Annotated in this window: 105 protein-coding genes and 2 tRNA genes (2 of these 107 cut by a window edge); 64 read left to right on the plus strand and 43 right to left on the minus strand. The window is 70.7% G+C overall.

Features of this window, described 5'->3' with window-relative positions; all coding sequences use genetic code 11:
- Positions 1–497: the 5' portion of a cation:proton antiporter gene (locus ACIBEJ_RS08755; RefSeq protein ID WP_397182043.1), read on the minus strand. Its footprint begins 775 nt before the window's first position; 497 of the gene's 1,272 nt are visible here — the first part of the coding sequence; its start codon is at positions 495–497; the stop codon falls past the left edge of the window.
- 174 nt (positions 498–671) lie between these two features.
- Here ACIBEJ_RS08755 and ACIBEJ_RS08760 point away from each other — a divergent pair, with 174 nt between their 5' ends.
- Both ACIBEJ_RS08760 and galT read left to right on the plus strand, forming a co-directional pair.
- Positions 672–1,970, plus strand: a complete 1,299-nt coding sequence (locus tag ACIBEJ_RS08760; RefSeq protein ID WP_397182045.1) for a glycosyltransferase — start codon at positions 672–674, stop codon at positions 1,968–1,970.
- A complete protein-coding gene (galT, locus tag ACIBEJ_RS08765; protein ID WP_397182046.1) occupies positions 1,967–3,064 on the plus strand; it encodes a galactose-1-phosphate uridylyltransferase in 1,098 nt (365 codons plus the stop codon). Before ACIBEJ_RS08760 ends, galT begins: the two co-directional genes overlap by 4 nt.
- Before the next feature lie 42 nt (positions 3,065–3,106).
- Here galT and ACIBEJ_RS08770 read toward each other — a convergent pair whose 3' ends face one another.
- The 3 genes from ACIBEJ_RS08770 to ACIBEJ_RS08780 form a co-directional block, all read right to left on the minus strand.
- Positions 3,107–3,928: a class I SAM-dependent methyltransferase gene (locus ACIBEJ_RS08770; protein ID WP_397182047.1), complete on the minus strand. Its 822-nt coding sequence runs from the start codon at positions 3,926–3,928 to the stop codon at positions 3,107–3,109.
- Positions 3,929–4,001: 73 nt separating this feature from the next.
- Positions 4,002–5,216, minus strand: coding sequence for an ATP-binding cassette domain-containing protein (locus ACIBEJ_RS08775; RefSeq protein WP_397182048.1), 1,215 nt, complete (start codon positions 5,214–5,216; stop codon positions 4,002–4,004).
- An 8-nt stretch (positions 5,217–5,224) separates the two neighbouring features.
- Complete coding sequence (locus ACIBEJ_RS08780; RefSeq protein WP_397182049.1) at positions 5,225–6,694, minus strand: MFS transporter; 1,470 nt, start codon at positions 6,692–6,694, stop codon at positions 5,225–5,227.
- 73 nt (positions 6,695–6,767) lie between these two features.
- Here ACIBEJ_RS08780 and ACIBEJ_RS08785 point away from each other — a divergent pair, with 73 nt between their 5' ends.
- On the plus strand, positions 6,768–7,478 hold the full coding sequence (locus ACIBEJ_RS08785) for a TetR/AcrR family transcriptional regulator (RefSeq protein WP_397182050.1): 711 nt from the start codon (positions 6,768–6,770) through the stop codon (positions 7,476–7,478).
- 220 nt (positions 7,479–7,698) lie between these two features.
- On the plus strand, positions 7,699–8,325 hold the full coding sequence (locus ACIBEJ_RS08790) for a LuxR C-terminal-related transcriptional regulator (RefSeq protein ID WP_397182051.1): 627 nt from the start codon (positions 7,699–7,701) through the stop codon (positions 8,323–8,325).
- On the opposite strand, the gene ACIBEJ_RS08795 is transcribed toward ACIBEJ_RS08790, so the two are convergent.
- Both ACIBEJ_RS08795 and ACIBEJ_RS08800 read right to left on the minus strand, forming a co-directional pair.
- Complete coding sequence (locus tag ACIBEJ_RS08795) at positions 8,322–8,885, minus strand: NUDIX domain-containing protein (protein ID WP_397182052.1); 564 nt, start codon at positions 8,883–8,885, stop codon at positions 8,322–8,324. The two genes, ACIBEJ_RS08790 and ACIBEJ_RS08795, sit on opposite strands and share 4 nt — an antisense overlap.
- A 98-nt stretch (positions 8,886–8,983) precedes the next feature.
- Complete coding sequence (locus ACIBEJ_RS08800) at positions 8,984–10,213, minus strand: sedoheptulose 7-phosphate cyclase (protein ID WP_397182053.1); 1,230 nt, start codon at positions 10,211–10,213, stop codon at positions 8,984–8,986.
- Between the two features lie 174 nt (positions 10,214–10,387).
- Here ACIBEJ_RS08800 and ACIBEJ_RS08805 point away from each other — a divergent pair, with 174 nt between their 5' ends.
- From ACIBEJ_RS08805 to ACIBEJ_RS08825, 5 genes are all read left to right on the plus strand, one after another.
- Entirely contained in the window at positions 10,388–11,392 is a 1,005-nt protein-coding gene (locus tag ACIBEJ_RS08805; RefSeq protein WP_397182054.1) for an ROK family protein, read from the plus strand.
- Positions 11,393–11,423: 31 nt separating this feature from the next.
- Positions 11,424–12,563, plus strand: a complete 1,140-nt coding sequence (locus tag ACIBEJ_RS08810) for an alcohol dehydrogenase catalytic domain-containing protein (RefSeq protein WP_397182055.1) — start codon at positions 11,424–11,426, stop codon at positions 12,561–12,563.
- On the plus strand, positions 12,560–13,348 hold the full coding sequence (locus ACIBEJ_RS08815; protein WP_397182056.1) for an SDR family NAD(P)-dependent oxidoreductase: 789 nt from the start codon (positions 12,560–12,562) through the stop codon (positions 13,346–13,348). Before ACIBEJ_RS08810 ends, ACIBEJ_RS08815 begins: the two co-directional genes overlap by 4 nt.
- On the plus strand, positions 13,345–14,163 hold the full coding sequence (locus ACIBEJ_RS08820) for a sugar phosphate isomerase/epimerase family protein (RefSeq protein ID WP_397182057.1): 819 nt from the start codon (positions 13,345–13,347) through the stop codon (positions 14,161–14,163). The genes ACIBEJ_RS08815 and ACIBEJ_RS08820 overlap by 4 nt, the downstream gene beginning before the upstream one ends.
- 210 nt (positions 14,164–14,373) lie before the next feature.
- A complete protein-coding gene (locus ACIBEJ_RS08825) occupies positions 14,374–15,246 on the plus strand; it encodes a BTAD domain-containing putative transcriptional regulator (RefSeq protein WP_397182058.1) in 873 nt (290 codons plus the stop codon).
- A 101-nt stretch (positions 15,247–15,347) separates the two neighbouring features.
- On the opposite strand, the gene ACIBEJ_RS08830 is transcribed toward ACIBEJ_RS08825, so the two are convergent.
- Entirely contained in the window at positions 15,348–16,010 is a 663-nt protein-coding gene (locus tag ACIBEJ_RS08830) for a TetR/AcrR family transcriptional regulator (protein WP_397183240.1), read from the minus strand.
- A 159-nt stretch (positions 16,011–16,169) separates the two neighbouring features.
- Here ACIBEJ_RS08830 and ACIBEJ_RS08835 point away from each other — a divergent pair, with 159 nt between their 5' ends.
- Positions 16,170–17,393: an oxygenase MpaB family protein gene (locus ACIBEJ_RS08835; RefSeq protein WP_397182059.1), complete on the plus strand. Its 1,224-nt coding sequence runs from the start codon at positions 16,170–16,172 to the stop codon at positions 17,391–17,393.
- Positions 17,394–17,487: 94 nt separating this feature from the next.
- On the opposite strand, the gene ACIBEJ_RS08840 is transcribed toward ACIBEJ_RS08835, so the two are convergent.
- Together ACIBEJ_RS08840 and ACIBEJ_RS08845 are read right to left on the minus strand one after the other, a co-directional pair.
- Positions 17,488–18,249, minus strand: coding sequence for a sulfite exporter TauE/SafE family protein (locus tag ACIBEJ_RS08840; RefSeq protein ID WP_397182060.1), 762 nt, complete (start codon positions 18,247–18,249; stop codon positions 17,488–17,490).
- 11 nt (positions 18,250–18,260) lie between these two features.
- Positions 18,261–18,794: a hypothetical protein gene (locus ACIBEJ_RS08845; RefSeq protein WP_397182061.1), complete on the minus strand. Its 534-nt coding sequence runs from the start codon at positions 18,792–18,794 to the stop codon at positions 18,261–18,263.
- Positions 18,795–18,812: 18 nt separating this feature from the next.
- Here ACIBEJ_RS08845 and ACIBEJ_RS08850 point away from each other — a divergent pair, with 18 nt between their 5' ends.
- Positions 18,813–19,562, plus strand: coding sequence for an SDR family oxidoreductase (locus ACIBEJ_RS08850; RefSeq protein ID WP_397182062.1), 750 nt, complete (start codon positions 18,813–18,815; stop codon positions 19,560–19,562).
- A gap of 2 nt (positions 19,563–19,564) precedes the next feature.
- Here ACIBEJ_RS08850 and ACIBEJ_RS08855 read toward each other — a convergent pair whose 3' ends face one another.
- Positions 19,565–20,434 (minus strand): hypothetical protein, encoded by an 870-nt coding sequence (locus ACIBEJ_RS08855; RefSeq protein ID WP_397182063.1) that lies wholly within the window; start codon positions 20,432–20,434, stop codon positions 19,565–19,567.
- 171 nt (positions 20,435–20,605) lie between these two features.
- Here ACIBEJ_RS08855 and ACIBEJ_RS08860 point away from each other — a divergent pair, with 171 nt between their 5' ends.
- Genes ACIBEJ_RS08860 through ACIBEJ_RS08890 form a run of 7 tightly spaced genes read left to right on the plus strand, consistent with a single transcriptional unit; the run spans position 20,606 to position 27,565 of the window.
- Complete coding sequence (locus ACIBEJ_RS08860) at positions 20,606–21,547, plus strand: GNAT family N-acetyltransferase (protein WP_397182064.1); 942 nt, start codon at positions 20,606–20,608, stop codon at positions 21,545–21,547.
- Positions 21,544–22,236, plus strand: a complete 693-nt coding sequence (locus ACIBEJ_RS08865) for a PIG-L deacetylase family protein (protein WP_397182065.1) — start codon at positions 21,544–21,546, stop codon at positions 22,234–22,236. Before ACIBEJ_RS08860 ends, ACIBEJ_RS08865 begins: the two co-directional genes overlap by 4 nt.
- Positions 22,236–23,837, plus strand: coding sequence for an ABC transporter substrate-binding protein (locus ACIBEJ_RS08870; protein WP_397182066.1), 1,602 nt, complete (start codon positions 22,236–22,238; stop codon positions 23,835–23,837). The genes ACIBEJ_RS08865 and ACIBEJ_RS08870 overlap by 1 nt, the downstream gene beginning before the upstream one ends.
- On the plus strand, positions 23,834–24,805 hold the full coding sequence (locus ACIBEJ_RS08875) for an ABC transporter permease (RefSeq protein ID WP_397182067.1): 972 nt from the start codon (positions 23,834–23,836) through the stop codon (positions 24,803–24,805). The genes ACIBEJ_RS08870 and ACIBEJ_RS08875 overlap by 4 nt, the downstream gene beginning before the upstream one ends.
- Complete coding sequence (locus tag ACIBEJ_RS08880; RefSeq protein WP_397182068.1) at positions 24,802–25,629, plus strand: ABC transporter permease; 828 nt, start codon at positions 24,802–24,804, stop codon at positions 25,627–25,629. The genes ACIBEJ_RS08875 and ACIBEJ_RS08880 overlap by 4 nt, the downstream gene beginning before the upstream one ends.
- Positions 25,626–26,597 carry an ABC transporter ATP-binding protein gene (locus ACIBEJ_RS08885; RefSeq protein WP_397182069.1) on the plus strand — a complete coding sequence of 324 codons (972 nt, stop codon included), beginning with the start codon at positions 25,626–25,628 and terminating at the stop codon, positions 26,595–26,597. The genes ACIBEJ_RS08880 and ACIBEJ_RS08885 overlap by 4 nt, the downstream gene beginning before the upstream one ends.
- Complete coding sequence (locus ACIBEJ_RS08890; RefSeq protein ID WP_397182070.1) at positions 26,594–27,565, plus strand: ABC transporter ATP-binding protein; 972 nt, start codon at positions 26,594–26,596, stop codon at positions 27,563–27,565. Before ACIBEJ_RS08885 ends, ACIBEJ_RS08890 begins: the two co-directional genes overlap by 4 nt.
- A gap of 78 nt (positions 27,566–27,643) precedes the next feature.
- Here the strand turns inward: ACIBEJ_RS08890 and ACIBEJ_RS08895 are convergent, their stop codons facing one another.
- Positions 27,644–28,612 (minus strand): helix-turn-helix transcriptional regulator, encoded by a 969-nt coding sequence (locus ACIBEJ_RS08895; RefSeq protein ID WP_397182071.1) that lies wholly within the window; start codon positions 28,610–28,612, stop codon positions 27,644–27,646.
- Between the two features lie 45 nt (positions 28,613–28,657).
- Here ACIBEJ_RS08895 and ACIBEJ_RS08900 point away from each other — a divergent pair, with 45 nt between their 5' ends.
- Entirely contained in the window at positions 28,658–29,110 is a 453-nt protein-coding gene (locus ACIBEJ_RS08900; protein ID WP_397182072.1) for a hypothetical protein, read from the plus strand.
- On the opposite strand, the gene ACIBEJ_RS08905 is transcribed toward ACIBEJ_RS08900, so the two are convergent.
- Positions 29,107–29,418 (minus strand): hypothetical protein, encoded by a 312-nt coding sequence (locus ACIBEJ_RS08905; protein ID WP_397182073.1) that lies wholly within the window; start codon positions 29,416–29,418, stop codon positions 29,107–29,109. The two genes, ACIBEJ_RS08900 and ACIBEJ_RS08905, sit on opposite strands and share 4 nt — an antisense overlap.
- Here ACIBEJ_RS08905 and ACIBEJ_RS08910 point away from each other — a divergent pair.
- Positions 29,407–29,745, plus strand: coding sequence for a hypothetical protein (locus ACIBEJ_RS08910; RefSeq protein WP_397182074.1), 339 nt, complete (start codon positions 29,407–29,409; stop codon positions 29,743–29,745). The genes ACIBEJ_RS08905 and ACIBEJ_RS08910 overlap by 12 nt on opposite strands.
- 154 nt (positions 29,746–29,899) lie before the next feature.
- On the opposite strand, the gene ACIBEJ_RS08915 is transcribed toward ACIBEJ_RS08910, so the two are convergent.
- The 6 genes from ACIBEJ_RS08915 to ACIBEJ_RS08940 all read right to left on the minus strand — a co-directional run bounded on the left by ACIBEJ_RS08915 (position 29,900) and on the right by ACIBEJ_RS08940 (position 37,093).
- Positions 29,900–30,493, minus strand: coding sequence for a hypothetical protein (locus ACIBEJ_RS08915; RefSeq protein ID WP_397182075.1), 594 nt, complete (start codon positions 30,491–30,493; stop codon positions 29,900–29,902).
- 62 nt (positions 30,494–30,555) lie between these two features.
- Entirely contained in the window at positions 30,556–32,352 is a 1,797-nt protein-coding gene (gene nhaA / locus ACIBEJ_RS08920) for a Na+/H+ antiporter NhaA (protein WP_397182076.1), read from the minus strand.
- 114 nt (positions 32,353–32,466) lie between these two features.
- On the minus strand, positions 32,467–33,837 hold the full coding sequence (locus ACIBEJ_RS08925; RefSeq protein ID WP_397182077.1) for a Dyp-type peroxidase: 1,371 nt from the start codon (positions 33,835–33,837) through the stop codon (positions 32,467–32,469).
- 229 nt (positions 33,838–34,066) lie between these two features.
- Complete coding sequence (locus ACIBEJ_RS08930; RefSeq protein WP_397182078.1) at positions 34,067–35,071, minus strand: lytic polysaccharide monooxygenase; 1,005 nt, start codon at positions 35,069–35,071, stop codon at positions 34,067–34,069.
- A 52-nt stretch (positions 35,072–35,123) separates the two neighbouring features.
- Positions 35,124–36,419, minus strand: coding sequence for an ATP-binding protein (locus ACIBEJ_RS08935; protein ID WP_397182079.1), 1,296 nt, complete (start codon positions 36,417–36,419; stop codon positions 35,124–35,126).
- Positions 36,416–37,093 carry a response regulator transcription factor gene (locus ACIBEJ_RS08940; protein ID WP_397182080.1) on the minus strand — a complete coding sequence of 226 codons (678 nt, stop codon included), beginning with the start codon at positions 37,091–37,093 and terminating at the stop codon, positions 36,416–36,418. The genes ACIBEJ_RS08935 and ACIBEJ_RS08940 overlap by 4 nt, the downstream gene beginning before the upstream one ends.
- 102 nt (positions 37,094–37,195) lie before the next feature.
- Here ACIBEJ_RS08940 and ACIBEJ_RS08945 point away from each other — a divergent pair, with 102 nt between their 5' ends.
- Genes ACIBEJ_RS08945 through ACIBEJ_RS08955 form a run of 3 tightly spaced genes read left to right on the plus strand, consistent with a single transcriptional unit; the run spans position 37,196 to position 38,582 of the window.
- A complete protein-coding gene (locus ACIBEJ_RS08945) occupies positions 37,196–37,594 on the plus strand; it encodes a hypothetical protein (protein ID WP_397182081.1) in 399 nt (132 codons plus the stop codon).
- Complete coding sequence (locus tag ACIBEJ_RS08950) at positions 37,594–38,193, plus strand: TetR/AcrR family transcriptional regulator (RefSeq protein WP_397182082.1); 600 nt, start codon at positions 37,594–37,596, stop codon at positions 38,191–38,193. Before ACIBEJ_RS08945 ends, ACIBEJ_RS08950 begins: the two co-directional genes overlap by 1 nt.
- Before the next feature lie 35 nt (positions 38,194–38,228).
- Entirely contained in the window at positions 38,229–38,582 is a 354-nt protein-coding gene (locus tag ACIBEJ_RS08955; protein ID WP_397182083.1) for a hypothetical protein, read from the plus strand.
- On the opposite strand, the gene ACIBEJ_RS08960 is transcribed toward ACIBEJ_RS08955, so the two are convergent.
- Positions 38,558–39,052: a DUF523 domain-containing protein gene (locus tag ACIBEJ_RS08960; protein WP_397182084.1), complete on the minus strand. Its 495-nt coding sequence runs from the start codon at positions 39,050–39,052 to the stop codon at positions 38,558–38,560. The genes ACIBEJ_RS08955 and ACIBEJ_RS08960 overlap by 25 nt on opposite strands.
- A 62-nt stretch (positions 39,053–39,114) precedes the next feature.
- Here ACIBEJ_RS08960 and ACIBEJ_RS08965 point away from each other — a divergent pair, with 62 nt between their 5' ends.
- The 6 genes from ACIBEJ_RS08965 to ACIBEJ_RS08990 all read left to right on the plus strand — a co-directional run bounded on the left by ACIBEJ_RS08965 (position 39,115) and on the right by ACIBEJ_RS08990 (position 42,758).
- Complete coding sequence (locus ACIBEJ_RS08965) at positions 39,115–39,477, plus strand: hypothetical protein (RefSeq protein ID WP_397182085.1); 363 nt, start codon at positions 39,115–39,117, stop codon at positions 39,475–39,477.
- On the plus strand, positions 39,474–39,854 hold the full coding sequence (locus ACIBEJ_RS08970) for a hypothetical protein (RefSeq protein ID WP_397182086.1): 381 nt from the start codon (positions 39,474–39,476) through the stop codon (positions 39,852–39,854). Before ACIBEJ_RS08965 ends, ACIBEJ_RS08970 begins: the two co-directional genes overlap by 4 nt.
- An 86-nt stretch (positions 39,855–39,940) precedes the next feature.
- Positions 39,941–41,167, plus strand: coding sequence for a CynX/NimT family MFS transporter (locus tag ACIBEJ_RS08975; RefSeq protein WP_397182087.1), 1,227 nt, complete (start codon positions 39,941–39,943; stop codon positions 41,165–41,167).
- Positions 41,164–41,991, plus strand: coding sequence for a metal-dependent hydrolase (locus tag ACIBEJ_RS08980; protein WP_397182088.1), 828 nt, complete (start codon positions 41,164–41,166; stop codon positions 41,989–41,991). Before ACIBEJ_RS08975 ends, ACIBEJ_RS08980 begins: the two co-directional genes overlap by 4 nt.
- 33 nt (positions 41,992–42,024) lie before the next feature.
- Complete coding sequence (locus tag ACIBEJ_RS08985) at positions 42,025–42,240, plus strand: helix-turn-helix domain-containing protein (RefSeq protein ID WP_397182089.1); 216 nt, start codon at positions 42,025–42,027, stop codon at positions 42,238–42,240.
- 5 nt (positions 42,241–42,245) lie between these two features.
- Positions 42,246–42,758 carry a Clp protease N-terminal domain-containing protein gene (locus ACIBEJ_RS08990; protein ID WP_397182090.1) on the plus strand — a complete coding sequence of 171 codons (513 nt, stop codon included), beginning with the start codon at positions 42,246–42,248 and terminating at the stop codon, positions 42,756–42,758.
- Positions 42,759–43,060: 302 nt separating this feature from the next.
- On the opposite strand, the gene sigJ is transcribed toward ACIBEJ_RS08990, so the two are convergent.
- Positions 43,061–43,939, minus strand: a complete 879-nt coding sequence (gene sigJ / locus ACIBEJ_RS08995; RefSeq protein ID WP_397182091.1) for an RNA polymerase sigma factor SigJ — start codon at positions 43,937–43,939, stop codon at positions 43,061–43,063.
- Between the two features lie 78 nt (positions 43,940–44,017).
- Between sigJ and ACIBEJ_RS09000 the strand changes: the two genes are divergently transcribed.
- The 14 genes from ACIBEJ_RS09000 (at position 44,018) to ACIBEJ_RS09065 (ending at position 64,282) form a co-directional block, all read left to right on the plus strand.
- A tRNA-Ala gene (locus tag ACIBEJ_RS09000) sits at positions 44,018–44,090 on the plus strand.
- A 366-nt stretch (positions 44,091–44,456) separates the two neighbouring features.
- Complete coding sequence (locus tag ACIBEJ_RS09005; RefSeq protein WP_397182092.1) at positions 44,457–44,777, plus strand: hypothetical protein; 321 nt, start codon at positions 44,457–44,459, stop codon at positions 44,775–44,777.
- Between the two features lie 246 nt (positions 44,778–45,023).
- Positions 45,024–49,565, plus strand: a complete 4,542-nt coding sequence (locus tag ACIBEJ_RS09010) for a trypsin-like peptidase domain-containing protein (protein ID WP_397182093.1) — start codon at positions 45,024–45,026, stop codon at positions 49,563–49,565.
- Between the two features lie 98 nt (positions 49,566–49,663).
- Positions 49,664–50,287: a 4Fe-4S single cluster domain-containing protein gene (locus tag ACIBEJ_RS09015; RefSeq protein ID WP_397183241.1), complete on the plus strand. Its 624-nt coding sequence runs from the start codon at positions 49,664–49,666 to the stop codon at positions 50,285–50,287.
- On the plus strand, positions 50,284–51,672 hold the full coding sequence (locus ACIBEJ_RS09020) for a hypothetical protein (RefSeq protein WP_397182094.1): 1,389 nt from the start codon (positions 50,284–50,286) through the stop codon (positions 51,670–51,672). The genes ACIBEJ_RS09015 and ACIBEJ_RS09020 overlap by 4 nt, the downstream gene beginning before the upstream one ends.
- Positions 51,669–53,417 (plus strand): AAA family ATPase, encoded by a 1,749-nt coding sequence (locus ACIBEJ_RS09025; RefSeq protein ID WP_397182095.1) that lies wholly within the window; start codon positions 51,669–51,671, stop codon positions 53,415–53,417. Before ACIBEJ_RS09020 ends, ACIBEJ_RS09025 begins: the two co-directional genes overlap by 4 nt.
- On the plus strand, positions 53,414–55,213 hold the full coding sequence (locus ACIBEJ_RS09030; RefSeq protein WP_397182096.1) for a hypothetical protein: 1,800 nt from the start codon (positions 53,414–53,416) through the stop codon (positions 55,211–55,213). Before ACIBEJ_RS09025 ends, ACIBEJ_RS09030 begins: the two co-directional genes overlap by 4 nt.
- Before the next feature lie 13 nt (positions 55,214–55,226).
- Complete coding sequence (locus tag ACIBEJ_RS09035; RefSeq protein WP_397182097.1) at positions 55,227–56,354, plus strand: hypothetical protein; 1,128 nt, start codon at positions 55,227–55,229, stop codon at positions 56,352–56,354.
- Complete coding sequence (locus ACIBEJ_RS09040) at positions 56,351–58,762, plus strand: hypothetical protein (protein WP_397182098.1); 2,412 nt, start codon at positions 56,351–56,353, stop codon at positions 58,760–58,762. Before ACIBEJ_RS09035 ends, ACIBEJ_RS09040 begins: the two co-directional genes overlap by 4 nt.
- On the plus strand, positions 58,759–60,144 hold the full coding sequence (locus ACIBEJ_RS09045) for a hypothetical protein (protein ID WP_397182099.1): 1,386 nt from the start codon (positions 58,759–58,761) through the stop codon (positions 60,142–60,144). Before ACIBEJ_RS09040 ends, ACIBEJ_RS09045 begins: the two co-directional genes overlap by 4 nt.
- A complete protein-coding gene (locus ACIBEJ_RS09050) occupies positions 60,141–61,433 on the plus strand; it encodes a hypothetical protein (protein WP_397182100.1) in 1,293 nt (430 codons plus the stop codon). The genes ACIBEJ_RS09045 and ACIBEJ_RS09050 overlap by 4 nt, the downstream gene beginning before the upstream one ends.
- Entirely contained in the window at positions 61,430–62,356 is a 927-nt protein-coding gene (locus tag ACIBEJ_RS09055; RefSeq protein WP_397182101.1) for a hypothetical protein, read from the plus strand. The genes ACIBEJ_RS09050 and ACIBEJ_RS09055 overlap by 4 nt, the downstream gene beginning before the upstream one ends.
- Before the next feature lie 14 nt (positions 62,357–62,370).
- Positions 62,371–63,966, plus strand: a complete 1,596-nt coding sequence (locus ACIBEJ_RS09060; RefSeq protein ID WP_397182102.1) for a VWA domain-containing protein — start codon at positions 62,371–62,373, stop codon at positions 63,964–63,966.
- The gene (locus ACIBEJ_RS09065) at positions 63,959–64,282 is read left to right on the plus strand and encodes a CU044_2847 family protein (RefSeq protein WP_397182103.1); all 324 of its coding nucleotides are present in this window, start codon (positions 63,959–63,961) and stop codon (positions 64,280–64,282) included. Before ACIBEJ_RS09060 ends, ACIBEJ_RS09065 begins: the two co-directional genes overlap by 8 nt.
- Positions 64,283–64,301: 19 nt before the next feature.
- Here the strand turns inward: ACIBEJ_RS09065 and ACIBEJ_RS09070 are convergent, their stop codons facing one another.
- Positions 64,302–65,054, minus strand: a complete 753-nt coding sequence (locus ACIBEJ_RS09070; protein WP_397182104.1) for a GNAT family N-acetyltransferase — start codon at positions 65,052–65,054, stop codon at positions 64,302–64,304.
- A gap of 76 nt (positions 65,055–65,130) precedes the next feature.
- Here ACIBEJ_RS09070 and ACIBEJ_RS09075 point away from each other — a divergent pair, with 76 nt between their 5' ends.
- Both ACIBEJ_RS09075 and ACIBEJ_RS09080 read left to right on the plus strand, forming a co-directional pair.
- A complete protein-coding gene (locus ACIBEJ_RS09075) occupies positions 65,131–65,475 on the plus strand; it encodes a nitroreductase/quinone reductase family protein (protein ID WP_397182105.1) in 345 nt (114 codons plus the stop codon).
- Positions 65,472–65,939 (plus strand): pyridoxamine 5'-phosphate oxidase family protein, encoded by a 468-nt coding sequence (locus tag ACIBEJ_RS09080; protein WP_397182106.1) that lies wholly within the window; start codon positions 65,472–65,474, stop codon positions 65,937–65,939. Before ACIBEJ_RS09075 ends, ACIBEJ_RS09080 begins: the two co-directional genes overlap by 4 nt.
- 1 nt (position 65,940) lies before the next feature.
- Here the strand turns inward: ACIBEJ_RS09080 and ACIBEJ_RS09085 are convergent, their stop codons facing one another.
- A complete protein-coding gene (locus ACIBEJ_RS09085; RefSeq protein WP_397182107.1) occupies positions 65,941–66,345 on the minus strand; it encodes a MarR family winged helix-turn-helix transcriptional regulator in 405 nt (134 codons plus the stop codon).
- Positions 66,346–66,412: 67 nt separating this feature from the next.
- Between ACIBEJ_RS09085 and ACIBEJ_RS09090 the strand changes: the two genes are divergently transcribed.
- The 4 genes from ACIBEJ_RS09090 (at position 66,413) to fmdA (ending at position 69,594) form a co-directional block, all read left to right on the plus strand.
- A complete protein-coding gene (locus ACIBEJ_RS09090) occupies positions 66,413–67,459 on the plus strand; it encodes a substrate-binding domain-containing protein (RefSeq protein WP_397182108.1) in 1,047 nt (348 codons plus the stop codon).
- A gap of 63 nt (positions 67,460–67,522) precedes the next feature.
- On the plus strand, positions 67,523–67,738 hold the full coding sequence (locus tag ACIBEJ_RS09095) for an FmdB family zinc ribbon protein (RefSeq protein WP_397182109.1): 216 nt from the start codon (positions 67,523–67,525) through the stop codon (positions 67,736–67,738).
- Between the two features lie 4 nt (positions 67,739–67,742).
- Positions 67,743–68,354 carry an AmiS/UreI family transporter gene (locus tag ACIBEJ_RS09100; protein ID WP_397182111.1) on the plus strand — a complete coding sequence of 204 codons (612 nt, stop codon included), beginning with the start codon at positions 67,743–67,745 and terminating at the stop codon, positions 68,352–68,354.
- Positions 68,347–69,594, plus strand: coding sequence for a formamidase (gene fmdA / locus ACIBEJ_RS09105; protein WP_397182112.1), 1,248 nt, complete (start codon positions 68,347–68,349; stop codon positions 69,592–69,594). The genes ACIBEJ_RS09100 and fmdA overlap by 8 nt, the downstream gene beginning before the upstream one ends.
- Before the next feature lie 7 nt (positions 69,595–69,601).
- Here the strand turns inward: fmdA and ACIBEJ_RS09110 are convergent, their stop codons facing one another.
- Positions 69,602–69,928, minus strand: coding sequence for a PLD nuclease N-terminal domain-containing protein (locus ACIBEJ_RS09110; protein WP_397182113.1), 327 nt, complete (start codon positions 69,926–69,928; stop codon positions 69,602–69,604).
- Positions 69,929–70,067: 139 nt separating this feature from the next.
- Between ACIBEJ_RS09110 and ACIBEJ_RS09115 the strand changes: the two genes are divergently transcribed.
- Both ACIBEJ_RS09115 and ACIBEJ_RS09120 read left to right on the plus strand, forming a co-directional pair.
- Entirely contained in the window at positions 70,068–70,874 is an 807-nt protein-coding gene (locus ACIBEJ_RS09115) for an LLM class flavin-dependent oxidoreductase (RefSeq protein WP_397182114.1), read from the plus strand.
- A 36-nt stretch (positions 70,875–70,910) separates the two neighbouring features.
- On the plus strand, positions 70,911–71,303 hold the full coding sequence (locus ACIBEJ_RS09120) for a DUF3224 domain-containing protein (protein WP_397182115.1): 393 nt from the start codon (positions 70,911–70,913) through the stop codon (positions 71,301–71,303).
- Here the strand turns inward: ACIBEJ_RS09120 and ACIBEJ_RS09125 are convergent.
- Positions 71,291–72,061 carry an alpha/beta hydrolase gene (locus ACIBEJ_RS09125; protein ID WP_397182116.1) on the minus strand — a complete coding sequence of 257 codons (771 nt, stop codon included), beginning with the start codon at positions 72,059–72,061 and terminating at the stop codon, positions 71,291–71,293. The two genes, ACIBEJ_RS09120 and ACIBEJ_RS09125, sit on opposite strands and share 13 nt — an antisense overlap.
- Positions 72,058–73,590: an SLC13 family permease gene (locus ACIBEJ_RS09130; protein WP_397182117.1), complete on the minus strand. Its 1,533-nt coding sequence runs from the start codon at positions 73,588–73,590 to the stop codon at positions 72,058–72,060. Before ACIBEJ_RS09130 ends, ACIBEJ_RS09125 begins: the two co-directional genes overlap by 4 nt.
- Before the next feature lie 43 nt (positions 73,591–73,633).
- On the opposite strand from ACIBEJ_RS09130, the gene ACIBEJ_RS09135 reads away from it, so the two are divergent.
- Positions 73,634–75,103, plus strand: coding sequence for an FAD-binding oxidoreductase (locus ACIBEJ_RS09135; protein WP_397182118.1), 1,470 nt, complete (start codon positions 73,634–73,636; stop codon positions 75,101–75,103).
- Between the two features lie 71 nt (positions 75,104–75,174).
- On the plus strand, positions 75,175–76,266 hold the full coding sequence (locus tag ACIBEJ_RS09140; RefSeq protein WP_397182119.1) for a methyltransferase: 1,092 nt from the start codon (positions 75,175–75,177) through the stop codon (positions 76,264–76,266).
- Here ACIBEJ_RS09140 and ACIBEJ_RS09145 read toward each other — a convergent pair.
- Entirely contained in the window at positions 76,256–77,215 is a 960-nt protein-coding gene (locus tag ACIBEJ_RS09145) for a helix-turn-helix domain-containing protein (protein ID WP_397182120.1), read from the minus strand. The genes ACIBEJ_RS09140 and ACIBEJ_RS09145 overlap by 11 nt on opposite strands.
- 13 nt (positions 77,216–77,228) lie before the next feature.
- On the minus strand, positions 77,229–78,992 hold the full coding sequence (locus tag ACIBEJ_RS09150; RefSeq protein WP_397182121.1) for an asparagine synthase-related protein: 1,764 nt from the start codon (positions 78,990–78,992) through the stop codon (positions 77,229–77,231).
- A 179-nt stretch (positions 78,993–79,171) separates the two neighbouring features.
- On the opposite strand from ACIBEJ_RS09150, the gene ACIBEJ_RS09155 reads away from it, so the two are divergent.
- The gene (locus tag ACIBEJ_RS09155) at positions 79,172–80,608 is read left to right on the plus strand and encodes a von Willebrand factor type A domain-containing protein (protein WP_397182122.1); all 1,437 of its coding nucleotides are present in this window, start codon (positions 79,172–79,174) and stop codon (positions 80,606–80,608) included.
- Between the two features lie 279 nt (positions 80,609–80,887).
- On the opposite strand, the gene ACIBEJ_RS09160 is transcribed toward ACIBEJ_RS09155, so the two are convergent.
- Together ACIBEJ_RS09160 and ACIBEJ_RS09165 are read right to left on the minus strand one after the other, a co-directional pair.
- Positions 80,888–81,376, minus strand: coding sequence for an EF-hand domain-containing protein (locus ACIBEJ_RS09160; RefSeq protein WP_397182123.1), 489 nt, complete (start codon positions 81,374–81,376; stop codon positions 80,888–80,890).
- 83 nt (positions 81,377–81,459) lie between these two features.
- Entirely contained in the window at positions 81,460–82,140 is a 681-nt protein-coding gene (locus ACIBEJ_RS09165; protein WP_397182124.1) for a tRNA-dependent cyclodipeptide synthase, read from the minus strand.
- Positions 82,141–82,233: 93 nt separating this feature from the next.
- On the opposite strand from ACIBEJ_RS09165, the gene ACIBEJ_RS09170 reads away from it, so the two are divergent.
- Positions 82,234–82,306 (plus strand) — tRNA-Ala (locus ACIBEJ_RS09170).
- 650 nt (positions 82,307–82,956) lie between these two features.
- Entirely contained in the window at positions 82,957–84,351 is a 1,395-nt protein-coding gene (locus ACIBEJ_RS09175) for an ATP-binding protein (RefSeq protein ID WP_397182125.1), read from the plus strand.
- Between the two features lie 303 nt (positions 84,352–84,654).
- Here ACIBEJ_RS09175 and ACIBEJ_RS09180 read toward each other — a convergent pair whose 3' ends face one another.
- The 3 genes from ACIBEJ_RS09180 to ACIBEJ_RS09190 all read right to left on the minus strand — a co-directional run bounded on the left by ACIBEJ_RS09180 (position 84,655) and on the right by ACIBEJ_RS09190 (position 86,243).
- Positions 84,655–85,056 (minus strand): hypothetical protein, encoded by a 402-nt coding sequence (locus ACIBEJ_RS09180; RefSeq protein WP_397182126.1) that lies wholly within the window; start codon positions 85,054–85,056, stop codon positions 84,655–84,657.
- A complete protein-coding gene (locus ACIBEJ_RS09185) occupies positions 85,049–85,300 on the minus strand; it encodes a hypothetical protein (RefSeq protein WP_397182127.1) in 252 nt (83 codons plus the stop codon). Before ACIBEJ_RS09185 ends, ACIBEJ_RS09180 begins: the two co-directional genes overlap by 8 nt.
- 820 nt (positions 85,301–86,120) lie before the next feature.
- Complete coding sequence (locus ACIBEJ_RS09190) at positions 86,121–86,243, minus strand: hypothetical protein (RefSeq protein WP_397182128.1); 123 nt, start codon at positions 86,241–86,243, stop codon at positions 86,121–86,123.
- Between the two features lie 670 nt (positions 86,244–86,913).
- Here ACIBEJ_RS09190 and ACIBEJ_RS09195 point away from each other — a divergent pair.
- The 3 genes from ACIBEJ_RS09195 to ACIBEJ_RS09205 all read left to right on the plus strand — a co-directional run bounded on the left by ACIBEJ_RS09195 (position 86,914) and on the right by ACIBEJ_RS09205 (position 90,219).
- On the plus strand, positions 86,914–88,032 hold the full coding sequence (locus tag ACIBEJ_RS09195) for a sensor histidine kinase (RefSeq protein WP_397182129.1): 1,119 nt from the start codon (positions 86,914–86,916) through the stop codon (positions 88,030–88,032).
- Positions 88,029–88,691 carry a response regulator gene (locus ACIBEJ_RS09200; RefSeq protein ID WP_397182130.1) on the plus strand — a complete coding sequence of 221 codons (663 nt, stop codon included), beginning with the start codon at positions 88,029–88,031 and terminating at the stop codon, positions 88,689–88,691. The genes ACIBEJ_RS09195 and ACIBEJ_RS09200 overlap by 4 nt, the downstream gene beginning before the upstream one ends.
- A 79-nt stretch (positions 88,692–88,770) precedes the next feature.
- Positions 88,771–90,219: a serine hydrolase domain-containing protein gene (locus tag ACIBEJ_RS09205; RefSeq protein ID WP_397182131.1), complete on the plus strand. Its 1,449-nt coding sequence runs from the start codon at positions 88,771–88,773 to the stop codon at positions 90,217–90,219.
- An 11-nt stretch (positions 90,220–90,230) separates the two neighbouring features.
- Here the strand turns inward: ACIBEJ_RS09205 and ACIBEJ_RS09210 are convergent, their stop codons facing one another.
- From ACIBEJ_RS09210 to ACIBEJ_RS09235, 6 genes are all read right to left on the minus strand, one after another.
- Positions 90,231–92,801: an NACHT domain-containing protein gene (locus ACIBEJ_RS09210; RefSeq protein ID WP_397182132.1), complete on the minus strand. Its 2,571-nt coding sequence runs from the start codon at positions 92,799–92,801 to the stop codon at positions 90,231–90,233.
- Positions 92,802–92,867: 66 nt separating this feature from the next.
- Positions 92,868–93,608 (minus strand): DUF2071 domain-containing protein, encoded by a 741-nt coding sequence (locus tag ACIBEJ_RS09215; RefSeq protein ID WP_397182133.1) that lies wholly within the window; start codon positions 93,606–93,608, stop codon positions 92,868–92,870.
- 138 nt (positions 93,609–93,746) lie between these two features.
- Entirely contained in the window at positions 93,747–94,496 is a 750-nt protein-coding gene (locus tag ACIBEJ_RS09220; protein WP_397182134.1) for a GNAT family N-acetyltransferase, read from the minus strand.
- A gap of 80 nt (positions 94,497–94,576) precedes the next feature.
- Complete coding sequence (locus tag ACIBEJ_RS09225) at positions 94,577–95,257, minus strand: GNAT family N-acetyltransferase (RefSeq protein WP_397182135.1); 681 nt, start codon at positions 95,255–95,257, stop codon at positions 94,577–94,579.
- 299 nt (positions 95,258–95,556) lie between these two features.
- A complete protein-coding gene (locus ACIBEJ_RS09230) occupies positions 95,557–96,381 on the minus strand; it encodes a hypothetical protein (RefSeq protein ID WP_397182136.1) in 825 nt (274 codons plus the stop codon).
- Between the two features lie 285 nt (positions 96,382–96,666).
- The gene (locus tag ACIBEJ_RS09235; protein WP_397182137.1) at positions 96,667–97,941 is read right to left on the minus strand and encodes an esterase-like activity of phytase family protein; all 1,275 of its coding nucleotides are present in this window, start codon (positions 97,939–97,941) and stop codon (positions 96,667–96,669) included.
- Positions 97,942–98,117: 176 nt separating this feature from the next.
- Here ACIBEJ_RS09235 and ACIBEJ_RS09240 point away from each other — a divergent pair, with 176 nt between their 5' ends.
- Positions 98,118–98,828, plus strand: coding sequence for a sulfotransferase family protein (locus ACIBEJ_RS09240; protein ID WP_397182138.1), 711 nt, complete (start codon positions 98,118–98,120; stop codon positions 98,826–98,828).
- Between the two features lie 119 nt (positions 98,829–98,947).
- On the opposite strand, the gene ACIBEJ_RS09245 is transcribed toward ACIBEJ_RS09240, so the two are convergent.
- On the minus strand, positions 98,948–99,688 hold the full coding sequence (locus ACIBEJ_RS09245; protein WP_397182139.1) for an alpha/beta fold hydrolase: 741 nt from the start codon (positions 99,686–99,688) through the stop codon (positions 98,948–98,950).
- A gap of 132 nt (positions 99,689–99,820) precedes the next feature.
- Between ACIBEJ_RS09245 and ACIBEJ_RS09250 the strand changes: the two genes are divergently transcribed.
- Entirely contained in the window at positions 99,821–101,764 is a 1,944-nt protein-coding gene (locus tag ACIBEJ_RS09250) for an endo-1,3-alpha-glucanase family glycosylhydrolase (protein ID WP_397182140.1), read from the plus strand.
- Between the two features lie 46 nt (positions 101,765–101,810).
- Here ACIBEJ_RS09250 and ACIBEJ_RS09255 read toward each other — a convergent pair whose 3' ends face one another.
- A complete protein-coding gene (locus ACIBEJ_RS09255; RefSeq protein WP_397182141.1) occupies positions 101,811–103,292 on the minus strand; it encodes an MFS transporter in 1,482 nt (493 codons plus the stop codon).
- Between the two features lie 64 nt (positions 103,293–103,356).
- Here ACIBEJ_RS09255 and ACIBEJ_RS09260 point away from each other — a divergent pair, with 64 nt between their 5' ends.
- Positions 103,357–106,482: a BTAD domain-containing putative transcriptional regulator gene (locus ACIBEJ_RS09260; RefSeq protein WP_397182142.1), complete on the plus strand. Its 3,126-nt coding sequence runs from the start codon at positions 103,357–103,359 to the stop codon at positions 106,480–106,482.
- A gap of 78 nt (positions 106,483–106,560) precedes the next feature.
- The gene (locus ACIBEJ_RS09265) at positions 106,561–107,250 is read left to right on the plus strand and encodes a DUF4097 family beta strand repeat-containing protein (protein WP_397182143.1); all 690 of its coding nucleotides are present in this window, start codon (positions 106,561–106,563) and stop codon (positions 107,248–107,250) included.
- Here the strand turns inward: ACIBEJ_RS09265 and ACIBEJ_RS09270 are convergent.
- From ACIBEJ_RS09270 to ACIBEJ_RS09280, 3 genes are read right to left on the minus strand one after another with little or no spacing between them, the layout of a single operon-like run.
- Complete coding sequence (locus ACIBEJ_RS09270) at positions 107,247–107,912, minus strand: AIM24 family protein (RefSeq protein WP_397182144.1); 666 nt, start codon at positions 107,910–107,912, stop codon at positions 107,247–107,249. The genes ACIBEJ_RS09265 and ACIBEJ_RS09270 overlap by 4 nt on opposite strands.
- A 50-nt stretch (positions 107,913–107,962) precedes the next feature.
- The gene (locus tag ACIBEJ_RS09275) at positions 107,963–109,036 is read right to left on the minus strand and encodes a Gfo/Idh/MocA family protein (RefSeq protein WP_397182145.1); all 1,074 of its coding nucleotides are present in this window, start codon (positions 109,034–109,036) and stop codon (positions 107,963–107,965) included.
- Complete coding sequence (locus ACIBEJ_RS09280) at positions 109,033–109,764, minus strand: sugar phosphate isomerase/epimerase family protein (protein ID WP_397182146.1); 732 nt, start codon at positions 109,762–109,764, stop codon at positions 109,033–109,035. The genes ACIBEJ_RS09275 and ACIBEJ_RS09280 overlap by 4 nt, the downstream gene beginning before the upstream one ends.
- Positions 109,765–109,822: 58 nt before the next feature.
- Here ACIBEJ_RS09280 and ACIBEJ_RS09285 point away from each other — a divergent pair, with 58 nt between their 5' ends.
- Positions 109,823–110,144, plus strand: the 5' portion of a protein-coding gene (locus tag ACIBEJ_RS09285) for a hypothetical protein (protein ID WP_397182147.1). The gene runs 140 nt beyond the window's last position; the window shows 322 of its 462 coding nt (coding positions 1–322); it begins with the start codon at positions 109,823–109,825; the stop codon falls past the right edge of the window.

Here is a 110,144-nt window from a genome sequence, read left to right on the forward strand (position 1 = left end):
GCGCCCACCCGGCTGGTCTGGAGCCGGTGCTCGGCGATGATGCGCGCCAGCACGGGGAACGCGGTGATCGACATGGCCACGCCGAGGTAGAGCACGAAGCTCGACAACTCCAGCGGGCGCCCCCCGACGGTGCCGTAGTGCGGGTACAGCAGCCAGGCCAGCACGGTTCCCAGCACCATGGGGGTGGCCATCGACGACAGCCAGATCAGGCCCGCGCTGCGCCGGTGCCGCCGGACGGAGGCGGGGGAGAACTCCCAGCCGACGATGAACAGGAACAGCAGCACCCCGATCTGCGCCACGACCGACAGATGCGAGCGCAACTCCTCGGGGAACAGGACCTCGGTCAGGTCACCCGGCAGCAGTCCCAGCACGCTCGGGCCCAGCAGGATGCCCGCGGTGATCTCGCCGATCACGGCGGGCTGTCGCAGCAGCCGGAAGAGGAGGATGACCGCCGTGACGACGACAAGGATCAGCCCGATCCCGGCGACAGTCGTCATGATCGCCCATTCCGCGGAATGCTCCTTCACTGCGACTCCAATCGTGGGTTCTGGGGTCCTCCTCGGCACACTTTCCGCACCCACGCTTGAACTCCGGTCGAGCGGCGCACTCCAGGCAGGTTCCACCGGCGGGGCCTACACAGGAAGTCGCCGCTGGAGAGAAGGGTGAGCCGTATGGCGCAGATTCTGGTCGCCACCACTCCTGGTGAGGGCCACGTGAACGGGATGGTGGAAGTCGCTCGCGCACTCGTCCACGCCGGACATCAGGTGCGCTGGTACACCGGGCGCGCGTTCCGCCCCAAGGTCGAGGCGACGGGCGCGGTCTACGTGCCGATGCGCGAGGGCCATGACTGGGGCGGCAAGACCCGGGAGGAGGCGTTCCCGCACCACGCCGGGCTGACCGGCCTGAAGAGCATGACCGCGGCGTTCCGCGACATCTTCTACCGGCCGGCCCACGCACAGATGCGGGACATCCTGGCGATCCTGGATGAGTCCCCGGCCGACGTGATCGTCACCGGCGAGACCATCTTCGGCGCCAACTTCGCCGCGGAGAGGCGGCGCGTCCCGATCGCCTGGGTCGCCACCTCGATCTACATCTTCGGCAGTCGCGACACCGCGCCTCTGGGCCTGGGGCTGCATCCCGACCCTACGCCGCTGGGCCGCCTGCGTAACCGCGTGCTCAAACGGGCGTCGCGCACGTTGTCCGGCCCGTTGCGGGAGCTACGGCGGGCCGCGGACGTGACCAGGTCGCGAGCAGGGCTGGCGCCCATCGGCAAAGGGCCGTTCGAGAACATCGTGCACCCGCCGGACCTCTATCTCATGGGCACGGTGCCGTCCTTCGAGTACCCGCGCACCGACATGCTGCCGCAGACGCATTTCGTCGGGCCGTTCGTCGGCCCGCCACCGCAGGGCTTCGAGCATCCCTCCTGGTGGGAGGAGATGCGCGAGGGGCGCCCGGTCGTGCATGTCACCCAGGGGACCGTCGCCAACGACGCCGACCGGTTGCTGGCGCCGGCGATCGAGGCGCTGGCCGGCATGGACGTGCTGGTGGTGGCCACGACCGGGGTTCCGCCCGAGTCCATCGACCTCGGCCCGCTCCCGGCCAACGTCCGGCTGGAGCGTTTCGTCCCGCACTTCGAGCTGCTGCCCCATGTGGACGTCATGGTGACCAACGGTGGCTACGGCGGGGTCAACACCGCCCTGTCGCACGGCGTGCCGCTGGTCATCGCGCCGGCCACGGAGGAGAAGCACGAGGTGGCGGCACGGGTCGCCTACGCGGGCGTGGGCATCGGCCTGCCCCGGCGCAGGTTGTCGGCCCACCGGCTCCGCCAGGCGGTGGGCACGGTGCTCGCCACCCCCTCCTACCGCGCCCGAGCCGCGGCGCTGAGCAGGGAGTACGGCAAGCACGCCGGGCCACGCCGCGCCGTCGAGCTGATCGAACGACTCGCCGGCCAGGGAAGGGGCCCGGAGTGAAGAAGACTTCGGCGCGCCTCGCCGACGGACGCGAACTGATCTACTACGACGCCGGCGACGACGTCGTGCGAGACGCCGTGGACGAGCGGGTCCTCACCCGGGCCACGCCGATGGCGGAGATACGGCGTGACCCGGTGCGCGAGGAGTGGGTCCTCATCGCCTCGCACCGCCAGGGGCGCCTCCTGCACACCCCCACCAACGGCTGTCCGCTGTGCCCCTCGCCCGAGGGCGACAGTGAGATCATGGCCCCCGGTTACGAGGTGGTGGTCTTCGAGAACCGCTTTCCCTCGCTCTACGGGCGCGCGGACGGCGCGCGGGCACGGATCGACGAACTGCGCCGGCCGGGGCACGCGTGGGACAGGGCGCCCAGCGCCGGCCGTTGCGAGGTGGTGTGTTTCAGCTCCGACCACGAGGCGTCCTTCGCCGACCTGTCACCGGGCCAGGTGGCTCTCATCCTGGAGGCGTGGACCGACCGCACCGCCGAGCTGTCCCGGCTGCCGGACGTCGAGCAGGTGTTCCTCTTCGAGGACCGGGGCAAGGAGGTGGGCATGACCCTGGCCCACCCGCACGGTCAGATCTACGCATACCCCTTCATCACCCCGCGGACCGAGCGGGTGCTCGCCTCGGTGGCCGCGCACCGGGAGCGCACTGGGCGCAATCTGTTCGACGACGTGCTCGCGGGAGAGTTGTCCGACGGGAGCCGCGTGGTGATCGAGGGGGAGCATTGGGCCGCGTTCGTGCCGCACGCGGCGCGCTGGCCGTATGAGGTGCATGTATACCCTCGGCGGAGGGTGCCCGACCTGACGGCGCTCGGCGACGGCGCGCGCGCCGAGTTCCCCGGGCTCTACCTGGACCTGCTGCGTCGTTTCGACCGGCTGTTCGGCGAGGACGTGGGGCCGGTGCCGTACATCTCGTCCTGGTCGCAGGCGCCCGTCTCGGCTCCTCGCGGGTTCGCGTTGCATCTGGAGCTGTTCACTGTGCGCCGTACCCCGGCCAAGCTGAAGCACCTGGCCGGATCGGAGCTGCTCATGGACGTCTTCGTCAACGAGATCCCGCCTGAGGCGGCCGCGGCCCGTCTGCGCGAGCTGGGCTGATCGCGGGGACCGTCCTTGCTCCGGGCGGTCCCCGCGCACGTGTCAGGCCCTGGTGCCGACCAGGATGACGTAGCCGAACTGGGAGAGGACGCCGAAGCGCTCGGTCAGGTCGACCATCTGGTCGAGGCGCTCCACGCCCACGATCGGTCCGAGGCGGTCACGGGCCGATCGGATGGCTTCGGCGTGCTGGGCCATGGACGGCCGGACGTTGTCGCTGACGTCGACGACGTCCGTCAGGTCGAGTCCCGCCGCGGTGAACTCGGCGGTGTAGGGGCCGATCTCGGTCAGAGTCACCAGATTGCACGCCTGGGCGAACCGCTCGACCAGCTCGCGGTGTTCCTCGGGTACGGGGCCGCGCAGGGCGAAGTCGGCGATGACCACAGGCCCGCCGGGGCGGACCACACGGGCGATCTCCCGCAGCGCCTTGGGCCTGTCGGGCATGTGGTGCAGCGCCTCCAGGCAGAGCCCCGCGTCGAACGCGGAGGCGGGGAAGGGGAGATCCATCGCGTCGGCGGTCTGGAAGGAGACCTGGGTGGGGAGGGGCACCGAGACGACTGAGGCGCGGGCGATCTCGATCTGCTGTTCGCTGATCGAGACGCCGACCACGTCCACCTTGTGCTCGCGGGCCAGCCGGAGCGCGGGCTTGCCGATGCCGCATCCGACGTCGATCACGCGCCCGCCTGGAGCGACTCCCAGCCTGCCGATCACCTCGCTGGTCAGGCGCTCCGTCGCCGCGTCGATCGAGGGGGCGGCCGTCGCCGATTCCCAGTAGCCCATGTGGAGGTTGCCGTCCCAGGCTTGGACGTAGGGATCGGTGACGTTGTCGTAGAACTGTCCGATTTCGTGTGCGTCCTGTTGGCTCATCACTTCTCGTCCTGGTCGTGGGGGAAGGGGTGGCGCGAGCCTAGAGAGCGGCCCTTGAGCATGGGTGGAACCCTTACTCCGGTCCCCAGGTGGCCTCCCTGACCTGCCCGTCGGCGGCGAAGTGCAGGAAGCGGGTGAAGTCACCGGCGAGCCAGCGGTCGCCGGTGATCGCCAGCACCGCGCCGGGGAAGCCGCGCAGGCAGCGCTGGAAGGTGTCGGCGCCGGACGGGTCGAGTCGGCCGGTGGGCTCGTCGAGCAGGAGGAGGTTCACCTCCGCCAGTTCGAGCAGGAGAACGTTCAAACCGGCTCGCTCTCCGTCCGACAGGTCCTCGTACCGCCGCTCCCGCGCCGGCTCCAGCCCGTAGCGGGTGAGCACGGCCGTCGCGTCGTCGTGTCCGAGGCCCGTCAGGAGGTCGGCGACACTCCTGCCGGCGAGACCGGCGTCGGCCGGGTCCCGCGTGAGTGACCCCGGCGTGACCCGCTCACCGAGTTCCACCGTGCCGTCGAACGATGGCACGGCGTCGTCCGGCCGGCCGGACTCGTCCAGCAGCCGGCGGAAGAGGGACTTGGCCGGGCCGTCGGCTCCGCAGATCGCGATCCGGTCGCCGAGGCGAACCGTCAGGTCGAAGGCCGTCGTCAGCCCGGGCAGGCGGAGGCCGCGGCCGGTGAGTGCGCGTTCGCCGGCGCGCGTGCGGGTACGGTCGTCGCGGAGGACTCGGCGAAGGGCCCGCAGCACGCTTCGCGGGCTCCCGCTCGCCTCCGGCCTGAACGTCTCGTTCTCCCGACCGAACGGAGCACGAGCAAGGCGGGCGTCGGCGAAAGTGGCGTAACCTCCTTCGTGCACCCACACCTCGCGCTCCTCCACCGCGATGATGCGGCTGGCGGCGTTGGCCAGCAGCTGGCGGTCGCGGGAGGTCAGCAGGATGGTCTTGCGGCTGGACCGGAACCGGTCCTCCAGCCACTCCTTGCCCCGCACGTCGAGATGCTCGTCCGGCCCGTCCAGCAGCAGGACCCCGTCCGGCCCCTGGAGCAGCGCCTCCAGCGAGAGCCGGTCCCGCTCTGCGGAGGACGAATCGCCGGATCGGGATAAGTAGCCGATGCCGCCCTTGCTGGCGATCTTTCCGGAGGTGGGGGTGAGGTCACCGGCGATCAATCGCAACAGGGCGATCCGGCCCGCCCCGTTCGGCCCCGCCAGGCCCGCGGTGACACCCTCTCCGAGGGTGAAGGAGACGTCGTTCAGCACTCGCCGGCCGTCGGGGAGTGCGTAGGTGAGGCCGGTCACCTCCACATGTGGCACTACGCGGCCTCATCCTGGGCCTGCGGCGCCGGTGCGACGGAGGAGCGGCGGGTGGTCAGCATGAGGCCCACGACGATCGCGGTCGCCACGATGATCGCCAGGGCGACGATCAGCGCGAGGTTGAACCCGTGGACCGCGGCCTCGGTGGTCACCTGGCCGCCGGCGCCGTTCGCCACCACGTAGGCGGCGGCGGCCATGGTGGCGACGGTGTTGAGCAGCGCGGTGCCCACGGATCCGCCGAGTTGCTGGACCACGTTGACCGTGGCCGAGGCCACGCCCGCGTCGTCCGGATCCACGCCGCTCGTGGCCATGCTGATCGAGGGGGCGATCACGCAGCCCAGCCCCAGGCCGATGAGCAGCTCGGCCGGCAGGAAGCGGGTCACGAACACCGCGGGCGCGTTGACATCCAGGCCGATCAGGATCGCGAGACCGGCCGCCATCAGCAGCAGTGCCGGGACGATGATGGCGCGAGGAGCCAGCCGCGGTGCCAGCATGCCGGTGATCACGGTCGAGCCGATGCCGATGGCCACCGACAGCGGAAGAAACGCCAGCCCTGTCTGGAGCGGGCTGTACCCCAGGATGAGCTGGAAGTAGTAGGTGAGGAAGAGGAAGAAGCCGAACATCGAGACCTGCGGAAGGCCGATCGCGAGGAAGGCCGCCGCCCTGAACCGGTCGCTGACCACGCGCAACGGCAGCAGCGGATAGCGGGTCCTGGCCTCCCATGCCACGAACCCGAGCAGGAGCACTACCCCGAGGGCGAGCAGCGCCAGGAGTACAGGATCGTTCCACCCGCGCGTGGCCATCTCCGAGAAGGAGAAGACCACGGCCAGCATCCCGAGCCCGCTGAAGGCCATGCCGGGCAGGTCCAGCGGTCTGGCCTGCCCACGGGCCACGGACGGGATGACGGTGATCGCCTTGACGAGGGCGACGGCCGCGATGGGGACGTTGATCAGCAGGCACCAGCTCCATGACAGGTACTGGGTGAGAAGGCCGCCGACCAGGAGCCCGACGGCCGCTCCCACGCCGGTGAGCGCGCCGAACACGCCGAAGGCCACGTTGCGCTCACGGGGATCGGTGAACAGCGTGGAGATGAGAGACAGCGCGGCGGGGGCCAGCACCGCCGCGAAGGCGCCCTGTGCGGCCCGTCCGGCGAACAACAGGCCCGCGTTGGTCGCCAGCCCGGCCAGTCCCGAGGCCAGGGCGAAGCCCACGAGGCCGGCGATGAAGGCCTGCTTGTGCCCGAACCGATCGGCCAGCCGGCCGCCGATCAGCAGCAGTCCGCCGAACGCGAGCGCGTAGGCGGTCACCGCCCAGGCACGTGCCGCGTCGGTCAGGTGGAGGGCGGTCTGGATGGAGGGCAGGGCGATGTTGATGACCGTTGAGTCCAGGACGACGATCAACTGCGCCACGCTGGCGAGGGCGAGCGTCCACCATCGCACCGTCCCCTCGGTTGCCGTGGTATTCCCCATTTGCGCTCCTAGAACGTTGGACTAGCAACGGTACATTGATCGATGAGGCGATCAATGTACTAACATGTGTTCCATGGAGGCAAGCAGTTCCAGACCCCAGGCGGGCGGACGTGGCGGGGCGACCGGCGGCATCGCGGGCGAGATCTGGCTGCGGGGTGGCCCCCGCGTCTACCGAGACTCGACCCTTACCGCCGCCCGCATCACGGCCGAGGCGATCAAGCTGCTCGACACCGAGGGAGTCTCGCGCCTTACCATGCGACGGCTGGCTGAGCGCCTCGAGGCCGGGCCCACCACGCTGTATTGGCATGTCAAGACCAAGGACGACGTTCTTGACCTGGCGCTGGACGCGATCTTCGAAGAGGTCTCGCTACCCGAGCCGTCCGACCGATGGGACGACGACGTGCGGGCGCTCGTGCTGCAGTGGCGCGCCACGATGCTGCGCCATCCCTGGGCGGCGGCCCTGCTCGGGCGCCCCCTGCTGGGGCCGAACGTGTTGATGCGCACGGAGTTCCTGCAGGCGACCCTGATCCGGGCGGGGTTCGAGGGGGCGGTCCTGGCCTCGGCGACCCATGGTCTGGCCAACTTCGTCATCGGGTCGGCCGCCACACAATCCACCTGGCAGTTGACCGCTCCGGAGATGCAGAGCTCCGCCGACGCGCACGTGCGCGCGCACGCCGACCTGTATCCCGCCCTCGCCGCCACCCATCACCTCGGCGAACAGGACTGGGACGATCTGTTCCGCCGGGGGCTGGAGTACATGCTGGCCGGATTGGGTGCACCCTGAGTGATGTCCTGTTTCCATTAGAAAACGTTGACACGTCCCAGAATGGTACTTACTATCTCAACTATCTTATTGTTAGCCAACTATTAAAGTGCGCACCAGTGCCGTCAGATTGAGTCGGCGGACTTCCTTTCTTCGATGTCCCCCTTCGAGGGCGGATGTAATCGCTCCATCTGTTATGCGGTTCGAGCTGATCTGATTCGGGGGCGTAATGGTCAGCGTCATGCTGGCAGTCGAATTGCGTATGGTTCGTGGTGCTCTTGCCATTGTGTTGGACATGGACCCCGACATCACCGTGGTGGGCGAGGCGGAGCGGGCGGACAATGTGTTGCGTACGGCACGCCGCTGCCGTCCCGACGTTATTGTCCTCGACGCGGACATGGTCGGGGGCGCCGCCCTCACCATCGCGGCCGACCTCCATGCTTACTCGCCCGTCTCCCGGACTCTGCTGATCGCGGCCCGCAGGTCACCGGAATTGTTGCGCCGCGTGATGAAGGTAAACGCCTCCGGCCTGCTGCTCAAAGATTCTCCCGCGGGCGAACTCGTCAAAGGAGTGAAGGCGGTCGCCGCGGGCGAGCAGATCGTGGACCAGGGACTCGCCATCGCCGCGCTGAACGCCGAGCCGAACCCGCTGTCCAGCCGCGAGGCGGACATCCTGGTGCTGGTGGCGGCGGGCGCCGAGCCGTCCGAGATCGCCAAGAGTCTCGATCTGCGCATCGGCACCGTCCGCAACTACCTGTCGACCATCGTCACCAAACTCGACGCGCGCAATCGGGTGGACGCCATCCGCATCGCCGACGAGCGTGGCTGGCTGCTCCCGAGGATCGAGCCGACACCGCCCGACGTCTAGCCGGGCGGGCGGCGCCTGCCTCGTACCCGGTCCAGCAGGCTGAGCGCGGCCAGTGACGGGGCGTCGACGAGCGCGCCCTCGGTCACCATGCGGTCCAGTTCGGCCTCGCTCACCCACTGGTGCCGCATGTCCGACTCCGTGGCCTCTCGCCGCGGCGGGCCCGGGGTCAGGTCCTCCGCGACGAAAATGTGGCAGCCCTGGCTGGAGTAGCCGTGGGCGACGTGCACCCGGCCCAGGTAGTCGAGCGAGGCGGCGGTCAGGCCGGTCTCCTCGCGCAACTCCGCCGCGGCGAGCCTGGTCGCATCGGCCGTGTCCGCCGCCGAGTCCTTCGCGGCGGCCGGCCATGAGCCCTGCGGGAACTCCCAGCAGCGATGGGCCACCGGGTAACGGAACTGCTCGACAAGGTGGAACCCGTCGTTCTCGACCGGGATGATCAGGGCGAAGTCCTGCTTGTCGACGACGCCGTAGAGGCCGACCGATCCGCCGGGCAGCTCGACGCGATCCTCGCGCACCGACATCCAGTCATTGCGATACACCTGCCGCGAGTGGAACGTGCGCACGCCGGCCTCCAGGGTCGTACCGCGATGACGTTGGGCGCTTCCACCCTACTGAATCCGGGGACGGGGGCCGTGCGGACCGTGGACACGGCCCCCCGTGCTCAGGCCCCCTTCGTCCGGTAGCGCGGGCTGAGGATGCGCAGCTCGTTCAGGCCGGCGGTCAGCTCCGCGTCGGTCAGGTCGTCCACGAACCGGGCGTCGCCGATGCCGACCGGCAACGGCAGCCGCTGACGGCCGTCGCGGTGTTTGACGGTCTCCTGAAGCGCCCTGGTGATCAGGGCGGGCGTGCAGACGGGATGCCAGGAAGGCAGGCGCAGCTCGCGCATCAGCCGGAGGACGCGGTCCTGCTGCTCGTCGGTCATCCAGCCCCGCCGCCGCGCGAGCACCGTGCACAACGCCATGTCCACGCCGACCGCCTCACCGTGGAGCAGGTCGGGCAGCGCGCGCATCTCGATGGCGGGCGAGAAGGAATGGCCGTAGTCGACCAGCCTGGTCAAGCGGTGCTCCCACAGGTTCGGCTGGAGCTCGGCCAGCATGCCGTGGATGGCCCGGGAGATCACCTCCTTGGCGCAGGCGCCGCCGTCCTGGCTGCCGGCGGCCTGCATCCGCTCGTTGATGACCCGGGTTCCGTGCTCTTCCAGCAGCGCCATCAGCCCGGCGTCCTTGATCAGGGCGATCTTCAGGATCTCCGCGAGCCCGTTGGCCAGGTGGCGCTCGCTCAGCGTGCGGAGGAAGCGCGGGTCGATCAGCGTGATCAGTGCCGGGTGGTAGGCCCCGAGACGGTTCTTGTGATGGCCGAGGTTGACACCGGTCTTCGCACCGACGCCCGCGTCGATCATGCCCATCAGCGTGGTGGGCACCCGCACATGGGGAGTGGACCGCCGGTAGAGGCTGCTGGCCAGGCCCACGACATCGGTCAGCACGCCACCGCCGAAGGCGATGACCGGCTCGGCTCTGCGGACGATCCCGAACCGGTCCATCGCCGCGATCACGGTCATGACCAGGTCCATCGTTTTCAGCTGCTCATGGGCGTCGACCGCCAGGGTCTCGTGGTTCACTCCTCGTGCGGTGAAGTAGGCGTCGATCTCCTGGCCGTACAACTCGTACACCGTGCTCTCGACGACGACCAGCCTGCGCTGCCGGCCCGCCGGTCGCCCGATGGTCCCGGCGTCGGCAAGGGTCGGGTCGGCTGGATCAAGGAGGCGGGAATGCAGGCGCACCACGTAACTCACCGGCTGACTGGTGGACAGCCGCCATGAGGGCTCGGTCGTCTCGTCGGAGACGAACAGCCCCTGCGCTGGCTTATGGTCGATTTGTACTGATCCCGGCATGACGATTCCCTACCAGCCCTCTGCTGGGCTGTCTGCTCGCATGGATGGGGGTTGTCACCTGCGAGCCTTGATCCCCCTGCTCAAGTTCAACTCGATTCCCGCCGACTCCACCGAGGCTCCAGCGTGCCGACCTAGCGTCAGCGCGTCCGCCGCCCCTTGTGGAGGGAGCCAGCCGTGCCGCAGCCGATCGTGGTGCTGGACGTGGGAGGCACACACCTGCGCTGGGCGACGTGGAGCCGCGCACGCGGACTAGGCCCCGTACGGCGCGCGGCCACGCCCAGCCTCGCCAACGGCGATCCGGGGCCGGCCGGCCGCCTGCGGGAGCGCCTCGTCGCCGCGATGGCACGCGTCGTACCGGAAAGGAGCACGGCAGGAGTCTCCTTCGGCGCCGCGCTCAACCACCGCTCCGGCGCCGTCTACGCCTCCGCGCCGCTGTGGGGGGCCTGCACCACTCCCTTCGACCTGCTCGGCGCGCTGTCGGCGGCCAGACCCGACGTCCGCTGGCACGTGGTCAACGACGTCACCGCGGCGCTGCTGCACCTGGCGGACGGGCTCGCCGGCCAGGACCGGCGCAAGGTGCTGCTCGTCACCGTCAGCACGGGGATCGCCTGCCGGATCCTCGACCGGCGCAGCGGCGCGATCCCCACCGACGACCACGGCCTGCAGGGTGAGATCGGGCACCTGCCCGCGTCGGTGTCGATCGCCGGGCAGCGCGTCGATCTGCGCTGCGACTGCGGTGAGATGAACCATGTCTCCTCCTTCTCCTCCGGCCCAGGCATCCGCAGGCTGGCCGAGGCCGTTCAGCGACGGGATCCGGGCCGGGTCGCGTTCGAGGATTCGCTGGTGAAGGCTCTGGACGCGGGTGACCGTACGGCAGGGGAGATCCTGCGGGCGGCGACGCTGCCGGTCGCGGAGGTGGTGCGCACGGCGTTGTGCCTCGACCCCGAACTCGACCTCGTGGCCTTCACCGGCGGCGTCACACACGCGCTCGGCGCCCACTACCGGAGGGAACTGCTCGGCCACCTGACCGCCCGCGGGCTCTACCTGACCAGCACGCTCTCTCCGGGCTGGATCGCCGACCGGCTGATGGTCTGCCCCGCGGGACAGGTCGACTGCCTGGTGGGCGCGGGGCTGGCGGCCGAAACCGCCCGCGCCGCGAGCGGGACGGCCTCCCGGTGACCGGCACCACCGCGAGCGGGACGGCCTCCCGGTGACCGGCACCCACCGCGCCATCGTCCGGTCGGGCCCGCGGCTCGCCCTCGGCGCCAGGCCCACCGTCGAGCCGGGACCCGGCGAGCTGAGCGTCGCGGTCCAGGTCGCCGGCCTGTGCGGGACGGACATCCAGATGTTGCGTGGTCTGCGCGGCGACCCGGCCCCGGTGATCGGCCACGAGGGGCTGGCCACGGTCGTGCGGGCCGGTGCCGGTTCCGGATTCGCGCCGGGGACGACGGTGCTGATCAATCCGACGCACCCGGCCGACCCGTCGTTCCTGCTCGGCCACAACGTGGACGGGCTGTTCCAGGAGCGTGTGCTCCTGCCTGAGGCCGCCGTCGCGGACGGCATGGTGCTGCCCCTGGGCGAGGGGGAGATCCCCGAGGCCCTGCTGGCCGCGCTGGTGGAGCCGCTGGCCGTGGTGCACTACGCGTTGGAGATTCACCGCGCGTACCGTCCGAGCAGGCTGGTGGTCGTCGGTGACGGGACCGTCGGCCATCTCGCCGTCCGGGCCGCGCGCCGTGTACTGGCCCCGGCTCGAATCGCGCACGTTCACCACACGGCGGCGGGCCTGGCATGGAGCAGGAACAGCGCGGTCCACGCCGACCTCCTGCTGCTTCCCGGCGAGATCGGCGCCTTGCCGCCGGACGAGGGCACGACGTGCGTGGTGCTCGCGACCCCGCGCGACGCCACGCTGCCCATGCTGGAGCGCGTGCTGGAGCTGGGCGGGGGACCACTGGTCGTGGACCTGGTGGGAGGACTGCCACCCGGTGCGCGTACGGCTTCGCTGCCGGGTGTCGACCTCGCCGGAGTCCGTGCGGCGAACTGCGGCGGCCTGCCGGCCGAGCCGGTCGTGACCGGGGTGGTCACGGCCGCCGGGCGGCGGGTCCTCCTCTTCGGGCACCGAGGCGTGGCCAACGGGCACCTGGTCGCCGCCGCGCGGGAGCTGACGGCCAGCCCGTGGCACTACCGCGATCTGGTGACCCACGAGACGGACCTGGCCGGCGCGCTCGGCGTCCTGCGCGCCGTGGCCGGGTCGGCCGAGCGCGTGATCGACGGCAGGCGGCTCGTCAAACTCGCCATTCGGGTCGGCGCGACGCGGCGGTCCGGATCGGGTGACGTGAAGGAGGAACGGTGACGGCGCGCAAGGGGACGGCCTCGCTGACCGGACGGAGAGCCCTGGTCGTCGGCGGTTCGGCCGGGATCGGCAGGGGCATCGCCTGGGCCTGGGCGCGGGCGGGCGCCGACGTGGTCGTGTGCAGCCGCAACGCACCCGAGGAGCCGGGCGGGCCGGAGGGTCCGGGCGCGGGGGCTCTGACGTGGCGGGGGTTGGACCTGGCCGACCCGGATCAGACCCGCGTCACCCTCGCCGATCTGGGCTCGGCGCCGCTGGACCTGGTCTGCTACTCGGCCGTCCACTACGGGCGGCGTCGTGCTGCCCTCTGCGACGTGCACGAGGAAGAGTGGCGCCGCCAGTTCGAGGTGAACACGGCGGGTCTGCGGCTCACGCTGGCGGCCACCCTGCCCGCGCTGCGCGCCGCCGCGCCTGGCCTGTTCGTCGGCGTGTCGTCCGAGGTCGCCTTCAACGCCGGACCCGGCCGCAGCGGGTACGCCGCCTCGAAGGCCGCGGCCAAGGTGCTGCTGGACTCCGTCGCGCAGGAGGAGGATCCGGCGCAGGTGCGGATCGTTCAGGTCCTGCCCGAGGGAATGGTCGACACACCGGGCATCAGACGACGCAGGAGCCCCGGCTTCGACTACGCCGCGTACATGCGGCCCGAGGCCTTCGCCCGGGTCGCGGTGGAGTTGGCGTTGGCCACGGGACCAGGCCATCACGGCGACAGCCTGGTCGTCGGCGGCGACGGGTCCTGGTGGCCGGTCCGGGTCCGGGCGCCGCGGTCACAGAGCGGGACGCCGCACCGGTGAGCGCCTCCCGGAGCCCGGCGATCGGGCTGGCCGAATGGCGGCTGCCGCGATCCGGCGAGGCGGCGCTGCGCCTCGCGGCGCGCGCGGGCGCCGATGGAGTGCAGGTCGAGTTCGGCGGCGGGTCCAGGGGCGAATGGGCCGACGCTCCGGGCCGGATCTCCGCGCTGCGTGAGGCAGCGGCGGCGACCGGCGTGAAACTGCTGGCGGTCGCGGGCAACGTCCTCAACGATCTCGGCCTGCCCGCGCCACCCGGCGGCCCCGAGGAGGCGCGGGTGCGCCGGGTGCTGGTCCGGCTGCTCGACGCCGCCATCGGCCTCGGGGTCCCGCTCGCGTTCGTGCCGAGTTTCCGGCGCGGCGCCATCGACGGCCCCGTGGCGTTCGACCGCACAGCCAGGATGCTGGCCTGGGCCGCGACAGAGGCCGAGGCTCGTGGCGTGGTGCTGGCCAACGAGAACGTGCTGCCTCCAGCCGGCGCGCGGGCGCTGGTCGAGGCCGTCGCCTCCCCGGCGTTCCGGCTGGTGCTGGACACCTTCAATCCCGTGGACGCCGGTCTCGACCCGGTACGGCTGGTGGCCGAGGTCGCCGGGGCGTTCGCCGGTCAAGTACACCTCAAGGACGGCCCGCCCGCGGTCGGCGACATGCCTCCCCTCGGCGCCGGTAGCGGGCGGTTGGACGCCACTCTGTCCGCGGTGAGCCGGCACATGAGGGGTGTCGAGGCGCTCGTCCTGGAGAACGACTACCGCGACGGCAGGGCGGGCCGGATCGCCGCCGACCTCGCCTGGGCCCGCTCGGCCGCGCTGCGCCACGGACTCTGAACGGCCCCTTTTCCTGAATTGCGTGCGGGCCCAAATCGAGCGTGCCCGCACGCAGGTCGGAATATGATTTATTAACGTCCTTGCCGGTGAGCTATCCCAAGTGCCGGAGGTGCCACTCACTGGTCTCCTCTTTCGATGTCTGACACCATGGAGGACATGCGGTGATGGGAATATTCCGGATATCAGAAGACGAGAGAAGGGCCGGTCAATTTGGAGATCAAGATTCTTGGGCCGCTCGCTGCACAGCAAAATCGAATGGACCTTCTGCCCGCCGCCGACAAGCCGCGCAAGATTTTCGCGGTGCTGGCGCTGAACGCCAACAACATCGTACCGGTCCATGTGCTCATCGAAGAGGTGTGGGGAGAACACCCTCCGCGCAGTTCGAGAACCACACTCCAAACGTATATTCTGCAATTGCGAAAGAAACTCGCGGCCGCGCTGGGCAAGAATGCGCGACGCGGCCCCAAGGACGTCCTCGCCACTCGCAACGGCGGCTACATGCTCTGCGTCCCGTCCGGCGGGCGCGACATCGAACGGTTCGACCGGCTGACGCAGGAGGCCAGGGCCGCCGCCGACGACGGTGAGGCCTACCGCCTCTTCAATCAGGCCCTGGCACTGTGGCGCGGATCCGTGCTGGTGGACGTCCCGATCGGGCTGATACTCGAACGCGAGGTCGTGCGCCTGCAGGAACTCAGGATGAAGGTGCTGCACGAACGCAACGAAGCCGGGTTGAAGCTCGGGCTGCACATCGAACTGCTCAGCGACCTGGCCGCACTGTGCAGCCACAACCCGATGGACGAGAGCCTGCACGCTCAGTTCATCCTGGCTCTTTATCGGGCGGGGCGGGTTTCCGACGCGCTGGACACCTACCAGCGGCTGCGCAGGACTCTGGTCGACGAACTCGGCCTGGAGCCGTCGGCGTGGCTGCGCGGACTCCAGCAGGCGGTGCTCAACGCCGCGCCCGAGCTGGAACTTCCCGCCGCCCGGACGCCCGCTCTCGTGCGCAACGGCACTCTGCTGCGGATTCCCGCGCCGCGCGCGCCGGTCCAACTGTCCACGTTGGCGCGCCCCTGGTCGGCATAGCGATCCTCGTCCCGTACGCGGCTTCGCCCCCGCCGGGGCCGAGCCCGCCGGCATCGGGTGCCCGGAGCGGGGCCTGGGCGCCGCGCCTGGTCACGTGAAGATCACGCGGTAGAGGATCCGGTGGGTGGTTCCAGCATGGGGACGAGGAAGCGGCGGGCCACCTCGGCCAGTTGATCGTCGTCGTCCAGGTCGATGACCGCGCTTGGGATCGTCAAGAACGAGGTGGAGATGCGGACCATCATCTCGGCCACCATGTCGACGTCGAGAGCCGCCGCCACATGCCCCGCCCGTTGTTCGCTGCGGAGTTGGCCGGCGACGAAGTGGCGTACCGTGGCGAGGGTCTGGCCGCCGTCGGCGGTCAGGGAGGGGACCAGGAGGTCGGGTTCGGTGGCGATGAGTCCGCCGATCAGGGGGTTGCGGCGGATGGCGCGCAGCGAGGTGACGAAGCCGAGGACGACCCGGTCGGCGGCGGTGCCGGCCTGTTCGATGTCGATGAGGAACTGGTCGAAGTAGCGGCGGAACTCGCGGCGTACCACGTGTTCGACCAGCGTGTCCTTGGTGTCGAAGCGCCGGTAGACGGTGATGCGGGACACCTTGGCGATTCTGGCGACGTCCTCCATGGTGGAGCGTCTGATGCCCATCCGGCAGAACTGCTCGTAGGCCGCGTCGAGGATGCGGGTCCGTAGCTCGTCGGTGTCGTCCACGCGTTCGACGGCGTCGACGTAGGCGCGTTCCAGTAGTGACTCGGAGTCCGACGGCGCCATGAATCCGGACAGCACAGATTCCACGATCACCTCCTGTATGGATTCTGCCTCACCCTTGGGCTTGTGATGCTCGTCACGCTGTGCTCTGATGATGATACACGGACTCATCCCTTGTTTCTCGGTATCATCCTTTCCCGCGTGCGCGAAGGAGTGCAGAGCATGGCAGAGCTGAGCAGGCGCGACGTACTCATCTCGGGCACCGCCCTGGGAGCGCTCGGCGCGTTAGGGATGGCCGCCCCGGCCCACGCGGACGCGCTGTCCGGCGACTGGACCTGGCCGGCCAGTGGTTCGATCGCGGGCTCCGGCAGCGGCGCCGACCCCCGGTGGGTCTGGGACGACGAGGCCGACCCGCTTCTCGCCTCGCTGTTCGAGCGCGGCCTCATCCCCGAGGTCAACCGGCTCCTGTACGACTGGAACCGCAACGACCAGCCCCTGCCCGCCGGCCTGCCGGAGGATCTGCGGGCGTTCATCGAGCGGGCGCGTCAGCTACCGTCCTGGGCCGATCCCGCCAAACTGGCCGCCGCGGCGCGCTTCCACGCGCTCAAGGGCAACTACCTCGTCGTTCTCACGATCGTGGGCGCCGGGATGCTGGCCACCGCCATCCCCAAGGAGGCCCGCGCGGTCTACTACTCCGCGGGCGGCGCGGACCTCAAGGACCGGATCGCCAAGACGAACATCCTGGCCTACGCGGTCAGACCCCAGAACGCCTGGACGGCCGGCGGCACGGCCGTGGTCGAGGCGGTGAAGACCCGGCTGGTGCACGCGGCGGTCCGGCACCTGCTGCGGTCCTCGCCGCACTGGTCGGGGCCCATCCCGATCAGCCAGGAGGACATGCTCGTCACGTGGCACACCCTGGCGACGTACTCGATGCGGGGGCTCCGGGACTGGAAGGTACGCATGTCGTCGGCCGAGTCCGCGGCGTACCTGCACTCGGTCCAGACGCTGGGGCACATGCTGGGCATCAGGGACGAGTTCCTCCCCGCCACCTGGGAGACCTCCTATGCCCAGTCGGACCTGGTACTGCCCAGGAACATGGGGCCGACCAGGGAGGGCGTGGAGCTCAACGCCATCCTGCGGGACATGCTCGCGGAGCTGACCAGCCCGGGCGGCATCGACAAGCCTCTGGTCAACGCCTTCGCCCGCTACCTGACCGGCGACCAGGTGGCCGACTGGAACGGCATCCGCCGCGAGCCGCTGTGGGACCCGGTGGTCAAGACCGCCTGGCCGTTGCTGGTGCGGTTCCGCGAGGGCCTGATCGGGCTGCCGCTGGTGCCCGCGAGCGCCTGGCTCCTGGACGAGATGGTCAAGAGGTGGACCACCTACTACCTGACCAGGGGAGCCCAAACCAAGATCGTGATCCCGACGGGCAACCGCCCCGGCTGACCACCGGCATGGACATGACATTCTGCCCATGACCGGATGTCCCGCCAGCACCCGCGATCCTCGCGGACCCAGGTCTGGCGTCCTCTTCGACGGGTCAGTCGCGCAGGAGGAGCTGGATCAGGGCGACGGTTCCGACGGCGACGACCAGGGCGCGGAGCACCGTGGGGCTGAGGCGGCGGCCCAGGGCGGCGCCGGTCCGGCCGCCGATCGCGGAGCCCGCCGCCAGCAGGCCCACGGCGGTCCAGTCGAAGTCGGCGGCGAACAGGAAGAAGAGCGCGGCCACGGTGTTGACCACGGCGACCAGGACGTTCCTCAGGGCATTGAGCCGCCGCAGGTCGTCGTCGAGGAACATGGCCATCAGCGACAAATAGATGATGCCCTGGGCGGCGGCGAAGTAGCCGCCGTACACGCTGGCCAGCGTCAGTCCGGAAAGGAGCACCGGGCCGCCGTCGGGGTCGGCGGTGGGTGGACGGCGGCGCCATACCGTCTTCGCCAGCCAGGGCTGCAGGACGATCAGCACGAGCGCGAGGGCCACCAGCGCGGGTACGATCGCCTCGAACGCGGCGGACGGGAGCACCAGCAGCAGCGCCGCCCCACTGACCCCGCCCGCCAGCGCGCCCGCGCTCATGCGCAGGATGCGGCGGCGCTGGCCGCGCAGTTCGGCGCGGTAGCCGATGACGCCGCCGATGGAGCCGGGGATCAGGCCGAGCGCGTTGGAGACCGTGGCGGTGACGGGCGGCAGGCCGGTGGCCAGCAGGACGGGGAAGGTGATCAGCGTCCCCGAGCCGACGACGGTGTTGATGGCGCCCGCGGCGGCGCCCGCGCCGAACACGGCCAGCATCTCCACGAAGGTCACACGAAGAGAGCCTAGGAACCGGACACTTCGCCTGCGGTCGAACCGTGCACGCAGATGCAGTTGCGGTCGTTCTGGGGCGGGTCGATGACGCGGTCGGCCAGGGGAGCGAGCACGTCCTCCATCGCGCGCGCGGCGGCCACGGCGGACTCGGTGACCGCGTAGACGTCGTCGGCGTCGTGGACGCTGATCATGACGGCGGTGCGCGACACCCAGACGTGGGCGGGATGGCCGGCCAGCGTCACCCAGCCGGGCTGGTCCAGGTCGGGGTGGCCGGGGATCGGGCTGGGGAACCTGGCGTACTCCTGGACGGTGTAGCCCTGACCCGGTACGGCCAGCGGCGTGCCCGGCGCGATGCGCCTGACCGGCAGGCCCAGCGCGGTCAGCGTCTCGGCCGGGTCCTCGGTGCGCACCGCGGCCAGCAGGCGGTCGCCGTCGTTGTTGTGGCCGCCGTAGGCGCGGCAGAAGTGGAAGTAGGACAGGCTGTGCGCCCATGCGAGCAACTGTTCGGGGGTGTGGGTCTCGTGGAGGTACTCGTCCCAGGTCATGGTGGTAGTTTGCCGGGCATGACCAAGGTGTCCAAGGTCGCCGTCGTCACCGGGGCGGGGTCGGGGATCGGCCGGGCCGTCGCCCGTGGGCTGCGCGGGGCCGGTTACGCGGTGGCGGTCGCGGGCCGGCGCGAGGAGACGCTGGCCGCGACCGCCACGCCGGACGACGGCGGATGGCTGGTCGTGCCCGCCGACGTGCGGGAGGCGGGGTCGGTGGCGGCGCTGTTCGCCGCCGTGCGCGAGCGGTTCGGGCGGGTGGACCTGCTGTTCAACAACGCCGGCACGGGTACGCCCGCCGTTCCCGTGGACGAACTCGACGTCGAGCAGTGGCACGCGGCGGTCGGCACCAACCTCACCGGCTCCTTCCTGTGCGCCAGGGAGGCGTTCGGGATCATGCGCAGGCAGGATCCGCGAGGTGGGCGGATCATCAACAACGGGTCGATCTCGGCGCACGCGCCGCGGCCGTTCAGCGCGCCCTACACCGCGACCAAGCATGCGATCACCGGGCTGACGAAGGCGTTGTCGCTGGACGGCCGGCCGTACGGGATCGCGTGTTCGCAGATCGACATCGGCAACGCCGCCACCGACATGACGGAGACGATGGCGCGGGGCGCGCTGCAGGCCGACGGGACGACGGCGCCCGAGCCGCGCATGGACGTGGCGCACGTGGTGAGCGCCGTCCTCTACATGGCCGGGCTGCCGCCGGAGGCGAACGTGCAGTTCATGACGGTGATGGCGACCACGATGCCGTTCGTGGGCCGGGGGTGAGCTCACGCCCGTTCGAGCGCCCTCCGCAGCGCGGCCTCGAAGTGGATGAGCGGCAGGTCGTGGCCGGGCTGGGCGATGAGGAGGGTGGCGATCTTCCCGTCCGCGAGGGCGAGCGCGCGCTCGTTGGAGCCGGCGGCCGTCGCGATCGCCCTGGCCCGTGACGGGCCGCGGGCCTCGGCGAAGAAGACGAGCACGCCGTCGTCGACGCCCGACTGCTCGCCGCGCAGGTACGCGCAGCCGGCGAGCTTCTTGGTGAGCTTCTCGCGGTCGTCCACCCAGACGGCGGGCAGGTCGCTGCCGACCGTGACCTCGCCGACCAGGTATCCGGCGTTCTCCAGTTCGAGGGCCATGGCGATGGCGACCGCGGCGAGGTCGGCGTCGGGGGAGTACGGCTCGTGCTCGGTGGCCAGCAGGACCAGGCCGCCGGGCGTCTTCCATGGCAGGTAGCCCCAGTCGGCGCTGATGTCGACGTTCTGGCCGGTCGAGCCGACCAGGACCTCGCCGGTGTCGGGGTGGGCGTGCTCGGCGGCCGCGGCGGCCAGGGCGGGGGCGTCCAGGCCCAGGCGCTGGGCGGCCCAGGTGACGAGGTGGGCGGCCCAGGTTCCGTCGCGCCAGTCGACGCGGTTGAGGTCGAGGGCGGCCAGGGCGGCGTAGCCGTACCGGACGTGGGCGGGGTCGGAGGTTCTGGCCGCGGCGAGGACGCAGCGGCGGGCGAAGGTGATGAGCAGGTAGAGATCGTCCAGGCTGAGGCGGTCGGGGGTGAGCCCGGCATCGAGCGCGGCGCGGACCGCGGCGTCGCAGGGGGAGTCGGTCCACCGCCAGAGTTGCTGGGCGCGGTAGTCGTAGCCGGGATCTGCCCAGGCAGGGTCCATGCTTCTGACGCTAGACGCGCAGGCCGGGTGTGCGGAGTGTCATGCCCAAACGGTCGGGCAACGTTCCATACTTACCGGAGGCGAAGGAAAGTTTCTAGAGGTTCGGGCACAGAGAAAATTTCTTCCCGAACTTATTGACCCGGGCGCTTACCTGTCGGAAAGCTCTTGTTCATGACGGTCACAGTCCGCGCGTTCGTTGCGGGGGATGAGCCCTCACTGATCGACTGCTGGAACCAGAGCCTGCCCGCCGACCCCACCACCGCGACGTGGTTTCGCGACTGCGTCCTACTCGACCCCAACTTCGACCCGGACGGGCTGCGCGTCGCCGTCGCCGGCGGGCGCGTCGTGGGCTGCGCCTATGCGGTACGCCGCCGGACGCCCCTCGCGCCCGGCACCGACCTGGAGCCGGAGACGGGATGGATCCCGTTCTTCTTCGTGGCGCCCGGCCATCGGGGCGCCGGACTCGGACGGCGGCTGCTCGGCGAGGCCCTCGCGTTCCTGCGCGAGCAGGGCCGCACCCGCGTCGACTTCGCCTCCTACACCCCCAACTACGTCCTGCCCGGCGTCGACGCCGACCTCTACCCGGAGGCGTTCGCGCTGCTCGGCGCGATGGGCTTCACCACGCTCTACTCGCCGGTCGCCATGGACCGCACGCTCGTCGGCTACGCGACCCCGCCCGAGGTGCTCGTCCTGCGCGAGAAGCGCGAGAGCGAGGGGTACGGCTTCCGCCACCCCACCGCCGGCGAACTGCCGGAACTGATCCGGTTCGCGGCCGACGTCTTCAACCCCGACTGGGGCGAGGCGATCCGCCACCACAAATCCACCGATCGCATGGTTATCGCGAAAAATCGGGAAAAGGTGGTGGGGTTTGCGCTCTACGCCGCCTACCGCGGCATCCCCGAGCGATTCGGCCCCTTCGGCGTCGATCCGGCCGAACGCGGCACCGGCCTCGGCAAGATCCTGCTCCACCTCACGATGACCGCCATGCGCGCCGAGGGCCTGCACTCCTCGTGGTTCCTCTGGACCGGCGAGGCCAGCCCGGCGGGCGTCCTCTACACCAAGGCGGGCTACGAGGTGACCCGCCGCTTCCACGTCATGAGGTGGGGCACGTGAACATCCTGGCCATCGGGGCCCACGCCGGTGACATGGATCTGACGGCGGGAGCCGTACTGGCGCAGCATGTCCTGAACGGGCACGAGGCGACGCTCCTGCACCTCACGCTCGGCGAGCGCGGTCATCCGCGGATGTCCGTGCCCGACTACGCCGAGCAGAAGCGCGAGGAGGCGGAGGCGTTCGCCGCCGCGATCGGCGCGCGGGCCAGGTTCCTCGACTACGAGGACGGCCTGCTGCCCGAGGACGAGGACGTCAAGATGCGCGTCGGCGACCTGATCAGGGAACTGCGGCCGGACGTGATCCTCACCCACTGGAGCGCCTCGATCCACAAGGACCACGCCCGCACCCACCGCATCGTCGAGGACGCCCGCTTCTACGGCGGGCTGAAGACGCTGGAGCGCGACCTGCCCGCGCACTGGGCCGGTCAGCTCTACTACGCCGACAACTGGGAGGACGCCGAGGGCTTCCGTCCCGACGTGTTCGTGGAGATCGCCGGGGACGCCTACGAGATCTGGTCGCGGGCGATGACCGGCTACGCCTACGCGCGCGGCGAGACCTACGGCTTCCCCTACGTCGACTACTACCGGGCGCTCACGATCGTGCGGGGCGCGCCGGCCGGATTCCAGCGGGCCCAGGCCTTCGCCGCGCCCGTCGGATCGCGCGATCTCCGGGTGAGAGGAACCTTCTGATGAAACGTTTAACGATCATCGCGATGGCGGTGGTGCTCGCCGGATGTTCCGGCGGCGGAGGGCAGAAGGGGCCGGGCGCGGCGGCGCCGCCGCTGGTCGTGCACGCGATCGACTCGGGCACCTTCCAGGAGAACTTCAACCCCTTCCACCTGGAGGGCGTCAACTTCGGCAGCACCGGGATGATCTACGAGACGCTCGAGTACTTCAACAAGCTGAAACCCGGTGAGATCACGCCGTGGCTGGCGCTCAGCCACGAATGGAGCAACGACGGCAAGACACTCACCTTCACCCTCCGCCAGGGCGTGAAGTGGACCGACGGCAAGCCGTTCACCGCCGACGACGTGGTCTTCACCTTCGAGACGATGATCAAGCACCCGGAGCTCAACAAGAGCGCCGTGGAACTGGCCGGAGCCAAGGCCCTCGCCCCCGACAAGGTGCGGCTCGACTTCAAGTCGACCTCCTACGCCAAGCTCTTCAACATCTCGGGCAGCACGGCGATCGTGCCGAAGCACCTGTTCGAGAAGGAGAACCCGGTCACCTTCACCAACCCCAAACCGGTGGGCACCGGGCCGTACAAGCTGGCGAAGTTCTCCGCCCAGCTCTACGAGATGACGAAAAATCCGGACTACTGGCAGCCGGGCAAGCCCGTCGTCCCCACCGTCAGGTTCCCCGCCTACACCGCCAACGCCGTCCAGACCGGGCTGCAGCAGGGCGAGATCGACTGGGCCGGAGCGTTCGTCCCCGACATCGACAAGATCTACGTCCAGGGCAAGCCCGAGACCAACAAGTACTTCTTCCCGCCCGAGGGCGTGGTCGCCCTCCTGCCCAACCTGACCCACCCCGTCCTGTCCAAGCCAGAGGTACGGCAGGCCATCAGCCTGGCCATCGACCGCGACAAGATCGTCAAGGTGGCCGAGCGCGGCTACACCAAGGTCGCCCACCCCACCGGCATCCCCATGCCGGGTGGCGAGGCGTTCCTGCCGCCCGCCTACAAGAACGCCGCCTACAAGGTCGACGTCGAGAAGGCCAAGGAACTGCTCAAGGGCGTCGATCCCGCCCAGCTCAAGTTCCAGTTGCTGGTGCCCTCGCCGTTCACCGACTGGGTCAACGCCGCCCAGCTCATCCGCGAGGACCTCGCCAAGGTCGGCATCACCGTCGAGACCCGCGGCGTCGCCTTCCAGGACTGGGTCTCCAAGGTGGGCAAGGGCAGCTACGACCTGTCGATCCGGGCCACGCCCGCCGGGGCCTCGCCGTACTTCCAGATGCGCTCGCTGCTGTTCAGCGAGCTGGCCAAGCCCGTCGGCAGCTCCGCCACCGGCAACTACCAGCGCTGGAAGGACGCGGCCAGCGACAAGCTCATCCACGACTACGCCGCCACCGACGACCCGGCCGCGCAGCAGAAGGCGGCCCAGGGGCTCGGCACGATCATGGTGGAGAAGCTGCCGGTGCTGCCGCTGTTCTACAGCCCGGCCTGGGCGCAGTTCCGGACCAGCAAGTACGTCGGCTGGCCCTCCGAGCAGGATCCCTACGCGATGCCCTCGCCGTACACCTCGCCCGACGCCGCCGTGGTCCTGCTCAACCTGAGGCCAGCGGGCACGTGAGGTTCCTGGCCAGGCGGCTCGGGTTCTACCTGCTCACGGCCTGGGCCGCCGTCACGCTCAACTTCCTGATCCCCCGGATGATGCCGGGGGACCCGGTCGACCTGCTGGTGGCCAGGCTCAAGGGCAACGTGGACCCGGCCGCCGTCGAGGCGATGAAGAAGGCGTTCGGGATCAGCGACGCGGGGCTCTGGACGCAGTACGTGGACTACCTGGGCAACCTCTTCCGCGGGGAGCTCGGGCGCTCGATCACGTTCTTCCCCACGGAGGTCTCCACCGTCATCGCCGACAGCCTGCCCTGGACGATCGGCCTGGTCGGCGTCGCCACACTGATCAGCTACGTGGTCGGCACCTCGCTCGGCGTGCTCATGGCGTGGAAGCGCGGCACCTGGCTGGACGGGGTGCTGCCCGCCGCGACCTTCCTGCACGCGGTGCCGTACTTCTGGGTCGCGCTCGTGCTGGTCTTCGTGTTCGGCTCGACGCTGCAGTGGTTCCCCGGCTCGCGCGCCTACGGCCTGGAGGTGACGCCCGGCTTCACCGGCGACTTCCTGGCCAGCGTGGCCTACCACGCGACGCTGCCGGCGGTCACGATCGTCGTCGCCTCGATGGCCGACCGCATCCTCGGCATGCGCAACGTCATGGTCACCACGCTCGGCGAGGACTACGTCGTCATGGCCGAGGCCAAGGGCCTGACCAGCCGCCGCGTCATGTGGGCCTACGCCGCCCGCAACGCGATCCTGCCCAACATCACCAGCTTCGCCCTCTCGCTCGGCTTCGTGGTGGGCGGCTCCGTGCTGACGGAGATCGTCTTCTCCTACCCGGGCATCGGCTCCATGCTGCTGAAGGGCGTCGAGAACGAGGACTTCCCGCTCATGCAGGGCATCTTCCTCGTGATCTCGCTGGCCGTACTGGTCGCGAACCTCCTGGCCGACCTGGCTTATGTCCTCCTCGACCCAAGGACGCGCCAATGAAGATCCGCATAGGCGTCGGCATCCTGGTCTTCTTCGCGCTGATGGCCCTCGCCGGGCCGCTGCTGATCCAGGCCGACCCCGCCGCGACCAGCGACGCGGGCCTGCAGGGCCCCTCGGCCGCGCACTGGCTCGGCACCACCCAGACCGGCCAGGACATCCTCACGCAGATCGTGTACGGCTCGCGCGTCTCGCTGGGCGTCGGCGTGCTGTCGGCGGTCATCGCCACCGTCTTCGCCATCGCCGTGGGCCTGGTCGGCGGCTACTTCGGCGGGGCCGTGGACGAGATCCTGTCGGTGCTGACCAACATCTTCCTCGTCCTCCCGGCGCTACCGCTGATCATCGTGCTCGCCGGGTACCTGCCCCAGCGCGGGGTCGCCTCGGTCGCGGTGGTGATCGCCGTCACCGGCTGGGCGTGGGGCGCGCGGGTCCTGCGCGCCCAGACCCTGTCGGTACGGCGGCGCGACTTCGTCGAGGCGGCACGGGCCGGAGGGGAGAGCCCGATCCGGATCATCTTCTTCGAGATCCTGCCGGTGCTGCTGCCGGTGATCGCCACTAGCTTCCTGGCGACGGTCGTGGGCGCGATCCTGGCCGAGGCCGGGCTGTCGTTCCTCGGCCTGGCCGACCTGTCCACGGTGAGCTGGGGCAGCATGCTCTACTTCGCGCAGAACGGGCAGGCGCTGCTCATCGGGGCGTGGTGGTGGTTCGTGCCGCCGGGGCTGTGCATCGCGTTGATCGGCACCGGGCTGGCGCTGGTCAACTTCGGCCTGGACGAGATCGCCAACCCCCGCCTGCGTACGATCAAGGTCCGGAAGGCGCGCGCATGAACGTCCTGGAGATCCGCGACCTCGGCGTCGACTACCAGTCGAACAGCGGGACCGTCCACGCCGTCGCCGACGTCTCGCTCGACCTGCGGCGCGGCGAGATCCTCGGGCTGGCGGGGGAGAGCGGCAGCGGCAAGTCCACGCTGGCCCACGCGGTCGGCCGCCTGCTGCGGCCCCCGGCCGCGATCACCGGCGGCACTGTCACCTACCACCGCGCCGACGGCACCGCCGTGGACGTCCTGGCCCTGCGCCGCGAGGACCTGCGCGCCTTCCGCTGGGCCGAACTGGCCGTCGTCTTCCAGTCGGCCATGAACTCGCTCAACCCGGTCAGCACGGTCGGCGCCCAGATCGAGGACGTGCTCCGCATCCACCGCCCCACCATGACCCGAAAAATGCGCACAGAGCGGGCGGTGGAGCTGCTCCAGCGGGTCGGCATCAGCGCCGACCGGCGCCGCAGCTACCCGCACGAACTGTCCGGCGGCATGCGCCAGCGCGCCGCCATCGCCATCGCGCTCGCGCTCAACCCCGAGATCATCATCATGGACGAGCCGACCACCGCCCTCGACGTGGTCGTCCAGCGCGACATCCTCCAGGAGATCAGCGCCCTGCGCGAGGAGTACGGCTTCGCCGTCGTCTTCATCACCCACGACCTGTCGCTGCTCATGGAGATCTCCGACCGGATCGCCATCATGTACGCGGGCCGCGTCGTCGAGACCGGCGCCGCCCGCTCCCTCCACGACCGGCCCCGCCACCCGTACACGCTCGGCCTGCTCCGCTCCTTCCCTCGCCTGCACGGCCCGCGCGAGGAACTGCTCGGCATCCCCGGCACCCCGCCCGACCTGCGCGCCCTGCCGTCCGGCTGCGCGTTCCACCCGCGCTGCCCGCACGCGCTGCCGGACTGCGAGCGGATCAGGCCGTCCCTGCGCGACGGCGTCTCCTGCCTGCTCAACGAGGGAAAGGGGGTCCGATGAGCGAGATCGTGCTCGAAGGCCGCAACCTCACCAAACACTTCAAGGCCGCCCGCGGCCGCGGCACCGTCCACGCCGTGGACGACGTCTCCCTCACCCTGCGATCCGGTACGGCGACCGCCCTCGTCGGCGAGAGCGGCTGCGGCAAGAGCACCGTGGCCCGCCTGCTCGCCCAGGTCTATCCGCCGACGTCGGGGGAGGTGTTGCTGCGCGGGCGGAAGGTGACCGGCTTTCGCGAGTACCGGCGGCAGGTGCAGCTCATCTTCCAGGACCCGTTCGCGTCCCTCAATCCGTTTCACCGCGTCCGCTACCACCTGGCCAGGCCGTTGCGCCTGCACGGGCACGCGCGGTCGGCGGCGCAGGAGAGCGAACTCGTCGCCGAACTGCTGGAACGGGTCAGCCTGACGCCGGTCGAGCAGTTCATGGACAAGCTGCCGCACGAGCTTTCCGGCGGGCAGCGGCAGCGGGTGGCGATCGCGCGGGCGCTGGCGGTGCGGCCGATCGCACTGATCGCCGACGAGCCCGTGTCCATGCTGGACGTGTCGATCCGGCTCGGGGTGCTGCGGTTGCTGGAGACGCTGGCCGCCGAAAGCGGCCTCGCGCTCCTCTACATCACCCACGACATCGCCAGCGCACGGTACTTCGCCGAGGACATCACGGTCATGTACGCGGGGCGGCTGATCGAGAGCGGCCCCAGCGAGGCACTGACCCAGTCACCCCGCCACCCCTACACCCAACTCCTCCTCGACTCCGCCCCCGACCCCACCCGCCAGCCGAATCTTGGCGTGACCAGGCGAGGGGAGCCGCCGAGCCTCATCGCACCGCCTGACGGGTGCCGGTTCCATCCGCGGTGCCCGGTGGCGCTGCCGGTGTGCGCGAACGAGACGCCCGGCCGTACGGTGCTGGGCGAGGGGCGGTGGACACATTGCTGGCAGGCTGAAGCTCAGCCCACCAGCGTCGCCGGTGGGTAGAGCGGTGCCGGACGGTCACGTGTCGGCGGTTGACGGCCTCTCGGGTCGGCCGGGGCGAGGAGAACGCGGATCTCGAGGTCAGGGGGTTTCGTAGAGAGTCGTGAGGGTGGTCAGGGTGGTGATGACGCGGGCGCGGAGCTCGGGTGGGGTGCGGACCTCGACGTCGGACCCCAGGCGCAGGAACTCGCCCAGTGCGTGCTCCACCGACTCGATCGGCAGCGTCACCTCGGTCCTGCCGTCGGGCAGGGGTCGTGCGGTCGCCTCCGCCGCGTTCACCACGCCCGGGGTCATCATCTCGCGCAGCCGGTCCATGCCGCGCGGCGTCAACCGGGCCACGGCCTCGCCCTGGCGCAGGCGGGCCTGGAACTCGTTCAGGTACTCCTGCCAGTGCGCCGCCAGGTCGAAGTCGTCGGGACGGGTGAACGCCTCCTCGCGTACCACCAGGTCGAGGATCTGCCAGACGCGGTAGGTGCGCACGTTCTCGCCGCAGCGGGCGACCAGGTACCAGCGGCCCGCCTTCACGACCAGCCCGTACGGCTCCAGCCGCCTCGTCACCTCGCCCTTCCAGCTCTTGTAGCGGACGTCGAGCACCCGCTCCCGCCACACCGCGTCGGCCACGGCGGGCAGGAACGGCAGCGGGTCGCGCTCCCGGTACCAGGCCGGGGCGTCGAGGTGGAAGCGTTCGCGGACCCGTCCGGCCCGGTCGCGCAGTTCGACGGGCAGCGCCGCCATGAGCTTGAGCTGGGCCGCCGTGACCACCGCGCCCAGTCCCAGCTCGGCGGCGGGACCCGGGAGCCCGGCCAGGAACAACGACTCGGCCTCGTCGCTCGTCAGGCCGGTCAGGCGGGTGCGGTAGCCGTCGAGGAGCTGGTAGCCGCCGTTGGTTCCGGCGTCGCCGTACAGAGGAACTCCGGCGGCGTGGAGGGACTCCACGTCGCGATAGATGGTGCGGACCGACACCTCCAGGCGCTCGGCGAGCTCCCGCGCGGTCATGCGGCCGCGCGTCTGCAGCAGCAGGAGGATCGACACGAGGCGGGAAGCGCGCATGCCACTGACAATAGATGTCAGCGAGGCGGGCTTAGCGTCCGGGCCATGAACGGATTCAGCTTCTTCACCGGCACCTGGAACATCCACAACAGGCGGCTCGTCAAATGGCTCGCGGGCGCCGACGAGTGGGAGGAGTTCCCCGGCCGCACGGTCGCGAGCAGCCACTTCGCCGGTGGCGCGCACTTCGACGAGGTGGAGTTCCCGACCAAGGGGTTCAGCGGGCTGACGGTCCGGCTGTTCGACGTGGACGAGCAGCGCTGGACGATCCACTGGGCGAGCACGCGTACCGGACGCTTCGACCCGCCCATGACCGGCACGTGGGAGGGGGACCGCGGCGAGTTCTACGGCGACGACCAGCACCAGGGCACGCCCGTGCGCGCCCGCTTCATCTGGACCAGGCTCGGCGACGGCGAGGCGCGGTGGGAACAGGCGTTCTCGGTGGACGGGGAGAAGACCTGGGAGACCAACTGGATCATGGAGCTGACGCGGGCGGACTAGAGGCCCGAACTCCTGACCCAGAAGATGACGCCGACCGCCACCGCGGCCACCAGCAACAACAGGCCACCCACCACGATCACCCACCACCAGCCCGTCTTCGGCGGCGTGGTCTCGTACTGTTCGACGTCGGGGAGCATGTCCGGCGTGTACGGCAGGCGGACCGTGCCCTCGCCCAGCTCGTCCTGACCCTGGTGGTGCGGAGACTGGTGCTGCGCCTGCTGCGGTGGCCAGGTGTGCGGCGGTCCGCCTTGGGGCGGGCGGTTGTACTGGTCGGGGTGCTGGGGCTGGCGGGGCGGGTGCGGCGGCATCCCGGGGTGCTGCTGCGGCCAGGTCTGACGCTGGTCGGGCGGTTGCTGCCCAGGCTGCTGTCCGGGCGGCTGTTGTCCATGCGGAGGGTACGGGCCGGGCTGGGGGTGTTGCGGGTGGGGCTGGCCGGGCGGTTGCCGCGGGGGTTGTTGCGGGCCGGTCTGGGGGTTCTGGCCGGGTGGCGGCTGGTCCGGGCCGTTGGGGGGCGGGGGTTGCTGGGATCCGAAGTGGTGCGGGGGCCAGGTCGGGTTCTGGGCGGGCTGTTGCGGGGGCCAGACCTGCTGGGGACCTGGTGGTGGTCCCGGTGGCCTGGGGTGGTGCGGGCCTGACTGGTCAGAGGGCTCCTGGCCGGGCCAGCGGTGGCGTACCGTCTGCTCGGGGTCGGGGTACTGCGGGCCCTGCTGCGGTGGAGTCATGGTTCCCCCGGGAATCGCGCCGATGATTTCCCGACATTGTCACATCTGCGTGGTTAACTCGTCCGCTTCATGAACCACCGGGCCCGGGCTGGCGCTGCTGTCCGGGGGTGTTGGGGTCGGACCATGGCTGCGGGTTCGCGGGCGGTGGGGTCGGCTGGTCGGTGGGCGCGGATCCCGGCTGCGGGGCGGGCGCGCCGCCGGGGTGGGGCGTGCCGGGCTGCGGGGCTGCCATGCCGGGGTGCGGGGTCGCGGGCTGGCCGTATCCCTGGGGCTGGCCGTATGGCTGGGGCTGGTTGTAGTTGGCGGGCGGGGCGTAACCGTGCTGCTGGCCGTACCCCGGCTGGGGCTGGTTCCAGGCGGGGGCCTGGGGCTGGGGGGTGCGGCGGGCGACCACGGCTGCCACCAGCAGCCCGAAGCCGCCCAGGGTCAGCGCCATGTTCAGGAACCCCAGAATGCCGAAGAACGTGGAGGCCATGGAGAGGCCGAGGTCTCTGGCGATCTGCGGGGCGAAGATCGTCATCGCCGCCGTGGGCAGCACGTTGATCATCAGCAGGACGCAGCCGATCAGGCCGAGCACCGCCGCCTTGCCGTGCTGGCGCCGGGCCATTCCCGTGATCACCGCGCCCGCGCCGAAGGCCACGAACATCAGGAGATTGATCAAGATATTGATGATGTTCACGCGATTCACGCCCCGAATCCGTCGATAAAGAGATCTTCTCGACCTTATGGGGATTTCCGGGCTTCCTCTACCGCACGCCTGATCGACTCCGCGTCCAGCGCTCCCTGGTGGCGGATGCCGTTGAAGAACAGCGTGGGCGTCCCTCGCACCCCGCTCTCGCGCCCCGACCGCTCGTCGGCGGCGAGTCGCCGGGAGTGGCGCGGCACGTCCGTCCACGGCTCCACGCCCAGCTCGGCGGCATAGTGTCCCAAGTCTTCATCTGTCAGGAACCGCTGGTTCGCGTAGAGGATGTCGTGCATCTCCCAGAAGCGCCCTTCGTCGGCCGCCGCCTCGGAGACCAGGGCCGCCGCGACCGCCCTCGGGTGCATGTTGCGCAGCGGGAAGTGCCGGAACACCAGCCGCACGTCCGGCTCCCGCTCGATCAGCTCCTGCAGCACCCCGTGCATACGCCCGCAGAAGGGGCATTCGAAGTCGCCGTACTCCACGATCGTTACCGCCGCGTCCGCGGGCCCCCGCACGTGGTCGTCCGCGTTCACCGGTACGGCCAGCAGCACGGGAAGCTCCTCCTCCGGCTCGGCGTCGGGCGGCGCGCAGACCCCGCCCCGATCCCAGGCGAGCTTGAACGCGATCCACCCCACCAGCGCCGACAGCAGCGAACCCGCCAGGATGCCGATCTTGGCCTGCGCGGCGATGGCGGCGTCCTCGAAGGCCAGGTCCACGATGAACAGCGCCACCGTGAACCCGATCCCCGACACAGCCGCCCCGCCCAGCAGTTGCCCCCACACGAGGTTGCCCGGCAGCACGCCCCAGTTGAACCGCAGCGGGATCCACGTGCCGATCGAGATGCCCGCGAACTTGCCCAGCACCAGCCCCAGCGCGATGCCGAGCGACACCGGCGAGGTGAGCGCCTGCCGCAGCGTCTCCCCGTCGAGCCTGACCCCGGCGTTGGCCAGCGCGAACACCGGCACGATCACGTAGCTGCTCCACGGGTGCAGGCGGAGCTGGAGCCGCTCGTTCACCGACACCGCCCGCTGCACCGACCTGGCCGCCTCGCGCGCCGCCCCGGCCGACGGTTCGCTGGTGAACTGCTGCACCGCCTCGCCCGCGCGCAACAGCTTCAGGTCGCTCGGCGCGTACACGAACACCAGCACCCCGAGCGCGATCCCCACCAGCGTCGGGTGCACGCCGCTCTCCAGCGTGGCCACCCACAGCGCGAACCCCAGCAGGATGTACGCGGGCGCGCGCCAGATCTTCAGCCACCGGAGCGTCACGATCGCGGCCAGCAGGAGCGCGGCGGCGATCAGCGCGGGGATGGAGAGCGCGGCCGTGTAGAAGATCGCGATGATCATCATGGCGAGCACGTCGTCCACGATGGCCAGCGTCAGCAGGAACGCGCGCAGCGGCTCCGGGCACCGGGCGCCGACCACGGCCAGCAGGCCCAGCACGAACGCGGTGTCGGTGGCGATCGGCACGCCCCACCCGCCCGCCGCCGGGCCTCCGGCGTTGAAGGCCAGGTAGACGGCGGCCGGAACGATCATCCCGCCCAGGGCGGCGACCGCGGGCACGGCCACCAGGCGCCGGTCGCGTAGCTGGCCGAGCCGTACCTCGTAGGAGACCTCCAGGCCGATGACGAAGAAGAAGATCGTCATGAGCCCGTCGTTGACCCAGTGCCGCAGGTCCAGCGAGAACTCGGTGGCCCCGAAGGAGAGCCCGGCCTGGGTGTGCCAGAACGTCTCGTAGCTGTCGCCCCAGGGGGAGTTGGCCCACAGCAGGGCCGCCAGCGTGGCCGCGAGCAGCACGACCGTGCTGCCCGCCTCCGTCTTCAGAAACGCGCGCATCATCCCGGATCCCCCCGGAACGATCGTAGACCTCGGCCCACGATCGCCCGGCTGACGGGCTCCGGGTTGACGGCCTCCCGGCTCATGACCCCCCGGGAGGGGCCATGAGCGTCGGGGTCACAGACCGCGCAGGTAAGCCAGCGACGGCATGAAGAAGTACTCACCGCCGCGCATCGTCACCGTCTGGGCGACCTGTGGCTGCGGCAACGACTGCTCTGGCCGCCCCCACACCTTCGGGAACGTGACCTTGATGTCCCGCTCCCCCTGCCCGATCACCGGGTCGTGACCGGTGCCCTCCACCTGGAAGTCCGGGTTGTTGGCCCACGACTGCTGGGTGAATTCGAACTGGCTCAGCAGGCTGGAGTTGAACGCCATGAACAGCAGACCGACGTCCCCGCTGGGCCGGGTCTCCGGCGGAGCGTCGTCCCAGGGCTGGTCGGTGCGCTCGCCGTAGGTCTGCCCGCGACGTGCCATCAGCACCTCGCGGCCGAACGAGCGCGGGTTCGTCTTGCGGACGTGCCCGCTGAACGGGCACTTGGAGCCGTCGTCGGCGTCGAAGGTGAAGTCGTTGTCCACCGGGCCGCCGCCGGCCTTGGGCTTGGTGGTCACGGGTGTGCCGTCCTTGAACCGCCCCACCAGCATCGCCCCGGCCCGCGGCCGGTCGGCGCCGGTGAGGCCGAGGCCGTCGGCCAGGTCCCGCTCGATCTCCTTGAACGCCCGGACGTTCTGCTCCAGCTTCCTGAAGACGAAGTAGCTGCCGAAGTGGCGGGCCGGGTTCGGCGCGAACGGGTCGGCCACCAGGACGCTGCCGAGCGGGAACGCCGGGTTCCAGTGCTTCTTCGGCTCCCGGTCGACCTCGTCCTTCAGGAACAGCGGCTGGCTACGCCCGTCCACGTACCCGAAGTGCTCGATTCCGTCGCCGGCCGGGTTGCGCAGGCCCTGGCCGCTCTCCTCGCCGAGCAGCCTCGCGCTCTCCGGCAGTTCGCCGAGGATCTCCTCGCGCAGCCGCGCGACCGGCTCAGCCGTGGCGTCGCCGATCAGGATGACCGCGTGGATCTCGCGCTGGTAGGTGTTCTCCCACTGATCGACGGCCGGGTCGTCGACGAGCGCGATCCGCCGCTTCATGCCGTCGCGGAAGACCTTGTCGCCGAAGCGGCGTACGTCCTCGACGGAGTGCCCGAGGTCGCGGTAGCCGGCCTTGCTGATCCCGATCCCGACGTACGCGCTGCCGGGCCGCCGCTCGCGGCCGAAGGTGCGCACTTCTTCCAGGTGCTTGCGCGCCGACTTCATGTGCGTGGTGGCGACGTGGCGCAGAAACCGCTTGCCCTCCGCGACGTCGTTGAAGCGCACGAACAACACCGTCAGGTACTCGCGCACGTGTGCCCGCAGGATGTTCGGCTGCAGGTTGTCGAGCATCGCCTTGGTGTCGGCGTCGAGCGAGGCCGAGTCCCAGGCGAGGGGTTGTGCGTTGTTCAGGTCGACAGGCATTGCCCATCCTTTCCCCGTCGTGATGAAGGGGCCCCCAATTAACGCGTCGGCAAGGCCATTGCACCCACAGTGCGGCTGTCTGTGCGCCAGTCCAATTCCCCTCGTTACCGACGCGCCCCACTTAATACGACTCCTGAGTGCCTCAAGAAGTTGCGGAAAAGCGAAGTTTCCCGAAAAAACTCCGGCCGCCCCGCGCGGAATTCCGGGGGGTACGGGACGGCCGGAGGGCTCAGGAGGAGACGGTGAGCTTCGTACGGGCGGTGTCGCCGTTCTTGCAGTAGGCGATCACCGGGAACGTGCCCGCCTTGGCCGCCTTCAGCGCCGGAGCCCAGGCGGTCGTGGCCGCGGCGGCGTTGGCGCGCACCGGGCTGAACGCCTTGGACGCGACCGCCCTGACGCCGGAGCCGCCGCACACCGCCGTCACCGTCACCTGCGCGCCGACCTTCACGCTCGCGGGCGCGACGCCGACCCCGGCGTTGACGGCCGCCAGGGTGATGCCGCCACCCGGATTCGAGGTGGCCGTGGGGGTCGGGGCCGGGGTGGGCTTGGGGGTGGCGGTGGGCGTGCCGGTCGGGGTCGGCGCGGGGTTGTCGTTGCCGCCGCCGAAGACGACGTCGGAGCAGGAGTAGAACGCCTCGGGGCTGTCGCTGCGCTGCCACACCGCGTAGATCAGGTGGCGGCCCTTCTTCGCCGGGAGCTGGGCGTCCATCACGTACGCGCCGCCGGACAGCGCCGGGTCCTTCTGCGTGTGGAACGGCTTCGCCTCCAGGTCGCTCCACTTCAGCGGCTGGGCCGGGTTGTAGCCGTCCTTGGTCATGTACAGCTCGAACGAGCCCCGGTGCGGCGCGGTGGCGCGGAACCGGAACGAGTGCTTCGCGCCGCTGGTCATCGTGGTCGCGGGCCAGTCGGCGCGGGCCTGGTCGAAGCCGCGGTACTTGTCGCGGCCGGCGCTGCACAGCTTGCCGTCGGGGATGAGTTCGCGGTGGCGGCCCGCGGCGGCGGCGAGGTTGACCTCGTTCCAGTCGTAGAGCGGCTGCGTGCCGCCGATCTGGACGGCCTTCTTGCAGGCGTCGCTCTTGGGGCTCTCGGGTCCTTCCGCGTAGCAGACCATGGCCCTGCTGGGCGGGTTGTTCATGGTGCCGTGGGCGCCTGCCGTACCGGGGAGAAGCGCGAGCACGAGCAGGGTGGGGGTGGCCAGGGAGGTGGCGACGATCGCCGTGCGGTTGATCTGCATGCAGCCCACCTTGGACCACACAATAGGCCGAAATTTTGCGCTTATGTCGCCCTTAAGCTCGACTTAGGGCCCTTTTCACGGCACGCGTTCTGAGCCACACCTGAATCTGCGCGCCGCCCAGCGACGAGCGGTCCAGGCGCAGCGTGCCGCCGGTCGACTCGGCCAGGCGGCGGGCGATGTCCAGGCCCAGCCCGGTCGAACCCGCGCCGCTCGCCCCGCGCTCGATCGCCGTCTCCGGATCCCTGATGCCGGGACCGGCGTCGGCGATCAGGATGCCGACCGTGTCCTTGCCCTCGTGCAGCGTCACGCTGAACGCCGTGCCCTCCGCGGTGTGGCGGAAGACGTTGCCCAGCAGGGCGTCCACGACCGCGCCCAGCTCGGCCGCGGGCACCGGGACGCGCACCGGCAGCGCGGCGCCGATGAGCTGCCACGGCCGCCGCTGGTCCTCCGCCAGCGCCGACCAGAACGTCAGCCGCTCACGCAGCACCTCGGCCGCGTCGCAGAACGTGGCGGTGCGCTGCGGCCGGCGGGCGGCGGCGATGATCGCGTCCACCTCGCCCTCCAGCCGGGTCAGCGCCTGCTTGCTCGCCTCCGCCTGCGGCCCGAGATGCTCCAGGCTGAGCCGCAGGCCCGCCAGCGGCGTGCGCAGCCGGTGCGACAGGTCCGCGGCCAGTTCCCGCTCGGCCGCCAGCAACTGGGTGACCCGGTTGGCCATCGAGTTGAACGCCGTGGCCGCCGCGACCAGCTCCGGCGGGCCGTCGGGGTGGATGCGCTCGGCCAGGTCGCCCTCGCCGAGCGCGGTGGCCGCGCCGCCCAGCCGCCGCGCCGCGCGTACGACGCGGGCGCCCAGCCGGTCGCCGACCAGCACCGAGCCGAGCACCAGCACCACGGCCACCCCGGTCAGCACCGCCCAGGAGGAGAACACCCCCCGGTTCAGGTCGGCGGCGGGCACGAACACCTCGATGACCGCGCTCCTGGTGCCGTCGAGGGCGACCGGGCGCAGCAGCACGTACCCGGAAGGCAGCTTGATCGTCCCGGCCCGGGTCTGCGAGGTGGCCCTCGCCACCTCGGCGGCGGGCGCGCGGCTGGTGCCGGAGGACGGCCCGCCGCCGACGTGGATGGCCAGGTGGCCGCGCCGTCCCGCCGCGGTGCGGGCCATGGCCAGGTCCAGGTCGCCGGTCCTGGTGGTCAGCGCCAGCACCGGAACCAGCGAGGAAGCCTGCCGCTCGGCCTCCGCGACCGCCCTGCTCTGCGCGGTCTCCCTGACGATCAGGGCGAGCGGCACGAGGAAGGCGAGCGCCACCATCGAGGTGACGGCCACCATGAGGACGGCCAGCGTCCGCCTCATCGCGGGGCGGAGAGCATGACGCCGACGCCGCGGACGGTGTGCAGGTAGCGGGGCTTGGAGGCGCTCTCGCCCAGCTTGCGCCGCAACCACGACAGATGCACGTCGATCGTCTGGTCGTCGCCGTAGGACTGCTGCCACACCTCGGTCAGCAGTTCCTTCCTGGGTACGACGCGGTCGGCGCGGGCGGCCAGGTAGGCGAGCAGGTCGTACTCGCGGCGGGTCAGCGAGAGCGGCACCCCGTCCAGCGCCGCCTCGCGCCGGTTGACGTCGATGACCAGCCCGCCGATCCGCAGCACCTGCGGCGGCGGCGCGGACCTGGCCCGGCGCAGCACCGCGTCCAGCCGCGCGCCCAGGTGGTCTCCGGAGAACGGCTTGACCAGGTAGTCGTCGGCGCCCGCCTCCAGCAGCCTGACGATCTCCGCCTCGTCGTCGCGCGCCGTGGCCACGATCACGGGTACGTCGGAGATGCCGCGCACCATCCGCAGCGCCTCGGAGCCGTCGAGGTCGGGCAGTCCGAGGTCCAGGATGACGGCGTCCGGCGGACGCTGGGAGATCTCCCTGAGCGCGTCGAGCGCGCACCCGGCGCTGCGGACGGCGTGGTTGCGCCGGTCGAGCTCGTGGATCATCGCCGACCGGACGAAGTCATCGTCTTCGACTACGAGTACCGTCGCCATGGCGCCTAACCGTACATAATGCAACCCATGCGGCGAACCCTTCGCTACGTTGCCACGTGGTGCGGTGCGACCGCTGTGGCGATATCGGTCTCGTGGTTCGGCGTGAGGGGCGTGTTGCGCAGCGAGTTCGTGGACGACGTGCGGGTGCAGCCCCTGGCCGCCAGGACGCTGGCCGACGGCGACGACACGCCCCGGCCCAACGAGAGCGGCACCCCCGAGCCAATCCCCACACCCACGCCGACGCCCACGCCCCGCCGTACCGTGAAGAAGACGCCCAAGCCACGCGGGGACGTCAAGGTGGTCACGGTGAAGGGCGGCGAGGTGGCCTTCACGATCGGCGCGGCCGGGTGCCGGCTGGTCTCGGCGACGCCCAACAGCGGATACACCGCCAAGGTGAGCAAGAACGACGGCTGGATCCGGGTAGACCTGGTGCAGGCCGAGCACGGTTCGGCGGTGTTCTGCATCGCGGCGGAGCGGCGTACCGACACCTGGGAGTACTGATGAGCAGGCAGTGGACCCGATCGAGCGGCACCCGCGAGGCGCTGCTGGGCACGGCCAGGAAGGTCTTCCTGGCCAAGGGGTACGGCGAGGCCACCGTGGCCGACATCGTCGAGGCGTCGGGGATCAGCGTGGGCAGCCTCTACCACCACTTCGGCGGCAAACCGGGCCTGTTCCTGGCGCTGTGGGAGCAGTTCATGCGCGACCAGGAGGAACGCACCGCCAAGGCGGCCAAGGCCGTCGACGGCACCACCGAACGTTTCCTGGCCGGAGCGCGAGCCTACCTGGAGGGCTCGTGGGAGCAGCGCGACGTGGCCAGGCTGTTCCTGGAGAGCGACGGGCCGGCGGAGTTCACGACGCTGCGCAGGCAGCGCGGCTGGGACTGGATCGGCGGCAACAAGAAGCTGCTCGGCCTGGCCGACAACCGGCAGACCCACATGCTGGTCGTGCTGCTGACGACCGTGATGGGCGAGTCGGGACGGGAAGTGGCGGCCTGCGAGTCGGAGGACGAGGCGCGGGTGACCATCGACGCGGTGATCGCGGTGGTCCGGCGGATGCTGTCTACGGCGGCTGATGTAGCACCGGCGCCATCCCGGGGATGATTCGCCCCCGCCGCCCGAGTGGCAGCGTTGACCTCATGGGGAAGGCGCTGGGTGTGTTGGCCGTGGTACTCGCGGCCATTCTGTACGGCTTCGCGATCCTGCACAGCGGGATCTGGTTCGAGCCGAGGATCGTGCCCGCCGTGGTGGTGGAGACCGTCTGCGGCACGGGCCTGCTGGCCGGCGGCTACGGCGCGCTGAGACACCGGCGATGGGACTGGATGGTCTACGGCTACTCCGCCGCGCTGGGCGGGGTGCTGCTGGGCGTGCTGGCCCTGGCGCTCGGTCCCGGCGACGGCACCCCGCTGACCATGTGGTACCACCGGGTCATGGCGCTCGTGCTGGCGCTCGGGCTGGGCGGCTCGCTCTACGTCTCCAGGGTGCGCAGGTAGCCGGCGGCCTCCGGGATGTGCTCCTCGGAGAACACCTTGATGCCGTGCAGCTCGAACAGGGCGGCGGTGACGCCGTGGCCCGGGGTGCGCCGGCCGCGGAAGGTGCCGTCGTAGATGGACAACGATCCGCAGGACGGGCTGCCCTCCTTGAGGACGGCCAGCCGTACCCCGAAGGACTGGGCGAAGGCGAGCGCGGCCTGCGCGCCCGCGAGAAACTCCGCGGTCACGTCGCCGCCGTCGGCGGTCAGCACCCGCGCGGCGCCCGACAGCACCGCCTCGCCGCCGACCCCGCCCTCGATCTCGGCGGCGGGACGCGGCGTCGGCAGCCCGCCCTCGACCTCGGGGCAGAAGACGACCAGCCGGCCCTCCTCGCGCCAGGCGGCCAGATGCGCGTCGGCGCTGGTCTTGGCACCGCCGTCGTAGCGCACCTTCCTGCCCATGAGGCATGCGCTGACCAGGATCCTCTCCACCTGGCCGATCCTATGCGGCCTGTCGCCGGGGGCGGCGGGGGGCGGCGGTAGCCTTTTGCCCGATGAACACCATCGTCGCGACCGTCGTCATCGCCCTCGCGGTCCTGCTCATGCTGGCGAGCCTGATCACCGCGATCCGCAACCGGGCCATGGGCATGGTCCTGCTGGTCGGCTTCTGCCTGCTCGAAGTGGCCGTGCTGGTGCAGGCCGGGTTCGTGATCGCCGCGGTCGCCGGCGGCGAGGGGGCGCACGTCTCCAAGGGCACCCTCTACGGCTACCTCGGCGGGACCGCGCTGATCCCGCCCGCCGGGGTGTTCCTGGCGCTGGCCGAGCGCAGCCGGTGGGGCTCGGGCATCCTGGTCGTGGCCGGGTTCGCGATCGCGGTGATGACCGCGCGGCTGCAGCAGATCTGGCAGGGGCTGTGAGCACGTCGCTCGGCACCGGTCCGGGACGGGTGCTGATCGCCGTATACGGGCTGTTCGCGCTGGCCGCGGGCGCACGCGCGGCCGTCCAGATCATCGGGCGCTTCTCCGAGGCGCCGCTGGCGTACTCGCTGTCGGCCTTCGCCGCCGCCGTCTACGTCCTGCTCACCGTGGCGCTGTGGCGGGGCGCGCGGCGGCTGGCGCTGGTGTCGCTGCTGATCGAGCTCGTCGGCGTCCTGGTCGTGGGTACGGCCAGCCTGCTCGACCCGGCGGCGTTCCCCCACGACACCGTGTGGTCGGCCTACGGCAGGGGATACCTGTTCATCCCGCTCGTGCTTCCCCTGGTCGGGCTCTTCTGGCTGCGCCGTCGCCCGGTGTGATCTGCGTAACGGTCAGGAATAAAGAGGTGTTTAGGGCCTGTTAGGCTGCGTGTTGATTCGTCCCATGATTGGAGGACTCTTCCCGCATGAGCGTGGCAGCCCAAGAGACCAGAGGCAGAACCGCACCCCTCGCCTGGCTGCTCGTGCTGGGAATCGTCCTCGCGGCGCTGAACCTGCGCACCGCCGTCACCAGCGTGGGACCGCTGCTCGACCAGCTCGCCGACAGCCTCGGCATGTCGAGCGTGGGCACCGGGCTCCTCACGACCCTGCCCGTGCTCGCCTTCGCGACCGTCGGCGCCGTGACCCCGGCCATGGCCAGGAGGATGGGCGAGCACCGCCTCCTGCTGGCCGCCCTCGTCACCCTCGGACTCGGCCTCCTGGTGCGCAGCCTCGTCGACTCCGCGCCCGTCTTCCTGCTGACCAGCGCCGTGGCGCTGTCCGGCGGCGCGGTCGGCAACGTGCTGATCCCCACGCTGATCAAGCGCCACTTCCCGGCCAAGACCGGCATCATGACCACCGTCTACACGACGTCGCTGGCCGCCGGCACCATGCTGGCCGCCGCGGCCACGGTCCCGATCGAGCGGGCCGCGGGCGGCGACTGGCACGTGGCGCTGGGCGTCTGGGCGGCGCTGGCCGCCATCGCGGTCGTGCCGTGGCTGGCGTTGCTGCGCAGCGAACCGGAAAGGACCGCGGGCAGCGCGGACGCCGGGCCGAAGCGACTGCTCAGGAGCAGGCTGGCGTGGATGGTCGCCATCTACTTCGGCACCCAGTCGATGATCGCGTACATCATGTTCGGCTGGCTCGCCACGATCCTCACCGACAGCGGCTACACCACCTCCCAGGCCGGAATGATCCTCGGCGTCTTCACCGCCCTGAACATCCCGGTCTCCATGTTCGTGCCCGTCGTCGCCTCCCGCTTCCGCGACCAGCGGCCCGTCGTGGTCGGCCTGGTCGTCGCCTACGTCATCGGCTTCGCCGGCCTCTGGTTCGCGCCGCCCTCGACCGCGCTGGTCTGGGTGGTGTTCGTGGCCATCGGCATGGGTTCCTTCCCGCTGGCCCTGATGATGCTGGCCCTGCGCACCCGCACGCCGGAGGCCACCGCCGCGCTGTCGGCGTTCGGGCAGAGCGCCGGCTACCTCATCGCCGGGGCCGGTCCGCTGGTCGTCGGTGTGCTGCACCAGGTGACGGGTGGGTGGGCGCTGCCGTACACGCTGATCTTCGGGGTGCTGGTCGTGCAGCTTCTCACCGGCCTGTACGCGGGCCGCAACCGCTACCTCGAGGACGAGCGCCTCCCTGAGACAATCAGAGTGTGAACTCCACTGTCGTCACCTTCCCCAACGGCCAGGTCAGCGGCCACTCGGAGATCGTCGGGACCGTGCCGGCGGGGGACCGGCACGGCCTCGTCACCGCCGAGACGCCGTTCCACCCGCTCGACCACACCTGGCCCGACCAGCCCGCCGACCGCGGCCTGATCGGCGGCCTGCCGGTCGTCGACTGCGTGACCGCCGCCCGCGCCCCCTCCGGCGAGGTCTTCCTCGCCGCCGACATTCCGGTACGGCGGGGCGAGGACGGATGGCAGTGGCTCGTCGTCCACGTCACCGACACGCCGCTGCCCGTCGGTGAGCAGGTCGAACTGTCCGTGGACGCCGGATACCGGGCGGCGCTCTCCGCCGGTCACACCGCCTGCCACCTGGCCGCACTGGCGCTCAACGCGGCACTGGCCGGCATGTGGCGCAAGGAGACGCGGCCGGACGCGCTGGGCAGCCCCGACTTCGACCAGAGCGCGATCACGTCCTCCTCGATCGGCCCGTTCCGCAGCCAGGACGTCTACCGGCTGGGCAAGTCGCTGCGGAAGAAGGGGTTCACGGCCGACTCGCTGGATCCGGTCGCCGTCGCCGCCGTCGTGAACGAGCGGCTCAAGGAGTGGGTGGCGGCTGACGTGCCGGTCTGGATCGATGTGCCGGGGCCTGGGCTGACGGCTCGGCGTACCTGGCACTGCGCTCTTCCCGAGGGTGAGGCGTCGATTCCGTGCGGGGGCACGCATGTGCGGCGTACGTCGGAGCTGGGGAGCGTCACGGTGGCGCTGGAGCTGGGGGAGCAGTCGCTCACGATGGACACGGTTGTCAGCACAGGCTGACAAATCGCCCTTTGTCAGCTTATGCTGACAGATATGGACGTCACCGAGCTGGCGCAGGCCGCCGCCGACCGCGACCCAGGAACCGGCCTGCAGGCCGTCGCCGCGCTGCGGACCCTGCTGGAAGAGCTCGAAGCCGTGCACGTCACCAATGCCAGGGCGCAGGGCTGGTCATGGGAGCAGGTCGCCGACGCGCTGGGCGTGCGCCGGCAGACCGCCCATCGCAAGCACGCGCGCAGGATCGGGAGGTAGGTCCGATGTTCGAGAGGTTCACCGAATCCGCCCGCCACGCCTTCGTCACCGCCGGGGTACTCGCCCTCGAAGCCGGGCACCGGCGGCTGGACACCGACATGTTGCTGCTGGCGCTGGCCGAGACCCGGCCGTTCTCCCTGGCCACGTTCACCGCCACGGCCGACGCGCTGCGCGGACGGCTGGACCTGCGGGACACGCGGGCGTTGCTGGCCGGTCTGGGGATCTCGCTCGACGAGGTGCGGCAGCGGACCTGGTCGCCGGGGGAGTGGCGGCTGACCCGTCACCGGCTGCGGCCGTTGCGCGTCGTCCTGTATGGGCCGCGCGGTGAGATCGTGCTGGCTGGGGCGGCTCGGAAGGTGGTTGAGGTGGCTTTGTGGCGGCCTGGGGCGGTTACCGGGGAGAGGTTGTTGTGGGGGTTGCTGGCGGATGGGGGGAACGGGGCGGCTCGGCATCTACAGCGGGTGGGGGTGAACGTACGGGCGTTGGTGGCCGAGGTAGGCATGCCCACCCACCCCTGACCCCGCCCACCCCTAACCCGCCCCACCTTTGACCCGACCCGCCCCTGGCCCGACCCGCCCCTGACCCGCCTACCCGTCACGGGCCCTGCTTCGGGGCCTTCACCCATCCCTTGCCCGGCGACCCCTCGGCCCTTTCTGCCCGGGCCAGCCCCCTCAGCCGGCCTCCGCACCAACCCCCGAGACTGAGCCGACCCCATTCCCGACCCCACTACCCCGGGCTCACCCCCTGGAGGTCTGGCCGTGGCTCTGCTCTGGCCAGTTCTTCGCGGCCGCGTACAGGAGGATCATGACGCGCGGGACCGTCAGACGAGGCGCTGAAGCTTGTCCGGGTTGGCCATGAGATAGATCGTCGCAATCCGTCCATCCACCACCAGCAGCGACAACACCGTGATCACCCGGCCCCCCACGCTGACCACCACGGCCGGAGCCGCATTGACCTCCTGGACCCGGAACTCCAGCTCCACGTCCCCAGGCATCCCGATGGAGGCCATGAACTTGGCGACCCCCTCGGCGGTGGTGACCGACAGGAGGAACCGGGTGACGTTGTCCACCCCGAGCAGCGCCCGCAGCGGCGCCCGGGCCTTCCCGCCGCTGTCGGTCACCATGGTCACGTCCTGCGACAACATGGCGATCAGATCGTCGAGATCACCGTTCGAGGAGGCGTTGATGAACCGCTCGGTCATCTCCCGCCGCTCGTCCCGATCGGTGACGAACCGTGGCCGCTTGTCCTGAACATGCTCCCGAGCCCGCCGAGCCAGTTGCCGCGTAGCGGGCTCAGCCCGTCCGATGATCTCCGCGATCTCCGCGAAAGGCAGATCGAACGCCTCCCGCAACACGAACACCGCCCGCTCAAGCGGAGACAACGTCTCCAGGACGACCAGCATGGCCAGCTCAACGGACTCCGCCAGCTCAACATGCTCAGCCACATCAGGAGCGGTACTGATCGGCTCAGGCAACCAGGGCCCCACATAGGACTCCCGCCGAGACTTGGCCCACCGCAACCGATCGATGGCCAGCCGAGAGGTGACCCTGATCAGATAGGCCTTGTCATCCTCAACAACCCCCTGATCCACCCCAGACCAGCGCAACCACGCCTCTTGCACAACATCCTCGGCATCGGCAACCGACCCAAGAATCCGGTACGCGACCCCGACCAGCAGCTGGCGGTGCTCCTCGAACATAGAAGGTAGACGTATCACACGAGGTTTGGCGTGACATGAGCCCCTCCAAGTTCCGATACACTTGGGGCCGTACCGCAAGGGGCTATGGCGCAGTTGGTAGCGCGCTTCCATGGCATGGAAGAGGTCTGGGGTTCGAATCCCCATAGCTCCACAAACAAGATCTTCCACATCGGCGCGCTTCGCGCGTTCGGACTCCAGGCATTTCTCCAGTCGAGCTGAAGCTCGACCCCTGAAGGTCCTCCCTCAGGTCGGGCGCTTTCTGGCTAAGGGCATGGTGCTTCGCGCGTTCTTCCAGTCGGGGCGCGGCCCCGACTCCTGGTCGTCCTCGCTGCGCTCGGGCGTCTTTGCTCGGGCGCGCCTGCGGCGCGCGGCTCGCGCGTACCGGAAGGGCGTTGGTTGGCCGGACGAGATCATGTGTTTGGGCGGCCACGAGCAGCAATACCGAACGGCTGGTAGCTGCTTCAGACGCCTTTCCCACGACCAATAGGCGGGCTTGGCTGCCTGAGCTGCCCAGAGCATGCGTGCACGCTCCGCGATCGAGTGGATCATCGATCTCCTCAAGCGGATCGTGACGGTCACCTTGGAGACGATGAAAGGCAACAGAGTCATGGCCCTCCTGATCCTCGAGCCACTCGACGAGGTGGACACGCTCGCACCGGAAGGTCACGACAGGCGTCTGCGTCAGCTCGGGTGGAGTCCACTGCGGGGAGTAGACGAACTCCAGCTCCAACGTCAATGGCCCGCCGGGCTCACAGGTAAGGCGCCGGAAATCGGTGTCGTGGAGATAGACAGGGGTACCCGCCGCGGTCCAGAACTCGTACAGCCCACCTTTGGATGAGATGCCACGATCTTTGTCCTCGGACACGTTGGCGAACTCGGTCACTGACATAAGGACATGGTCCTACGGCGATCAGGTCCGCAAACAAGGTCCTCGACACACGATCCATGCCCGGTCGAACCGGGTTCGCGACGCGCCGAGACAGCGGGCACGCTCTCGCGAGCGAATGATGCCGGCCCGCGGATGGTGAGTCACGATTCGGCGTCGCGAGTGTGCGGGGAGTACGGCCGGGGCATCGACGCGCACATGAGCCTGGAGGACCTGCTGTATCGCAGCGCCGTGCCGATCCGCAGCGGCGGAAACGCCGGGACCGGGGTCTTCGTGGCGCCCAACACCATTCTGACCTGCGCGCACGTCGTCCCCCGAGACGACGTCACCATCATCTGGGCCGGGCGCGAGGTCGGCGTCACGGTGCGGGATCGGCTGCCGGACGTGCCGGATCGGCGGGTCGATCCGTATCCGGGGCCGGATCTGGCCTTTCTGGAGACGCCGGACCTGCCGGGCCACCCGTACGTGGAGCTGGATCGGAACGTGCCGCGCTCGGGCTACGACGGGGACGGGCTGTGGGCGGTCGGGTTCACCCAGGCGTTCCAGGAGGGCGCCTGGACGCGGGAGGAGCTCCGGATCACCACCACGGGCGCGGCCGACGGTCTTCTGCTGCGGGTCACCGGTGCTCGCGTGCTGCGGGGCATGAGCGGAGCGCCGGTGCTGAACGTGCGCACGGGCCGGGTGTGCGGGCTGATGAAGCGGACCGCGGACGACCGCGTTCCGAACGGCGGGTGGTTCGTGCCGCTGGCGCCGCTGGTGGCGGACGTTCCTTCCCTATACGCCGCCGCGGGACCCAGCGAGGGATGGCGGGAGGAACGCCGCAAGGCGATCGGGCCGGCGCTGGAGCAGCTTCTCGTCGTGGAGCAGCCGGAGCGTCCGACCAGCGAGGACGCTGGGCCGTCGTGGCCACTCCGGGCCGAGTACAAGGTGGTGCCCTTCCACGGGCGCGACGGATTTCTGGAGGAGCACGTCGCCTGGTGCGAGCGCGCGGGCCCGCTGACGTTACGCCTGCTCACCGGCCAGGGCGGTACGGGGAAGACCCGGCTGGCGCTGGAACTGGTGAGCAGGATGATCGAACGCGGCTGGATCGCCGGACTGCTCGATTCCAAGGTCGCCTGCGGCGGCGCGGCGGATCGGGCGGCGGAGCTGGCCGAGCAGCTCGGCCGGGTGGGCGAGGACGCGCTGGTGGTGATCGACTACGCGGAGGGGCGGCCGGAGCTGGCCGATCTGCTGGACCGGCTGGCGGAGATTCCGCTCGCCGCGGAGCAGCGGTTACGGGTGTTGCTGCTGGCCCGCCACCACGGCGAGTGGTGGACGACGATCCTGCCGTCGCGGCTGGGGCAGCGGCGGATGCGGCAGTTCGTGGAGCGGCGCGAGACCGTCCACGAGCTGCCCGGCCTCAGCGACTCGATCTCCGACCAGCACAAGGAGTTCGCCCTGGCATGTAGGGCGTTCGCGCAGGTGCACCAGTTGCCGGGCACGCCCTCCACCACGCTGGTCCCGGCCGACGACCGGCCTCCGGTGCTCCAGGTGCACGCGGCGGCGCTGCTGGCCGTGTTGCGGGCCGAGGAGGAGCCGGTGGAGGCGGACCACGTCGACATCCGGGACGTGCTCGACGGAATCCTGGCGCGGGAGAATCGGTTCTGGACGCGCAGCGTCGCGGCGCGCGGGCTGACGGGGATGGGGCAGACCACCCACAAGCAGGCCGTCGCGCTGACGGCGCTGGTGGGCGCGGACGACGCCCGCTCCGCCGCGGCGCTGCTCAGGAAGGTGTTCGAGCTGTCCAAGGCGCACAGCATCGAGGTGGCGGCCTGGCTGAGCGAGCTGTATCCCGTGCGCTCGACGGACGAGACGCGGTACTGGGCGCCGCTGCGCCCGGACATCCTCGGCGAGTACCTGATCGTCCAGGTGTTCTCCGGGCATCCGGACCTGGCCGACACGGCGCTGGACGGGCTGCCGGACGACAAGCTGGCCAACGCCCTGATCGTCCTCACCCGGGCGTGCGCGCACAGCTCGAAGAAGGCCAGGCCGTTGCTGGCGCGGCTGCTGCGGGCGGACCGGCTCGCGCTGGCGGTCAGGACGGCGCCCAAGGCGGGGGAGCCGCTCGGCTCGGTCATCAAGGACGTGGTCGCCGGGAGCGACCTGGACGACGAGGTGATGCAGGACATCGTGGACGCCCTGCCGAACGGCAGCGTCGAGCTCAACCCGCTGATGGCGTACGTCCTCCGGCTGATCACGCAGGAGACGGCTTCGCTGCAGTTGGAGGACTGGCAGCTCGCCGGGCTGCACGAGGGGAGCGGCAACCAGCTCATGCTGATGGGCGAGCTGACCGAGGCGCTGGAGCACCTGACCGAGGCCCTGCGGCTGTACGAGGGGTTGTACCGGGCCGAGCCCGAGACGTACCGCGCGGATCTGGTGGACGTGCTGTCGTCGCTGACGCTGGGGCTGGCCAACGCGGGCCGCGCCGAGGAGTCGCTTCGGGTGGCCGAGCGCATCAGGGAACTGGTGCGGGGCCTGGAGGATCTGCCGGTGACCAGCGCGACCGCCCTTGTCTCCGTGGGCGAGGTCCTGCAGAGCCTGGGACGGATCCAGGAAGCCAAGCAGGTCCTGGACGAGGGTATCGAGCTCATGGACGGTTTCGCCGACCTGGACCCGCACCTCATGGCGCTGCGCGCCACGGCGCAGGCCACCCGGGCGACGATCCTGATCGCGCAAGGTCTGATCACCGAGGCGCACATCAGCGTCGGCGAGGCGCACCGGGCCGTGGCGCCGCTGGTCGAGGCCGAGCCCGACCACTTCGCGATCGAGTTCGCGCACGTCGCGACCATACGGTCGATGCTGGCGCTGATGTTCCAGGAGGTCACCGCCGCGGACCTGGTCGACGACACGGTGGCGCGGCTGCGCAGCCTGATCGACCACGGCTTCGGGCTGCTCAGCCCGCACTTCGTCCTTCTGCTGATCTGCCAGGCTGGCGCCGCGTTCGAGAAGGGCGACCTGGCGCGGGCGCGCAGGCTGTCGATCGAGGCCGTGACCGTGACCCGCAGGCAGACCGAGTCCGGCCATCATCGGATGGGGCAACTGCTGGTGCACGCCCTCGCCACGCAGGCGGAGATGGGCGCGCGGCTGCCGGGCTTCCTCGACACGCTCATTCCGCAGGCGCGCGAGCGGCTGTCCGGCGGCCCGGTGCCGGAGGCGGAGCTGATCGGGCAGATCGCCCTGGAGGCGCAGCGGCTGACGGAGGAGGCGGACGGCTCGCTGGTGAACCGGGTGTTCATGCTGCAGCGCTCGGCCAAGGCGGCCTTCGCCGCCGGCGATCGCATCGCGGCGATCTCGCTCGGCCGCCAGGCGCAGCAGATGTTCCAGGACGCCTACGAGGCGGGCATGGCCGAGAACATGCTGCCCGGCCCCGATCTGCACTACGAGCTGAGCGAGTTTCTGGCCGCCGACGAGCAGCACGAGGCGGCACGCGACCTCGCCGAGCGGGCGGTGCGGCTGCAGGAGGATCTGGTCAGGGCCGACCGGGCGACCCAGCACGCGCTGGATCTGGTGCGGATGTGGCGCGACCTGGCGCGTAAGGAACTGCGGCTGGGCCGTATCGCGGAGACGCTGGCGGCCGCGACCCGGGCCGCCGAGGTGGCCGAGCGCCGGGCGGACGACCTGCCGGAGCAGTTCGGCCCGCTGCTGGCGCGCGCCAGGTACGAGTGCGCGGACGCCCTGCACCGGCTCGGCCGGGACGAGGAGGCGGCGGGCATGCTCGATTCGGTGTACGCCCGGCACCTGCGCCGGCCTGAGCTGCTGCGTGAACACGATCCCGACCTGATCGCCGATCTGCTCACGGCGCACGCCCGGCTGCTGTCGGGGATGCACCGCACGCGCGAGGCGGTACGGACGCTGGCGGACCGGATCGCGCGGGAGCCGGAGGGCGACCGGCCGGAGCTGATGATCCTGCCGCTCTTCCGGCTCTGCGACGCGCTGCTCGAACTCGGCGAGGCGGACGAGGCTGCCGCGGCGGCGGCGCGGGCGGTGGCTCTGGCGCGTACGGCAGGCCGCCCGGGGCAGGTGGCACGCGCGCTGCGCACGCAGGCCGTCTGCCTGTTCCACCAGGGCGGCCGTCACGCCGAGGCGACCGCGCTGATGATGGCGGCGCTGGCCGCCTACCGGGAGCTGAGCCGGTCGGAGCCGGTGCACGCGCGGGCCGAGGTGCTGGCCGCGCTCGGCGTGCTGACCGTGGCGGAGATGTCGGCGCGGCGCTGGCCGCAGGCACTGGGGTACTGCGACGAACTCGTGGCCGCGACGAACGGCGGGACGGAACGGGGCACGACGTCCTGGCTGGTGCGGCGGGCGGAGATCCACGCCGCGCTGGGCGCGCCCGACCGTGCGCGGGCCGACGCGGAAGCGGCCATCGCCTGTTATCGGACCACTCTGCCTCCGGACGATGCCGGCCTGCAGCAGGCACTGGTGACGTACGCGCGGCACCTGCTGGCCGGGGAGCGTCCGAGGGAGGCGCTGGACGCGGTCAACGAGAGCGAGTCCCTAGCTCATCGACTGGTACGGGCCGATCCGGCCGGATATGGCGAGCGCCTGATCGAGGCGATGGAACTACGCATCACGGTCATACGTACGCTCGGAATGCCAGCCGAAACGGAAATTAACACCGTCCACATTATGGCCGCGCATCTGAAGATCGATATTAGTGACCGCCCCTTTTTCGCTGGGCCGAAAACCCAATCTGGCTCTTGAAAACCAGCCGTGCTACTTTCTCCGCATCGACGGTGCCTGGGGGGGCTTCCACCGATCTGCGCCTATGGTAAGTGGAGGTGCGAAGGGCCTTGTTCGTCATGCGTTCTGCAGCTCCAAGTCTGAATATCGCGGCCGTCACTCCGGCCACCCGAGCATTGGGTCCTGGATTGCGCGCCGCGGTGTGGGTTCAGGGCTGCCCGTTCGACTGTCACGGATGTATCGCTCCCGAATGGATTTCGGATATTCCGGCTCACTCGATGACGCCCGACGAGGTCGCCGAGCGTCTGCTGGCCGATCCGGAGGTGGACGGGCTGACGTTCTCGGGTGGTGAGCCCATGGCTCAGGCGCGGGGGCTCGCGCGCGTCGCGCAGATCGCCCGTGCGCGCAGAGACCTGTCCGTCATCTGCTTCACGGGTTTCCGGCTGGAACGGCTCACGCGCGACCCGCCCGCTCCGGGGGTGCCCGAGCTGCTGAGGCAGATCGACGTCCTCATCGACGGCCGCTACGTCGCCGCGCTCAACGACGGCACGGGCCTGCGCGGCAGCACGAACCAACGCGTCCACCATCTCACCGGCCGGCTGCGTGGCTTCGACCTCGAGCATCAGCCGCGCCGCGCCGAGGTCAGCCTGTCCGGCCGCGACCTGACGATCATCGGTATCCCGCCCCGCCACGTGCTGACCTCGCTCGGCACGGCGACGGGAAGAGCGAAGGAGTCACCATGAGCCGTGGCAAGCGCATCGTGGTCGACGAGGACGAATGGGTCCGGCTGCAGGCCGCGGCGAGGAACCTTCGCGATCTCAACGAGAACCTGCCCGGTCTGCTCGATGACGTGCGCGGAGCCGTCCGTCGTGATCTCGACAGGGAGATGTCCGTCGTCGCCGACCGGCAGAGCGCCTTCGAGGGCATGCTGGCGAGCGCCGGCGACAGCGTGCGTGATTTGGAACGTGCCACGACCGTCCGCCTCGACGAGCAGACGCGGCGCATGACCGAGCAGCGAACGGCCCTCTCACAGCGGATCGACGCCACCGCGGCCGAACTCCGGCAGGAGACGCTGCGCCTGCTCGACGCCGAGCGCGCCCGCGTGGACGACACGATCGCCAGGGAACGCGCCGAACGCGCGGGCCAGGTGGCCCGGCTGCGCGAGGGACTGAACGACCTGGTCTCGGACAAGGAGCGCGCGGCGGGGGCGGCCAGAACCTGGCTGGCCGACGCCGTGGCCATGCGCGACTTCATCAGAGGACATCTGCCGCACGAGCGCTTCGCCCCCGGACGGCTGGCCGCCCTGGAGCAGCGGATCGCCATGGCCGAGGGCAACATGGCCACGGGCCGGTCCGAGGCCGCGCTCTCGGTGGCGCAGGAAACCTATCTCCAGCTCAGTGAGCTGCGGCTGGACCTGGAGATGCGCGACCGTGAATGGAGGCAGTTGCGCGGCGCCGCCACCGGGCAACTGCGCATCGTCTCCGGCCTGATCCAGGACAAGCACCTGTGCAAGGGCGTGAACCAGGACGGCACCGAGAACGACAGCACCGTCGAGGTGGACTGGTGGACCAGCGGCAAGCTCAGCCGGCTCACCGCCGAGGTCGAGGAACTGCTGGAACGGGTGGGCGACGACACGCGGGCGCCCGCCTCCGACGAACTGCGCGACCTCGTCGACCGTCAGGTCCCGATGCTGAAGCAGCGGCTCCAGGAGATCGCCCAGGAGGCCGGGGCGCAACAGCTCGCCTCGCAGATCCGGGCGAACATCGCCGACAGCGTGATCCAGGTTCTGCAGGAGAACGGCTACGGCCTGGACGACTACACCTATGAGGGCGAGGACTACCGGGCCATGCTCGTGGCCAAGGTCCGGCACAACGACGGCAGCGAGATCGTGATCCGGGTCGCGCCCGTGCCCGGCGACCCGCCCGGATGCACGCTCGACATCGACTCCTTCGACACCGCGACCGGCTCGGACATGATCCGCTGGGAACGGGCCCGCGCGCTGGCGGAACGGCTGCGTGAGGAGGGCATCGAGGTCCGCGAGCCCCAGGAGTCCGCCACGCCCGACCCGGCGGCCCGCGACGTGGAACGCCTGCGCCGCACGTCGCGGCCACGAGGCGAGGTGACATGAGCCGGGAGGAGAGGACCGCGGTCGTGGTGGAACGGCTGGCCGAAGCGCTCCGGCTCGACTCGGGAGCGTCCATCCTCGCGTTGTACGGCCCCGGCACCGGCGACTCGTTCGTCTGCCTGGACTACCAGGAACGCAACCTCAAACCGGCGCTGTGGCAGCTCCTGCGCGCGGCCGGGTTCGACCGTGTCGTGTTCGGCTCGGTCGGCGAGCCGCTGCACTTCCTCGACGCCGAGTCCCGCGACATGTCGCTGACCGGGCGGCTGGCCAGGCGGACCGCCGCGCCCGGGGAGAACCGGATGCGCCGGTTGACCGGGCCGCAGGGCCCCCGGATGCAACTGGCCCCGTCGGCGCCGCCGCGCGGCCTCACCCGCGAGACCCGCTCCGGCGGGACGATCACGGCACCGTACGCCGTGCAGACCCTGCACTCCTACATGACCCAGCCTGGCGTGCGCACGGCGCTGGTGATCGAGCGGGCCGAGGACTTCTTCCGGCACGTCGGCGCCATCCGCGAGCTCGCCGACCGGCTGGGCATGTGGGTTCAGGACGGTGTCGGCGGCAACGTCTGCATCCTGGTGTTCTCCGCCGCCACCATGGACGGGGTGGTGCAGGCCCTGCGCGACCAGGGCTCGGCCACCGCTCTGGCCGACTACCTGTCGCGGCAGGGCGGGAGCACCGGCGCGGCGGGGCGGGTGCCGGAACCGGGCCCCGCCGAGCTGTCCAGGCTGGTCCACCTGCTGCGCATCCGCCATGGCCTGGTGATCGACGACTGGACGGAGTCCGCGAAGCTCATCGGCCTGATGAGCGCGGGCGAGCCGCAGTCGGCCAGGACCTGGCTCAACCGCCTCTCCAAGGTGCGCCACCTCAACCGGCGCACGCTCAGCGCCTGGGTGACCGGCGAACCCGACGACCGCACCGCGCTGGAGGAGCTCTCGGAGCTGACCGGCCTGGCGAAGGTCAAGGAACTGGTGAACCGGCTCCGGTCGCTGGCCCAGGTCCAGGCGGTACGGCAGGGCATGGGCGTGCCCCCGACCGACCGCTCCAACCATCTCGTGTTCACCGGCAATCCGGGCACCGGCAAGACCACGGTGGCCAGGATCATCGGCCGGCTCTACCGCGAGGCCGGCCTGCTCGCCCGCGGTCACGTGGTCGAGGTGGACACCGGCGACCTGGTGGGCGAGTACGTCGGGCACACGCCCGCCAAGACCAGGGAGGTCGTGGACCGGGCCCTGGACGGCGTGCTCTTCCTGGACGAGGCCTACCGGCTGACCGAGGACGACAGAGGCGGCTTCAACCGCGAGTCGCTGGACATCATCCTCACCCGGATGGAGAACGACCGCGACCGGCTCGTGGTGATCGCCGCGGGCTACACCCACAAGATGACCGAGTTCATCTCGGCCAACCCGGGCCTGCGCCGCCGCTTCCCCGCCCAGAACGAGATCGAGTTCCCCGACTACGAGCCCGGCGAACTGCTGGAGATCGTGCTCGGCATGCTCACGGCGATGCGCCACACGGTCGATCCCTCGCTGAAGGACCTGCTCAAGCGGGTCGTCACCGGCCTGTACCTCGGGCGGGATCCCGCCACGTTCGGCAACGCGGGCGAGATGCGCAACCTGGCGCAGGCCCTGGACGAGCACTGGGCCGAGCGCATCGTCCGGACGGCAGGGCCGGCCGGGCTGAGAGCCGCGATGAACAGGCCGATGATGCCCGAGGACGTGCCGGCCAGCTACCGGGAGGCGGCACGATGATTCCACCGGTGCTCGTCGGCGGCTCCGGCGAGATGGCCTGCCCGGTCTGCGGAGCCGTCTCCGCCGCGAGAACGTGCGGCGGATGCGGCTGGGAACTGCTCGGAGAGCTGGTTCTGGGGTCGGCGACGCCCGTGAGCCGGCGCTCGCTGGAGGACCGGCTGGCCGCGGCGCGGCGGCTGCTGGACGTGCGGGCCGCGGTCCGGGCCGCCCGCGGCTGCCCGGCCGAGCAGGAGCGGGCGTTGTTCGCGCTGGCCGGGACCACGCCTGATTCTCTCGACGCCGCACGGGCGCGCTCCGCCGTACCGGAACTCACGCTGATGGACCTGGCCGCCGCGCTCAAGGACCTGCCCGCCGGAGAGGACGTGCTGGTGGCCGAGATCGGACCGGACGGGCTGGGCCTGGGCGGCGAGGTGATCGCGTGGGACCGGCTGGTCCCCGCGCTCAGCCCCGATCCGCTGCGGCGGCGATTCCAGCTCGCGGGCGGCGGCGCGGCGGAGCTGGCCGGTCCGGACGCGCTGGAGGCGGCCATCGACGCGGCGCTGCCGGCGGCCGCGGACGGGAAGACGGTCGTCGTCCTCGAACGCTGTCCCGACTGGCCGCTGGCCGCCCGGCTGGCGGCCCACCTGGCGGCGCGGTACGCGGCGGTGAAGACGGTCACCACCGACGCGCCCGTCGCCGACGTCGCCGCCCGGCTGGCGGGTGGCACGTTCCTTCCCCACGACTACGCGCTGGTGCTGGCCCGCCCCGGGCAGGTGGCCGGTGGCTTTCTGCTGGAGCCGCGCACCCTGTTCCCCGCCGGGATCGACACCGGATCCGCGGCCGTCGCGGAGGTACAGGTCTGCGCGCCGCCGTCCGCCGGCGTCGTCGAGCGGATCGCGCTCAAGATCCCGGTGGTGGCGCTGACCGGTGAGCGGCGCGAGAGCTGGAAGCCGGTGCGCATCGTCGAGCTGGACCTCGCGCCCGGCGAGTCGGCCACCTTGGCCTTCACCCTGCACGGGCCGGACCGGGTGGACGTCGCGGCGTCGACGGGAACCGTGCGCGAGTCCGCGGCGAGCTGGTCCGGCCTGCTCACCGAGCTGGACCAGGCCCGGCTCGACCTGCCGCTCGACCTGGTGGTGCTGGTGGAGCTCGGCGGGCCGCGCAACCACGAGCGGGTCGCCGCCGCCGTCGACATCGTGGAACACGTCCAGCGCGGGCGGCCGAGCGGGCAGGTGCGGGTCGCGGTGATCCTGTACTGGGACCACGAGATCAGCAAACGGCGCGGCGCCGCTCCCAAGGAGGAGCCGCCGAGCGCCACGCCGTTCCAGAACTCCGCCGACGCGCTGAACGACCTGCGCTTCCTGCTGGAGAGCGACTACAGCGCCGACTACGAGTACCCGGACGCGGTCGCGCTGGAGGACGCCCTGCACGCGGTCGAGGAACTGCAGGCGTGGCGGCACGGCGACCGCGCCCTGCTGGTCACCGCGACCAGGGCGCCGCACCCGGCGGGCGACCAGGAGCACAGGACGATGGTCAGGCGCTGTCCGCTGGGACTCGACTGGCGTACGGCGTTGACCGCGCCGTCCGGCTGGCTCGGAAGGACCGTCCTGCTGGTCGACTCCGGCACCAAGCCGACCAACATGCACGAGCGCGAGGCGGCCAGGAGGGCGGAGGCCGTCTGGGAGGAGTTCCGCGCGGCCCGCTGGGACCTGGTCTCCCACGACGACGACGACGCGATCAAGACCGCCGCCAACACCCTGGCCCCGCCGTCGGCAGTGGCCCGGCCCGTCCCCATCCCCTTCACCGTCTCGCGCTGAGGAAAGGAGCACCGTGGCCACACCTTCGCAGGGTCCGCAGGCCGACTACGAGCGGGCCGAGCCCGGTCCCGCGGCTGAACCACCCCCGCAGCAGACCCGCACCGCGCCGGAGGCGCCCCTCGCATGGCCGGGTGACGCCGAGGTGCGCATCGTGTTGTGGGGGCCGACCTTCTCCGGCAAGACCACCTTCCTCGGCGCCCTGTTCCTGGCGCCGGAGCGCCTTGAGGGCTTCGGCACCTGGAACATCATCCCGCTGAGCCACGAGTCCTCGTTGTTCCAGCGGGCGATCGTGAAGACGCTGGAGGACGGGCACGCCTTCCCGCCCAAGACGCTGACCGAGGGCAAGCCGCTGGCCTGGCGGTTCGTAGGGGACCTGGTAGGCAGCGGGCACAGCCGCCGCCTCATGCCGTTCCGGGTGCCGTCCCGGCTGCGCGGCGGCGGCTGGAACCGCTCCGGCGACACCGTCACCTTCACCCTCCACATCCAGGACCTGCCGGGCGAGGCGTACGACTTCAGCAAGCCGTATCCGAACCAGAACGCGATCATCAGGCACCTCGCCGAGGCCAACGCGCTGATCTACCTGCACGACCCGCTCCGCGACGCCGACGAGTTCGAGGCCCTGACCATGGGCTTCTTCCGCGACATGACCGAGGCGCTGCAGACCTACGACCCGGACAAGCTGATCAAGGGGCGGCTGCACCACCACGTGGCGACCTGCGTCACCAAGTTCGACCACCCCGCGATCTACCGCGAGGCGCTGAAGCAGACCTTCGCGCTGTGCGATCCGGAGCCGCCGCACGTCCCCAGGGTCACCGACGAGAACGGCAAGGCGTTCTTCGCCTGGATCTGCGACCTGTACCGGGACGAGGGGGTGAACTACATGCGCGCCGCCCTGGAGACCAAGTTCCTGCCGCACAGGGTGCGGTACTACGCGACCTCCGCCATCGGCTTCTACCAGAAGGACGGGCAGGTCAACCTCGACGACTGCGTGAACAGCGGTCCGGTGCCCGACCCCGTCACCGGGAAGATGGTCAACGGCATCCGCGGCCCGTTGCACCCGATCAACGTGCTGGAACCGCTGGTCAATCTGGCGATGGCGGTCCGCAAGGCCAAGCCGGGCACGCCGGGCGGCGGGCGGTGAGCGCAGGTTCGCCGGCGGCGCCGCGCGCGGTCAGCGCCCTGTGGGCGGTGTTCGGCAACGCCGAAGGCGGTGGCGCCGGCTACACCGTGCTCCAGGCCAGCGACGACGAGGTCGCCTTCTTCGAGCAGGAGATCCGGCGCTACCTGCCCGGAACCCCGCCGAACCGCGCCGATCCGCCGCCGCTGCCGTACTACACCTTCGCCCCGGGACCCGCCGCGCGGAACAAGGACGCGCCGTTGATGTCGTTCAGCAGGCTCGAGGCCACCGACATCCTCGACGCGGCAGGGCGCCCGAGCATCCGGCTGCGTTACTACAGCCCGACCTTCGCCGATCTGGTCGGGACACCCGGGCCGGGGGAGCCGCTGGTCGCCGGCTACGCCGACCTGGCCGAGGCCATGGACGCCGCGCCCGCCCCGTTTTCCGACCAGCCGCACATCACGCTGAACGTCCGCCCCGGCGGCTGGGCGGCGATCCGGGCTGGGGTGGCCCGCTTCCCCTTCGACTGGCTGGCCTCGGGCGCCGCCGCGCTGCTCGCCGGTCGCGTCGTGATCACCGGTGCGGCGGCTGTGCCGGTCCCGGAACGGCTGGCCTGCCTGGACGCCATCGCCGGGCTGCTGCCCTTCGGCGTGCGCGCCTCGATCGCGGCGGCGACGTGGGCCGACAGCGCCGCGGTGCACCAGCTTCGGCTGTACTTCGGGGACACGGCCGGACCGGAAGCCTACGAGCTGCGCTGGGACGAGCCCGCGGGCGAGCTGATCGACCGCGACGCCCGTGACTACCACGCCCTGCTCCGGCGCTGCCTGGACGACGGGGCGCCGGCGGACGGCGCGCCCACCGGCCTGCTCGAACCGCTGGCCAGGCAGACCGGCCCCCTTGACCTGGACAACCCCGAGGCGATCGTGGCGGCGTTGCGGTCCAGGACGCTGATGGCGCCGGAGGCGGCGGTCAAGCGGCTGATGGGCCTGAGCGAGGATCGCGCCAAGGTCAGGCAAGGGCTCTCCTCCGGCCGCGTCAACGCGGCGAACACGACCGTGGAAGGCCGCGTGGCCTGCTGGGCCGAGCTGGTCAGGGACATCCACACGCCCCTGGATCCCGACCATCTGCGCTGCCTCGACCTGCCCTGCTCGGAGCCGTACCTGCACGTCATCGCCCGGGGGCTGACGCGGGTGCTCGGCGTGCCGGGCGGGCTCGGGGTCGCGATGGAGTACGCCGCCGCCGCCCGTTCACAGGGCACGCTCGGCGCGTTGCTCGTTCACGTGCTCGGCAGGCTGCGTTCGCATGACCCGGATCAGATCGCCGCGTTCGCCAGGTTGGTCCGGGAGCTGGGTTACCCGCCGGAGCTCCGATCGCGGCTGGGTGAGGTGGACGACGTCACGGTGGCGCTGGTCGACCACGTCCTGGGCGCCGATGCCGGTCAGGCGGCCGAGTACGTCCGCTACCTGTGCGCGAAGCGGCCCGAGCCGCAGTGGCTCCTGCCCCTGCGGCACCTTCTCGAGCGGCAGCCGTGGACGCCGCCGATGCGGTTCGCCGACCCCTTCGCGGACATCGACGGCTACGAGGCCCTGATCTTCGCCGCGGCCAGGCTGGGCGGATGCCCGGAGCTGGGCATCGGGATGATCTTCCTGCAGCTCCTGGAGATCGCGCTGGGCAAGGACGGCAGGAACCGGCTTGAGCCGTTCCTGCAGCCGGGTGCCGGCCCCTCCGGCGACGCTCTGCTCCTGTTGATCGGCGCCGACGTCGCGCCGGTCACCCCCGACCGGATCCGGCCGCTGTATCCGTACCTGACCGACCTGCCCGCGCTGCGTGAGCGGTTGACCGGCCTGCTGACCGAGCTCGGGCAGGCGCTCGACCTGCTGGACGTCGACCCGGAGCTCGACCGCGACCTGTGCGTGTGGATGCTGGAACAAGAGCCGAGGCTGATGCGGGCCTGGCAGGCTCAGCCGCCCGGCGACGTGCTGCGGGAACGGCTGGCCAGAGCGGCCAGGCTGGAGGACCGGTTCGGAAACGCCACGGACAGCCTTCGCCGGACGACGCTGACCGGCCTGCACCGGGCGGCCGGGCTCGCCATCGTGCGCCGGGTGGCCAGGAGCGGGGAACGGTCCGAGCTGGCCGAGGCGGTCGGCAGGGCACTGGTCCCGGACCTGCCGACGGCGGACCTGGTGGCCACGCTCGACACGGTCGACGCCAGGGGACTGGACGAGCTGTTCCGGCGGATCGCGGGGACCGACGAGGACCTCTACCACCGGCTGGCCGAACCGGTGCTGAACGGAGTGCTGGGTGTCACCCGCGCGGCGGAGTTCGTCGCGCTGCAGCACGACTACCTGCTCGACGAGCGGGTCCGCGACGACGAGGAGTGGGACCGGCTGAAACGGCTTTCCCTGCTCCTGGACGGGCTCTGTGGCTCATGAACGAGGAGATCAACGTCGCCTGGGCCGAGATCCTGACCGACGCCCTGCCTGGAGCGACGTTCACGAATCCGCGCATCGTGCGGCACGCGGCCCCCGGCGGCCTGCGCAAGTCCATCAGCCTGAAGGGCAGGGAGCTGGCCGGGTTCCCGGTGCTGCGGCACGTCGATGCGCAGTACACCTTCACCTTCTTGCCCGACCTGGCGGGCTACCTGCTCGTCACCGTCGAACCGCCCACGGCCGGGAGCGGGGGGCCGAGATACGCCTGGTGCTGCGCGATCCCCTTCGAGAGGCTCGACGGCGCGGGGTACGTCGGCCTCCAGGCCGTGCTTCCGCCCGTGCCGCCCGCGAAGGGCGCCATCACCCTCCCCGCACCCCGGTACGAGCCTCACGAGACCGTCGCCCTGTACAAGCGGTTCGGCGTGGATTGGTGCCTCGAGATCTGCGCCTCCCTGGTCACCGAGCCGTTCCGGGTGGCGATCCCCGGGGCCGACCTGCCGTTGATGGCCAGGCTGGAGGCACTGGACGCGATCACCGGCCTCCTGCCGTACGGCGTGCGCTCGGGACTGCGCGTGACCACGCACGGCCAGAACCCCGCAAACCCCTTCCATCTGTACTTCACGGACACGGTGGAGTCCACGGACACCACCTGGAGCCCCGCCAACCGCAACGACCGGCGGTACGAGAGCGTTCGCGGAATCCTCCTGAACTGCGTAGCGCACCTGCGCCGCCATCTCGACGAGCAGGCGGCGACGACCTTCATCGTCGCCGCCATGCGCGCCGCGCCCGAGCCGATCAGCCTCACCTCCGACAGGCTCATGACCCGGATCCAGGTGCTGCTCAACCCGCCCGCGAGCCTCAGCCGCGGGCTGCCGCCGCCACCGCGCGCCCGCGAGCTGCCCGACGTGCTGGGCCGCGACCCGCACGCCGTGCGGCAGATGGTCGTGGATCTCGCGCCGCAGGGTCCCGCGAAGATCGTCCGGCTGGCCGCGTCCGGGCGGGCCGTGGGTCGCTGGGGGGCCGTGCCGTACGTGCTGTGCCTGGCGGGGCTCACCGCGGACCTGGACGCGGAGCTGCGCCGCTGGCTCACCGACCAGGCGCTCGACGGTCCGGACGACGCCACTTCCGCCGGCCTCATGAGCGCTCTCAGCCCCGGCGACCCGGCAGCCCTGCTGGATCTGGTGCTCGACGCGCTGGAGCGGCTGCCCGCGCCGCCGAGCGGGCTGCTGCGCACGCTCGCCGTCGCCTTCTCCGCGGCTTGGGCGGAGCCCATGAAGCAGCGGCGGGCGGCGAACGCGGCGGAACAGGAGCGCTTCACCGAACGCGAGCACCGGCGCCACGCCCGGAGCGCCTGGCTCACCGAGCGGACGAGGAGGAAGCCATGACCAGTGCCGGTGTGGACGCCGGCTGCGCGTTCACCCGCGTCGCCGTGGCCATGCCCGCGACAGGGGGGTTCACCGAGCGGTGCGCCGCCACCGCGACCGACCCGGCCGCGCCCGGCCGCGAGAAGCTGGACCCCGACCGGCAGGCGGACGTGCTGCGCGAGCTGCTGCCCGAGGACGTCACGAGGGTGGTCGCGGCGGTGCCGTACGCCGTCTTCGGGCGGGGCCGGCAGCCGATCGAGCCGATCCTCGCCGCGCTGACCCCGGCGCCCGTCATGCTCGTGCCCGGACCCGTGGCCGCGCTCGCCGCGATCCTGCGCGGGCGGACCGACCTGGACGGGACCGTCTCGATCGTGGTGGTTGCCGACCTCGGCGCCGGCCACGCCGAGCTGTTGCTGTGCGACGCCTCGGGCGCGCTGCCGGCCGTGCGCGACCACGTCACGACCGGCGCGCCGACCAGGAAGCTGGACCCGTTCTGGAGGCTGGCCGGGGCGGTGTTGCCCGACGCCGGCCGGGAGGAGCGGCTCGCGCTGGCGGGCACGCTGTCCGTGCTTCCCCAAGGGGACCTGACCAAGGCCGACCTCGCGCTCAACCGCTGCCGGACCGACGCCAACTATCACGCCACACCGGTCTATGACCGGCAGGGCCGGCTGCGGGCGAAGGCGGCCATGGACGTGCTCGAACCGATCGCGACGCGGCTGGGCGAGACGGCGCGCAAGCTCGCGCGGTCGAGCCCGGACGCGGTCGGCGCTCCGGTGTTGTTCCTCGGTGGCGGCAGCGGGATCGGACCGCTGCGCGCCAGCGTCCTGCGTGGCCTGGGCCACGCCGAGGGCACGGGCACGGTGCTGGACGTCCCGGCCGAGGCCCGTGCCTACGCCGCGGCTCGGGGAGCGGCTCTGATCGCGGCCGGGGAACCCGGACTGGCCGCGGTCTTCGAGGACGTCCTCGCGCTTGAGCTGCACTGGCAGCACGCGGGAGTCCTGGAGGACGCGTTGCTGCCGCTGGCCACCGGTCTGCGCTCGGGCGAGCCGGAGCGCTACGCCGTCGACCCGCGCGACGGCGCCGCGGCCCGCGTCGACGTGCTCACGCCGCAGGCCCTGCGCCTGTGGCTGCGCAGAAAGGGCGCTGAGACGTACGTGCCGCTGCCGTACGCGGGCGCGCCGCCCCTGAATCCGGGGCGCTACCGGATCGGGCTGCGGCTGGACGGACCCGAACTGCCCGTGCTCGTGTTCGCCCCGGCCGAGGGCGGGGAGGCCGTGAGCTGGCCGGTGACCGTGCCCAGGGGGAGATGATGGACGACGACCTGGCGCGGGCGCTGGCCGACCTCGCCGCCGCCTACCACCGGACGCAGGCCGCGCTGACCGCGGCCGCCGAGTCCGGGCAGGCGGCCGCCTTCGACGCGCTGATCCGGCTGGACGACGCGCTGCGGGAGACCGAGCCGGTGCTGCCCCAACTGGCCGAGCTGCTCAAGGTCGCCGATCCCGGCGACGACGTCACGGCCGAGCTCGAACGCCGGAGGGAGGCCATCTCCGAGTTACGCGGGCGGGCGGCGTACCAGCGTCTGCGCATCGATCGGCTGCGGCGCTCGGTCGAGGACCTGGCCGGCGTGGAGGAGGAGTACGCGCGCCTGCGGGAGGAACGCGACCGCCTGGAACGCGTCCAGGAACTCTCCGAACGGCTGCCGGAGCTGCGCGAGATCGTGGAGCGGCTCGCCGAGGCCATCGAGCCGCTTCGCTCCGGCAACGCCGACGCCGAACGCAGTCTCAAGGAGGCGCTGGACGCCTGGCCGGTCCTGACGGACGAGCTGCGGGCGCTGATCGAGCCGCGCGTCGCCGACGCGTACGCCAAAGCCGAGGCGCAACTGAAGGACCTGACCGACAAGATCGCCAAGGAGCGGGCCGCCGAGGCCCATCTCACCGACCGCAAAATGAAGTACGACGCGGCGGCCGAGCGCCACGCGCGGGCGCTGCGCGAGAGCGAGCACTTCGTCCAGGGCCTGCTGCTCTACGCGGAGGCGGACCGGGCATTGGTGGACGCGCTGCTGGAGGCGGGCACGGACACCGCAGGCGCCGAGCCGGGGATCGAGCAGGTGGACGCCGCCCTGCGACGTTGCGAACGCGGCCTGGCCGCGATCGACCAGGCCCTGCGGGCGCAGCTCGAGGCCCGCACGGCCGTACCGGAGATCCTCCGCCTGGGTGACGGCCCAGGGGATTGAGGCGAGGAGACCTCGTGAGAGTGCACATGTTCGTGGTGATCGCTGCGGTGCTGCTGCTCGTCTCGCCGGTGGCCTTGGCCGGTACCGACCCGGGCGAACCGCCGCAGGCCGGGCGTGGCGAGGTGTACCAGAGCCTCGACGTGTTCACCGGGGCCGACTACGTCGTGGTGCTGGACGCTTCCGGGTCCATGGACGCGCGCCGTACCGAGGTGATCGAGGCGCTCAGCGCCCTGCTGAGCGGAATCAAGCCGGCCGACCGGGTCGCGCTGGTGTCCTTCACCAAGCCCGCGCCGACGCAGGCCACCTACTCGCTCGGGCCGCTGACCAGTGCTTCGGACTTTCTGTCCCGGGTGCCGCCCATGAGCGGCGGCACCGACATCGGAGGCGGCCTCGGCAAGGGCCTGGAGGAACTGGAACACTCCACCGAGGTGCGTCCGTCCGCCGTCATCCTGGTGACCGACGCCAAGCAGAACCCCGACGGCACGATCACCCCCGCGCAGTGGGACGCGTTGCGGGAGCGGGTGACGAAGCTCCGCGAGCGCCGGCGCGACGGGGTGCCGCAGCTTGTCCGCGGCTACGTGCTGAGCTGGGGCGGCGGCGACGAGGCCCCTTCCTTCCAGGCGGGCTCCTCGTGCGGAGCCAGCAGCAGTTTCACGATCGCGCAGTGCGTGTTCTCGCCCGCCGAGACCAGCGCGATCGTGCCCGCCAACGCGGCGTCTTTCCTGGCCTCGCTGCCGGAGTCCTTCGCCGACCGGCGCTTCGAGGCGCTGCTGGCCGCCGACGCCCGCAAGGCCGCCGCGGGGAGGGCGCTCGCCGTTCAGGTGACGCCGGGAACCGTGGACATGGCGGCTCGCACGGCGGAGGTTCAGGTCGTCGTGGACTCCGCCACGCGCTATCTGCCCTTGCGGATGTGCGGCCTCGCCGCGCGCGCGTCCGGGCTGACGGGCCTGCGCGTGGCCTCCGCGACCCCGCCATGCCTGGATCTCCCGCCGGGTGCGAAAGGCGTCACGTCCAAGGTGACGCTCTCGTGGACGTCCGGAACCCAGCCCTGGTACGCGCTCGGTCCGCCGCCCTTGTCCGCGGGCGGCACGCTTTCCTACCGGCTCACCAGCACCTACTCCGATCTGATGTCCCGCGCGGCCGGCCAGGACGGCCGCTTCGCCCCTGCGACCGCTCCCGCCGCCTTCACCCTCGCCGCTCCCGGCGGCCTCGCCTGGCAGGTGGAACTGATCGTCCTGGCGGTCCTGCTGTTGCTGCTGCTGGTCCGGCTGGCCGGCTTCCCGACGACCTTGTGGGTCGTGCGGGGCGATCAGCGCGTACGCCTGCGTGTCTGGCTGCCGAAGATGTCGCACAAGGTCGCCGGCCACGAGCCGCTGGTGATCGGCACCGCGTGGAAGCCGTGGCGGCTCGTGAACGGCAGGGCCCCGCTCGAAGTGCTCGTCTGGCCGCTGGGCGAGCAGAAACTCAAAGGCCCGGCACGGGCTCGGCACGAGGTCGACCTGCGACCGTACGCCCGCAGGCTGACCGTCTCCGCCCTTCCGGGCACCACCATGTCCCGGGGCGGCTGGCTGCGCCCCGGCCGTCCGCGAAAGGACCGTACCGATGGATGAGCTCAGCAGCGTCGCCACCACCTCCGCCCTCCTGCCCAACGGGGCGGAGATAGAAGTGCGCAGGAAGAGCGGCGGCGCCGCCGACGTCGCCGGAAGCCTGCCCGACTTCACCGCCGTCGCCGACACCCTGCGCGGGGTCTCCGAGTCGGTCCTGGACGCGCTGCGCAAGGCGCGCCCGGACGAGGTGACGGTGGAGTTCGGGATGAACGTCTCGGCCAAGTCGGGACGGCTGAGCAGCCTCCTCGTCTCGGCCGACGCAGCAGCCGACTTCAAGATCACCCTGAAGTGGAGCGGAGCCGAACCCGAGCCTGGGTGAGGTCAGCGGGCGTTGAGGTCTACTCGATCCTGAGGAATCCATGGGTACGGCCCAGCGGCTCGAACCCCAGCCGGGCGTAGAAGTCGCGGGCCCAGTTGTCGGAGCCGGTGTAGAGGAAGATCAACGAGGCGCCGGCGGCTTCGGCCAGCATCGCCCGCATGAGCGCGCGGGCGTGGCCGTTGCCGCGGTGCCGCTCGGCGGTGTACACGCTCTCGATCTGGGCGATGTCGTCGTGCACGTAGAGGTCGGCCCGGGCGGCCACCTCGCCGCCCGGGGCGCGCACGCCGCGGAAGGCCACGGTCGCGGCGCCGAGCAGGCGGTCCTCGACCCGCAGGGCGAGCGTCTCGACCTCCTCGGCGGAGGCGCCGGGCAGGGTCTCGCGCCAGTTGGCCCGCAGTACCCGGATCATCTCGTCGAGGGCGAGCTTGTCGGCCGCGGGCACGTCCGTGCGGGGCCGGCCGCGGAACACCATCGTCAGGTACGGCGAGTGCGCGTAGCCGGCGGCGGTGAAGGCCGGTGCGAGGGCGGCGCCCAGGTCGTCGTCGAGGACGTGGACGTAGCGGTGGCCCAGGCCGTCCAGCGCCTCGTCGGCCGCGCGGACCACGGCGCCCGGGTCGGCGCCCGCCCAGATGATCAGCTTGTTGTCGTCGTGGGAGGAGGGGAAACGGTCGTTCAGGACCGCGACGCCACCGGGCACGTCCATGGTCCGCCGCGCTTTGCGGAGGTTGAAGTCGCGTTGGAAGCGGTGGACGCGGTCGAGTTCCTCGGACATGACACAGCAGCCTAAAGCGCCGAAGGGGACAGAGGATCTGGAGGAAAGCTGGAGTGCCGGGATCCATGCTGCCCTCATGAACGCGACACCCGACCTGATGATCACCACGGTAGGCCGCAAAACCGGCCGGCTGAGAACCACGACCCACGCCTACGGCTCCGCCGAAGGCCGTTTGGTGCTGGTCGGCCCCGGCTCGGAGCAGGGCCCGTACCTGCCCGGCTGGTACCAGGACCTGATGGCCCACCCGGAGGCCGAAGTCCGGCTGGGTGAGAGAACGCTGCACGTCCGCGCCCACACAGCCCACGGCGCCGAACGCAGCAGGTTGTGGAAGAAGCTGGTGTCCGGCCGACCGGTCTACCAGCGCTACGCCAACGCGGCCAGGGGCGAGATCCCGGTAGTGGTTCTGGAGGAGACGGCATGACGAAGTTCAGCGAGATCCAGGACGCCTTCGAGGCGTACATCGGCGACATCGTCTACGCCACGATGACCACCGTGGACAAGAAGAACCGCCCCAGGGCCAGGGTGCTGATCCCGATCTGGGAGGTGGTGGACGGCGAGCCGCTCGGCTGGCTGGCCACCTACAGGACTCCGGTGAAGGAGGCTCATCTGGCGAACAACCCGCACACGACGTTCTCCTACTGGACCCCACGCCAGAACGCCGTGAACGTCGACACCGTCGCCGAATGGGTGGACGACCTGGAGGTCAAGCGCCGCGTGTGGGACCTGTACCGGAAGACGAGCCCACGCGGGGCGGGCTACAACCTGGGCAACTTCTGGAAGAGCCCCGGCGACCCGAAGCTCCACGTGCTGCGCCTGGAGCCGTGGCGGGTGCAGGTGATCCGCGGCACCGACCTGCGCAGCCAGATCTGGAAGAAGGACGGGTAGGTCAGCGCAGGCGGGCGACGATCCTGGTCAGGACCTCGGCCAGCGCCGCGAGGTCCTCGCCCGCCTCCTGCTCCAGGCGGGCCCGCTCGCCCTCGACGGCGGCGTCCCATCGGCGCAGGGCGGCCTTGCCGCGGGCGGAGGCGTAGATGAGCACGCGCCGGCGGTCGGCGTCGTCGACCCGCCGGTAGACGAGACCCTGGGACACCAGCCTGTCCACGATCTTGGTGACGGTGGGCGCGGCGAGGATGACGTGCTCGGCCACCTGCGTCATCGGGTGCCCCTGGCCGTCGGCGAGCAGGCCCAGCACGCGCCACTGATCGACCGTGCCGCCGACCGAGGTGAGCGCGGTCGCGATCCGCTGCGTGAACTGGCGCTCGGCGAGCGTGAGCAGGCGTGCTGTCTCCATGTTCATCCCAGATTAACAGTTCACGCACAAATACTTCGCGGATAAAGTGACCGCGAAGGAGCGCGCCTTGGACACTCTCGCGGTAGCCCTGGTGATCCCGTTGCGGGGACCGGCCGGCATCTTCGGTCCCTCCTGCGAGCTGTGCGCCAGGCTGGCCGCCGACGAGATCAACGCCAGGAGCGGGCTGCTCGGCCGCGAACTGGTCTTCCGCGTGGTGGACGGCGGCCGCCCGCCGCGCGAGGTGGCCGCCGAGGTCGACCGGCTGATCACCGCGGGCGAGGTGCAGGCCGTCACGGGCTGGCACATCTCCGCGGTACGGCAGGCCGTGGCCCCCCGGATCGCCGGGCGCGTGCCGTACCTCTACACCCCGCTCTACGAGGGCGGCGAGCACACCCCGTGGGTCTTCCTGACCGGTGAGACGCCGGGGCGGCAGCTGCGCCCGGCGCTGCGCTGGATGGCGGAGGAGCTCGGCGTCCGGCGCTGGACGGTGGTCGGCGACGACTACGTCTGGCCGCGCGAGTCGGCCAGGGCGGCCCGCCGCTACGTCAGGGAGGCGCGCGGCCGGATCGTGGACGAGGTCTACGTGCGGCTCGGCACCGAGGACTTCGGCGGCGCGCTCGGCCGGATCGCGCAGGGGCGTGGCGAGGGCGTGCTCATGCTGCTCGTCGGCCAGGACGCGGTGGCCTTCAACCGGGCCTTCGCCGCGGCGGGGCTGGACCGTGACCACGTCCGCTTCAGCCCGCTGATGGACGAGAACATGCTGATGGCGACCGGTGCGGCCAGCACGCGCGGGCTTTACTCGGCGGCGGGCTTCTTCGAGGGCCTCGGGACCGCGGGCAGCCTCGACTTCGGCGGGCGCTACCACGCCCGGTTCGGCCCCGACGCGCCGGTGCTCAACAGCATGGGCGAGTCCTGCTTCGAGGGCGTGCTGCTGCTGGGCGAGCTGCTCAACCGGGCGGGGGAGCTGGACCTGCGCAGCATCGGGGCGATCGCCGAGGGCCTGGTGTACGAGGGGCCGCGGGGCACGATGCGGATGCGCGAGCGCCACCTGGAGCAGGCGGTGTTCCTGGCACAGGCCGACGGCATGGACTTCCGTGTGCTCCAGCAACTCTGAGGGCTTGACAATACTTCCTGAACTAATAGTTTCTGTGTGAAGTATTCGGGCGGAGGAGCGGCCATGGCTGTCTACGAGTACACATGCGGAACCTGCGGGCCCTTCGACGCGCGGCACCCGATCGGGCAGGCGCCCGAGCAGGCCGCGTGCGCGGGATGCGGAGCCGCCGCGGCCCGGCGGTTCTCGCCGCCGGCCGTACGCCGGGTGAGTCCGGGACTGCGGCGGGCGCTGGACGCGCAGGAGGCCGGCGCGCACCAGCCCCGAGTCGTCAGGCGGTGACGGCATGGCGAGCGTGGGCCTGCTGTACGTCGGCGCGGTGCTGTTCGTCAACGCGATGATGCTGCTCGGCAAGGTCGAGGAGAAGTCCGCGGCGATCCTCAACCTGTTCGTCGGGGCGCTGCAGGTGGTCACGCCCACGCTGATCATCGCCACCGCCGGAGGGGACCTGCCCACGATCATGGGCGCCTCCGGCATCTACCTGTTCGGATTCACCTACCTCTACGTGGGCATCGGCCTGCTGGCCGGGCTCTCCAGCACGGGCGTGGGGTGGTTCTCCCTGTTCGTGGCGATCGCCGCGCTCGTCTACGCCGCCCACAACGCCCTCGTGGTGCGGGACTACCCGTTCGCGGTCATCTGGGCGCTGTGGTCGTTCCTGTGGCTGCTGTTCTTCCTCGTGCTCGGCCTCGGCCGCGCGCGGCTCACCCGCTACACCGGCTGGGTGACGCTCGTCCAGGCGTGGCTGACCGCCGTCATCCCCGCATTCCTCCTGCTCACCGGCCGCTACACCCCCTCGGCCACCCTCGCGCTCATCCTGGCGGGCGTCTGCGTCGTCGCCTTCGGCGGCCTGTGGATGTACGCCCGCGTACCCCAAGAACGGGAGCCGTCCCATGCCTGACGTCGTCTTCTCCGTCGACCAGTCCCGATCGATGCGCGACCAGGCCGCGCCCGGGCACAACCGCTGGCACCCCGACATCCCCGCCGTCGCCACCGTCCGCCCCGACACCTCGATCCGCATCGAGTGCCGCGAGTGGACCGACGGCCAGATCCACAACAGCGACACCGCCAACGACGTGCGCGACGTCGACCTGTCGGTGGCGCACATGCTCAGCGGGCCGGTTGCGGTCGAGGGCGCCGAGCCGGGCGACCTGCTCGTGGTCGACATCCTCGACCTCGGACCCGTCCCCCAGGCGTACGGCGAGGCGCCGGGCGAGGGCTGGGGCTACACCGGCATCTTCGCCAAGGAGAACGGCGGCGGGTTCCTGACCGAGGAGTACCCGCAGGCGTGCAAGGCCGTCTGGGACTTCCGCGGCCAGGTCGCCACCTCCCGCCACCTGCCCGGCGTGCGCTTCACCGGCATCACCCACCCCGGCCTGTTCGGCACCGCGCCCTCCCACGACCTGCTCGCCAAGTGGAACGAGCGCGAGCGCGCCCTCATCGCCACCGACCCCGACCGGGTGCCGCCGCTCGCGCTGCCCCCTCTGGAGCAGGGCGTCCTGGCCGGCACCCTCGCCGGCACAGACCTCGAACGCGTCGGCAGGGAGGGCGCCCGCACGGTCCCCGCCCGCGAGAACGGCGGCAACCACGACATCAAGAACTTCTCCCGAGGCTCGCGCGTCCTGTATCCGGTCCACGTGCCCGGCGCCAAGCTCTCCGGCGGCGACCTGCACTTCAGCCAGGGCGACGGCGAGATCACCTTCTGCGGCGCCATCGAGATGGGCGGCTACATCGACATGCACGTCGACCTCATCAAGGACGGCATGAGCAAGTACGCCGTCACCACCAACCCGATCTTCATGCCGGGCAACGTCGAGCCGCGCTACACCGAGTTCCTGTCGTTCATCGGCATCTCCGTCGACCACAAGACCAACGAGAACCACTACAACGACGCCACCCTGGCCTACCGCAACGCCTGCCTGAACGCCGTGGAGTACCTGAAGCAGTTCGGCTACAGCGGCGAGCAGGCCTACCTGATCCTCGGCTCGGCGCCCATCGAGGGACGGGTGAGCGGCGTGGTCGACATCCCCAACGCCTGCTGCTCGCTCTACCTGCCGACCGCGATCTTCGACTTCGACATCAGGCCCGGCGCGGAAGGCCCGCGCAGGGCCGACCGCGGCCGCTGCGCGGTGGCCCAGTAGATCGCCGTCACTCCTCGTCGTCCGGCGCCTTCTTCGGGGCGTTCCTGCGCTGCTCCTCGGCCCGCTCGCGCAGCCGGCGCAGGAACTCCTCGTCGTCGTCGGGGTTGGCCGCCGTACCCGGGGGACGGCCGGTGGCGCGCGGCGCCGCGCGCTGCGGACGGCCCGTCACCAGCCAGAAGAGCGAGCCGATCAGCGGGAACAGCAGCACGATGATCACCCAGAGGACCTTGGGCAGATTGCGCGCGGCCTCGTCCGGCGTGGTGATCGCGTCGAAGAGGCAGTAGATCCACAGCACCAGCGTGGCCAGTCCCATGGCTTGGTAGAGGTACAGCACGGCCGGAAGGTAACAGACCCGCCGACGGCTGTACAGCCACGGGAGTACGGCCCCGGCCGCCCGCTGCTTCCGGCGCGGTAGGAGATCACCGGCCCTGTGGACGATGTCCTGGCGGGCGGCCGGGGAGAAGGTGGGAGGCATGACTTCTCACGCGTTCAGATTTGGAACCGTCGGGGGCTTCGCGGCGACGGGCGAGGCGTGGACCGGGCTGGCCCGGCGCGCCGAGGAGCTCGGGTACTCCACGTTGCTGATCCCGGACACGCTCAACACGCTCTCCCCGTTCACGGCCGCCGCCGCGGCCGCCGCGGTGACCAGCCGGCTGCGGGTCGGCACGTACGTGACGGCGGCGCCGTACCGGACGGCCGCGGCGGTGGCGCGTGAGGTGAGCACGCTGCAGGCGTTGAGCGGCGGGCGCTTCGAGCTCGGCATCGGCGCCGGGCGGCCGGGCGCCGAGCAGGAGGCGGCGGCGCTCGGCGTGCGGTTCGGCACGCCGTCGGAGCGGGTGGAGCGGGTCGAGGAGACCCTGGACGCGGTGAAGGACGTGCCGGTGCTGATCGCCGCGGCGAGCACCCGGCTGCTGCGCCTGGCCGCCGAGCGGGCCGACACGGTGGCGCTCGGGCTGCCCGCGACCGCCACCGAGGACGACCTGGCCGCCAAGCTCGACGAGCTCTACGAACTGGCCGGCGACCGCTTCAACCGGCTGGAGATCAACACCAACCTGGCCGCGGTCGGCGACGAACTGCCCGCGTGGCTGTCGCAGCAGCTCGGCGCGGACCCGCGCGAGATCGTGGCCAGGGGCGGCTACGGCATCATGACCGGCTCCGCCGACCAGATCGCCGACACGCTGCGCAGCCGCCGCGACCGGCTCGGCATCTCCTACGTCTCGGTCAGCGCGCAGTTCATGGAGCAGTTCGCCCCGGTCGTCGAACGGCTGGCCGGAACCTGACAGAAGATGGCAGGCATCCCTGCCAAGCTTGGGCACATGACAGCGAAAGGCACCTTCGACATCACGGACTGGACACCCCAGCCGCCCTACGACGAGCGCGACGGGGTCTCGCTCGGCGTCGTCACCCTGACCAAGACCTTCCACGGCGACCTGACCGGCACCAGCCTGGTCACGATGCTGATGGCGAGCACTCCGGTGGAGGAGTCGAAGGCGTACGTGGCGCTGGAGCGCATCGACGGCACCCTGGAGGGCCGCACCGGCGCCTTCACCGTCGCGCACTCGGCAGTCAGCGAACCGGCGGGACAGTCGCTGCGCGTCACGGTCGTGCCCGACTCCGGGGTCGGCGGCCTGGCCGGGATCAGGGGCGAGCTGGACATCCTCATCGCGCCCGACGGCTCGCACTCCTACGTCTTCGACTACACCCTCTGAGCCAGCTCCACGACCGCGGCGAGGAGTTCGGGGCCGTCGAGCAGCACGCGGTCGTTGTGGCCGGCGTCCTTGACCTCGACCAGGCGGGCTCCCTCCGGCGCGGCGGCCCGGCTCAGGGCGGGCGGGATGATCGTGTCGCGGGAGCCGTACACGATGGTGGTGGGGGCGCGCACGGCGGCGAGCCGCTCCTTCAGCGGGAAGCGGTCGCGCAGGAGCAGGCGTACCGGGAGGAAGGGGTAGGCGTGCTGCCCGGCGTCGGCCAGGTCGGTGAAGGGCGAGCGCAACAGCAGGCCGTCCGGCGGGATCTCGGCGGCGAGGCGGGTGGCGACGGCGGCGCCGAGGCTCTCGCCGAAGTAGAGGATCCTCCCGGACAGGGTCGCGCGGGCCGCCCTCGCGTCGAGGGCCAGGCCCTCCTCCGTGGGCGATCCAGGGTTGCCGCCGTAGCCGCGATAGTCCATCAGGAGTACGGCGAAGCCCTCGCGCGCCAGCGCCGCGGCCAGCGGCGCCCGGTACGCGCGGTTGCCCGCGTTGCCACCCATCACCAGGACGGTGACGCCCCGGTCGCCGGGCAGGTACCAGGCGCCGAGCCGCAGGCCGTCGGCGGTGGTGAGGGTGACGTCGCGGGCGCCGGGCAGCACCGACGCGGCCGGCGGCACGGGACCGGCGTCGGGCAGGTAGATCAGCCGCCGCTGGAACACCCAGAGCAGCCCCAGCACCACGACGACGACGGTCAGCACCGCCAGCACGGCCTTGATCACGCCAGTCCGACCACCTGGGCCATGACCGTGACCCCCGCGACGATGAGCACGGCTCCGATGATGTCGAAGACGACGCCCGAGCGCACCATCTTCGTGATCGGCACCATGCCCGAGCCGTAGACGATGGCGTTGGGCGGCGTCGAGACCGGCAGCATGAAGCCGAACGACGCGCCGAACACCGCCGCCAGCGCGGGGATGACCGGGTTCACCCCGGCCGCCGCCGCGATCGGCAGCACGATCGGCACCACGATGCCGACGCTGGCGGTGTTGCTCGTCGTCTCGCTGATGAGGATCGCCACCACGACCGCGAGGATCGTCAGCCCGAGCAGCGACGAGACGCCGAGCGCGCTGGTGATCGCCGCGCCGGTCGTCTTGGCCAGTCCGGTCTTCGACAGCAGCGTGCCGAGCGCGATGCCGGAGCCGAACAGCAGGATCGTGCCCCAGTCGATGCGCACCGCCTGGTTCCAGGTGAGCGTGAACGTGCGCGCGCGCCAGTCCACCGGCAGCACGAAGAGCAGCGCGGCGGCCAGCACCGCGACCACGCCCTCGTCGATGCGGGCCAGCACGGCCTTGTAGAGCGGCGAGGTGTCTCCGGCGATCAGCGCCACCACGCCCGGCGTGATCCACAGCACGACGGCGGTCGCGAACGCGATGAGCGTGTTGCGCTCGCCGCGCGACAGGGGGCCGAGCGCGGCGCGCTCCTGCGCGATGTACTCCGCGGCGCCGCTGATCCGGCGGGTCTCCGGCTTGTTGAGCCACAGCAGGATGACCGCCAGCGCCGCGAACATCACCAGCACGATGGGCAGCGCGGTGATCACCCAGGTGAAGAACGGGATCGACCTGCCGGTGGCCTCCTCGATGAACCCGCGGCCGATGAGGTTCGGCGGCGAGCCGATCGGGGTCAGCAGGCCGCCGATCGAGGCGCTGTAGGCGAGCATCAGCATCATCGCCGTGGCGAAGCGCAACCGCTGCGGGTCGGCGCCCTCGGCCACGAAGCCCGACAGCGCGGTCACGATGCCGAGCGCGATCGGCAGCAGCATGGCCGTCGTCGCGGTGTTCGACACGAACGCGCTGAGCAGCATCGTCGTCACGCCCAGCACGATGACGGTGCTGTAGGTCGAGCGCGCGACCCCCGGCAGCGACAGCATCCGGAAGGCGAAGCGCCGGTGCAGGCCGTGCACCATCATCGCCTGCGCGATGATGAAACTGCCGATGAACAGGAAGATCGTCGAACTGGCGAACGCGCCGAAGACGTCGGCCGCCGGCGCGACCCCCGTCAGCACGCACAGGGCCAGCCCGAGCGCCGCCGTGACCGGGATGGGCACGGCCTCGGTGATCCAGGCCACGATCACGAAGGCCAGGATGGCGGCCAGCCGCTGCTGCGGGTCGGGCAGGCCGCCGGTGACGAGGTAGACCACCACTCCGACCAGGGGAGCGGCGACCAGGCCCGTCGTCCGTCGAGCTCGTTCGAAGCGTTCCTCGGCCGGGCTCAGTGTCTCTCTGATCTCATCCAGTGTGCGGTATGTCACACTCTCGATCGTCCACCTGCCGCACTGATGTAACAAGGGACCCATGAGCCATTGGGCGTGGGGCGCCGAACCCGACCCGGACGAACTGCGGGCCACGGCCCGCATGCTCGGAGGCGGCGACGACTTCGAGGAACCCGTCCCCTTCGACCGGGTACGGCTGCCGCCGCCACGGCTGGCCGTACCGAGGGGATGGGAGGAGTTCGCGACCACGCAGGCCCGCTCTCGCGCCGAACGCACCTACGGCCAGGCCTACCGCGACCTCATCCGCGCCTACCGCGGCGACTTCGCGCACGCGCCCGACCTGGTCGCGCTGCCCCGCACCGAGACCGAGGTCGAGCAGGTGCTGGAGTGGGCCACCGCACGGCAGGTGGCGGTGGTCCCGCGCGGCGGCGGCACGAGCGTGGTCGGCGGCGTCGAGGCGCGCTTCGACGGGCCGGCGATCTGCCTCGACCTGAGCCGGATGGACCGCGTGCTGGAGGTGGACACCCTCTCGCGCGCGGCGCTCGTGCAGGCGGGGGCAAGCGGCCCGTCGCTCAACGCCCAGCTCCCGGACGACCTGCGGTTGCGCTTCTTCCCGCAGTCGTATGAGTTCTCGACGCTGGGCGGCTGGATCGCGACACGGGCCGGCGGCCACTACGCGAGCCTGCACACCCACGTCGACGACCTGGTGGAGTCGGTGCGCGCGCTCACCCCGGCCGGGGTGTGGGACTCGCGCAGGCTGCCCGGCTCCGGTGCGGGGCCCTCGCCCGACCGGATGCTGCTGGGCTCCGAGGGCGCGCTCGGCGTGATCACCCGGGCGTGGGTGCGGCTGCAGCGGCGGCCCGCGCACAAGCTGTCGGCGTCGGTGCGGTTCGCCTCGTGGGAGCGCGCGGTCGAGGCGGTGCGCGAGCTGTCGCAGTCGGGTCTGCACCCGTCGAACTGCCGCCTGCTCGACGCCGCCGAGGCCCACCTGGCCGCCGGCGGCGACGGCGAGCACGCGGTGCTCATCCTCGGCTTCGAGTCGGCCGACCACCCCGTGGACGCGGCCATGGCCAGGGCGCTGGAGATCGCCGGCGGCGAGGCCGGCCAGGTGCGCCAGGACCAGGCGTGGAAGGGCACGTTCACCCGGATGCCCTACCTCCGCAACGCCTTTCCCGGCATGGGACGCGTGGTGGAGACGTTCGAGACCGCGGTCACCTGGGACCGCTTCCCCGCGCTGCACGCGGCGGTCATGGGCGAGGTGGAGGCGACCTGCCGCTTCGCGTTCGTGTATCCGGACGGGCCCGCGCCCTACTACACCGTCTCCCTGCCCGCCGAGCGCGGCGTGGAGGTGGCCCAGTGGGACGGGCTCAAGGCCCGGGTCTCGCGCGTCCTGCTCGACCACGGCGCCACCATCACCCACCACCACGCGGTCGGCCGCGACCACCGGCCCTTCTACGACGAGCAGCGGCCCGAGCCGTTCGCGCTGGCGCTGCGCGCGGCCAAGGACGCGCTGGACCCGGCCGGAGTGCTCAACCCCGGCGTGCTGGTCTGAGCGCCTTTTGGCTGATCGCGGGCCTTAAACCGGTTGCCCGGGGCCGGGGCGCGTGACACCGTCGGGAGACGATGATCTCCTGGAACGAGGCGGGACACGAGCGGCGGGCGGCCTGGCGGTCGGCGGCGGGAGCACCCGAGCCCGCCCGGGTCGAGCTCGCCGACGACACCACCAAGGCCGACACCGCGCACCGCCTGGCCGCCGAGGGCACCGCGCTGCTGTGGACCGGCGACTTCCACAACGCCAGGCAACTGCTCAAGGCCATGGACCGGCGATGTCCACGGCCCAGGCCGGGCAGCGGGTTCCACCGGCAGCGCCAGGCCCAGTCGCAGCGGGCCAGGATTCTGGGGATGCTGCTGGTGCCGTACACGGGAGAGCACGAGATCCCGCTGCGGCGCGCGCCCGACGTGCGCGCGGCCTGCGCCGAGGTGTACGGCCCCGCCGCCGGCGAGGCCGTCGGGTCACTGCGCGAACTGCTCGGCGTCATCGGGGCGCACGAGTGGCGGGCCAAAGGCGTCGAGGTGCCGGCGCTGGGCGAGCGCATCCACCCGCACTACGGAGTGTTCTCCCCGGTCAGAGGCGAGTACGTGGACCTGGTCGCGTCGGCGCGGCTGCCCGACGCCGAGGTGGCCTTCGACGTCGGCACCGGCACCGGCGTGCTCGCGGCGGTCCTGGCCAGGCGGGGCGTGCGCCGCGTGATCGCCACCGACGTCGACCCGGCCGCCCTGGAGTGCGCCCGCGACAACCTGGAACGGCTGGGCCTGTCGGGCCGGGTCCTGGTCGAGCGGGCCGACCTGTTCCCCTCGGGACGGGCGCCGCTGGTGGTGTGCAACCCGCCGTGGATCCCGGCCGAGCCGATGTCGCCGCTCGACCACGCCGTCTACGACCCGGACAGCCGCATGCTGCGCGGGTTCCTGGACGGCCTGCGCGAGCACCTGTCACCCGGCGGTGAGGCGTGGCTGGTGCTGTCCGACCTGGCCGAACACCTGGAGTTGCGCACCCGGCAGGAACTGCTCGGCTGGTTCGAGGAGGCCGGGCTGTCGGTCGCCGGCCGGCTGGAGACCGCGCCCCGGCACCCGCGGGCCGCCAAGAGCGACGACCCGCTGCACCGGGCCCGCGCCGCCGAGGTCACCTCGCTGTGGCGGCTGACGCTCACGCGCTGAACGCACGCCGGTAGGCCGACGGCGAGGTACGCATCGCCCGGGTGAAATGGTGGCGGAAGGTGACCGGGCTCTCGAATCCGACCGCGGCGCCGATCGCCTCCACCGGCGCGGTCGTGGACTCCAGCATGCTCAGGCTGGCCGCCACCCGCTGGGAGATCACCCAGCGCAGCGGGCTGGTGCCGGTCTGCCGCCTGAAGTGGCGGATGAACGAGCGCTCCGACATGTGCGCCTGCCCGGCCAGCCGGCGCACCGTGATCCGCTCGGCCAGATGGTCGAGCGCCCACGCCATCGCCCTGGCCACGCCGTCGTCCTCGCCGACCGGCGTCACCGCGGCCTCGATGAACTGCGCCTGCCCGCCCTCCCGGTGCGGCGGCACCACCAGGCGGCGGGCCACGGCGTTGGCGGTGCTCGTGCCGTGATCGGCGCGGATGAGATGGATGAGCAGGTCCAGCCCGGCGGCGCTGCCCGCGCTGGTCAGCACGTCGCCGTCGTCGACGTAGAGCACCTCGGGCCGGACCCGGATCTCGGGGTGACGGTGCTGGAGCAGGTCGGCGTACCTCCAGTGGGTGGCCGCGGCCCTGCCGTCGAGCAGGCCGGCGGCGGCCAGCGCGAAGGCGCCCGAGCAGACGGAGACCATGCGCGCGCCGCGGGCGTGCGCCGCGCGCAGCGCGGCGACGAGCGCGGGGGAGACCGGCCGGGTGACGTCGTTGCCAGGGACGATCACCGTGTCGGCCCCGGCCAGCACGTCGAGGCCGTGCTCGGCGCGCATCGTGAAACCGCCGACCACGCGCAGCGGGCCGCCGGACTCCGCGCAGACCTTCAGGTCGTACCAGGGGACGTCCAGCTCGGGGCGGGGCAGGCCGAAGATCTCCACCACGCAGCCGAGCTCGAACGGCGCCATCCCGTCGTAGGCGAGCACGGCGACGGTGTGCGGCCGGAACGGCATCATGGCCGGATCGTACCTACGGCCGGTGCACCGTGACGCGCTCCAGCCCTTCTGGGCGCTTGCCCGGGTAGAGGCCGGTCAGCAGCGTGCTCACCGTGTACAGGTTCCAGGCGGCGGCCGGCTTCGTCACCACCGGCTCGGCGAACAGCGCGCGTACCTCGTCCGGGTTCACGATCGGCTCCAGCGCGTCGAGCGAGCCCAGCACCTGCTCGCGCAGCACGTCGGTCAGGGCGGGGCCGGGGCTGGTGCGCCAGCTCCACCCGCCGCCGGTCCTGGCCGTCGGCAGGTGCGGCGGCGGCACGTGCGACCACGGCCACCGCTTGGTCTGCCCCTCGACGAACCGCCACGGCTTGCCCTCGATCGGGACGTCCCGCAGCCTCGGGGCGAACCTCAGGACGAGCGAGTAGATCGGCTCCTCCGACAGGGCCCAGCGCTGGTCCAGGCTCAGCGCCGCGCGTACCACCCGGTTGTCCAGGTAGGGCCGCACCGAGTCGCCGCGGCGCAGCGCGCCCGCGCGGGCGCTGGCCTGCCAGCGGCCCACCCGGTACGACAGGTAGATGTGGTGCAGCGCCTCCAGCTTGTTCTCCCGCTCCTGCCACGGCCGGGCCTGCTGGCGCGCGTGCTCGTTGGCCGCCGTGGTGAACAGCCTCTCGTCCTTCAGGAAGGTGGCGCCGATCCGTCTGAGCAGCGCCTTGTCGCTCAGATCCGACTGCAGCAGGTTCAGGCTCCCCGCGCGCAGCGTCTCGCCGCCCTGCCCGGACATGGTCGGCGTGGAGGAGTACGGCAGGTAGCCCACGATCGACTCGTAGGCCGAGGTCATGCCCTCGCAGGTGCGCAGGGTCTCCCAGGCGCGTTCGAGCGGGTGCTCCACCAGCATCGCGTCGCGGTCCTCGGTCTGCGGCGGCGCGATGACCGTGTGCTCTAGCTTCAGCTCGGCCGCGATCCGGCGGGCGAGGATCACGTCCGGATGGGTGTCCAGCCCGTTCGTCGTCACCCGGAACGGCAGCTTCGCCGCGTGCAGCAACGCCGCCAGGATGCGGGTGTCGCGCCCGCCGGTCAGCGCCAGGTTCACCGGCTCGGCCGCCGCGCGCAGCGGCTCCACCGTCGCCATCAGCGCCGCCGCCAGCTCGTCGAGCGCCGCGCGCTTCTCCCTGCGCGTCGTGGGCGCGGGCGCCGCCTGCGGCAGTTCCTGCCTGGTCACGGTACGGCTGCCGCCGCGCACGTCGATCCGCGCGTTCGGCGGCAGCGCGGCCACGCCCAGGTACGGGGTCTCGTCCGACAGGAAGTAGCCGGATCTGACCATCGTCTGCAGGGCCATCACGTCGAACGCCAGGCGCTCGTCCGGCTGGGCGGCCAGATGCACGAGCAGGGCGCGGCTGCCCACCACGTGCAGGCCGGTCGTTTCGGCGTAGAAGACCGGGCAGATCCGGTTGGCGGCCGTTGCGGCGCTCAGTTCCCTGTCGCGGGCGGTCCAGGTCGAGAAGCAGCCGCCCACCTCGGGGTCGGGCAGGCGGGTGACGTCGGCCGGGTCGGCCAGGTGGCCGTTGACGCCTATGACCCCGCCGTCTTGGGAGTGGAGGAGGGGTGGGCGGCGGGAGTCGTCGGGTTCGTTGGACCAAGCGAACAGGGAGACGCCCTGCCCGTGCCATTCCTGGCCGCGGATGACGTCCGGGGGGACGGGGAAGGCCGTTTCGATAACGGACCTGGCCCGGTCGAGGACACGGGGATCGATGGCCGAGCCCTTTGCGGCCAACCCCAAATAGACGCGCACGGCATCCATGCCTACCGGATCGTCCTGGATTGGCACAACTGGTCACGGTTCGGGCACGGCGATCACGTGGTGAACACGGTTTGTACTCGCTTGCGTCTCCGGCCCGGCCGGTGGATGTGCGGGTCCGTCATAGGGCGTGGAGGTGGTAATCGATGAAATTTCGTCCTATAGCGGCAGGTGTCGGGGTTGTGGGGTTGCTTCTGCTGGCCGCGTGCGGTGGGCCGGGCGGCGAGGCCTCCAGCTCCAAGGACAAGGCGCCGGCGCAGGTCGCGCCCCGGCAGACTTCCTCGCCCGAGCAGCCACGGCCGACCAGGACCGACTCGGACACGGCCACGGCTCAGGTCTCCACGTTCGCGCTGGACGTGGACACCGCTTCCTACGGGTACGCCCGCCGTACCCTCGGAGAAGGACGCTGGCCCGAGCCGGCCATGATCCGCCCCGAGGAGTTCGTCAACTCCTTCCGCCAGGACTACGCGCAGCCCGCCGACAACGGCTTCACCGTGCACGTCGACGGGGCCCGCATGGGCGAGGGCGACAACGCGGTGCTCCGCGTCGGGCTGCAGACCCGCGCCTCCGAGGCCGCGGCCCGCCGTCCCGCCAACCTCACCTTCGTCGTCGACGTCTCCGGCTCCATGAACGAGCCGGGCCGGCTCGACCTCGTCCGCAAGTCGCTGCACACGCTGCTCGACCAGCTCGCGCCCGGCGACCAGGTGTCCATCGTGGCGTTCAGCGACCAGGGCTCGCTGCTGGCCTCGATGACCCCGCTCGTCTCCCGCGACGAACTGCACGCGGCCGTCGACTCCCTCTCCATCGGCGGCGGCACCAACCTGGAGTCCGGCCTGCGCCTCGGCTACGACGAAGCCGCCAAGGCGTTCCGCTCGGCCGCCACCAACCGGGTCATTCTGCTGTCCGACGGGCTGGCCAACCAGGGCGACACGCAGTGGCGGTCGCTGCTGGAGAAGGTCAAGGAGCAGGCGGGCAAGCAGATCACGCTGCTGACCGTGGGCGTCGGACGGGAGTACGGCGACGAGCTCATGGAGCAGCTCGCCGACAACGCCGACGGCGCGGCCGTGTACATGAGCACCGAGGAGGACGCCGCCAAGATCTTCAGCACCCAGCTCACCACCACCATCGAACTCCGCGCCCGTGACGCCAAGGCGCAGGTGGTCTTCAATCCTCGTGCTGTGGAGTCCTACCAGCTCATCGGGTACGACAACCGGGCCTTGAAGGCTGAGGAGTTCCGGGACGACAGCAAGGACGGTGGCGAGATCGGGCCCGGGCACTCGGTGACGGCCCTCTACTCGGTGAAGCTCAAGCCTGGGGCGGCCGGGCAGGTGGCCTCGGCCACGGTTCGCTGGCAGGACCCCGACACGCGGACTCCCGGTGAGGCGGGGAAGTCGGTGGAGGTCGGTGAGCTCAGCGGGGACCTCTGGAGCAAGGCGCCGGTGCGGTTGCAGGTGGACGTGGTGGCGGCGGCGTTCGCGGTGTACATGCGGGATCGGGAGGCTTTCGGGCTGGACCTCAGGATGTTGGGGCAGCATGCCGGGCGGTTGTCGGAGGCGGCGGAGGACCCGATGGTGACCGAACTGTCGACCCTGATCAGCAAGGCGTCGGAAGTGGCCTGACCAGCGCTCCGGTTCTGGGGCGTCCTGGACTGGAGCGGATCGCTCAGCCCCTGCTCGACGGCTGGGGAGGCGCTTGGCCCGAGCGGACCCTCTCGCCCGCCCGCTTCCTCAGCCCGTTCGCGCCGCTACCCGCCCCCTCCGTCAGCCCGGTCCGCCCCCTCAGCCCGGTCCGCCCCTTCGACCGGGTCCGCCCCGTCAGCCCGAGCTGCCCCTCAGCCTGCGCGGACCCCCTCGCCAGTATGCTTTTTCAGCCCGTGCGGTGGTGGGGTTGGGCGGTGCTCAGCCTGGGCGGCCGAAGATGGGGATCTCGGGATCACGGCCGTAGTAGAAGTTGTACAGCGCCTGCGCGAACTCGTCCTTGGACAGCCGCCCGTCACGGTTGCCGTCCAGCCGCTCGAAAGCCTCTCTGGCGGTACGCCCGGCCACGTCGTAGGCCGCGAACAGGCGTAGATACTCGGCCCGGGTCAACTGCTCGTCGCCGTCGGTGTCCAGGGCGTCCCACAGGGCGTCGCCGATGGGCCAGACGACCCGGGCCACGAAGGTCATGCGGCCGGAGGAGGGGCGCATCGCGTGCCGTACATAGGTGGCGCGGCTGATGCGTCCCTCGTCGTCGGTCCCGATGAGGTCCACGGCGTGCTGCCAGGCCTGACGGTAGGCGGAGACGACGGCGTCACGTTGCTCCGACGGATCGGGAATGCTCAGCCGATCACAGACCGCGACCCCGACGAGCATCATGTCATGCTCATCGAGGAAGCCGTCATGCCCCATGTCACTACTGTCGAATGCATAGCCCGCGTTACGCGCGTGAGGATCCATGGCCGCCCCGCCCCACCCCGGTAAATTTCTCAGGACTAATGGTTCTCACCTGCATCAATACCTGTCAACCGAGTCGTCAACATTCCCTGACCCGCGCTCGGATAAACCGGCATCATCCCGGCATAAAGCCACTTCGCTACAGGGAGCATCCGCGGATAGCAGAACAACGACGACTCCGTCCCCAATATCGCCGGAGTGTTCAGCATGAGCGGCAATTCCGACAAAAGGAACGGAATGGCCTCCCGGACCTGATCGGGAGTGGGCCTGGACGTGCCGAGCACAGGCTCAAGAGCAGCATCACAAAGCTCCCGAAAAATGGAATCCCGCAGGTAGAGCTGATCAAGCCGCTCCCGAAGCTCAACGTAGGCGGCCCGCGACCGCAGATCAGTCCAAGAGTGAACCCCAACGTCGGCCGCGTCGAGAGCGGACAGGGCGTGGAGCACACGATTGCGGGTGTTGTTGATCGCCGCCCGAGCCTTCTTGTTGGCCTTGTGAGCAGGAAGCTCATCCCGAGCGGCAAGTGTCCCGGCCAGCTCAATCCCCGGCACAAGCACATCAACCCGCTGAAAGCACCCCCGAGCCCACCGAATCAGCTCCGTAATCGCCCCAAGACTGAAATATCCATTCATAGCGCTAACCCCGAGCAGAGCATGCTCGCGCCTGGCGAAGATACGCGCACACCGCGCCGTCAACGGCACAGCCTCCACAGTCGTCACGTTACGCACGGTAGCAAGACAGTGACGCAGACTTATCCGGAACTCGGGGAGTCTGGGAGTCGGCTACACTGATGCGGTGCCGTGACGCGGCATGGGGCTATAGCGCAGCTGGTAGCGCACCTCCATGGCATGGAGGGGGTCAGGGGTTCGAATCCCCTTAGCTCCACAAACAAGGTCTTCCACATGAGCGCGCTTCGCGCGTTCGGGTTCCAGGCGTTTCTCCAGTCGAGCTGAAGCTCGACCCCTGAAGGTCCTCCCTCCGGTCGGGCGCTTTTCTGGCTAAGGGCAAGGTGCTTCGCGCGTTCTTCCAGTCGGAGCACGGCCCCGACCCCTGTCGGTCCTCCCTTCGGTCGGGCAGTCTTGCTTCAGTCCCAGCCCGTTGCCCAGTTGGGTGGCCGGCCAGTTGGAGCCCACCCCGGTCAATGGTCCTTGCTCCGCTCGCGCTGTCCTATCAGGCACGCCTTCGGCGCGCGGCGCGCGGCTCGCGCGCTTGGCGAGGGCCTCAGTTAGAACGTGCCCAGGCGGGCTGTCGCCGAATGCCGGTCTCCACAGCGCCAGCATCGCGACCGAGTCGGAAGCCGCCACTCTGGATCTCGACGCACCCTGGATCGTCCAAGTCCAGCGTGACACGTCCGCCACCGCGACAGCCCGATCCAACCCTCGAAATCATCTGTGCCGCCGCCACCAACAACTTCCCCATTTGGCAGGTTGTTGGTGGCGATGAGTTCTAAAATCGCGGCAAGGTCGACTGCCGATGCTCACCGCCCCTCTGGCGTTGGCTGCGCGGTCCGTGTTCGACTCGCAGACTGGAGAGAAATGAAAGAGCGGGAAATCTCTCAAAAAGAAGCACTTGATCTTGTAGTTAGGCAAGAGTCTCACTTCTGGGACGTAAAGAGTCGAATGTCTGGTGGAGCAAAGATTCAGAAGATCGCCTCCTCTCTAGCTAATGCCGAGGGCGGAGAGTTCGCGGTGGGAATTGAAGACGCAAAGGCGGCCGTAGGAATTTCCCGCTGGCAGGGGTTCGCCTCAATTGAGGACGGAAACTGGATTCAAGGGGCTTTGGTGCAGGATGTCCACCCTCCTGTTCCCTATGACATCGATTTTCTCACCATTCAAGGAGTAGGAAATCGGGGAGTCGTTTGTCTCGTCACAGTACAGAAGAGTCCTGACATCCATCGGACTGCCGATAACAAGGTTTGGCGTAGAAGGGGCGCGCAAGATCTTGCGTTGCACGGAGCAGCGTTCGCTGACCTTGCCCTCTCTAAGGGGGCGAAGTCTTATGAGGACCAGATCCTAGAGGGCTATGATTTAGAGGAGCTCGCAGAAGAGCCAGAATTGGCTACCTTCTTGAGGGAATATACGCCTACATCGTCTCCGGAGAAATTCCTTCGTCGCCAGCGCCTGCTGGCCAGAAAGCCGGATATGCGCGCCACCGTAGCAGCAGCGGTATTGTTCGCTGAGGAGCCGGCGGCAGTAGTCCCGAAGCGCTGCTCCGTGAAGATCGCACGATATGAGACGTCCGGCAGCGTCGCAGATCGCAGATACCTAAAGGGAACCCCACTCACCATTGATGGACCGGCTCGACTGTTGATCGACTCGACCCTCGATATGGTGACGCAGATCACCCAGGGTGTCCCCGTCCTCCACCCTGATGGCAAGATGGCTCCGATGAAGTACCCGCCGGAAGCTCTCAAAGAAATCATTGTCAATGCCGTAATTCATCGCGACTATAACATATCTGATGACATCCTAGTCTCTGTGTTCGACAACAGGGTCGAAGTTAGAAGTCCGGGCAGGTTGCCTGGGCATATCACGAAGGACAATATTCTCGAGGAGCGCTTTGCCCGAAATCCGAGTATAGTTCGGCTGCTCAACAAGTATCCAGATCCTCCCAATAAGGACATTGGTGAAGGGTTGGACACTGTATTCAGGACCATGAGGGCGGCGAAACTCAAAGAGCCGATTCTGCGTGTGGAGGATAACTCCTTCACGGTAGTGCTTGAACATACTCCGCTGGCGCGTCCGGAGGAACTAATCCTAGAATACCTGCAAAATAATGCAGAAATTCGAAACAGCGTTGGTAGACAGTTGACTGGCATTGAGTCCGAGAACGCCATGAAGCGAATATTCTACAAGCTGCGCGATCGTGGAAAGATCGAACTCGTTCCGGCTCGGAATAAGTTCAATGCTGCCTGGCGGTTGAAGGACTAAAGTGAAGTTCGAGCTCCGGATAGAAAAAGGCCGTAAGCGCGATCCCTAATCGTGGGAAGGTAGACGTCACCAAGCATGCCTGCGCTGTGGGATGATGTTGAACACGCGCATCGCCTCAAGAGGCAATCAAGACGTCTCCGGAGTTCGAGTACCCAGAACCCGGGTTTCGTGGAAATTCAAGATCAACGATTGCCCCTGACACTCAAGTCATTTTAACAGCTCAGCGCTTGGCGGTATCGTCCGGCTTGTGTCCAGTGGCGGAAGCAAAGTCCGAATCAGTCGTCCGCGACATGGTCCATCCACTCATGCCTCAGCTTTGGACCTCGACTGATGTGATCTTTTCAGTTGGTGTACCCGTTGCTTGGACAGGCCGGTGATTCGTGCCGTGTCGGGTTCGGACCAGCGTGCTGTCAGCTCGGCGACGACTTCTTCGCCCATGGTCAAGCTGCGGGCGGCGTGCAGTTCGGCCAGCTTCCGCTCGTCGCGCCAGGCTTCCACCTTGGCCGTCAGGTCGCCGGGCAGGTCAAGGATCAGCTTGACGGCTGGTGTGTCCTCTGGCCATGCCCATTCGTGGGCCTCTTCGAGTTCCCGTTCCAACTGGGTCAGGTTGCCGGCCACGGCCACGCCGCGGACTCGCTTGGAATGGTCTCGTGCGGTCCAGCCGCCCTCTTCGAAGGTGACCGTGTAGGTGATTGGCTCAGCCATGGGTGTCTTCCAGTTCTTCGATGGCGGTGCGCAGATCCGCCAGTGCCTCAAGGTAAGCGGCCGGACGAGCATCTGGGTTCGCCGGGATGTAGACCATCGCCGATCGCTTGCCGTGTCTGATGAGTACCACAGCACAGGTCTCGCGTTTGTTGTGGAACAGCCAGTCAGCGGTTGCTCCCGCGGCTGCGACGATGGCGTTGACCTCGGCCGTAGCACGGAAGTGTGGAGAAATGTTCTCGCTCATGATGCCCTAAATCTATCGTAGTAGGAGCCACGGTTCCTAGCAAACTAGGAAGAGGGCGAGGGGCCCAGGGGACGATCTTGAGCGTTTCGCGGGTGCATGCGAACCTAGGTACCTGGGTGGTGGGCGAAACGTCTGGTCATGTGACACCTTTTGTGCCCGCTGATCCCTGGCCCTGACAGCGAGACGTCGGCTTATTTGATCATGGGATGCAACCCCCGGCACCGTAGCGTTGAGCTCAAGTGGGCGGCGACTAGGTCCACAAGAAAGCATCTCCCTTCGGTCGGGCGTCTCGCTTCAGGCCCACGCGTTGCCAGCCGGGTGGTTGGCCAGTTGGAGCCCACCCTGGTCAGCGGTTCTCGCTCCGCTCGGGCGTCCCTGATCAGGAGCGCCTGCGGCGCGTGGCTCGCGCGTACGGGAAGGGCGTTGGTTGGCCGGACGAGATCATGTGTTTGCGCGGCCTACGAGCAGCAGTACCGAAGGGTTTGTAGCTGCTTCGGATCGCCTTCCCGCGACCATTTGGGTGGTCCTGACTGTCTGAGCTGGCCAGAACGTGCGTGGGTGCGTATGCCGCTGCCGGGCAGGCGGAGATGCTGAGAACACATTTGGCCTCACTCGCATCACTCGCACCGCGCCGCTTGCCCAGCGCGGCAAGCTGATCGGCGTACATCTGCTGTGATGCAGGCTTCAGCGACACCCAGAACATGACGGAGGCGTCAACGGCATACAGGGCGGTCTCATCGGCGGTAGGCCGCCTTATCGCCGACGAAGCCATCAAAGTCCCCTCGGTCGGCCATCTCGCTAGTGCGGCCAGGGCTCGCAGTCACACCAGCCGCTGCCCTGCCTCACGGAGGGCCATGTTGACCGTGTCGGGAAGGCCGAGAACTTCGGCGGCCATCGCCAGGGCCTCTTGGTCGATCTCGATCGAGGCCTTCGCTGTGGTCATGGGATCACCGTCCTTCGCACATCCAGTGTGTCGGGACACTGATGCGGATGCCCTCGACATCTCTATTCGGGGTCAGCGGATGCTCGCTCGACCGCCCTTCAGCCTTTCCGACCAGACAAGGCGCAGCAACGGCTCGCTCGCCATCACCTGGCGGTCTGAGTCCATGAACGGCGCGGCGGACGCACGGCCGCTCATCGTGGCGGTCGATCGCAACGGAGTTCACCTGTCAGAGATCCGCCCGGGCGAGAGGGTGGACAGCTTCACCTGGGAGAGACTGGCAGAGCCATATGTGCTGAGAGCCATGAGTGGATCGTGCGGACCGACCTCTACGTCCGCAGATTGTCACGGCTTCACTCCCTGCGGTCTGCCATTCGCCGGTTGAGCAGGCACGTCCGCAAAGCCCGGTCTTTCGCATGACGCTGTCGACACGCGAGCAGGTGATTGCTCAGCCCGTCAGCCTCAGCCCGGCGACAGCCTCCCCTCAACCTAGGCATGATCGGCCTCCCGGCACGTCGCCACAGCTCATCCAGACAGGTACATGGCCAAGCGCAACCCCCGGCTGGCTATCCTGTGGCACGTCGAGCCAGGTAAAGGCTCTCCACCACGAGCCCACCGGAAGGCGACGACCATGACAGCCTCCCACCCCCGGCCCAGGTGGCCCGCGACAACGGTGGCAGCGCACACGGTCCTGGCCGTCCTGACCCTGGTAACCCTGGCAACCGCCTGGTACTTCGGCACCCACCTGTGGCAGATCCTGGCTATGGCAGCCGCCGCCACCCTGCTCCACACAGGAGCCCTGGCAGCCCGAAAGACCCCATGGCCAGGCTACGGACTGGGCGCCCTCGGCATGCTCATCCTGGTGACCACGCCGGCCCTGAGCTGGTCGCCGATCATGCTGCCCTCCGCCGCCTGCTTCCCCCTGACCCTGTGGCTCCTGACAACGAAAGAATCGACGAGATCATCGGCACTGGCCCTGACAGTGGCCGCGGTGGGAATCGTCCTGACGGAACTGGTCGCATGGTCCAGGCTGCCCAGCGGCGTAGAAGGATGGACGCGCTGGGTAGAGGGAGCGCTGTTCATGCTGACGGTCGGCACAGTGTGGCTGACGGCTCTGCTGATCCGCCACAGACAAGAGTCCGCCCGCAGAGCCGAGAACGACCGGCTGGCCGCGGCGGTGGCGGGCGAACGGGCGAGCATCCGCAGGGACCTGCACGACGTGATCGCCCATACGGTCACCGTCATGGTCGCCAGGATCGAAGCGGCGGCGGTGACGACGACGGACCCGGCCACCGGCAAGGAGCTGGCCGACATAGCCGAGACGGGCAGGGACGCCCACCAGGGCCTGCGAGCGATGCTGGCCACAGTGGCGCCGCACGCGGACCGAAGGCCGAGCCAGGTCCCGATCTCGCTGGACGCCATACCCGACCTGGTGGCCGCGGCGGCGAGCCCGCTGCACGTGGTCACGTTCGAGGAAGTGGGGACGCGGCGGCCGTTGAGCCTGAGCGCCGAGGTCGCGGCGGTGCGTACCGTGCAGGAAGGCATCACGAACGCGCTCCGCCACCTGGACCCGCCGGTCGAGGTGACGGCGAGCCTGGAGTGGACCCAGGCCGAGGTGGTGGTGGAGGTGCGCGACGACGGCGGCAGGGCGCGTCGCGAGTCAGGCAGCCGGGGGACCGGCCTGATGGGGATCGAGGAACGCGTGCGGACCGCGGGCGGCAGCCTGTCGATCGAAGACGGGGACGGCGGATGGGTGCTGCGGGCGCGGCTGCCCACGAAGGAGGGGGCATGACGAAGATCCGGGTCATGCTCGTCGACGACCAGGAGCTGCTGCGCGCCTCGCTGCGTACCGTGCTGTCGGCCGACGAGCGCATCGAGGTCACCCACGACGTCGCGAACGGCGCCGACGCGATCGAGGTCGTCCGCCGCCACCGCCTCGACGTGGTGCTGATGGACATCCGCATGCCCCGCATGGACGGCGTCGCCGCCACCGCGGAGATCGTCAGGATCGCGCCGGCGACCCGGGTGCTCATGCTGACGACGTTCGACGACGACGAGCTGGTCGTGGCCGCCATCCGGGCCGGCGCGAGCGGCTACCTGACCAAGGACGTCCGGCCCGCCGCGCTGGCGCAGGCCGTGTGTGACGTCGCCTCCGGCACGTCGGCGCTGGCCCCGGGCGTGGCGGCGACGATCCTCGATCTGGTACGGCAGGTGCCGATGCGCAAGGCGGCCGCCCTGGACGGCCTCACCCCGCGCGAGGTCGAGATCTTCGGCCTGCTCGCCCGAGGCAGATCCAACAGCGAGATCTGCGCGGAACTGGTCCTGAGCGAGAACACGGTGAAGTCGCACGTCCGGGCCGTCCTGCAGAAGCTGGACCTGCGCGACCGCGTCCACGCGGTGATCCACGCGTATGAGAACGGGCTGGTGGGCCGCAACGACCTGCCGGGCTGAGATTCCATCCTGCCGGGTGGTCCCGTCTCATACCGTGGGTTGATGCCCGGCAGGTGCCGCACGGCCTACCTTCGACGTCGTGCGATCCCTCCGGCGGTACTTCCCGCTCGTCATGCTCGCCGTCCTGCTCGGCTGGACGGCGCCGGCCCACGCCGCCGGTGAACGACAGGTCGACGCGTACCGATCCGTCTACGGGACGCCGGGTGTCGCGGCGGCCGTCATCGACAGGTCGTCGGTCGAGACGATCGTCCGCGGCCACGACGGCGACGGCAACGCGGTGACGGCGCGGACCCGGTTCCGGATCGCGTCGATGAGCAAGTCGATGACGGCCGCGGCCATCATGCTGCTGGTCGACCGGGGCCGCGTCTCCCTGGACGACCCGGTCGTGAAGATCCTGCGCGACTTCAGGATGGCCGACCCGCGCTTCACCGGGATCACCGTCCGCCAGCTCCTCAGCCACACCTCGGGGCTGTCGAACAGCACCAACAACGAGTACGTGTTCCCGCCGCCGCGTACCCCCGAGGAGATCGTGGGCCGGCTGGCCGACAAGACGCTCGCCGCCGATCCGGGCACCCGCGCGGAGTACCACAACACCAACTACTCGATCGCGGCGAGGATCGTCGAGGTGGTGTCGGGCAGGTCGTTCGACGACTTCCTCCGGGCCGAGGTGTTCACGCCGCTGGGCATGACCAGCACTGCCTCGACGCTGGGGTGCTCCGACGGCGTCGAGGGGCTGCCCTCGGCCTACCTGGTCGTGCTCGGGGTGGCCGTCGCGGCGCCGGAGATGCCGGGAATGTGTGCGGGCAACGGCGGCGTGGTCTCGACCCTGGACGACATGGTGCGGTGGCTGCGGTTCAACCAGGGGACCTCGGGGTCCGGGCTGCTGAGCGCCGCCTCCCTGGCCGAGATGCACACCCCGCAGCCCAAGGCGGGTGACCACGCCCTCGGCTGGCAGTCCCGCTCCGCCACGGCGGGCGCACCGCCGTCGCTGATCGGCCACGGCGGCACCCTGTCGACGTGGACCGGCGACATGGTCTTCTCGCCCAAGACCGGAGTGGGCGCGATCGTCCTCACCAACAGCGGCGGCGATCCGGGCCTCCTGTCGACCAACCTGCTCGCCGAACGCGTCGGCGCGGCCACGACGCCGATGAGCAACCCGCTCACCCTCGTGAACACGATCCTGCTCGGCATCACGGTGGTGATGGCCGCACTCCTGGTCACCGCGATCGTCCGGGCGCGCCGCTGGGCCGCGCGCCGCCGCTGGGGTGCGCGCCGGCCGTGGCTGGTTCCGCGCCTCGTGCCGCTCGCCCTGGTGACGGTGGTGGGCGCGCTGCTGCCGGCGGCGGTCTGGGGCGCGTTCGACCTCCAGTACTGGATCGTCACCGTCTGGCTGCTGCCCCTGCTGGCGTTGCTCGGCCTCACCTGTTGCGTGCTCGGGGCGGTCGCGCTCGCCCGGCGCCTCTGGTTCTTCCGCCGCGCCGTACGGAAGACCGCCGAGCCGTTACGGCCGGCCACGGCGGACGTCTGACCCGAGCCCGGCTAGGGCCGGTCGGCCCGGCAGCAGAACATCAGGCTGCGCTCAAGGCTGGAGCGGCTGTCCCAGGTGACCTCGCCGTCGCCCGAGGGGTTCACGGCGGCCAGGACCTTGCTGAGATGGACGCCCACGTCCCGCTTTCCCTCGGGGCCCTCGGCCAGCCCGACCTTGATCATGTCCACCAGGCTGTCCCACTCCGTCTCCTTGCACTGCGACCACCACAGGGTCGCGTGGGACTGCCAGGCGGCCACGACGCTCTCGTGCTCCGGCATGAGGTCGCTGGCCCACAGGGAACCGTTCGACCAGGTGAGGGCGAGGATGAGCAGATTAGCCAGGTAGTGGGCGTCCTTGCGGCGCTGGCTGGGGTTCTGCGGGCGGTAGCCGGGGATGGTCAGGTTGTCGCGCTGGTCCAGTTCGCGGAACAGGCGCATGGCGACCTCCTGCCACTGCGCCGGTACGTCGGCGAGTTCCCGCAGGAACATGACCACGGCCACGCGCGAGGAGACGGTGGCCCAGGACAGGAGGGTGCGCAGCAGGCCGTCGTTGGGCCCGGTCAGGCGCAGGCGCGACTCCTGGGTCACCAGTTCCCGCATGAGCGAGGCGATCAGCCTGGCGATCAGGAACTCCCCGAAGGTCGCGTGCAGGAACTCGTACGTGCACAGCTTCTCCTCGTCCCGCATCGCCTGGGCGCGGTGGACGAAGAAGAATCGGCCGAACGCCTCCTGTCCGGCGCTGAGCGGGGCCGCGAACGTGGAGTCCCTGGTCTGCCTGCCGACCAGCGTGACGAGGTCCTCGTCCACCTCCTTGCCGGTGGCCCACTGGCGGCCCCTGTTGAACATCGCGAACGCCACGACCGAGAGCCGGAGCAGCTCGGCCTCCACCCGGCCCGGCACGAGGTCACGCGGGAGGCTCTTCTCCAGCTCGCGTTCGGCGAACGTCTTCATCAGCCGCTCGTACAGCTCCGCGCGGCCCATGGTCTCCAGGTTCTTGCGCAGTTCGTTGCCGTCGGCGTCGTACAGGGCGAGCATCAGGAGCAGCAGCGGCTGCTCGGCCAGGTGCTTCTGGGAGAGCGCGACGCCCACCTCGAACGGCGCGAGCGCGGCCTTGCCGAAGTACTCGGCGTTGGTGGCGTTCCACACGTCCAGCCAGGCGCGTATCTGGTGGGGCTGGAAGGGTTCCAGCCTGGCCACCATGGCCGTGTCGGGGAAGCGGGCGAGGTTGGCGACGGCCGTGCGCGAGGTGACGATCACCGCGACGGCGCGGCCCATGTCGGCCTCCCTGCGCTGGAAGAGCGCCACCTTGGCCAGGTAGTCGGAGTGGCGTACGCCGGTCGCCTGGAGGAGCTCGTCGAAGCCGTCGAGCATGATCACGGGCAGTGCCCCGGCGGTGGCGGCCGACCTGCTCAGCGCGGGCCACGCCATCCGCTCGCCGCTCTGCTGGCAGATGGCCTGCTCCACCTGCTCCTGCACCTCGACGGTCGCCGACACCTCGCGTAACGGGACCCGGATGGGCAGGAACGAGGACTCCGACAGCCGGGCAGCGAGCATCTTCGTCAGCACCGACTTCCCCGCGCCCGGCTGTCCCAGCACCATGAGCGGAACCGTCGCGGCCATCGGGCTGGTGAGGAACCCCGCGATGTACCCGGGCAGGTCGGTGCGGATCCTCGGCTTCTGCCACCAGCCTTCCAAGGTCGGGTCGTCGCCTTTGTCCGCCTCGGCGATCCGGAAGCACGGGGTGACGTAGGCGCTCTCCAGCGTCGGTACGCCCAGCCCGTCGGGCAGGTCCCCGGTCTGCGCGACGGGTCGGGTCAGCACCGCACTGTTCAGCCGCTGGAAGGTCGTGAGCTGGTCGGGGAGGATCTCCGTGGAGGCGACCATCGAGACCAGCCGCCCCAACTCCGCCAGACCCACCCGGGTGGCCTGATGCTCGACCATGCTTGCCCAGAGCGCGAACTCCGGCACATCTACGGAAAGGCTCCGGTAGCGGTCGGAATAGCGCTGCGTGGCCCGGAGGACCAGATGATGCCCCAGCGCGCGGCTTGTCCGCTCCTGCTCGGCTCCGTTGAGGCCCTGCCAGACGCTCGTCCCGCGCACGAACACCATCAGCACCCGGCTCAGGCTCTGGTAGTAGCTCTGGATGATGTTGAGCGTCTCCTCGAAGGGCTGCTCGGGCGAAGGGCAGACCGGGACAACCAGCTCACGGGCCTGCTCGCGTTCTGTCCGGCCGACCGGTTTGATCCGGGTATGGGCTATTTCCTGGCCGTTGTGGCTGAGCTCCAGGTCGCGTACCGAGAAAGGGAGCTGCGTCTCCTGGACGACCTCGGAGAAGGCCGTGACGACGAGGATGGTGTGGGCGGCCTCAATCCTTTCTGTCCGGGAACGCCACTGCCTGCCCGCCCGCCAGTCCTTCCAGCGGGACAGGAGGTCGTTGCCGACCTTGGTGAGCTCGTTCTTGGCCTCGATCAGGTCCCAGACTCCGAGCGTGCCGACCCCGAGCAGGGTGTCCAACGCCTTGATCGCCGGATCCTGACCGCCCAGGAGCCGGACGGCGTCGCTGTAGCGGTATCCCCGTCTCATGCCCGGGATGGTAGATCACCTCTTGGGCGACAGATCAGGAAATGAACGCCTTTCTGGTACGGCCGGCTACTTCGGCAGCCGACGGGGCGGCGTGTGGATGTCGAACGGCAGATGCCGCTGCGCCAGGATCGAATGCGGCGGCGTGTCCGCGCCGATCAGCCCGAGGCGTTCGAACACCCCGAACCGCGCCGACTCCGCCACCAGATACCGGGGCCGCATCACCGGGTGCCAGATGCTGTAGACGCCGACCCCGCCGCCCCGCCGCCGGTACCAGCCGTCCATCGGGTGGGTCAGCCGTTCGAGCCAGTCCGGTTCGCCGGCGAAGCCGTCCAGCACATCAGGCGGTTCGGACATCTCCACGGCCTCGCACCGCGCGTCACCCGCGTCCAGCCGCCAGGTCGCCGGTCGTCCGGTCCAGTCGGCGCCGATGCGGATCCGGTCGCGCCGCCAGGGCATTCCCCACAGATGCTGCGGAATCGCCACAACCGGATGATCAAGGCTCGTCCCGAAAAACCAGACCCCCGGCCTGCCCCGTGCGGTGACATAGGCGCGATAGTTGATCTGACCGCAGTCGATGCCGACCTGCGGCAGGAACCGGAAGTGAAAGTCCCGATCCCGGAACGCCACCGCCGAGACCAGGCTCCCCGGCCCGTCGGCGAAGTCCAGCGTCATCGGAACGAACCCATGAGGCAGGTGGCGGGCCAGCGCCTCGGCGTCCACCCGGTAGCTGATGATGGCGAAGTCGTCCAGATCGGTCCGCGCGTGATACCAGCGCGGCCGCGGCCGCGGTGTGCCGGCGAAGCTCATGATCCCGAACCTTACGAAACTCTGGTGTCCCCGGACACGTGATCACGCCTCAGCGGGCCGGGAGAACCTCATCTCGGCAGCGACACGGCGGACCAGCAGACCTCTCCGGTGGAACGTGGTCAGGTATCACCACTAGACCTAGCGCAGGGAGGTGTGCAGCATTTCGCCGGCCTTGTGGTAGCCGACGCGGGCGTATACGCGGCCGGCTCGGTCGTCGGCGGGGGTGAGGAAGGCGGTCGTGATTCCGTTCGCGGCGCCGGCTCGGGTCAGGAGGGCGGTTACGGCGCCGGCTATGCCTCTTCGGCGGTGGGAGGTGGCTACCGCTATGCCCGCCACTTCGGCCACGCCCTCGTGGGGGCCGCCGATCTGGCCGGCGCCTACGGGGGTGCCGGTGGTGGTGTCGGTGGCCACGGCGACCACGCCGCCCAGGCCCAGGATGCGGCGCATGCGGGCGACATCGTGTTCGGTCGCGTCGGGGGCGTCGAAGGCGGCGTTCATGACTCGGGCGGCTTGCCAGAGGCCCTCGTCGGTGGTGACCGGTGCGACCTCGATCGCGGGGTCCACCTGGGCGGACTGGACCGCTTCCGGGGTGCACACCAGGAGCGGGTAGCGGCCCTCTGTCTCGAAGCCGGCCGCCGTTACCGCGGCTTCCACCTTGGGGGCGGCCTGCGGTACGTACTCCAGCCTTGGCACGCGGGCGTGCTCGTGGAAGAGCGTGATCAGCGCGCCGACCTCGGCGGGGGCGGGGGCGACGTCGTCGTCGGGGACGGCGTAGTTGAACGGCAGCGCGTCGTCGTGCTCGTCGAACCGCACCGTGAACGGCCCGGCCCGGCGTGCCCCCTCTCCGGCTATCGACCTGAGATAGGCGTGGACGGCGGCGTCAAACACGTGGGTTCCTCCCCCGATGTACCGATGACCGGCACAAAATAGGTCTCCCGGCCCGTCTGCGGCAACTGGTTTTCCAGGCCCTAGACGCCCTCGTAACGCCAGATCCATCCGATGTGCCGCAGGCCGAGCCGTTCCGCCACCCGCTGGGAGGAGCGGTTGTCGGCTGTGGTGCTGTAGAACAGGCGCGGGCAGTCCGGGGTCAGCAGGTCGGCCCAGGCGGCGGTGGTCGCGGCGGCGTACCCTCTGCCGCGGAAGCCCGGTGCGGTCCAGGTGCCCGCCTCCGCTCCGGCGGCCGTGCGGTGCGGGGTGTGGCAGATGGAGACGACCTGACCGGCCGAGACGACCATCGACCAGGGGGCTCCCTGGCCGCCGGCGACGAGTTCCGCCCATTCCTCCGGCTCCCAGTTGCCCGGCCTCAGGTCGCGGACCAGGCCGGCGTCGGCGGGGCGGTCGGAGCGGAGCACGTCCACGGGCACGTCGCAGCGTACGGGCGGGGCGACCAGATAGCAGGGACCGCCGGAGACCGTGGCGCCGGGGGCCGGCATGGGCGGGCGGCCCTCAGACGGGGGAGGGGTGCTGGCGAGGCGGTCCAGGAGTGCCTTCGCCGTCTGCTCGGGAAGCGTCTCGGACACCGCCGCCGCCATCGTGCCGTCCCTGGCGACCGCCACGGCCAGGTCCTCGCTGACGCCCCGGATGCGGTCGTGCTCGTCGATGTCCCAGCACACCCGCATCTCGTGGCGGAGCAGTTCAAGATCCGTCATGGCCCTCGATGGTAGGGCGCTCACGGGGACGGCCGTCATGGCCATCGATGGTACGGGCGCGGTGGCCGCCCCCGGGGCGGTATGGCGCAGTGGCCGTCGCCGGGTTGTGCCGGATGGTGGCCGGCCCTGGGGTGGTGGCCGTCGCTGGGTGATGCCGGGAGGTGGCCGCTGCGTGGCGTGGTGGCTGTCGCTGGAGTGGTGGCCGGCCCTGGGGTCGTGCGGCGTGGCGGTTGGTTTTTTGGGGTGGTACGGCGCGGCGGCCGACCCTGGCAGGGACGGCCGCCGCGTGGTTCAACGGGTCACTTCTGCGGAGGCATGCTCGGCACCGAGACGGTCACGCTGCCGAGGGAGCCCCACACCGACCACATCTGGATGGTGTAGTCGCCGCCCACGCGCAGCGGGCCGAGCTCGCGGCGGCCGTTGGCGCGCAGCACGTCGCGGAAGAGCAGCCGGGTCTGGTCCTTGTTCCAGATCTCGAACCAGACGCCCGCCTCCCAGCCGGGGGAGCCGGACTGGAAGTTGAAATTGGCCAGGTCGAGCTGGACCCACTGGTCGGCGGTGCCGGAGAAGGTGATGCGCTGCTCCTTGCCGACCCGGTTGAGCTGGACGAGCTTGCCGGGGCCGTCGATGTCGACCTTGCCGAGGTCGGTCACCGAGTTGAGCAGTACGCGGGCGGCCAGCAGGCCGTTGGAGGCGATCGGGGCCACCTCGACCTCGTACGTGCCCGCGGTGGTCAGGGTGGGAACGGGCAGACGGTAGATGGGCTGGACCTGCGGGTGCCCGCCCTGGTACTGGGCGACCACCTGTCCCGACGGGTCGCGGACGATCAGCTTGCTGTGGAAGCCGCCCCGCTCGCCCGAGCTGCCGGGCAGGTAGATGCCGACGGTGAGGTTGTCACCGACGTTGCCGGTGAAGGTGTAGCAGTTGCCCTGCCCGGGGGCGGGGCTGTTGACGTCGTGCTCGGCGCCGTCGACTGCCAGCGCACCCGAAGGCTGGCAGGCGACGGCCGCGCTGCGCGCGGCGGCGGAGGCGTCGGCGTGTGCCATGGTGCCGGCGCCCAGGATCGTCAGCGTCGCGGCGACGGCGGCGACTCCCGCACGACCGAGCTGTCTCGTGTGCTTCAAGCGTCCTCCTGCGTGCATCCCGTGGCCCGCGGGGTGCGGGCCACCGCTTCATGATCAAGATTCAGCTTGACTTACGATCCGCCGACAATCAAGAAACTTTCCTAAAGATTCTGGCGTCGCCGCAGGTAACAGAGGGTGATCCTTCAGCTTTGCCCGCAGGTCCAACGGGCCCGCCGTCAGCCAGGCGCCCAAGGCAGGGCCAGCGGGAATAGCAGGGACCGCGGAGTGGCAGGGACCGCGGAGTGCCGCCGGGGTGGGCACTCCACGGAAGGACAGAGGTGGGGGTTAGTGCAGGGGGCGGGGGAGGCGGATGGTGATCAGGTGGCTCTTGACGCCCGAGTCGATCAGTCGTCCGTCCTCACCGAACGTGCCCAGACCGAAGTCGTTGTCGTTGGCGATCACCAGCGTCCTCGGGTCGAGCAGCGTCACGCCCTCGATCTTGCCGGGCAGCCCGGGAATGGCGGCCAGGTCGACCGCGAGCTCCTTCTTGGCCGGCTTCACCGAGGCGGGCAGCGCCGACTCCAGCGACGGCTTCGTGGCCGGGTCGTCGTGCGGGCCGCCGGCCAGGTTGGTGGCGCGGCGCAGGTCGACGGTGTAGAGGCGGGCCACGGCGTCGGTACGCTCCTGCAGCAGCAGGCGCCCAGGCGACAGCACGGTGAGTGCGGAGATCTTCATGTCGCCCTGCTCGGCCTTGGGGTCGAAGGTGGCGACGTTCTCCATGGTGTGGGCCCACTCGCCGTTCGGCCGGCCGCTGCGCAGGTCGACGCGCAGGATGCGGGCGGTGTGCGAGGCCTTGCCGGTCTTCTTGTCCGGGTTGGCCAGCGGGCTCTGCAGCGACACGTACAGCGCGTTCTCACGGCGCGAGAGCCCGACGGCCTCGAAGCCGCGGTTCTGCTGCCGGGTCGCGAGTACGGCGGGCAGCGTCTCCTTGACCGGATACTTGGCGCCCTTCAGCCCGAGGCCCTTCGGCACGTAACGGGTCAGGATGCGTCCGTCGGAGCCCGCGTGCACCAGCGACGGCGCATACTCGTCGACCAGCCAGAAGCCGCCGCGCCCGTCGGGCACGATGTCCTCGGTGTCCAGGCCGCCTGGGTCGTAGGCGAGCGCTTCCTGCCCGTCCCAGGAGTAGGGGACCTCGTCGTGGCCGGACTGGTTGGACAGGCCGGTGATCGGGGTGCCGTCGGTGTTCTTGAGCGGGATCGTCCTGGTGATCGCGGCCTTGCCGTTCCTGACGGACACGCGCACGATGGCGGGCGCGAACTCCGGCACCGGGAACGTGCGGCGCTTCTCGCCGTTGATCTTCGGCTCGCCGTTGGGGCCGCGGTCGGTGACCATCCAGTAGTCGCCGCGCCGCCCGGCCGGGTACAGGCCGCTGCCGATCCCGCCCAGCTTCACGCCGCGGTCGTCCTGGACGAGGCCCTTCTCGAAGTCGGCCAGCGCGGGCGCGGGCAGGACGACGTCCGAGGTGACCTTGGGGCGCGGCGCCGCCTGTGCGGGGGCGGCCGCGAGGGTGGTGAGGGCGGCCGCGGCGGCCAGCCCGGCGATCATAGAACGGGACACGACGCTTCCTATCGATCAAAGTGTGGCGATGGCACCCGGAAGCTAGCGATGTCCGGCGTCCAACCGCTGAAGCGCGGATGAACGGCCCCTGACGCGCGCGGGAGCAAGACAAACTTCTTCAACATTGAACCGCTTTCCCGGCTCCGCCCGTTGTGCTCGTTGAAAGGAGCAGTCTCATGGTCGAGGTCATCGGCGCGGGCATGGGGCGGACCGGCACCTACTCGCTGCGCCTGGCACTGGAAGCGCTCGGGTACCGGCCCTGCCACCACATGTCGTCTCTGGGCGAGCACGAGGAACTGATCCAGAAATGGGAGGCTGCGGTGCGAGGTGAGGCGGTCGACTGGGCGGACCTCCTGACCGGCTTCCGCGCCGCCTGCGACTGGCCGGCCTGCTCGTTCTGGCGGGAGCTGGCCGAGGCGTTCCCGAAGGCGAAGGTCGTGCTGACCGTGCGCGACCCCGCCCGCTGGTACGCCAGCGCGAACCGCACCATCTACCACTTCATGTCCCGCCAGCCGGGACTGCGCGGCCTGGTCATGCGACTGGAGGACGCCTTCTACCCGTCGCTGGCCAGACGCCGGGCGCTGGCCCAGCGGCTGATCTGGCAGGACACCTTCGGCGGCCGGTTCGGCGAGCCCGAGCACGCCATGGAGGTGTTCCGCCGTCACAACGAGGCCGTCCTGGCCGAGATCCCCGCCGACCGGCTGCTGGTCTTCGACGTGCGCGAGGGCTGGGCGCCGCTGTGCGAGTTCCTGGGTACGGCGGTGCCCGACCACCCGTTCCCGCACGTCAACCAGGCCGAGTCGTTCATCAGGACGGCCGCGTTACGCCGCCGCAGGGTGCTGACCCTGCGCAAGGTGGCCCCCGAGGAGGGATCCGCGATCAGGTGAGCGCGGCCAGGCGAGCCCGTGATCGGTGGGCGCGGTCTGATGAACGAAAGCTGGTGAGCAAGATCCGGTGAGCAAGATCCGGTGAACGAAAGCCGGTGAGCAAGATCTGGTGAGCGCGGTCAGGTGAGGAAGGCCAGTGCGTCGGGGGCGAAGCGGCGGTCGGTGAACGTGGCGCTGTGGCTCCGTCCCCGGTAGACGGTCAGGCGGGCGCCGGGGATGCCCGCCGCCGTCCGCCTGGCCAGCTCCAACGGGTAGACCACGTCCTTCTCGCCGTGGATGAGCAGGGTGGGCGCCTTGATGTCGGCCAGTCTGCCGCTGAGGTCGAAGCCGTCCTCGGCGTTGAGCATGGTGGCGGCGTCGGCGTGGTCGGCGCCGCCGTCCGACAACCAGAGCAGGCCCGACAGGAACGCGCGGGCGAGGGGAGACGGGGTGAGGAGTCCGGCCAGTGCCGGGCTGGGCCGCCTGCCCTGGCGGGCGCGTTCGATGTAGGCCCGCTGGGCGCGCCTGCCGATCGGGCCGAGCGTGCTGGCCGTACCGGCGAGGACGAGGCGTTCGACCAGGTCGGGGCGGTCGGCGGCGAGTTGCTGCGCGAGGGAGCCGCCCGTGGACAGGCCCAGCACGCGGGCGGGGCCCTCGAAGCCGCCCGCGTAGAGGGCGGCGAGGTCGGCCATGGTCGTGTCGTGCGCCAGCCCCGGCGGGCGGTTGAGCAGATGGACGGTGAAGCGCTCGGCGAACGGCCTGAGCATCCGCATCGCCGACCAGCGGGCGAGCCCGGCGGGCGTGGCCGCCTGGGGCGTGAACAGCAGCACGACCAGGGGCGGGCCCTGGCCCACGGTGAGGCGCGGCAGGTCGTCCCGCATCGTGGTTCCTCCATATGAACGATTTGGTTTTTTGTTTATAGTACGCCTACAGAAGCGGATGACCGAATGTTGATATTTCGGGCATGGGGAGCAATATGATCACCGGCAGCAACCCCACACCCCGGAGATCACATGCTGCGCAAGCCCTGGTTATCCGCCGTCATGGCGATGGCCGTCGCGATCATGAGTGCTCCCGCGGCCTCCGCACGGGCCGCCGAGGAGCCGAAGACCGTGACGGTGAAGGCGTCCGCCGACACCTACGTCAGCGAGACCAGCCCCACCGCCGACCACGCGGACTTCACCTGGATGTCGGCCTTCGACGGACCCGGCAACGAGCGCTTCGGACTGGTGCGCTTCAACGTCGCCGGCATCCCGGACGGAGCCGAGGTCAAGGCCACGCTGGAGATCCACTCCGTGCGCACCACGGACACCGAGCTGGCCGTGCGCACGACCACGTCCGCCTGGGACGAGCACGTCCTGTACACCAACCGGCCCACGCTCGGCGCCACCGTCGGCACCGCGACCGGCTTCACCGCCGGACGGCAGGCCAAGATCGACCTGTCCGGCACGGTGACCGGCGACGGGACCTACGCCTTCGCCCTGACCAGCACCGGCGGCGCCCAGGGCGTCTTCCACTCCTCGCGTGCCACCGCCACGGGCGCCGTCCCGCCGCGCCTGGTCATCACCTACACCGCCGCGGAGAAGCCGCCGGTCCCCGCCGGGCCGCTGCCGTTCGACCTCCCGGCGATCAGCACGCTGCGGGCCTCGGCGAAGAAGGTGTTCGCACACTACTTCACGCCGTACCCGATCTCGCTGGACAACAAGGCGGGCGCCGAGGACTACTACGCCCGCAACTACCTCAACCCGGCCGGAGAGGGCGGCAAGCACGCCGCGTACGGCGGGCTCCTGCGCGACCGCCCGCTGCCCAGAGCGCCCAAGACCGGCGACTGGCAGCTCGCCGACATGGAGACCGAGATCCGCCTGGCCAGGACCGCCGGGCTCGACGGCTTCACCGTGGACGTCCTGTCGTTGACCAGCCAGCACTGGACCCGGCTCAAGCTGCTCGTCCAGGCCGCCAAGAACGTCGACCCAGGCTTCAAGATCGTCCTGATGCCCGACATGAACGGCCTCAAGGGCGTCACCCCCGCCCAGCTCGCCGCCTCCATGGCCGAACTGGCCAAGAACTCCACCGTCTACCGCCTGGCCGACCAGCGTCTGGTCGTCTCGCCGTTCAAGGCCGAGAACCAGCCGGTCTCCTGGTGGAAGGAGTTCATGGACACCATGCAGGCCAAGCACGGCGTCAAGGTGGCGTTCGTGCCGGTCTTCCTGAACTTCTCCACCCACGCCAAGGCGTACGCGCCCATCAGCTACGGCTTCTCCAACTGGGGCAACCGCAGCCCGGCGCAGCAGGGAGGCATCGCCGCCAACGTCAAGCTCGCCCACGACCTGGGCAAGATCTGGATGCAGCCGGTCGCCGTCCAGGACGAGCGGCCCAACCAGGGCATCTACGACGAGGCCAACAACACCGAGAACCTCCGTGTGACGTGGGACAGATCGATCGCGGGCGGGGCCGACTGGGTGCAGCTCACCACCTGGAACGACTTCTCGGAAGGCACCCAGTTCACGCCGTCCACGCACAACGGCGGCGCGTACCTGGACCTGACGTCCTACTACCTGACCAGGTTCAAGACCGGCAAGACGCCGGCGATCGTGCGCGACACCGTCTACCTCACGCACCGCCTGCAGAAGGCGGCGCAGCGGCCCTCGGGCGGCGCGCAGACCAAGTTCATGGTCCCGAGGGGCGGCACCAGCACGCCGCGTGACACCGTCGAGGTGCTCGCCTTCCTGACCGGGTCGGCCACCGTCCAGGCGGTCATCGGGGGCGCGGCCAAGAAGGCCGACGTCGCCGCCGGGATCACCGCCACGACCTTCCCCCTGGCGTACGGCAGGCACAGCGCCTCGATCGTGCGGGCCGGGAGGACCACCGCCAAGGTCGTCTCCCCGTTCGAGGTGAAGGCCGACCTGCCCAACCAGGACCTGCAGTACGTGGCCGCCACCAGCGGCCGTCAGTCCTGACCCGGGCGTGAAGGGGGCCCGCCCCCCGGCCCCCTTCACCTTGGGTTCACCGGCGGCGCTGGGTGACCAGCGCGAGCACCGCCGCCCCCGCCATGAGCACCGCCCCGATCCCCGCGACCGTGGTGAGCCCGCCGGTGAACGCCTCCCTGGCCATCCCCAGCACCCGCTCGGACCCGTCCGACCCGGCGACGGCGGCGGCCAGGCTCTCCCGGACCCCTTCTGAGACGGGCACGCCGTCCACGCTCGGCGGCAGCCCGCCGCGGTACACGGCGGTCCCGACGCTGCCCAGGACCGCGACGCCGAGCGCGAGGCCCAGTTCGCCGCTGGTCTCGCCGAGCGCCGAGGCCGCGCCCGCCTTCTCCGGCGGCGCCGCCCCCACGATCAGGTCGGTGCTGAGCGCGCTGACAGGTCCGGAACCCACGTAGAGCAGGAAGAAGGCCGCTATCAGCAACAGCGGCGTCGCCGCGGTCACCTGCGTCATCAGCGCGTACCCCGCCGCCGTCAGCGCGAGCGAGCCGGCCAGCACACGTCCCGCCGGGATCCGCCTGGCCAGCAGCGGCGCCGCCATGGAGGTCACCACCAGGCCGATCGCCGGCGGCAGCAGCCACAGGCCCGCCCGCATGGGCGTCAGCCCGGTGACCAGTTGCAGGTACTGCGTGACGAACAGATAGACGGCCCCCATCGTGGCCAGGCTGATCAGCATGATGAGCAGGGCGCCGAGGAAGGCCCGGTTGGCGAACAGCCTCAGGTCGAGCAGGGGGTCGGCCAGCCGCCGCTGCCTGCGCACGAAGGCCGCTCCGGCCGCCAGCCCGGCAGCCAGGGCGATCAGGGGGAGGGGACGCGGGCCGTACACGGGCAGCTCCTTGATCGCGAAGGTGATCGGGAGCAGCGTCGCCAGCGACAGCAGGACGCTGGGCAGGTCCAGCCGCCCGGCGCCCGCGTCGCGGAACTCCGGCAGCAGGAACGGCCCCGCCGCCAGCAGCACCGCCATCACCGGCACGCCCAGCAGGAACACCGACCCCCACCAGAAGCTCTCCAGCATCACCCCGCCCACGACCGGCCCCAACGCGATGCCCACCGAGAACATCGTCGCCCACACCCCGATCGCCAGCCCCCGCTGCCGCGGATCGCGGAACATGTTGCTGATCAGCGACAGGGTGGACGGCATGATCGTGGCGCCCGCGACACCGAGCAGCGTCCTGGCGGCGATCAGCATTCCGGCGCTGGTGGAGTAGGCGGCCAGCACCGACGCCGCCCCGAAGGCCGCCGCGCCCGCCAGCAACAGGCGGCGGCGTCCGATGCGGTCGCCGAGCGTGCCCATCGTCACCAGGAACCCGGCGATCATGAAGCCGTAGATGTCGATGATCCACAACGTCTGGGTGCCGGACGGGGCCAGATCCGCGCTCAGGTGCGGGACCGCCAGGTGCAGCACCGTGACGTCCAGCGACAGCAACAAGGTGGGCAGGGCCAGGACGGCCAGCCCGATCCAGTCCCTGGGACCGGCTTTCACGTCAATCTCGGTTCTCATGCGGGCAGGGTGGCCCCCGGCGCTGACGGTCGGCTGAGGGCCGGCTGAGGGTAGGTTGGGAGCCATGCGTTTCGGGGTGCTCGGGCCGCTTGAGGTGCGGACGGACGGCGGCGAGCAGGTGCGGGTCCCCGAGGCGAAGGTCCGCATGCTGCTGGCCTGCCTGCTCGTCGAGCCCGGCCGGCCGGCCTCCGCCGACCGCCTGGCCGCCGACCTGTGGGGCGAGGACCTGCCCGGCGACCCCGCCAACTCGCTGCAGGGCAAGGTCTCACAGTTGCGGCGGGCCCTGGGAGTCAAGGACCTCGTGGTGTACGGCCCCGCCGGCTACCTCCTGCGGACCGGCCCCGAGTCCGTGGACAGCGGCCGCTTCACCGCCCTGCTGGCCAAGGCCAGGTCCGCCGCCGATGCCCGCGAGCGGGCCGTCCTCCTCCGGCAGGCGCTGGAGCTGTGGCGCGGGCCCGCGTTCGCCGGCTTCCGCGACGAGGCGTTCGCGCGGGGCGTCGTCGCCCGCCTCGACGAGCAGCGGCTGGTCGCGCTGGAGGAGCTGGCCGAGGCCCGCCTGCAGCTCGGCGAGCACGCGGCGCTCGCGGCCGAGCTGGCCGAGCCGGTCGCCGCCCACCCGCTGCGCGAGCGCCTGCGCGCGGCCCACATGCGGGCCCTCTACCTGGCCGGCCGCCAGGCCGAGGCGCTGGCCGCCTTCGCCGACCTGCGCGCCAGGCTGGGGGAGGAGCTCGGCCTCGACCCGGGGCCCGAGGTGCGCGCCCTCCACCAGGCCATCCTCGAACACGCCCCGCACCTGCGGCCGGGCCCCGCCCCGGTCTCCCCGTCGGAGCTGATCGGCAGGGAGGCGGAGCTGGCCGAGGTCAGGGCGAGGCTGGGCACGGCCCGCCTGGTCACGCTCACCGGCCCCGGCGGCGTCGGCAAGACCAGGCTCGCGCTGGCCGCCGCGGAAGGCCACGACGACGCGCTCGTGGTCGAACTGGCCGGACGGCACCGCCCGGGCGCCGCCGGACGACACCTCCCGGAGGCCCCGAGCCCGGCGGCCGCGAGCCCGGCGGCAGAAAGCGTGGGCGGGGTGAGTGCGGTTGAGGTCGCCGAGGCGGTCGCCACCGCGCTTGACCTGCGTGACGAGGCCCCCATCCCGCAGATTCCCGCCGCCGAGGTGCCGTCGATCACTCGGCGGCTGGTCGGCGCGCTGCGCTCGCGCGGGCCCCTGCTCGTCCTGGACAACTGCGAGCACCTCGTCGAGCCGGTCGCCGAACTGGTGGAGACGCTCCTGCGCGAGGTGCCGGACCTGCGCGTGCTGGCCACCAGCCAGGAGCCGCTGGCCCTGACCGGAGAGGTCCTGCTGGCCGTGCCGCCGCTGCCGACGCCGGAGCCGGACGCCGACCTCGCCACCCTGCGCGAGACCGCGGCGGTACGGCTGTTCCTGGCCAGGGCGGCCGCCGCCGCGCCCGGGTTCACGCTCGACGCGGGCAACGCCGCCGCCGTCGCGGCGATCTGCCGCCGCCTCGACGGCATCCCTCTCGCGCTGGAGCTGGCCGCCACGCGGGTGCGCGCGCTGGGCCCGCGCGGGCTGGCCGAGCGGCTGGACGACCGGTTCCGCCTGCTCGCCTCCGGCCGGCGCGACGCCCCCGCCCGCCAGCGCACGCTCCGCGCGATGATCGACTGGAGCTGGGAGCTGCTCGGCGAGCCGGAACGCGTGGTGCTGCGCCGCCTGGCCGTCCACGCCGGAGGGTGCACGCTGGAGGCGGCCGAGGAGGTCTGCGCGGGCGGGGAGGTGGCCGCGGAGGACGTCCTCGACCTGCTGTCGCGGCTGGTGGACCGGTCGCTGGTGGTGGCCGTGGACGGGGCGCGCTTCCGGCTGCTGGAGTCCGTCGCCGCCTACTGCCTGGAACGGCTGCGCGCCGCCGGCGAGCTCGACGAGGTACGCCGCCGCCGCGACGACCACTACGCGGACCTGGCCGAGCGGGCGGCGCCGTACCTGAAGGGCGAGGACCAGTGCTGCTGGCTCGACCGGCTGGACGAGGAGTCGGCCAACCTCAGGAACGTCCTGGACGAGGCGCTCAGCCGGGGCGCGGCCGGGCTCGCGGTGCGGCTGGTGGACGCGCTGGCCTGGTACTGGTACCTGCGGGGCCGCCACCGGGAGGCGTACCGGGCGACGGGCGCGGTGCTGGAGCTGGTCAGCGATGGCCGGGTTCTGGCCTGGCACACCGGGTTCGCGCTGCTCAACGCCGACGGCGAGCGGCGTTCCGAGCGCACCGGGCGCGCCCTCGACCTGCTCGACGGCGATCCGCCGGCGTGCGCGACGGCGGCCTGGTTCCTCGCCTTCGCCCACCTGGCCTTCGGCGACCTGTCGGCCAGCGAGAAGCTGGCCAAGATCGCCCTGGACGGCTTCACCGAGACCGGCGACGCCTGGGGTCTGGCCGCGGTGCTGGCCACCAAGGCGGGGCAGGCGACCTTCCGCGGCGACCTGGCCGCGCTGGAACGCCACGGCTCCGACAGCGCGCGCCGCTTCCGGCGGCTCGGCGAGCGCTGGGGCCAGGTCCAGATCGGCGAAACGCTGGGCTTCCTCGCCGAGGTCAACGGCGACTACGAGCTGGCCGCCGCCCTGCACGCCGAGGGCGTCAGGATCGCCGAGGAGGTCGGCCTGGTCCTGGACGTCTCCTACCGGCTGTCCGGCCTGGGCAGGATCGCCATGCTCACCGGCGACTACGAGGCGGCGGTGCGCCACCACGAGCGGGCGATGCGCATCTCGCGGGAGCGCTCGCACACGTTCGGGGAGCAGTTCGCCGAGATCGGCCTGGGCATGGTGGCCCGCCGCCAGGGCCGGCTCGACGCGGCGCACGCGCACCTGATCCGGTGGCTGGACTGGACCCGCGCGCTGGAGGCCGACTACGGCGCGGCCCTGCTCCTGGCCGAGCTCGGCTTCGTGGCCGAGCTGCGGGGCGACGCCGAGAAGGCCCGCCGCCTCCACGAGGAAGGGCTGGCCGCCGCGCGCGGCAGCGGCGATCCGCGTGCGCAGGCGCTCGCCCTGGAGGGCCTGGCCGGAGCCCGCTCGCTGGCCGGCGAGAACGCCGAGGCCGCCGAGCTGCTGGAGCGGGCGGCCCGGCTGCGCGCCGAGGCGGGCGCGCCGCTGCCCGAGGCGGAGCGCGCCGACGTCGAGCGCATCCTGGCCCGCATCCGCGGCTAACCCCCGGGGTTCCCCCGAGTGCGGGTCAGGGGTGTACCCGGATGTGGGCAGGTCGCCGGGTTCGGCAGGATGACGGGCATGAAGACGATGGTGCTTGCGGGTGGCGTCCTGGCCGCCGCGGTGTTGCTGACGGGATGCGGGCTGCAGAACATCGGCAAGCCGGCCAACCAGGAAAAGGTGGAGTACACGGTGAGCGACAAGGTGGTGAAGCTGCGCCTGGACTCCGGCTCGGGCAACACCGAGATCCGCGAGGGCTCCGGCGACACCGTCAAGGTCGTGGAGACGCTGAAGTGGAGCTCCGACAAGCCCAGGACCGAGCACAAGGTCGAGGGCGGCACGCTGGTCATGACCTACGACTGCCCCGCGGCCATGGACAACTGCAGCGTCGACTACAAGGTCGAGGTGCCCAAGGGGCTGCCGCTCGACCTTGAGACCGGCTCGGGCGACATCGCGCTCAAGGGCGTGACCGGGCCCATCGTGGCCAGTGTGGGCTCCGGCGACCTGGCGGGCACGGGCCTGCTCGGCAAGAGCGCCTCGGTGAAGACCGGCTCGGGTGACACCACGCTGAAGTACGCCGCCGCCCCCGACGCGCTCGACCTGGTCACCGGCTCGGGCAACTCGGTGATCCAGTTGCCCGGCGGCCCGTACGCGGTCCAGGCCGTGGCCGACTCGGGCGACGCCACCGTCACGGTGAAGAACGACCCGTCGGCCACGCGCAAGGTCTCGGTCAAGGCCGGCTCCGGCGACGTGAGCGTCCTGCCCGGCTAGGCCCCCGACGGCACCGGCGGGCCCTCGCTGGCCTGCACCAGCACGAAGCCCTGGCCCTGGAAGGCCAGTTGCATGGCCTCGCCGCTGCCCCGGCCGATCAGCGCGCTCGCCTTGAAGGTCCGGTTGACGCCGACGTGGAGCCCCGCGCTCCAGCAGACCGCCGACTGCCCGTCGGCGAACGTCGGCGCCTGCCCGGCGTCCAGCATGACCGGGCTGCCGTGGGCGGTCACCGCGACCCAGCCGGTCCCGGTGACCGTGGTGTTGAACAGCCCGCCCGCGGCCACGCCCGCGCCCTGCACCCGGTTGATGTCCCAGGTCAGTTGCGGCTCGAAGGCGAGCAGGTTGCGGCCGTTGACGGTCAGGCCCTCGTTCTCCAGGTAGAACAGGTGGATGTCGTCGGCGTTGTCGGCGAGGTAGAGCATGCCCTCGCCCTTCACGCGCATGAGCGGCACGCCCTCACCGGTCACGACCTTTTTGAACAGCTTGCCCACCCCGCCGGAGCCCTCGTAGTCGAAGGTCATCTGGCCCTGGAAGGCGACCATGGAGCCCTGGCGGGCCAGGACTTCCTGCGGCAGCCGTACCCTCAGCATCTTGGTGTTCTGCAGCGCGAAGGAGCCCTGCGCCTGCTGGGGGTCGAGGTTGCCGAAGAAGGAACTACGCATGTCCGGGTCAACGTGCGAAATCCGGCTTCGGTTCCCTCGACCCCCGCCTGTCAGTCCAGCCAGCCTTCCGGCAGCGGTTCCGGCAGCGGCGCGCTCGTGCGCAGGCTGCGGAACTCGCCCTGGTCGGCCGACTCCGTGATCGCGGTCATGATCTCCAGGACGTGCAGGCCGAGCGCGCCGGAGGCCCGGTGGGGCGTGCCGTCACGCAGCGATCTGGCCAGGTCCAGGACGCCCATGCCGCGGCCGACCTGGGAGCCCACGACGGGAAGCTCGCGCCAGTCCGCCTCTCTCGGCCCGCGCACGAGCAGCGGCCCGCCGAAGGTGTTGGGATCGGGCAGCGACAGCGCGCCCTCGGTGCCGAGGATCTCGATCCGCCGCCTCGGGACCGCCGAGTCGAAGCTGAACGTCGCCGACACCGACGGCCCGCCGGCCAGGTCGATCAGCGCGTGCACGTGCGTGGCCACCTCGACGGGGAAGCTCGTGCCCGCCCTGGGTCCCGCGCCAGCCACACGCGTCTCGCGCGCCCTGCGCGTGCTCCCGGCCACCCGTACGGCGGGGCCGAGCAGCGCCGCCAGCGCCGTGAGGTAGTAGGGCCCGAGGTCGAACATGGGCCCGCCGCCCCGCAGGTAGAAGAACTCGGGACTCGGATGCCACATCTCCGGTCCCATCCCCTGCACGGCCGCGGTCACGGCGACCGGCTCGCCGATGATCCCCGAGCGCAGCGCCCGCCCGGCCGACTGCAGCCCGGCGCCGAGGAAGGTGTCGGGCGCGCTGCCCACCCGCAGACCGAGCCCCGCGGCCTCGGCCAGCAGCTTCTCGCCCTCGTCCAGGCCGAGCGCGAGCGGCTTCTCCCCGTAGACATGCTTGCCCGCGCGCAGCGCCGCCAGGCCGACGGCCGCGTGCGCGGCGGGCACGGTGAGGTTGACCACGATCTCCACCTCGGGCAGCGCCAGCACCGAGGCCACGTCGCCCGAGACCGGCACCCCGTGCTCCGCGGCCACCGCCGCCGCGCGCGCGAGATCGAGGTCGGCGACGCCGATCACCTCGATCTCCGGGAAGCCGGCCAGGTTGCGCAGGTACGCGGAGCTGATCACGCCCGCGCCCACGATCGCCACGCCGGTCATCGCACCTCCAGCGCGCTGAGGTAGGCGTGGCTGCCCGCCAGCGCGTCGAAGATGTCGCCGTCGCAGGAGTCGAGCTCCACGATCCGCAGCGCGCCCGGCCTGGCCGAGAGGATCTCCGGCACCGGCAGGACGCCGGAGCCGACGGCCGTGTGCGGCTCGTCCTTCACGCCCGGCCCGTCCTTGACGTGCAGGGCCAGCACCCGGTCGCCGAGGCGGCGCAGCAGCGCGGGCACGTCGGCGCCGCCCACGTAGGCCCAGTAGGTGTCGACCTCCAGGAAGATCTCGGGGGCCAGCAGTTCGAGCGCGTGGTGGCCGTCGATCACCGGCTCGATCTCCCACCAGTGGTTGTGGTAGCCGATCCGCACGCCGTACTCGCGGCCCTGTTCCGCGAGGGCGAGCAGGCGCTCCGAGGTGCGCAGCAGGCCGTCGCGGGTGGTGAACTCCTCGTGCGGGATGCCGCCCGGGATGATCGCCAGCTCCGCGCCGAGCGTGACGATGGCCTCGAAGACCGGGCCGGTCTCCTCGCCGAGCAGTGCGTACGCGTGGGTGCTCGGGATGGCCAGGCCCAGATCGTCGCAGGTCGCGCGCATGCCCTGGGGGTCGTTCGTGGGGTCGAAGGGCTCGACCGCGCGGTATCCGATGCCGGAGATCCGGCGCAGCGTCGCGTCGCGGTCGGCGGACAGCGGGTCGCGGACGGAGTAGAGCTGGACGTTGAGGGGATTGATCATCAACTCTCCAAGGCAGGTGGCCGCTCCACCCATTCGACCACGCCGATAGCGTAGGCACGTGACCTCCCCTATCAAGCTCGACGTAGCTCCGGGCGCCGGCCTGCGCGGCGGATGCGGCTGCGCGAGCCTCGTGGTGCTGATCCTCGTGGCCATGGCGAGCATGTCGGCGCTGGGCGCGGGCATGACGACGTTCCAGACCGCGGTGACCCTGGGGTTGTTCGCCGGGCTGCCGATCCTGGGGCTGATCGGCTTGTGGATCTTCCTCAGGCAGGGCACGGCGGCCTGGCTGGAGGGGACGACGCTGGTCAGGAAGGTCGCGTACCGGACCGTGCGGGTGGACCTGACCCGGGCCACGCTCTCCTACACCGGCCACGCGCTCA

The sequence above is a fragment of the Nonomuraea sp. NPDC050790 genome (assembly GCF_044456745.1).
In the GTDB taxonomy this organism is placed as follows: Bacteria; Actinomycetota; Actinomycetes; order Streptosporangiales; family Streptosporangiaceae; genus Nonomuraea.

What these genes read in the sequence shown, in the direction of transcription:
- ACIBEJ_RS08760 (WP_397182045.1), top strand. Translation starts at nt 672, where the DNA reads ATGGCGCAGATTCTGGTCGCCACCACTCCTGGTGAGGGCCACGTGAAC.
- ACIBEJ_RS08770 (WP_397182047.1), bottom strand. Translation starts at nt 3,928, where the DNA reads ATGAGCCAACAGGACGCACACGAAATCGGACAGTTCTACGACAACGTC.
- ACIBEJ_RS08780 (WP_397182049.1), bottom strand. Translation starts at nt 6,694, where the DNA reads ATGGGGAATACCACGGCAACCGAGGGGACGGTGCGATGGTGGACGCTC.
- ACIBEJ_RS08785 (WP_397182050.1), top strand. Translation starts at nt 6,768, where the DNA reads ATGGAGGCAAGCAGTTCCAGACCCCAGGCGGGCGGACGTGGCGGGGCG.
- ACIBEJ_RS08790 (WP_397182051.1), top strand. Translation starts at nt 7,699, where the DNA reads ATGCTGGCAGTCGAATTGCGTATGGTTCGTGGTGCTCTTGCCATTGTG.
- ACIBEJ_RS08800 (WP_397182053.1), bottom strand. Translation starts at nt 10,213, where the DNA reads ATGCCGGGATCAGTACAAATCGACCATAAGCCAGCGCAGGGGCTGTTC.
- ACIBEJ_RS08830 (WP_397183240.1), bottom strand. Translation starts at nt 16,010, where the DNA reads ATGGCGCCGTCGGACTCCGAGTCACTACTGGAACGCGCCTACGTCGAC.
- ACIBEJ_RS08835 (WP_397182059.1), top strand. Translation starts at nt 16,170, where the DNA reads ATGGCAGAGCTGAGCAGGCGCGACGTACTCATCTCGGGCACCGCCCTG.
- ACIBEJ_RS08845 (WP_397182061.1), bottom strand. Translation starts at nt 18,794, where the DNA reads ATGACCTGGGACGAGTACCTCCACGAGACCCACACCCCCGAACAGTTG.
- ACIBEJ_RS08850 (WP_397182062.1), top strand. Translation starts at nt 18,813, where the DNA reads ATGACCAAGGTGTCCAAGGTCGCCGTCGTCACCGGGGCGGGGTCGGGG.
- ACIBEJ_RS08855 (WP_397182063.1), bottom strand. Translation starts at nt 20,434, where the DNA reads ATGGACCCTGCCTGGGCAGATCCCGGCTACGACTACCGCGCCCAGCAA.
- ACIBEJ_RS08860 (WP_397182064.1), top strand. Translation starts at nt 20,606, where the DNA reads ATGACGGTCACAGTCCGCGCGTTCGTTGCGGGGGATGAGCCCTCACTG.
- ACIBEJ_RS08870 (WP_397182066.1), top strand. Translation starts at nt 22,236, where the DNA reads ATGAAACGTTTAACGATCATCGCGATGGCGGTGGTGCTCGCCGGATGT.
- ACIBEJ_RS08880 (WP_397182068.1), top strand. Translation starts at nt 24,802, where the DNA reads ATGAAGATCCGCATAGGCGTCGGCATCCTGGTCTTCTTCGCGCTGATG.
- ACIBEJ_RS08885 (WP_397182069.1), top strand. Translation starts at nt 25,626, where the DNA reads ATGAACGTCCTGGAGATCCGCGACCTCGGCGTCGACTACCAGTCGAAC.
- ACIBEJ_RS08890 (WP_397182070.1), top strand. Translation starts at nt 26,594, where the DNA reads ATGAGCGAGATCGTGCTCGAAGGCCGCAACCTCACCAAACACTTCAAG.
- ACIBEJ_RS08895 (WP_397182071.1), bottom strand. Translation starts at nt 28,612, where the DNA reads ATGCGCGCTTCCCGCCTCGTGTCGATCCTCCTGCTGCTGCAGACGCGC.
- ACIBEJ_RS08900 (WP_397182072.1), top strand. Translation starts at nt 28,658, where the DNA reads ATGAACGGATTCAGCTTCTTCACCGGCACCTGGAACATCCACAACAGG.
- ACIBEJ_RS08905 (WP_397182073.1), bottom strand. Translation starts at nt 29,418, where the DNA reads ATGCCGCCGCACCCGCCCCGCCAGCCCCAGCACCCCGACCAGTACAAC.
- nhaA (WP_397182076.1), bottom strand. Translation starts at nt 32,352, where the DNA reads ATGATGCGCGCGTTTCTGAAGACGGAGGCGGGCAGCACGGTCGTGCTG.
- ACIBEJ_RS08925 (WP_397182077.1), bottom strand. Translation starts at nt 33,837, where the DNA reads ATGCCTGTCGACCTGAACAACGCACAACCCCTCGCCTGGGACTCGGCC.
- ACIBEJ_RS08930 (WP_397182078.1), bottom strand. Translation starts at nt 35,071, where the DNA reads ATGCAGATCAACCGCACGGCGATCGTCGCCACCTCCCTGGCCACCCCC.
- ACIBEJ_RS08935 (WP_397182079.1), bottom strand. Translation starts at nt 36,419, where the DNA reads ATGAGGCGGACGCTGGCCGTCCTCATGGTGGCCGTCACCTCGATGGTG.
- ACIBEJ_RS08940 (WP_397182080.1), bottom strand. Translation starts at nt 37,093, where the DNA reads ATGGCGACGGTACTCGTAGTCGAAGACGATGACTTCGTCCGGTCGGCG.
- ACIBEJ_RS08950 (WP_397182082.1), top strand. Translation starts at nt 37,594, where the DNA reads ATGAGCAGGCAGTGGACCCGATCGAGCGGCACCCGCGAGGCGCTGCTG.
- ACIBEJ_RS08955 (WP_397182083.1), top strand. Translation starts at nt 38,229, where the DNA reads ATGGGGAAGGCGCTGGGTGTGTTGGCCGTGGTACTCGCGGCCATTCTG.
- ACIBEJ_RS08965 (WP_397182085.1), top strand. Translation starts at nt 39,115, where the DNA reads ATGAACACCATCGTCGCGACCGTCGTCATCGCCCTCGCGGTCCTGCTC.
- ACIBEJ_RS08975 (WP_397182087.1), top strand. Translation starts at nt 39,941, where the DNA reads ATGAGCGTGGCAGCCCAAGAGACCAGAGGCAGAACCGCACCCCTCGCC.
- ACIBEJ_RS08985 (WP_397182089.1), top strand. Translation starts at nt 42,025, where the DNA reads ATGGACGTCACCGAGCTGGCGCAGGCCGCCGCCGACCGCGACCCAGGA.
- ACIBEJ_RS08990 (WP_397182090.1), top strand. Translation starts at nt 42,246, where the DNA reads ATGTTCGAGAGGTTCACCGAATCCGCCCGCCACGCCTTCGTCACCGCC.
- sigJ (WP_397182091.1), bottom strand. Translation starts at nt 43,939, where the DNA reads ATGTTCGAGGAGCACCGCCAGCTGCTGGTCGGGGTCGCGTACCGGATT.
- ACIBEJ_RS09005 (WP_397182092.1), top strand. Translation starts at nt 44,457, where the DNA reads ATGCGTGCACGCTCCGCGATCGAGTGGATCATCGATCTCCTCAAGCGG.
- ACIBEJ_RS09010 (WP_397182093.1), top strand. Translation starts at nt 45,024, where the DNA reads ATGAGCCTGGAGGACCTGCTGTATCGCAGCGCCGTGCCGATCCGCAGC.
- ACIBEJ_RS09015 (WP_397183241.1), top strand. Translation starts at nt 49,664, where the DNA reads ATGCGTTCTGCAGCTCCAAGTCTGAATATCGCGGCCGTCACTCCGGCC.
- ACIBEJ_RS09020 (WP_397182094.1), top strand. Translation starts at nt 50,284, where the DNA reads ATGAGCCGTGGCAAGCGCATCGTGGTCGACGAGGACGAATGGGTCCGG.
- ACIBEJ_RS09025 (WP_397182095.1), top strand. Translation starts at nt 51,669, where the DNA reads ATGAGCCGGGAGGAGAGGACCGCGGTCGTGGTGGAACGGCTGGCCGAA.
- ACIBEJ_RS09030 (WP_397182096.1), top strand. Translation starts at nt 53,414, where the DNA reads ATGATTCCACCGGTGCTCGTCGGCGGCTCCGGCGAGATGGCCTGCCCG.
- ACIBEJ_RS09045 (WP_397182099.1), top strand. Translation starts at nt 58,759, where the DNA reads ATGAACGAGGAGATCAACGTCGCCTGGGCCGAGATCCTGACCGACGCC.
- ACIBEJ_RS09050 (WP_397182100.1), top strand. Translation starts at nt 60,141, where the DNA reads ATGACCAGTGCCGGTGTGGACGCCGGCTGCGCGTTCACCCGCGTCGCC.
- ACIBEJ_RS09055 (WP_397182101.1), top strand. Translation starts at nt 61,430, where the DNA reads ATGATGGACGACGACCTGGCGCGGGCGCTGGCCGACCTCGCCGCCGCC.
- ACIBEJ_RS09065 (WP_397182103.1), top strand. Translation starts at nt 63,959, where the DNA reads ATGGATGAGCTCAGCAGCGTCGCCACCACCTCCGCCCTCCTGCCCAAC.
- ACIBEJ_RS09070 (WP_397182104.1), bottom strand. Translation starts at nt 65,054, where the DNA reads ATGTCCGAGGAACTCGACCGCGTCCACCGCTTCCAACGCGACTTCAAC.
- ACIBEJ_RS09075 (WP_397182105.1), top strand. Translation starts at nt 65,131, where the DNA reads ATGAACGCGACACCCGACCTGATGATCACCACGGTAGGCCGCAAAACC.
- ACIBEJ_RS09080 (WP_397182106.1), top strand. Translation starts at nt 65,472, where the DNA reads ATGACGAAGTTCAGCGAGATCCAGGACGCCTTCGAGGCGTACATCGGC.
- ACIBEJ_RS09085 (WP_397182107.1), bottom strand. Translation starts at nt 66,345, where the DNA reads ATGGAGACAGCACGCCTGCTCACGCTCGCCGAGCGCCAGTTCACGCAG.
- ACIBEJ_RS09095 (WP_397182109.1), top strand. Translation starts at nt 67,523, where the DNA reads ATGGCTGTCTACGAGTACACATGCGGAACCTGCGGGCCCTTCGACGCG.
- ACIBEJ_RS09100 (WP_397182111.1), top strand. Translation starts at nt 67,743, where the DNA reads ATGGCGAGCGTGGGCCTGCTGTACGTCGGCGCGGTGCTGTTCGTCAAC.
- fmdA (WP_397182112.1), top strand. Translation starts at nt 68,347, where the DNA reads ATGCCTGACGTCGTCTTCTCCGTCGACCAGTCCCGATCGATGCGCGAC.
- ACIBEJ_RS09115 (WP_397182114.1), top strand. Translation starts at nt 70,068, where the DNA reads ATGACTTCTCACGCGTTCAGATTTGGAACCGTCGGGGGCTTCGCGGCG.
- ACIBEJ_RS09120 (WP_397182115.1), top strand. Translation starts at nt 70,911, where the DNA reads ATGACAGCGAAAGGCACCTTCGACATCACGGACTGGACACCCCAGCCG.
- ACIBEJ_RS09135 (WP_397182118.1), top strand. Translation starts at nt 73,634, where the DNA reads ATGAGCCATTGGGCGTGGGGCGCCGAACCCGACCCGGACGAACTGCGG.
- ACIBEJ_RS09140 (WP_397182119.1), top strand. Translation starts at nt 75,175, where the DNA reads ATGATCTCCTGGAACGAGGCGGGACACGAGCGGCGGGCGGCCTGGCGG.
- ACIBEJ_RS09145 (WP_397182120.1), bottom strand. Translation starts at nt 77,215, where the DNA reads ATGATGCCGTTCCGGCCGCACACCGTCGCCGTGCTCGCCTACGACGGG.
- ACIBEJ_RS09150 (WP_397182121.1), bottom strand. Translation starts at nt 78,992, where the DNA reads ATGGATGCCGTGCGCGTCTATTTGGGGTTGGCCGCAAAGGGCTCGGCC.
- ACIBEJ_RS09160 (WP_397182123.1), bottom strand. Translation starts at nt 81,376, where the DNA reads ATGGGGCATGACGGCTTCCTCGATGAGCATGACATGATGCTCGTCGGG.
- ACIBEJ_RS09175 (WP_397182125.1), top strand. Translation starts at nt 82,957, where the DNA reads ATGAAAGAGCGGGAAATCTCTCAAAAAGAAGCACTTGATCTTGTAGTT.
- ACIBEJ_RS09180 (WP_397182126.1), bottom strand. Translation starts at nt 85,056, where the DNA reads ATGGCTGAGCCAATCACCTACACGGTCACCTTCGAAGAGGGCGGCTGG.
- ACIBEJ_RS09185 (WP_397182127.1), bottom strand. Translation starts at nt 85,300, where the DNA reads ATGAGCGAGAACATTTCTCCACACTTCCGTGCTACGGCCGAGGTCAAC.
- ACIBEJ_RS09190 (WP_397182128.1), bottom strand. Translation starts at nt 86,243, where the DNA reads ATGACCACAGCGAAGGCCTCGATCGAGATCGACCAAGAGGCCCTGGCG.
- ACIBEJ_RS09200 (WP_397182130.1), top strand. Translation starts at nt 88,029, where the DNA reads ATGACGAAGATCCGGGTCATGCTCGTCGACGACCAGGAGCTGCTGCGC.
- ACIBEJ_RS09210 (WP_397182132.1), bottom strand. Translation starts at nt 92,801, where the DNA reads ATGAGACGGGGATACCGCTACAGCGACGCCGTCCGGCTCCTGGGCGGT.
- ACIBEJ_RS09215 (WP_397182133.1), bottom strand. Translation starts at nt 93,608, where the DNA reads ATGAGCTTCGCCGGCACACCGCGGCCGCGGCCGCGCTGGTATCACGCG.
- ACIBEJ_RS09225 (WP_397182135.1), bottom strand. Translation starts at nt 95,257, where the DNA reads ATGACGGATCTTGAACTGCTCCGCCACGAGATGCGGGTGTGCTGGGAC.
- ACIBEJ_RS09240 (WP_397182138.1), top strand. Translation starts at nt 98,118, where the DNA reads ATGGTCGAGGTCATCGGCGCGGGCATGGGGCGGACCGGCACCTACTCG.
- ACIBEJ_RS09245 (WP_397182139.1), bottom strand. Translation starts at nt 99,688, where the DNA reads ATGCGGGACGACCTGCCGCGCCTCACCGTGGGCCAGGGCCCGCCCCTG.
- ACIBEJ_RS09250 (WP_397182140.1), top strand. Translation starts at nt 99,821, where the DNA reads ATGCTGCGCAAGCCCTGGTTATCCGCCGTCATGGCGATGGCCGTCGCG.
- ACIBEJ_RS09255 (WP_397182141.1), bottom strand. Translation starts at nt 103,292, where the DNA reads ATGAGAACCGAGATTGACGTGAAAGCCGGTCCCAGGGACTGGATCGGG.
- ACIBEJ_RS09260 (WP_397182142.1), top strand. Translation starts at nt 103,357, where the DNA reads ATGCGTTTCGGGGTGCTCGGGCCGCTTGAGGTGCGGACGGACGGCGGC.
- ACIBEJ_RS09265 (WP_397182143.1), top strand. Translation starts at nt 106,561, where the DNA reads ATGAAGACGATGGTGCTTGCGGGTGGCGTCCTGGCCGCCGCGGTGTTG.
- ACIBEJ_RS09270 (WP_397182144.1), bottom strand. Translation starts at nt 107,912, where the DNA reads ATGCGTAGTTCCTTCTTCGGCAACCTCGACCCCCAGCAGGCGCAGGGC.
- ACIBEJ_RS09275 (WP_397182145.1), bottom strand. Translation starts at nt 109,036, where the DNA reads ATGACCGGCGTGGCGATCGTGGGCGCGGGCGTGATCAGCTCCGCGTAC.
- ACIBEJ_RS09280 (WP_397182146.1), bottom strand. Translation starts at nt 109,764, where the DNA reads ATGATCAATCCCCTCAACGTCCAGCTCTACTCCGTCCGCGACCCGCTG.